77 protein-coding genes and 1 pseudogene are annotated in these 83,835 nt (G+C 34.8%); 8 read left to right on the top strand and 70 right to left on the bottom strand.

What is annotated here, in order from left to right:
• Both AC1DIT_RS03790 and AC1DIT_RS03785 read left to right on the top strand, forming a co-directional pair.
• The coding region (locus AC1DIT_RS03790; RefSeq protein WP_476998066.1) for a 3D domain-containing protein at positions 1 to 145 on the top strand (145 nt) is incomplete at its 5' end.
• Between the two features lie 194 nt (positions 146 to 339).
• The gene (locus tag AC1DIT_RS03785; protein ID WP_016112586.1) at positions 340 to 633 is read left to right on the top strand and encodes a DUF3910 family protein; all 294 of its coding nucleotides are present in this window, start codon (positions 340 to 342) and stop codon (positions 631 to 633) included.
• 56 nt (positions 634 to 689) lie between these two features.
• Here AC1DIT_RS03785 and AC1DIT_RS03780 read toward each other — a convergent pair whose 3' ends face one another.
• The 3 genes from AC1DIT_RS03780 to AC1DIT_RS03770 are packed head-to-tail and all read right to left on the bottom strand — an operon-like array spanning position 690 to position 4,118.
• The gene (locus tag AC1DIT_RS03780) at positions 690 to 2,069 is read right to left on the bottom strand and encodes a zinc ribbon domain-containing protein (protein WP_476998065.1); all 1,380 of its coding nucleotides are present in this window, start codon (positions 2,067 to 2,069) and stop codon (positions 690 to 692) included.
• A gap of 13 nt (positions 2,070 to 2,082) precedes the next feature.
• Entirely contained in the window at positions 2,083 to 3,621 is a 1,539-nt protein-coding gene (locus AC1DIT_RS03775; protein WP_016112588.1) for a zinc ribbon domain-containing protein, read from the bottom strand.
• 5 nt (positions 3,622 to 3,626) lie between these two features.
• Positions 3,627 to 4,118 carry a zinc ribbon domain-containing protein gene (locus tag AC1DIT_RS03770; RefSeq protein ID WP_016112589.1) on the bottom strand — a complete coding sequence of 164 codons (492 nt, stop codon included), beginning with the start codon at positions 4,116 to 4,118 and terminating at the stop codon, positions 3,627 to 3,629.
• Between the two features lie 153 nt (positions 4,119 to 4,271).
• Here AC1DIT_RS03770 and AC1DIT_RS03765 point away from each other — a divergent pair, with 153 nt between their 5' ends.
• Positions 4,272 to 5,891 carry an SWIM zinc finger family protein gene (locus AC1DIT_RS03765; RefSeq protein WP_016112590.1) on the top strand — a complete coding sequence of 540 codons (1,620 nt, stop codon included), beginning with the start codon at positions 4,272 to 4,274 and terminating at the stop codon, positions 5,889 to 5,891.
• Entirely contained in the window at positions 5,875 to 8,631 is a 2,757-nt protein-coding gene (locus tag AC1DIT_RS03760) for a DEAD/DEAH box helicase (RefSeq protein WP_016112591.1), read from the top strand. Before AC1DIT_RS03765 ends, AC1DIT_RS03760 begins: the two co-directional genes overlap by 17 nt.
• Positions 8,632 to 8,712: 81 nt before the next feature.
• On the opposite strand, the gene AC1DIT_RS03755 is transcribed toward AC1DIT_RS03760, so the two are convergent.
• Entirely contained in the window at positions 8,713 to 9,198 is a 486-nt protein-coding gene (locus AC1DIT_RS03755; RefSeq protein WP_003203138.1) for a VanZ family protein, read from the bottom strand.
• Between the two features lie 109 nt (positions 9,199 to 9,307).
• Here AC1DIT_RS03755 and AC1DIT_RS03750 point away from each other — a divergent pair, with 109 nt between their 5' ends.
• Together AC1DIT_RS03750 and AC1DIT_RS03745 are read left to right on the top strand one after the other, a co-directional pair.
• Positions 9,308 to 9,532, top strand: coding sequence for a DUF1659 domain-containing protein (locus AC1DIT_RS03750; RefSeq protein ID WP_003203136.1), 225 nt, complete (start codon positions 9,308 to 9,310; stop codon positions 9,530 to 9,532).
• Between the two features lie 28 nt (positions 9,533 to 9,560).
• Complete coding sequence (locus AC1DIT_RS03745) at positions 9,561 to 9,776, top strand: DUF2922 domain-containing protein (RefSeq protein WP_003203134.1); 216 nt, start codon at positions 9,561 to 9,563, stop codon at positions 9,774 to 9,776.
• Between the two features lie 20 nt (positions 9,777 to 9,796).
• On the opposite strand, the gene AC1DIT_RS03740 is transcribed toward AC1DIT_RS03745, so the two are convergent.
• Entirely contained in the window at positions 9,797 to 10,195 is a 399-nt protein-coding gene (locus AC1DIT_RS03740) for a DUF4359 domain-containing protein (RefSeq protein ID WP_016112592.1), read from the bottom strand.
• Positions 10,196 to 10,428: 233 nt separating this feature from the next.
• Here AC1DIT_RS03740 and AC1DIT_RS03735 point away from each other — a divergent pair, with 233 nt between their 5' ends.
• The gene (locus AC1DIT_RS03735) at positions 10,429 to 10,920 is read left to right on the top strand and encodes a competence protein ComK (protein WP_003209016.1); all 492 of its coding nucleotides are present in this window, start codon (positions 10,429 to 10,431) and stop codon (positions 10,918 to 10,920) included.
• Positions 10,921 to 10,983: 63 nt separating this feature from the next.
• Here AC1DIT_RS03735 and AC1DIT_RS03730 read toward each other — a convergent pair whose 3' ends face one another.
• From AC1DIT_RS03730 to AC1DIT_RS03660, 15 genes are all read right to left on the bottom strand, one after another.
• Positions 10,984 to 11,457 (bottom strand): sigma-70 family RNA polymerase sigma factor, encoded by a 474-nt coding sequence (locus tag AC1DIT_RS03730; RefSeq protein ID WP_016112594.1) that lies wholly within the window; start codon positions 11,455 to 11,457, stop codon positions 10,984 to 10,986.
• A gap of 215 nt (positions 11,458 to 11,672) precedes the next feature.
• Entirely contained in the window at positions 11,673 to 12,368 is a 696-nt protein-coding gene (gene yknW / locus AC1DIT_RS03725; protein ID WP_016112595.1) for a YknW family membrane protein, read from the bottom strand.
• A 133-nt stretch (positions 12,369 to 12,501) separates the two neighbouring features.
• On the bottom strand, positions 12,502 to 13,701 hold the full coding sequence (locus tag AC1DIT_RS03720; RefSeq protein ID WP_016112596.1) for an ABC transporter permease: 1,200 nt from the start codon (positions 13,699 to 13,701) through the stop codon (positions 12,502 to 12,504).
• The gene (locus tag AC1DIT_RS03715) at positions 13,698 to 14,378 is read right to left on the bottom strand and encodes an ABC transporter ATP-binding protein (protein WP_016112597.1); all 681 of its coding nucleotides are present in this window, start codon (positions 14,376 to 14,378) and stop codon (positions 13,698 to 13,700) included. The genes AC1DIT_RS03720 and AC1DIT_RS03715 overlap by 4 nt, the downstream gene beginning before the upstream one ends.
• Positions 14,375 to 15,565, bottom strand: coding sequence for an efflux RND transporter periplasmic adaptor subunit (locus AC1DIT_RS03710; protein WP_016131114.1), 1,191 nt, complete (start codon positions 15,563 to 15,565; stop codon positions 14,375 to 14,377). The genes AC1DIT_RS03715 and AC1DIT_RS03710 overlap by 4 nt, the downstream gene beginning before the upstream one ends.
• A 221-nt stretch (positions 15,566 to 15,786) precedes the next feature.
• Positions 15,787 to 16,233: a hypothetical protein gene (locus AC1DIT_RS03705; RefSeq protein ID WP_016112599.1), complete on the bottom strand. Its 447-nt coding sequence runs from the start codon at positions 16,231 to 16,233 to the stop codon at positions 15,787 to 15,789.
• A gap of 368 nt (positions 16,234 to 16,601) precedes the next feature.
• Positions 16,602 to 17,942 (bottom strand): MFS transporter, encoded by a 1,341-nt coding sequence (gene pgtP / locus AC1DIT_RS03700; RefSeq protein WP_016112600.1) that lies wholly within the window; start codon positions 17,940 to 17,942, stop codon positions 16,602 to 16,604.
• A gap of 19 nt (positions 17,943 to 17,961) precedes the next feature.
• A complete protein-coding gene (locus AC1DIT_RS03695) occupies positions 17,962 to 18,996 on the bottom strand; it encodes an ABC transporter substrate-binding protein (protein ID WP_016132416.1) in 1,035 nt (344 codons plus the stop codon).
• On the bottom strand, positions 18,993 to 19,775 hold the full coding sequence (locus AC1DIT_RS03690; RefSeq protein ID WP_016112602.1) for a DUF3919 family protein: 783 nt from the start codon (positions 19,773 to 19,775) through the stop codon (positions 18,993 to 18,995). Before AC1DIT_RS03690 ends, AC1DIT_RS03695 begins: the two co-directional genes overlap by 4 nt.
• Before the next feature lie 66 nt (positions 19,776 to 19,841).
• Positions 19,842 to 21,272 carry a sensor histidine kinase gene (locus tag AC1DIT_RS03685; protein WP_476998064.1) on the bottom strand — a complete coding sequence of 477 codons (1,431 nt, stop codon included), beginning with the start codon at positions 21,270 to 21,272 and terminating at the stop codon, positions 19,842 to 19,844.
• Between the two features lie 11 nt (positions 21,273 to 21,283).
• A complete protein-coding gene (locus AC1DIT_RS03680; protein WP_003202224.1) occupies positions 21,284 to 21,955 on the bottom strand; it encodes a response regulator transcription factor in 672 nt (223 codons plus the stop codon).
• A gap of 111 nt (positions 21,956 to 22,066) precedes the next feature.
• A complete protein-coding gene (gene galE, locus AC1DIT_RS03675; protein ID WP_016112604.1) occupies positions 22,067 to 23,059 on the bottom strand; it encodes a UDP-glucose 4-epimerase GalE in 993 nt (330 codons plus the stop codon).
• Positions 23,060 to 23,309: 250 nt separating this feature from the next.
• Entirely contained in the window at positions 23,310 to 24,005 is a 696-nt protein-coding gene (locus AC1DIT_RS03670; protein ID WP_016112605.1) for a sugar phosphate nucleotidyltransferase, read from the bottom strand.
• Positions 24,002 to 24,976 carry a DMT family transporter gene (locus AC1DIT_RS03665; RefSeq protein WP_016132417.1) on the bottom strand — a complete coding sequence of 325 codons (975 nt, stop codon included), beginning with the start codon at positions 24,974 to 24,976 and terminating at the stop codon, positions 24,002 to 24,004. The genes AC1DIT_RS03670 and AC1DIT_RS03665 overlap by 4 nt, the downstream gene beginning before the upstream one ends.
• A 14-nt stretch (positions 24,977 to 24,990) precedes the next feature.
• Positions 24,991 to 26,838, bottom strand: a complete 1,848-nt coding sequence (locus AC1DIT_RS03660) for an NTP transferase domain-containing protein (RefSeq protein ID WP_016132418.1) — start codon at positions 26,836 to 26,838, stop codon at positions 24,991 to 24,993.
• Between the two features lie 298 nt (positions 26,839 to 27,136).
• Between AC1DIT_RS03660 and AC1DIT_RS03655 the strand changes: the two genes are divergently transcribed.
• Positions 27,137 to 27,898 carry a LicD family protein gene (locus AC1DIT_RS03655; RefSeq protein WP_016132419.1) on the top strand — a complete coding sequence of 254 codons (762 nt, stop codon included), beginning with the start codon at positions 27,137 to 27,139 and terminating at the stop codon, positions 27,896 to 27,898.
• A 301-nt stretch (positions 27,899 to 28,199) separates the two neighbouring features.
• Here the strand turns inward: AC1DIT_RS03655 and tagU are convergent, their stop codons facing one another.
• The 50 genes and pseudogenes from tagU to AC1DIT_RS03405 form a co-directional block, all read right to left on the bottom strand.
• Positions 28,200 to 29,108 (bottom strand): polyisoprenyl-teichoic acid--peptidoglycan teichoic acid transferase TagU, encoded by a 909-nt coding sequence (gene tagU / locus AC1DIT_RS03650; protein ID WP_016112609.1) that lies wholly within the window; start codon positions 29,106 to 29,108, stop codon positions 28,200 to 28,202.
• A 260-nt stretch (positions 29,109 to 29,368) separates the two neighbouring features.
• On the bottom strand, positions 29,369 to 30,397 hold the full coding sequence (gene galE, locus AC1DIT_RS03645) for a UDP-glucose 4-epimerase GalE (protein ID WP_016112610.1): 1,029 nt from the start codon (positions 30,395 to 30,397) through the stop codon (positions 29,369 to 29,371).
• A gap of 144 nt (positions 30,398 to 30,541) precedes the next feature.
• Positions 30,542 to 30,721 (bottom strand): annotated as a pseudogene (locus AC1DIT_RS03640) (sortase domain-containing protein); the annotation flags it as partial.
• A 462-nt stretch (positions 30,722 to 31,183) separates the two neighbouring features.
• Positions 31,184 to 31,696 (bottom strand): sugar transferase, encoded by a 513-nt coding sequence (locus AC1DIT_RS03635; RefSeq protein ID WP_016112612.1) that lies wholly within the window; start codon positions 31,694 to 31,696, stop codon positions 31,184 to 31,186.
• A complete protein-coding gene (locus tag AC1DIT_RS03630; RefSeq protein WP_016112613.1) occupies positions 31,697 to 32,863 on the bottom strand; it encodes a glycosyltransferase family 4 protein in 1,167 nt (388 codons plus the stop codon).
• Positions 32,863 to 33,984, bottom strand: coding sequence for a glycosyltransferase family 4 protein (locus tag AC1DIT_RS03625; protein ID WP_229161414.1), 1,122 nt, complete (start codon positions 33,982 to 33,984; stop codon positions 32,863 to 32,865). The genes AC1DIT_RS03630 and AC1DIT_RS03625 overlap by 1 nt, the downstream gene beginning before the upstream one ends.
• A gap of 101 nt (positions 33,985 to 34,085) precedes the next feature.
• A complete protein-coding gene (locus AC1DIT_RS03620; protein ID WP_016132421.1) occupies positions 34,086 to 35,438 on the bottom strand; it encodes a nucleotide sugar dehydrogenase in 1,353 nt (450 codons plus the stop codon).
• 51 nt (positions 35,439 to 35,489) lie between these two features.
• Complete coding sequence (locus tag AC1DIT_RS03615; RefSeq protein ID WP_016112616.1) at positions 35,490 to 36,734, bottom strand: O-antigen ligase family protein; 1,245 nt, start codon at positions 36,732 to 36,734, stop codon at positions 35,490 to 35,492.
• A 30-nt stretch (positions 36,735 to 36,764) separates the two neighbouring features.
• On the bottom strand, positions 36,765 to 38,057 hold the full coding sequence (locus tag AC1DIT_RS03610; protein WP_016132422.1) for a lipopolysaccharide biosynthesis protein: 1,293 nt from the start codon (positions 38,055 to 38,057) through the stop codon (positions 36,765 to 36,767).
• Positions 38,050 to 38,625 (bottom strand): polysaccharide biosynthesis protein, encoded by a 576-nt coding sequence (locus AC1DIT_RS03605; protein WP_016132423.1) that lies wholly within the window; start codon positions 38,623 to 38,625, stop codon positions 38,050 to 38,052. Before AC1DIT_RS03605 ends, AC1DIT_RS03610 begins: the two co-directional genes overlap by 8 nt.
• 202 nt (positions 38,626 to 38,827) lie before the next feature.
• The gene (locus AC1DIT_RS03600) at positions 38,828 to 39,595 is read right to left on the bottom strand and encodes a tyrosine-protein phosphatase (protein WP_476998063.1); all 768 of its coding nucleotides are present in this window, start codon (positions 39,593 to 39,595) and stop codon (positions 38,828 to 38,830) included.
• A 97-nt stretch (positions 39,596 to 39,692) separates the two neighbouring features.
• Complete coding sequence (locus AC1DIT_RS03595) at positions 39,693 to 40,382, bottom strand: CpsD/CapB family tyrosine-protein kinase (RefSeq protein ID WP_016132425.1); 690 nt, start codon at positions 40,380 to 40,382, stop codon at positions 39,693 to 39,695.
• Positions 40,372 to 41,106 carry a YveK family protein gene (locus AC1DIT_RS03590; protein WP_016112621.1) on the bottom strand — a complete coding sequence of 245 codons (735 nt, stop codon included), beginning with the start codon at positions 41,104 to 41,106 and terminating at the stop codon, positions 40,372 to 40,374. The genes AC1DIT_RS03595 and AC1DIT_RS03590 overlap by 11 nt, the downstream gene beginning before the upstream one ends.
• Positions 41,107 to 41,656: 550 nt before the next feature.
• Positions 41,657 to 42,091, bottom strand: coding sequence for a 3-hydroxyacyl-ACP dehydratase FabZ (gene fabZ / locus AC1DIT_RS03585; RefSeq protein WP_003202177.1), 435 nt, complete (start codon positions 42,089 to 42,091; stop codon positions 41,657 to 41,659).
• A 1,061-nt stretch (positions 42,092 to 43,152) separates the two neighbouring features.
• Positions 43,153 to 44,955, bottom strand: a complete 1,803-nt coding sequence (locus AC1DIT_RS03580; protein ID WP_016132426.1) for an ABC transporter ATP-binding protein — start codon at positions 44,953 to 44,955, stop codon at positions 43,153 to 43,155.
• Positions 44,956 to 44,957: 2 nt separating this feature from the next.
• Positions 44,958 to 46,145 (bottom strand): nucleotidyltransferase domain-containing protein, encoded by a 1,188-nt coding sequence (locus AC1DIT_RS03575; RefSeq protein WP_016132427.1) that lies wholly within the window; start codon positions 46,143 to 46,145, stop codon positions 44,958 to 44,960.
• Positions 46,146 to 46,167: 22 nt separating this feature from the next.
• Positions 46,168 to 46,620, bottom strand: a complete 453-nt coding sequence (locus tag AC1DIT_RS03570) for a lasso peptide biosynthesis B2 protein (protein ID WP_001021513.1) — start codon at positions 46,618 to 46,620, stop codon at positions 46,168 to 46,170.
• Between the two features lie 45 nt (positions 46,621 to 46,665).
• Entirely contained in the window at positions 46,666 to 46,965 is a 300-nt protein-coding gene (locus tag AC1DIT_RS03565; protein WP_016112624.1) for a lasso peptide biosynthesis PqqD family chaperone, read from the bottom strand.
• The gene (locus AC1DIT_RS03560; protein ID WP_016112625.1) at positions 46,965 to 47,894 is read right to left on the bottom strand and encodes a hypothetical protein; all 930 of its coding nucleotides are present in this window, start codon (positions 47,892 to 47,894) and stop codon (positions 46,965 to 46,967) included. The genes AC1DIT_RS03565 and AC1DIT_RS03560 overlap by 1 nt, the downstream gene beginning before the upstream one ends.
• A gap of 107 nt (positions 47,895 to 48,001) precedes the next feature.
• Positions 48,002 to 48,133: a paeninodin family lasso peptide gene (locus AC1DIT_RS03555; RefSeq protein WP_000808480.1), complete on the bottom strand. Its 132-nt coding sequence runs from the start codon at positions 48,131 to 48,133 to the stop codon at positions 48,002 to 48,004.
• 14 nt (positions 48,134 to 48,147) lie between these two features.
• A complete protein-coding gene (locus AC1DIT_RS03550; protein ID WP_016132428.1) occupies positions 48,148 to 50,085 on the bottom strand; it encodes a lasso peptide isopeptide bond-forming cyclase in 1,938 nt (645 codons plus the stop codon).
• A 1,010-nt stretch (positions 50,086 to 51,095) separates the two neighbouring features.
• Positions 51,096 to 52,265: a DegT/DnrJ/EryC1/StrS family aminotransferase gene (locus AC1DIT_RS03545; RefSeq protein ID WP_016112627.1), complete on the bottom strand. Its 1,170-nt coding sequence runs from the start codon at positions 52,263 to 52,265 to the stop codon at positions 51,096 to 51,098.
• 13 nt (positions 52,266 to 52,278) lie between these two features.
• The gene (locus AC1DIT_RS03540; protein ID WP_016131132.1) at positions 52,279 to 52,911 is read right to left on the bottom strand and encodes an acetyltransferase; all 633 of its coding nucleotides are present in this window, start codon (positions 52,909 to 52,911) and stop codon (positions 52,279 to 52,281) included.
• A gap of 13 nt (positions 52,912 to 52,924) precedes the next feature.
• Positions 52,925 to 53,521 carry a sugar transferase gene (locus tag AC1DIT_RS03535; protein WP_016132429.1) on the bottom strand — a complete coding sequence of 199 codons (597 nt, stop codon included), beginning with the start codon at positions 53,519 to 53,521 and terminating at the stop codon, positions 52,925 to 52,927.
• A 477-nt stretch (positions 53,522 to 53,998) separates the two neighbouring features.
• On the bottom strand, positions 53,999 to 55,546 hold the full coding sequence (locus tag AC1DIT_RS03530) for a lipopolysaccharide biosynthesis protein (RefSeq protein WP_016132430.1): 1,548 nt from the start codon (positions 55,544 to 55,546) through the stop codon (positions 53,999 to 54,001).
• 1 nt (position 55,547) lies between these two features.
• Entirely contained in the window at positions 55,548 to 56,429 is an 882-nt protein-coding gene (locus tag AC1DIT_RS03525; protein ID WP_016132431.1) for a glycosyltransferase family 2 protein, read from the bottom strand.
• A gap of 279 nt (positions 56,430 to 56,708) precedes the next feature.
• Positions 56,709 to 57,797 (bottom strand): acyltransferase family protein, encoded by a 1,089-nt coding sequence (locus tag AC1DIT_RS03520; protein ID WP_016132432.1) that lies wholly within the window; start codon positions 57,795 to 57,797, stop codon positions 56,709 to 56,711.
• 114 nt (positions 57,798 to 57,911) lie between these two features.
• Positions 57,912 to 59,093 (bottom strand): glycoside hydrolase family 88 protein, encoded by a 1,182-nt coding sequence (locus tag AC1DIT_RS03515; protein ID WP_016132433.1) that lies wholly within the window; start codon positions 59,091 to 59,093, stop codon positions 57,912 to 57,914.
• A 39-nt stretch (positions 59,094 to 59,132) separates the two neighbouring features.
• A complete protein-coding gene (locus AC1DIT_RS03510) occupies positions 59,133 to 59,693 on the bottom strand; it encodes an acyltransferase (protein ID WP_016132434.1) in 561 nt (186 codons plus the stop codon).
• Positions 59,694 to 59,746: 53 nt separating this feature from the next.
• Positions 59,747 to 60,940, bottom strand: coding sequence for a glycosyltransferase (locus tag AC1DIT_RS03505; RefSeq protein ID WP_016132435.1), 1,194 nt, complete (start codon positions 60,938 to 60,940; stop codon positions 59,747 to 59,749).
• Positions 60,941 to 60,952: 12 nt separating this feature from the next.
• Entirely contained in the window at positions 60,953 to 62,143 is a 1,191-nt protein-coding gene (locus tag AC1DIT_RS03500; protein ID WP_016132436.1) for a glycosyltransferase, read from the bottom strand.
• Between the two features lie 13 nt (positions 62,144 to 62,156).
• Positions 62,157 to 63,317 (bottom strand): polysaccharide pyruvyl transferase family protein, encoded by a 1,161-nt coding sequence (locus tag AC1DIT_RS03495; protein ID WP_016132437.1) that lies wholly within the window; start codon positions 63,315 to 63,317, stop codon positions 62,157 to 62,159.
• Between the two features lie 18 nt (positions 63,318 to 63,335).
• On the bottom strand, positions 63,336 to 64,367 hold the full coding sequence (locus AC1DIT_RS03490; RefSeq protein WP_476998062.1) for a glycosyltransferase: 1,032 nt from the start codon (positions 64,365 to 64,367) through the stop codon (positions 63,336 to 63,338).
• A 241-nt stretch (positions 64,368 to 64,608) separates the two neighbouring features.
• Entirely contained in the window at positions 64,609 to 65,811 is a 1,203-nt protein-coding gene (locus AC1DIT_RS03485; protein ID WP_016112638.1) for a glycosyltransferase, read from the bottom strand.
• Between the two features lie 85 nt (positions 65,812 to 65,896).
• Positions 65,897 to 66,514, bottom strand: a complete 618-nt coding sequence (locus AC1DIT_RS03480; RefSeq protein WP_016112639.1) for an acyltransferase — start codon at positions 66,512 to 66,514, stop codon at positions 65,897 to 65,899.
• Positions 66,507 to 67,274, bottom strand: coding sequence for a glycosyltransferase family 32 protein (locus AC1DIT_RS03475; protein ID WP_016132438.1), 768 nt, complete (start codon positions 67,272 to 67,274; stop codon positions 66,507 to 66,509). The genes AC1DIT_RS03480 and AC1DIT_RS03475 overlap by 8 nt, the downstream gene beginning before the upstream one ends.
• Positions 67,275 to 67,334: 60 nt before the next feature.
• Positions 67,335 to 68,402: an EpsG family protein gene (locus AC1DIT_RS03470; protein WP_016132439.1), complete on the bottom strand. Its 1,068-nt coding sequence runs from the start codon at positions 68,400 to 68,402 to the stop codon at positions 67,335 to 67,337.
• Between the two features lie 152 nt (positions 68,403 to 68,554).
• Positions 68,555 to 69,457, bottom strand: coding sequence for a glycosyltransferase family 2 protein (locus tag AC1DIT_RS03465; protein ID WP_016112642.1), 903 nt, complete (start codon positions 69,455 to 69,457; stop codon positions 68,555 to 68,557).
• Positions 69,458 to 69,485: 28 nt separating this feature from the next.
• A complete protein-coding gene (locus AC1DIT_RS03460) occupies positions 69,486 to 70,598 on the bottom strand; it encodes a glycosyltransferase family 1 protein (RefSeq protein ID WP_016112643.1) in 1,113 nt (370 codons plus the stop codon).
• Between the two features lie 11 nt (positions 70,599 to 70,609).
• Positions 70,610 to 71,677, bottom strand: a complete 1,068-nt coding sequence (locus AC1DIT_RS03455; protein ID WP_476998061.1) for a glycosyltransferase — start codon at positions 71,675 to 71,677, stop codon at positions 70,610 to 70,612.
• Positions 71,640 to 72,806 (bottom strand): glycosyltransferase family 4 protein, encoded by a 1,167-nt coding sequence (locus AC1DIT_RS03450; RefSeq protein WP_016112645.1) that lies wholly within the window; start codon positions 72,804 to 72,806, stop codon positions 71,640 to 71,642. Before AC1DIT_RS03450 ends, AC1DIT_RS03455 begins: the two co-directional genes overlap by 38 nt.
• 111 nt (positions 72,807 to 72,917) lie before the next feature.
• Positions 72,918 to 74,735, bottom strand: a complete 1,818-nt coding sequence (locus tag AC1DIT_RS03445) for a polysaccharide biosynthesis protein (protein WP_016112646.1) — start codon at positions 74,733 to 74,735, stop codon at positions 72,918 to 72,920.
• 383 nt (positions 74,736 to 75,118) lie between these two features.
• Positions 75,119 to 75,778 carry a CpsD/CapB family tyrosine-protein kinase gene (locus AC1DIT_RS03440; protein WP_016132441.1) on the bottom strand — a complete coding sequence of 220 codons (660 nt, stop codon included), beginning with the start codon at positions 75,776 to 75,778 and terminating at the stop codon, positions 75,119 to 75,121.
• The gene (locus AC1DIT_RS03435) at positions 75,768 to 76,466 is read right to left on the bottom strand and encodes a YveK family protein (protein WP_016112648.1); all 699 of its coding nucleotides are present in this window, start codon (positions 76,464 to 76,466) and stop codon (positions 75,768 to 75,770) included. Before AC1DIT_RS03435 ends, AC1DIT_RS03440 begins: the two co-directional genes overlap by 11 nt.
• A gap of 1,010 nt (positions 76,467 to 77,476) precedes the next feature.
• Positions 77,477 to 78,358: a UTP--glucose-1-phosphate uridylyltransferase GalU gene (gene galU / locus AC1DIT_RS03430; protein ID WP_016112649.1), complete on the bottom strand. Its 882-nt coding sequence runs from the start codon at positions 78,356 to 78,358 to the stop codon at positions 77,477 to 77,479.
• 86 nt (positions 78,359 to 78,444) lie between these two features.
• Positions 78,445 to 80,118, bottom strand: coding sequence for a teichoic acids export ABC transporter ATP-binding subunit TagH (tagH, locus tag AC1DIT_RS03425; protein WP_016112650.1), 1,674 nt, complete (start codon positions 80,116 to 80,118; stop codon positions 78,445 to 78,447).
• A 15-nt stretch (positions 80,119 to 80,133) separates the two neighbouring features.
• Positions 80,134 to 80,937: an ABC transporter permease gene (locus AC1DIT_RS03420; protein WP_476998060.1), complete on the bottom strand. Its 804-nt coding sequence runs from the start codon at positions 80,935 to 80,937 to the stop codon at positions 80,134 to 80,136.
• A 2-nt stretch (positions 80,938 to 80,939) separates the two neighbouring features.
• Positions 80,940 to 82,139 carry a CDP-glycerol glycerophosphotransferase family protein gene (locus tag AC1DIT_RS03415; RefSeq protein WP_016132442.1) on the bottom strand — a complete coding sequence of 400 codons (1,200 nt, stop codon included), beginning with the start codon at positions 82,137 to 82,139 and terminating at the stop codon, positions 80,940 to 80,942.
• 46 nt (positions 82,140 to 82,185) lie between these two features.
• Complete coding sequence (locus tag AC1DIT_RS03410; protein WP_033670901.1) at positions 82,186 to 83,193, bottom strand: NAD(P)H-dependent glycerol-3-phosphate dehydrogenase; 1,008 nt, start codon at positions 83,191 to 83,193, stop codon at positions 82,186 to 82,188.
• A 155-nt stretch (positions 83,194 to 83,348) separates the two neighbouring features.
• A complete protein-coding gene (locus tag AC1DIT_RS03405) occupies positions 83,349 to 83,804 on the bottom strand; it encodes a DUF6270 domain-containing protein (protein ID WP_476998059.1) in 456 nt (151 codons plus the stop codon).
• Positions 83,805 to 83,835 lie beyond the last annotated feature (31 nt).

Raw genomic sequence — 83,835 nt, 5'->3', positions numbered from 1 at the left:
AGTATGGGTAGAAGGTTACGGAGAAGCAATCGCTGGTGACACTGGCGGCGCAATTAAAGGTAACCGTATCGACGTTCTAGTTGGCTCTGATTCAGCTGCTAACAAATGGGGACGTAAATCCGTTAAAGTGAAAATTTTAAAATAACCAATGACTGCTAAAAATTCAGCCAGTTCTCATATATTGAGATCTGGCTTTTACTTTTTTATATAAACACAAATGAAAAAACATCCTTTTTTAACCCCATGCAAAGTAAAAACGAGCGCAAGTCTCCTAGCAGCGACTTATATGTTGGAAAACCAAAATGGATATATATATAATGACGATAAGGAGGCTATACCATGAACCCACATGCAAAAATAGACTGGATCGGCACACCGAAGCCATACATCTACAAAGATGATGTAACATACGACGGGGCTACAATTGATTTTTCACTTGAGCATGATGACAATCGCTATAAATTGATGGTGCTCAAGCACGATCAATCCGTTCAATATAAGTTTGTGCAATACGGCACAAAACCGGGATCACAAAAACCATTTCCAATTGATATACCCTTTCAAGAAGAAATGCTTCCGTTAGTAGAAAGAATTCTACAAGATCCATATGTACAAGCTTGTCGTATTTTGTAGAGAAGTCGATATATCAAAAAGACTACCTCTTTGTAAAGAGATAGTCTTTTCACATTTTAATGCGTTGGGCCAGATACTTCTTCTGTTTTCAATGTATTATTCGCACTGATTGAATGATACATTAGTTTCCCATCCGCATTTACTGTAACGATATGTTCATTGCTAAAGCTCTTAAACTTYACAGATCCATCACCRTARCGAATATKGTAYTCTTCATATGTCGTTACTTTATATTTCGTAKMACTTTGACGTTCAACATTACGGACTTCAAATTTTAATAAATCCTCAGTAATTCCTTTTTTCTTTAAATATTGCAGATAATCATGGTCTTCTTTATATGATTTTCCGCTCTTATCATAATTATTTTCAATTAAGCTAAAGTCATTTAAAGAAATAGCCCGTACATTGTCATAAATATGATTTCGAACGAAATCACCAACCGCAGTTTCAGATGTTTGTTTTGGGAATCTCAAATAATACGTGCTCTCCTCATCACCAATTTTTACGCTTTCGGTTTTCACAACACCAAAATCAGTTTGTTTCTCTAAATGAACTTCCACCGTCCCATCTGTTGGTACTGGTCCGAGCTTATAGCTTCCAGACTCTAGTTTCCCACGTTTTTTACCATTTACAAAGACATTAGCGCTATTTTCGTCAGAAGAGATTGTAACATATTTTCCTTCAAGTGGTAATTTCACATCCACTTTCCCTTCTTTTTCTCCAGCTAACTCAACTTCCTTTTCCGTTTCTAGTTCAGTAAGCTCTGCCTTCGCCTTTGCTTTTACAACATACGTCCCAGGGAAATAGGGTCCGATTTCTTTAGAAGATTTTCCGCTAGAAATATCCGCCGTTTTTTTATCATTTACATATACTTCTGCATTTTTTGCAGTTGTGCTGACCGTCATAAAATACGACTTAATGCTGAACTTATATTTTGGATATAAGAACCACTCTTTTCCATCTTCTACAATTTGTCCGTCCACAAAGCTTTCTTTGTTAACGAGCTTTGTATCTACCGTTTGCTTTTGTAAATAAGATAACAATTCTTTATTGTACGAAGGATTATCCTTTAAATAACGTAAATAAGATTTAATATCTTCTGTTTTAATTTTCAAGCCTGGGTCATCCGATTTTATAAGAGAATCAATTGTATTTATATCTTTTTTATTGAAAGCATCAATTAATGCATTGATTTGCTTTTCTTTCGAGAATTTATATGCTCCGAATTTATATGCTCCAAATAGTAAAGCAGCGAGTACGACGAATACAATGAGGAGTACAATATTTTTCTTGCTCTTCTTTGGTTGCATTTCCCTCTGTACATCTGCTCTCGAAGCCGCTACATTTTCTTCAATCACTTCTACTTTACTTCCGCATTCAGAACAAAAATTCAAGTAATCTGCGACTTGTTTTTTACATTTCCCACAAAACTTCACGATACTTCCCCCCCTACTTCCTTGCCAATTTCATTCCAGCGAAGGCAGCTGCATATGTCAGAATAAAACTACCGAGTATTAAATAGATCCAGCCGCTCTGCATAGAAAATACTGTTCCACCTACTCCAAATTCCTTTGTTAGCTTTCCTGCAATATTAATCTCAATTTTAGAAAGAAGATTCATTACAATCATCATAATTGTATAAGCACCGCTACATACAGCTAACGTTACATACATATTAGAGAATGGCACCCTCGCTAATTTTTGTCCCGCTCTAAACATAAAGAATACTGGGATCACAAGGAGCAACAAACCAAGGTGGAATTTACCATTTATCTCATCAAAACTTTCCATTACTGATGGCGGAGCACCTTCAGCAATTAAAATATCTTTTATTTTAACGCCACCAGCAGATACACCTGATATGAATGAAAGTTCTATCATACTTTTGTCACCTGTTGTCATCACTTTAGACATTTCCTTTTGTAACGCTGGAACCTTTATTTCTACTGGTGCAAAATGAGTCATACTCCATACATTTGGTGTGAGTTGCAATGCCATCATTGCGCGCGCTGAAATTGTCGGTGCTACATCTTCGAAAGGCTTTGCATTACTACCAGATAGTGCAATGAATGTCGTCACACAAAAAATAGCCGCTGTCAGCAAAAGACCTTTCACCATCGCTGCCATTCCATGATATAGCGATGCCCCGTATGGAAGTAGCTCCTGAAACGCATCTGCTATATTGTTTCGGCTTGTATACGCAATCAATCCAAATAAACTAAAGAAAGTTCCGTACATAAAACCACTTACTAAACTTTTCAACGAAGAGTATCCAACTGTTATCGTTCCTACTTCTGGGAATGTAGCTGATTGTGAGGCAATAAAACTGATTACAAATAAGAACAATCCATAAATAATACCGACTGTTGCCGCTAGTACGATTTGTTCTCCAATCGTCTTTGCAACACGTTGTTTCCCTATCCAAATCCCTACTCCACATAAAATAACAAATGGAATAATTAATAGTAAAAAGAATGGAGTATGCCAAGATAACGACATAACAATTCTGCCTTCATCTCCTGCTGAAAAACCAAGTAAATGATAGCTTAATAGTGTAGAGGTTGTACTCGCATAAAAATCAGGTAACATTGTTAATTCCCTAGCAAATTCATGGAATATCTTTTTCATTATCTCTGAAACCGCTAAACTTCCAAGCCATCCCGCAAGTAACATAAGAACGCTTGCAATTGCTCCACCAATTATCCCTGTCTTCAGACCACCTTTATGTAAGCCTAATTCAACTTTATGACCTTTTTCCATACTAGGTAACTTTACGATATGTTCTTTTTTCTTCACTGTAAATAAAGAATGTCCGCACTTTTGGCAATACAGGTTCTGCTCTGCATTTTCATTGCCACAACCACGGCAATATTTAGAGTTGTCTTGCTCAAGAACGACACTGTCTCCAGACACCATTGCCATACTTCCTTCATTTGGACAGTAGTTCACTTCTTCTCCATGTTGATTCCCACACATGCGACAGTACATTTCGTTCACTCCCCACCTTGCTTAATTCCACAAACTGGACAAAAAATGGAGCCTTTTGCAATGTGTTCATTACATGATACACACGTAACCTTTTCTACGTTGCTCTCTACAATTAGCATTGGATTTGGTTTTCCGCATGTCCCACAAAACTTATCACCAATTGATAAAGAGCCTCCACACTCACACGTTACTTTCTCTCCTTGTTGTTTTTGCAGTTCAACAATTCGTTTTTGTGCTTGATAAATTAAAACGTCAAATTCTTGAATCGGAGCAACTAATTGCTTTAATACTTCTTCCTTGACTCCAGTATCTCGAATCTGAACATATACCTGTTGGCCAAGCTCTAATAAAACTTCTGTCTTCTTATGAAGCTGCACTTGTATTTCCTTTTTTAATTGCGCAATCTCTTGTGCCACTTGCAACTTTATCTTTCCCTGTTCAATTCCTTCTTGTAGCTTATTCATACCGTTTCCTAATTTCGTCTGCAAATCTGACAAATCAAATTCCCTCCTAAACAAAAAAGTCACGTATTTAACTATATATATTACCATATTTTTCTATATTAAGTACGAGCAAATTCATTTTTTCTGTTTTCGCCTCTTTTTGTTTATAATGGTAAAGGAAATAAATCTTTTGTACGGAGGAAAACTATGCTGCAACATTCAATTACGAAAGATGAAATTATGATGATCGCGAATGAATTTGTTCAAGGACTCGATCCGCAGCAAGTAGCCGATCAAGAGCATGTTGCCACTGCTCGTCATTTATATCGCAGCGGTCTTGTCTACAACGTTGATTTTGATGGCTATACGTTATCAGGTACCGTAGATGCTGAAGGAAACGTGTATAGCGTTCATATTCCGATTCGTAATATCGCGGAAAGCTATTGTGATTGCTTCGCTCCGACGCAGTGCGAGCACATGCTCGCTGTTTTACTATCTGCTGCTTCTAGCTTCGGACAAGTGGGAGAAGTATTAACATTATTTAAAAATAAAACGAAACCATCACTCCCTCCGATTCGAACAGCACGACAAGTATTACAATCGTCTGCATTTGAAGAAACGGACTTTACAAGTTGGCACGCATATTTTGAATCTGAATATGACGCATTTAAAAAAGAACAAACACGACTCTCGTATAGACAAATGTATTTTCTTATGAGCATCTTTACAGACTTTTACATGAAATTAGAACGAAAAGCGCCGCGTGTCGTTGCTATACATGAATTGTTCAAATTACACGGCGCACTTTTTTGCTTTCAAAAGCTATTAGAAGAAATCCTTGACTTTGAGACAAACAAAACGTATTCCTATCACCAACCTATTAACGTTGTCCGGCTATTTGTCGATAAAGTTGAATCACTTGTACGTGACTTGAAATCAGAATCGATTCCTGCTGAATGCGAACCAATTTTGCAAGAAACAGCTCACCAAGTGCATGATATTTTCTTCTCTACCGATTCCTATACACAGGAGAGGTTCTTTATTTACCGGCATATATGGGGAGAGTTGCTAGCAGAAAAATCTTGGATACAAGAAGAAGAAAAACGAATTGATGCGAAGATGAATCCACTTTCGAAAGCACTCGCCTCTTCTCACCTCCTCTTTTTAAAAGAAGAGGATCATTTAGCTATGAACTTACTCGAAACACAACCAACTCAAGTTGTCGGTCTTTATTTCGACTGGCTCGAAGATTTACTGAGTACAATGCAATGGGAGCGCGCCAAGAATTGGCTGTCTTTCACATATAAACAAGTGAAGAAAACAATGAATGATCAGGCCGATCCCCTTTTTGTAAAAGATATCGTTCGTTTGTTTGTCATGATGTATGAAACATATGCAACACACACAAATGAACAAGCAGGTCTTGAAATGATTTTGCAAGAACTATTGCCATACAGCTTCACAAACTACGAGCAATATGTACTAGCAAAAAAACAATATCATGCATGGACAGAACTTCATCTCTTGTATGGATTTGAAGCAATTGAATTGCTAAAAGAACCACTGAAAGAAATTGAAAAAGAAGCACCAGAAGCAGCTCTTCCGCTCTATCATCTTGCAACGATGCAAGCAATTGAAGAACGGAATCGCAAGTCATACCGCCGTGCAGTCCGTTACTTAAAGAAATTGCGTATGCTCTATAAACGGCTCAAACGAACAGATGAATGGCACATTTTCATTGTCCAAATCGCTAACTTATATTCACGTCTAAGAGCACTACAGGAAGAACTGCGGAAAGGAAAGTTAATCGATGATCATACAAACTGAAGTAACAATTCGGCTCCAGCACGTAAGTCAAGGTTGGTTCCTTTGGGGAGAAGATGAAACCGGCAGTCTCTTACCTGCAAGAGATTGGAAACAACATGCCTTCACATGGCATTCAACGTCCTTCTATGGTACCTTCTTGAAAGAAGCTACATACGAAGGACGAAGCGGGATTATGCTAACAAGCGTTCAAGCATTTGAATATATCGCCAAGAAACCAATGAATTCATTTGCTAGGCTGCAAATGAATGATCCTATTACCGCACTTACGCCAAATGCAAAAGAACTATGGGATGCCTTTGTAACTGGAAGCTTTATACCTGATATGAAGCGCTGGTCCGATTATCCGTCATGGAAGGTTAGCAATGTTTCAGCTCAAGATGATACGCTAGCATCACTTTTCTCTCAGGCAGTTAATGAGAGTATTCTTCAAGATGCTCGCTCTAATGATGGCTGGGAAGATGCGAAGCGACTATATGAGCACTATGATTTTACGAAAAGACAGCTTGTAACAGCAATGCATGAAGAAGATTGGCTCCGGAAAATCGGCTACATCGAGGATGATCTTCCCTTCACAATTGGACTTCGTCTCCAAGAACCACACAATGATTTTGAACTGTGGAAACTTGAAACGATTATCACCACAAAACGCGGAGCACACCGGATATACGTCTATAATGACATCGATTCACTACCAAAAAGATGGCATAACTACGAAGAGCGTATTCAAGAAACGCAGGAAGGGTTCGGCAAGCTAGTTCCATGGCTTAAGGAAGATGATCACTTTCGAACTGAGCTCTATGAAACAGAAGCATGGAACTTCTTAACAGAGGCGAGTAACGAATTATTAGCAGCCGGCGTTGATATTTTACTACCTTCTTGGTGGCAAAACTTAAAAGCAACGAAACCAAAGTTACGCGTCCAATTGAAGCAAAGTACGAATCAAACACAATCCTTCTTCGGCATGAACACTCTCGTTGATTTTGACTGGCGCGTTTCCACAGATGGCATCGACCTATCAGAGAGTGAGTTTTTCGATCTTGTCGAACAAAACAAACGACTCTTCAATTTAAATGGACAATGGATGAGACTCGACCCTGCCTTTATTGAAGAAGTGAAAAAACTAATGAAACGTGCAGATAAATATGGCCTTGAAATGAAGGATGTTTTGCAGCAACACTTATCAAACTCTGCCGAAGCAGAAATTGTAGAAGAAGATAATCCATTTACAGACATTGAAATTGAGCTAGATGGCTATTACGAAGAGCTCTTCCAAAAATTATTGCATATCGGAGACATTCCAAAAGTTCCAATCCCATCTTCCTTGCAAGCCACACTTCGCCCATACCAAGAACACGGTGTAGAGTGGCTCTTATATTTACGAGAGCTCGGATTTGGAGCGTTGTTAGCGGATGATATGGGTCTTGGAAAAAGTATCCAAACCATTACTTACTTATTATATGTGAAAGAAAAAAGCCTCCAAACAGGTCCGGCACTAATCATAGCACCGACGTCTGTTCTTGGAAATTGGCAGAAGGAATTTGAACGCTTCGCGCCGCATTTACAGGTTCAATTACATTATGGAAGCAACCGTTCGAAAGGCGATTCATTTAAGGACTTTCTTCAGAGTACAGATGTCGTATTAACTTCTTATGCATTAGCACAACTTGATGAAGAAGAGTTAAACGTGCAGTGCTGGGATGCGATCATCCTGGATGAGGCGCAAAATATTAAAAACTCGCAAACGAAACAATCGAAAGCGGTTCGTAATTTACAAGCAAATCACAAAATCGCTTTAACAGGTACGCCGATGGAAAACCGGTTAGCAGAGCTATGGTCTATTTTCGACTTCTTGAACCACGGATATCTTGGTAGCCTAGGACAATTTCAGCGCCGCTTCGTAACACCCATTGAGAAAGATCGTGATGAAGCGAAAATTCAGCAAATACAAAGATTCATCTCACCGTTCTTACTGCGCCGGACAAAACAAGATCAAACAGTCGCATTAAACTTACCGGACAAACAAGAACAAAAAGAGTACTGTCCGCTAACAGGTGAGCAAGCATCACTATATGAACAACTCGTACAAGATACACTACAAAACATTGAAGGCTTAACAGGCATTGAAAGACGCGGTTTTATTTTAATGATGCTCAGTAAGCTAAAGCAAATTTGTAATCATCCCGCTCTTTACTTAAAAGAAGAAGCGCCGAAAGATATTGTACGGCGCTCCATGAAGACGCAAACATTAATGGATCTTATTGAAAATATAAAAGATCAAAATGAAAGCTGCTTAATTTTCACGCAATATATCGGAATGGGAAATATGTTACAGAAAATATTAGAAGAGAAATTCGGTCAGCGTGTTCTCTTCCTAAACGGTAGTGTACCGAAAATAGAACGTGATAAGATGATCGAACAGTTCCAAAATGGAACATACGACATCTTCATCCTCTCATTAAAAGCTGGCGGCACAGGTCTAAATTTAACTGCCGCAAACCACGTCATTCACTATGATCGCTGGTGGAATCCAGCTGTAGAAAATCAAGCGACAGACCGAGCATATCGCATCGGTCAAAAGCGATTTGTACACGTTCATAAACTCATTACAACAGGTACACTTGAAGAAAAAATTGATGAAATGCTAGAACGTAAACAATCACTGAGTAGCGCTATTATCACAAGTGATAGCTGGATGACAGAACTCTCCACAGACGAGTTGAAGGAATTACTTGGTGTATAAAATCCATTTTAATAATGAGATACTGTGTCGCATATTGTCGAGGCGTCGATATATTCACAAAAAAGGAGCTATCCCGAAGGGTTAGCTCCTTTTTCTATGCCAAAACCAATTGCTTATTATAATTCCTGTCAGTCCGCCCGACGTATCTAAAACTGAATCTTGCCACATCGGTGTACGGTCACCTGTAAACGATTGATGAATTTCATCGAATGTTGCATATCCAGCGACAATCAGAAGTGCGAATACGAAGGAACGCATTCTTGAACAACCAGAACGGTGCAATGCATAATACGAAAGCGCACCAAGAATCAAGAATACTGTGAAATGAGCTCCTTTACGAAGGAAAAACTCAACAAAACCACCAACGCCTTTATTTTCAATGCTAACCGGTGTTCCCCCGCCATAGTCAATCGATACACCGGAGAATTTTTCTTCTACAAATTGAGACGGAACATACTTCTCAATATCTGAACGCATATCCTGCTTCTTATACGGCTGTGCTGAAGAATAAAAAATAATCCCCATCCATAGTAAAACGGGAATCCAAACTAACCATTTACGATTCATCTATAGAAACTCCTCTCTTATTCTTCTAAGCGTACCAAAAAAAAGAAAAAATTTCACGCCAAAATATGACCGTCGCCTCCTATATATATGACGAAAAGGGGGTGAAAAAATGGCGATTGAAACGATTGTAACTGACTTAAGCTTGCGCCTTGTCCTAAACGGTGGCACAGACAAAAATGGGAAAACTATTTTGAAAAACAAACAGTTTAAACGAGTAAAACCAAACGCTGATGTAGCACAGGTCCATGAAGTGGGACGTGCCCTTGCTTCATTACAAGGATTAAAGCTTCATGCAGTTCAGCTTTTAAGTACATCTGACATCTCAAATCCGTAAAACTTTAGTGACAAGGAGGTAAATAACAATGACAGTACTCGAACTGATTTTCTTAAAAGAGGATGGAAAAACAGTCGTCTTCTCTATCGACAATCCGATTACACCTGTGAATGAACAAACCATAAGCCAAGTGATGGACACAATTCTCTCCTCTGCAATTTTCTTATCACTTAGTGGGAACACTCGTAAAAAAGGGGCACGCCTTGTTGAAAAGACAGTATCAGAAGTAACAGTTGCTCCTTAAACGCAAAAGACGAAGCTGCATCAATTTGCAGCTTCGTCTTTTTTCTTCGGCATCTCAATCGGAATAAAAATATGAGAGAATCCGACTGAAACATATTTATAGTTTTCTTTCCCAATTGTAAATTCCGTCTTATACGTCGAGAAGAAAATATAATCGCTTCGCTTTGTATAATGGTTAATCAACACGTCAACTTGTGGCTCTACATATTTCTTTGCTAACTTCTTACCAATTGTCGCAAGTTCACCAACAAGCCCATCTGGATCTTCTTTTTCAACCTCTGTTAATTTTTTACTAATATCATTGCGATTCATAAATTGCTTTGCTGCCCATTCTGTATATTCCTCTTTACTCGGGTTGCTGTTTGCTAAATATACGAAAAGAAGGACAACAAGTGCCATAATAATATACTTCCGTTTCATATTCTATCACCGCCTAACTGTTTCTATTTTCATATATATGTACAAGCGATGCAAATTAGAAAACTTACTGTTTATGAAAAAATAGAAGTGATATATAAACTTTACAAATATTTACAAATATTTAAAATTATTTTTATATTCTATCTATATACTAAAATATGTAAACAAATACTTTTAAGGAGGCTTTTCCTTTGGACGACCTAGTTAGTCATGATACTATCTCTAGTTCTACAATGATACTTGAGCCTTACGCCCATCCTTTTCACCGTACTAAAATAACAGAAAATGACGGGAATATTAAGTTTTCATCTAAAACRTCATTACAATTGGTACAGCTATCTTGCCTATTACATAACCATTCTACATATAAAGGAAGGCGAGATGCGATTCAAGAAAATTATTACTTTAAACAAAATATTCCAATCCCAATTGATCATCGTCATTATATTTGCGCCATTCCAACGAAATCTCCTGCATCTCCAGACTGTATTTGGGTTTTCTATAGTCATATAAACAAAATAGAAATTTATAATAATCGCAAGCAATCCAAACTTCATTTTTATAATGGTACAACCATAATTGTTGCCACTAGTTTTTATCAAATGCAACAACAATTTTTGAAAGCTGGATTCCTCTTGTGCCGCATGAACATGCAAGATTCACAACAATTTCGAGATATTTATAAAGTCATGCGCCTCCTAGACAAACCATTACTTCCTTGCTAGTACAAATTTGTTATAAAAAAAAATGGAAGACACAGAATATTCCTGCCTTCCATTTTTCTTTTTTCACTCTCTTATACTGCTGCGCATCTTCCCCAGCGCCTGCCGATATACCCATCTCACTTGATGATATGTCATCTCCATCTCTTCCGCAATTTCATGTATCTTCTTTCCTGCATAAAAACGTTCGTAAATAATATGTTTCTCTTTCTCATCTAACAAACTCATATAATCCTGAGTTTCTGACGACACTTCCGCTCCGCATACATTTTGTAACATTTCCTGTCCGGTGAATGTATGCCGCTTTTGAAATCGATTTTCTTTCTTTAATTTCTCTAGCAAATATCCACGTACTGTTACAAGTGCATAAGCTGAAAAAGTTCCTTTCTCCTCCTCATACTTTTCATATGCCATCCAAAGTCCAATTAAACCGCATTGATAGTACTCTTCATAATCCCGGTACAGATAAAGCTTTTTCATTTGATTTTTAATCATCTTTTCATACAACGTAACTGTTTCTGTAAAAGTAGCCGGTTTCATATTATACCTATTTCTAAAAGGTATACCTCTTTGTTATTCCGCGGTACCTTTACAATATAAGAAGATAAAGAGGATTTCATGGTGAGTTATTTGAAATTCTGCATAGGGAAATTTCAAATATCTGTAGAGGAAATTTGAAATACGAGGCCTAGTATTTCAAATACATACAAAAATAAAAAAAACGGCTCTATATGAGCCGTTTTTTACACATATCCCTATCCATTGAAACTTTGCATAAACTTTGCTAATGCGATAATCATTACACTTACAAACGCTACTTTAATAATAAAGAGAACGATAATTGGAACCGCAGCTTTTACTTTTCCTAACCCAGCTGTTATTTGTAATCCCATCCAGATTAAAACGATATTCCATAAATAGAATACCTCAACTATACTACCGATTGCATACCCCGTAGTACCTTGTTCAAATAATGGTGCCAAGCTTGTATACCCAGTTGCACCACTTCCAAGAATTAAATCTAAAAGAGAATTAATAAGTCCACCAATTACAAGCACAATATTCGCATATACAATAATGGCTAACAATTTTTTGTACGAAGTATCATTTCCAAAAAACATCATAAAGATTTTATAGACAGCTGCTACAATAAGAGTTCCAATTATTATCCCAATAAAACCTGAACCGATTGACTTACCAACTAAATATCCGATAGAGTCTTCTTGGCCTGTGCCAAATTTCTTCTGAATTTCCATCATCTCAGGCGATGATTGCGCCACATATGTAGATAATCCATTTACAAGTGCTTGTAACAACGCAACCAAAAAGAACATACCCCAAACCTTATCAGTCGCTTTCATTCTCTCAAACTGTAAGCCAGGAGATGTGATCATTCCTAGTAAAGATGGTTTTTCTCCACTAACCTTTTGCGAATTAACATTCGGTTCCATTCTAAAAAACCTCCTTGTATTTTTCTCACCCGTTCTAGTGGGCGGTTCACTTCCTCTTCCCCAGAGACTGTGAACCGCCCACTAGAACAATAGATATGTGTAGTAGAGAGACCCTCTCTACTACACTACCAATCTATTCATAGCGAAGTGCTTCAATTGGATCTAGTTTCGCTGCTTTATTCGCTGGAATTAATCCGAAAATAATACCGAGCGTCATCGAGAATAACACGCCGCCAACGACAACTTCCCATGAAACGAGCGGTGGCCATTTCGCAAATGTAGAAACAATATATGCACCACCATAACCAAGACCGATTCCAATCAATCCACCAAGAAGCGTTAACATAACAGCTTCAATTAAGAATTGCAGCAAGATTTTACTGCGCGTTGCTCCAAGTGCTTTACGTACTCCAATTTCACGTGTACGTTCTGTTACAGATACGAGCATAATGTTCATAACACCAATACCACCAACGACTAATGAAATACCAGCAATACCACCAATAATCATTGTCATAATGCCCGTCATTTTTGAAATACCTTCTTGAATTTCTTTTAAATTCATCACTTCGTATTTACCAGATGCATCACTTGGCTTACGACTATTTAATACGTCGGCAGCTTTTTTACCCGCTTTTTCTAAATCATCCACATTTTTCGCTTGAACAGAAATACTTTGAATCTCATCTTTTCCATATAATGTTGGCCATAATGTAATTGGAATTAAAGCTTCCGATGACCCCATTCCCATAAACTCATTATCTGATTTATAGACACCGATAATTTGCATCGGTTGTCCTTTCATCTCAATAATTTTTCCGACTGGACTTTCCTTTTTGAAGACCTTTTCTTCCATACTCTTACTGATCATCACGACGTTATTACCTTGCGCAATATCCGATTCCTGTAAGGATCGGCCTTTTAACACTTTCACTTTATTTACTGAGAAGTACTCACTATCTAATCCTGTAATACTCACCATCTCTTTTTTATCTTCAATATCGAGTGGCTCCATACTTGAATTGGTTGTAAGAACATGCGCAATCTCTGGAAGTTTTTTTATTTCAAAAATATCTTCCTCAGTTAACTTTGGTTGTTCCATCATTCCCATACCAAACTGATCATTTATATCCGCACTATAGTGAATTGGGATTACGTTATTACCAGATCCAACGAATTGCGACTTTAACGCTGCCTCCCCGCCCTGCCCAATCGCAACAACAGTAATAATGGAACCAACGCCGATAATAATCCCGAGCATTGTAAGTGCTGAGCGCAGTTTATGAGCTAGAATAGAAGATAGGGCAATTTTTATACTATCTAGTAAACTCATACCGCACACCTTCTATCTTCTGTGATTTTTCCATCTCGTAGCACGATTCGGCGCGAAGAATACGCCGCAACTTCCTCCTCATGCGTAACCATAACAATCGTTGTACCTTCTTCATTTAACTTTGTAAAAATATCCATAACCTGCTGTCCAGACTTTGTATCAAGAGCACCAGTTGGCTCATCGGCCATAATAAAAGTTGGATCATTTGCAATGGAACGCGCGATAGCAACACGCTGCTTTTGCCCACCTGAAAGTTCGCTTGGCAAGTGATGCACGCGGTCAGACAATCCGACTTTCCCAAGTGCTTCAAGAGCTCTCTGACGGCGCTCCGCTTTCTTCACGCCGCCATATATAAGCGGAAGTTCTACATTTTCTACCGCTGAAAGACGTGGCAATAAGTTAAAATGCTGGAATACAAAGCCGATATATTCATTGCGAATGAGAGCAAGCTTTGACTCGTCTGCTGTTAAGATATTCACATCGTTCAACATATATTCGCCTTCTGTTGGACGATCTAAACAACCGATAATATTCATGAGCGTCGATTTCCCTGATCCAGATGGTCCCATAATGGAAACAAACTCACCACTTTGAATCGTTAAACTAATGCCGTGTAAAATCGGTACCGCCAGTTTCCCTTGATAATATGTTTTATGAATATTGTTTAACGTAATCATTTTTCTTTCACTTCCATTCCGTCATATACATTGTCGGAAGGATTTTTAACCACCTTTTGCCCCACTGTTACGCCTTCAAGAACTTCTGTCCAGTCTCCATCAGTAGAACCTTTTTTCACATTTTGTTTACGAAGTTTCCCTTTTTCTTCCATATAAACAAATGGTTCACCATCTTTTTCTACAATGCTCTTACTAGGAACAGCAATCATTTTCTTGTTTTCTAGGTTTACTTGTAGAGATACATGATAGCCCGGGGATAAACCTTCTTGTCCATCTAAACTAGCTTTATATGTATACTGAGACATGTTTTGTGCTCCCTCACCCGCGCCAGCTGCTTGCGCCATTTCTGCACTTGTCGGGAACTCACTTACCTCTGTAATTTTACCTGTCCATTTCTTCTTACTATTTGCTTTTGCAGTTGCAGTAAATGGTTGATCTTTTTGAATTTGTGATTTTTGAAGTTCTGTTAATGTCCCTTGAATTTGGAATGAATCTTTAGAAGCGATTTGTAAAAATGATTTTCCTTGTCCACCCATTGCTTGCGCTGAACTTTGTGCTGCATCTTTATCTAACTTTTGCACAACACCAGCGAAATTACTATAAATTGTGAGTTCATCTTGTTTTTTCTTTAATTGTTGTGATTGTAATTGACCTTTTTCTTTCTCAAGGTCAATTGTTTTTTGCCCTATTTCTAATTCGCTTACTTGCTCTTCTAACGGATCTGTTACCTCTTTCCCAGCACCGCTATCTTTTGCTTTCTTAATCTGGTTCTTTAGTGAATCTATTTTCTTTTTCCCTTGATCATAGCGCATACTTGCCATTTTTTGATCAAGCTCAGCTTGTTTCATTTGTAAATTGATTTCTTCATTATCATAAGAGAATAATTTCGCGCCCTTTTCTACTTCCTGTCCTTCTTTCACCGCAATATCCTTCACTTTTCCTTTTGTCGGATCTGCGTAGAAGCTCTCAATATTTCCAGGCTTTACTTGTCCGGAAATCAATTTCGTATTATTCAATGTACGTTCTGTTACTTTCTCAAAGCTAACAGCGTCTCCCTGTGTCGCGCCTTTTTTCTTTCCTTGCATGATAAAAATATTGACGGCTGCAACGACGACAATTAATGCAATAACCCCAATGATAATCCATTTCTTCTTTTTGTTTGGAGTACGAACCGTATTTGGTAACATATTCTCGCTCCTTTTATATCTTTATATAGTGTTTCTTCAATTATGTAAGACTTTCAGAAAACGATACTCGCATCTCTTAAATTATTACGCTTTCTTTACAAAGTTTTACACTATCCTTTATATTGTAACAAAAATACCAATGTTTAGAAATATGACACTTTATCTTTTAAGCAATTTTTAAGAAACCTAAAAGCCATATGAAAAGACTAAAAAAAAACGCCTTACATAAGGCGGTTTGGACGTTTCCTCCAAGTACTCAATTTCGCTTGATCCAAATCATGCTCAAATGGAAGAGTTGTCACATCTTTTCTCATCTCACGCGGAATATTCTTTTCTACCGTTTGAAACGCTTCATATTCGTCAGCTTGCATTGCCCTTTGAACAATGCCTTCTGGGTTATCACCTTGCTTGTCTAACATCCAGCCATTTTCACTATTTAACTGCTTGCGAAATTCCTCTTTGGCATCTTCATCTGGAAACATACTTCCGTTTACTTTCAAATATGTTTCAATTCTCATCGGAAGCCACTCTACTTCATAATCTTCTACTAAACAAATCGCAATCCCTATCGGCGTACTACGAACGACAAAATCAAATGTACAATCTTGCTGTGTGACTGTTGCGGAACAGAATAAAAACGTTTCTACTTCTGATACAAAGATTCCCACTTTTCAGCATCTCCTTCATACATATAATTTGTCTTGCTAACTCCTACTAAATTTTAACATTTATTTTTGAAGATATTGTAAAATAAATGTTAATTTTCTATATATAATGTACTTTCACTCTACCCCTTCACTCATTCTTAATAGATATCGCATATAATCTATTAATTTATAACCATCATACTGTATGTACTAGAAATAACATTATGTAATAAGTGCATCCGAAAACGAGTGCCTTTTTGATAAACTGTTACTAAGTTTCAAAAACTACACCTTATCTCTTTCATTTTATATAAATCTATACTGATAAGATGTACATAAAAGGAGCTGCCCAAAAGTAGTACTTTTGGACAGCTCCCTTAAATAAACGATTATGCTATTTTGCTCTCAGGACCTTTTCTCTCATGACCAAATTGAACGATAAATAAGAATACAGTAGATAAAATACCGCCGGCTAATAATAGAATGAAACAGCCGTCCCAACCAGAGCGATCAACGATAACACCAATCGCTGCGTTTGCAACAAGGCTTCCTCCTAAATAACCGAACAAGCCGCACATACCAACTGTTGTACCTACTGCGAATTTTGGTACTAATTCCATTGCACTTAAACCAATTAAAAATTGTGGTACGTAGATTAAGCAACCAATAATCGAAACTGCCGCACTCACAACAAGTATATTCGATGCTTGCCAGTATACTAGCGTTCCGATAACAACACCAACCATACTAAACACACATAGTGGCATACGTTTTCCTTTAAATAACTTATCACTTAACAGACCTACGATTAATGAACTTGGAATTGCCATTGCTTCAAAAATTGAATATGCTGCATGCGCTTCTGTTTTTGTAAATCCTTTAACCGTTGTTAAATAAATCGGTACCCAGTTAATAACACCGAAACGAATTAAATATACAAATGCGTTCGCAATACATAAATACCAAATAAATTTGTTTTTCACTACATATTTCATCAGAATTTCTTTTGGTGACATTTCGTTAGCATTGTCTGCCTTCTCAAGACCTTCATAGTCATTACGATATTCTTCAATTGGTGGAAGACCGACAGATTCTGGTGTATCCTTTGCATTCACCCACATAAGAACTGAAATGACCATTGCAATGATCGCTGGGAAGATAAACACGCCAGCTTGCCAATGACTTTCACCGAAAATACCAATACCAATTCCAACAAGTGGTGCTACAAGCATCGCACCAACATTATGTGAAATATTCCAAAGTCCTGTTTTTGTACCGCGCTCTTTCTTCGAGAACCACTTTGTCATTACGGTACTACAAGGCGGTGCCCCCATCCCTTGGAAAATATTATTGAAAACTAATAATGTTAAAATCATGCCAAATGAATTTGCAAAACCAAAACAAATATTTATAATTGCCGATAAGAATAAACCAACCGCAATAAACCGCTGAGCATACGCTTTATCTGATAAATTTCCCATAAAGAACTTACTTAGTCCATACACAATCGCCGTAACGGAACCTAATAAACCATATTCCGTTGCACTAAAACCATATTCTTTCATTAAGTACGTACTAGATAACGTAAAGTTACTACGAACTAAATAATACGCTGCATACCCAACCGAAATTCCCAGTAACACGCGAATACGCAAGAGTTTGTATACTTTATCAATCATATCTGCTGGTAAGCGCTCTATTATTGGCGCTGGCTTAAGCCATTTAAACATATCATCTCTTCTCCTTTTCTCACTTTTGAGAGAGACGTTGTCTATTCCATATCTCGATTACTCCACTATCTGATACATTTTTATTCGTTCTTCTAACAGGCTGACCTTCTATTTCTTTCTGATTCTTCGCAAGCATTGTTGGTACGCCAAACGAAACTTTTTCTAAAATATGCCCCGCTTCTTCTGATAAACAATAATCAATAAATAAATCCGCTATAATACCACTCGGTGCATGTCTCAGTTTCGAAATCGCATTGACAGATAACCCTGTTTGCTCAGGCACTTTACTCAAAATCGGAAAGCCTTGTTTTTGAAGCATCCGTTGGTCTCCCATGAAGTTAATACCAATCATATATTCACCGCTTGCCACATACTCAGCAGGCATATAACCATTCACCGTTACCTCTGCAACTTGCTTGGCAAGGCTCCTTACATACCCCTTCGCCTCTTCTTCGCCAAATGTATCAATAAGTGATTGGAACAACGTATAAGCTGTTCCTGAAACATTCGGATCAGGCATGACAATCTTTCCGGCATACGCTGGATGTAATAAGTCTTTCCACTCCGTTGGATATGAAAGTCCTAGCGGTGCTATTTCCTCATTCCATCGCTCTTTATTAATCGCAATGGCAAGCTGCTCGACTTCATAGCCATACCAAAAACCATCCTTATCTTTAACGGCTTTCGAAAGACTATTCGTATGTTGACTTGTAACAGGAATAGATAGATCTTTTCGCTTCATCGTTTGATGTGCATCTAGTGTACCACCAATAATAATATCCGCCTTCGGATTTCCCGCCTCTTCTTCCACTCTTCTAAGCAGCTCTTCTGTAGAAAGACGAATAAATTCATATGTACATCCGCGCGGTTTACAAAATGATGAAAGCAGCGCTTCACCAACTTCTTCACGAGCCGCTACATACGCAACAAGATGGCGATCCTTCAAAATCGGAAGACCATTTTTACTATATTTAATAGAGGGTGTATCTCGAGAGCAACTAGACATCGCTCCTCCTATCACTAGCAAAAAAAAGAAAAAGGCTATCTTTCTCATGAAACATTCTCCTTTACAAATAGATTTGCTAGGGAGCCTTTCATATACATCACGTTCCCGTTATTATCACCAAGATATTGCACAACAAAGTAAGAAGGATATACAGAAATCGTCAGAACATCCTCACGTTCATTCTTTACCTGCTTCCCGTTTTGATAAGCAGTCATATAAGCGATTGGATCCTTCTGTGATTGCAGTAGCTGCTGAATTTCTCCGTAGTCTGTAATTTGCTTTGCTTGCCGAATCGAATCAAGTAATCGCGTAAGATCAGTAGAACGCACTATATCACCTTGCCGCACGATAACTCCCTTTGCTGATGCAAAGAAGTTGCCAATAGACTCTGGTGTATAATACAGGCTTAACAAATACGTTTGGAATGCGGAAATCATTGGATCCGTACCATTCTTTCCGTATACGTTTTCCTCATACTGGAACAAGTCACCTACTGCAAAAGTACGCTTATGTCCATTCAAGTACGTTACTTCTCCAGTAAATACTTGTTCATGGATCTTCGCCCCTGTCTGCTCCATTCGAATCCGGTCAAAAAATGAAACAATCGCATGTAGACGAACTTCATCCGTTACAACTAGCTCTCCCCACTTCTCATGCTTTACTCGCACTTCAGTAGGAAGGGATTCATTCGCTCTTTCTAAAACAGCTTGTTTGTCATCCAATGTTGTAACACGGTTATATAACTGCTTCTCTAGAAAATAAAACAACACAAGAGAAGCAATCGTGCAAAAGACAAACAAAAGGATTTGAAATGATAGCCTTTTCATTTCTGCCTACCTCCAAGATAAAAAAACGTTGTTTCGAAAATACCGCATAATTGTTTCATAAATGTATCATTCAACCGCTTTCAAATTTTTTATATATTCCAAACGTCTCGGTAACAAAAATGCGAGCGTCACCATCGTGCCCACTTCTTCACTACTCTCTATTCGCATGCTTCCGCCCTGCTTATTCATAATCTCTTGGCAAATGTACAAACCATACCCATTCCCATAGCTAGAAGAGAGTACCTTCCCTTTTGGAGAACGATTCCATTCAGCTAATATACCTTCATCCATACCAATTCCATCATCATAAATAAAAACTTTTGCCTCATGCTCATTTACAACGACATTCATACGTACTTGTGAGGCATCGCTATATTTAATCGYATTATCRARCACATTCAAGAAAATYTGCTTCGTCTTATCAAAATCGGCGACCACATGTGCCTCTGTTAACTCATTTACAACTTCAATTTCAAATTGCTGCAAGCGAGGTTTCACAATCGAAATCGCTTCTTCTGCTAGCTCCTTTATATTTACAATTGTTGGTGAAACTTCAAACGTACTTGTCCCGTACTTTGAAGATTGCAGTAACTCCTCAACAAGTGATAATAACCGCTGACTTTCCACAGAAACATAATGAAGACTTTCCTGTATATCTTGCTTCGATTGCAATTTCGGAATTAAATCTACATAACCGATAATCGCGGTAAGCGGTGTTTTTAAYTCATGTGTAATCCTATCTAAGAAATCCTTCTGTTTCTCTTTCTCTTCCTTAAGCTGCGAGATATGCAGTTCAATCCCATCGGCCATCGCATTAAAGGACGCCGAAAGCTGTGCAATTTCTACATACTCATTTAACTCAATCTTACTTTGATAATCTCCATTTGCAAGTCGCTTCGCCATTTGTCTTAGCTGATCAATCGGCCTGTGAAGAGACTTTGCTAAACGAATCGCAAAGAAAATACCACCAGCCACTAAACAAAGGGATGTAACAAGAAACGTCCAGCTCACATTCATTAAGACCTCTTTCTCATCTTTCAACTCATGAATAAAGCGAATTGCTCCGATTACTTCATTCCCGCGGTATACAGGGCTCGAAAATAATAACAATGGCGCTGGATCACCATTTGCAAAAACGTAAGCCTTCTTTCCCTGTAACGACCGATCTATGTCTATATTCTTATGAAGCAACGCCCCTTTTTGCGTATCCGCAACGACATCTCCATTCTTCCCGATCATTTGTACCCGGACATCCATCCTCTTCCCTAAATAAGAAGCAATCAGCATTGAACTCTGCCCAAGAGTCTCTACTTCCGCTTCCTTCTCTAAGTAATTCATCGTGTAAATTTGCGCCTCTACACTTAACTTCTCCAAAGAGTCCGCTGCACTATGGTACATATTTTTCTCTAGTGCAATATACGTCACTGTATAAAGTAGACACAAAATCGGAATTAACAATCCGGCAATCCCAAATACCATATTTCGTTTTAACGACATCTTATCACCTTTTAACAATCCAACTTATAACCAACGCCATAAATCGTCTTAATATGTTCTCCGCTTGCTCCAAGCTTCTTCCGAAGGCGCTGCACCATAATATCAACTGCTCTCGTATTTCCGCTATACTCAAAGCCCCATACTTTCTCTAATAGCTCATCGCGCATAAACACACGCTGCTTATTAGAAGCAAACAACTGGCATAAATTAAACTCACGGTACGTTAAATCAATTTCTTCTCCATTCACATGCACTTTCCGCTCCTTCGGATAAATGACCAACTCACCGGCCCGAATGACCTTATCATCCTTAGGTACCCCGTGCTTCATTACACGCCGTGCCATATTCTTCACCCGAAGAATCAACTCTGCATAATTGAATGGCTTCGTCACATAATCATCAGCCCCAAGCTGAAGACCAAGCAACTTATCATTCATCTGACTCTTCGCTGTTAACATGAGTACTGGAATATCTCGGTCCTTCTCTCTGAACAACCGAAGCAGCTCATAACCATCCGTATCCGGAAGCATTACATCTAAAATCAATACATTCGGCTCTTCATCCCACCTTTGCAGCGCCTCTTTTCCATCAGCGGCCGTAAGCACTTCATATCCTTCCATCTCTAGCTGCATCCGAATTAAATTCCGAATGCTCGACTCATCATCGACTACAAGTATTTTCATGGTTCCCCTCCTTTCGCAGTACATTTTAGTATAGCAAATATCCTATACTAAAAAAGAGTGCACTATCGAACATATGTTGAACGACAATACACCCTCTTTTATAAATCACTCTTACTTCGTATATCCATGTGGCTTGCTTTGATGCCAATTCCACGCATGTTCAATGATTGTTTTCACATCTGTATATTGCGGGCTCCAGCCTAATTTTTCTTTTGCTTTTTGAGACGATGCAACAAGGCGCGCTGGGTCTCCAGCTCTTCTTGGCGCAACTTCTGCTGGGATTTCATGATTTGTTACTTCGCGAACCGCTTCAACAATTTCTTTTACACTAAATCCGTTACCGTTTCCTAAGTTATAAAAGTCACTGTCTCCGCCATTTTGTAAATCTTTCAGTCCAAGGAAATGAGCCGCTACTAAATCATCAACATGGATATAGTCACGAATACATGTACCGTCTGGTGTATTGTAATCATCACCAAACATCATGATTTTCTCACGTTGTCCTAAAGCCACTTGCAGTACAAGGGGAATTAAATGCGTCTCCGGACGATGATCTTCACCAATAATACCGCTTGGCGTTGCACCAGCTACATTAAAGTATCTGAAGATCTTATATTTCAAATGAGAAGCTTGGCTATACCAATGCAACATTTTTTCAATCGCTAATTTTGTTTCTCCATATGTGTTCGTAGGATTTGTTGGTGTTTCTTCTGAAATTAACTCAACATCTACATCTCCATATGTTGCGGCAGTTGATGAGAAGATAAATTTATCAATTTTAAACTCATCCATCACTTCTAGTAAGCATAGCGCACCGTATACGTTGTTATTATAATATTGAAGCGGTTTTTCCATACTTACACCAACTAAAGAATCCGCTGCAAAATGCATAACTGCGTCAATTGTTTCTTGCTTAAAAACGTCTCTTAAGAAACTTTTATCGCGAAGATCACCTTTATAAAATTTCACGCCTTCTGCAATAGCATCTTCATGACCTGTTTGTAAATTATCAACTACAATTACAGATTGTCCTTCATTAACTAACTTTTTTACAGCATGAGAGCCAATATAACCAGCTCCGCCGCACACTAAAATAGAACCCATGTTTTCCACACCCAACTTTTAATGAATTATTTTATCCTGCTATCCGCGGACAGAAAAACCTCTACATCAAAGAAGATAGGTAGAGGAGCACTGTCTGATCGATAAGAGCCTTCCATCATTTGGGGGATAAAGCGCCCAAATGATGGAAGTTTCACTTTATAGTACTTTTTAACCTATAAAATAAGCTTATCTTCTTTTATTTTATAGGGCAAGTTAAATTCCAATTATTTCATAAAACCATCAACAATGATTATTTCGCTAAAACAGCTAGTTTTTCTTCTACTTTCTTCAAGTCCAGGGCAGAATCAATTTCAAAACTATCATTGCTACCAATTTTGTACAAATGAACATTTAATTTTTGAATGTTATCTTTTACAATATTATCCCAGTACAGTTCACTGAAATCTTCCTGATTTACTACTTCTTCTAGTTTCTTCACAATATGGATGCCATCTTCTTTTGACCAGTATGAAATACCACATAAGATGTAGTCATCGTTACCATCACCAATTTCAATATCATATACTTTACGATTTTCGTCATGCTTAATGATCCATTCATTACGGAAATCTTCTTTCTTCGCACTAAAGTATAGGGATGACTCTGGGTTCTCTATAAAAATATTACGGTGTAAATAAACATCCGCATCCATTACATATGCATCTTGTAAATATTCACGAACTAAATACATCGTATAAATGTTGTTGTACACATTATATTTGTCATTGTGCACAAGCTTCACATTATACTTCTCAACAAGATAATCGAATTTCTCTGCTAAATAGCCTGTTACGACAATAATTTCTTCTACACCAATTTCCTGTAAATATTCAATTTGACGCTCTAGCATCGGCTTGCCATTTACCTCTACTAATGATTTTGGAGTCGTTAACGTTAATGGACGTAAACGAGTTCCCATACCCGCCGCTAATAAAATCGCTCTCATGTTACTTCACCTCTATATTTTTTCGCTTTTGTAAATTCAGATATATCTGCAACTGTTAATATAGCTCCTACAAGGATCGCAATACAACAAATAATTAACTTCCATGAAAACGGTGATCCTAATGCTAACATAGAAATGACAACCGCCCATGCAGAATACGTAATGTTAAGCGCCATCGCTTTTGTCGGTCCAATTTCATGAATTGCCTTATAGTAGAACACATAGGAAGCTGTTCCAACTAATGCAACCACAATGATTAAAATAATCTCGCTGCTCATCACAACTTCTTTTGTTAAGAAATGCCCTCCAACTGAAGGTAAAATAACAAGTCCATATGTGACTGCTGAAACAAGCTGACGAATTTGAAGTGCCTCTTCCGGAGATACTTCTTCATCTTTCATACCGTACGCACAGATAACACATTCTAAGCCCCAGCCAACGATACAAATAAGGACAAAAATAAATCCTAACATATAGTTTTCAGTTGCAAATCCATCGCCTGTAAATCCAAGTACGATAATAAATGCAATACTAATGATAAGTCCAAGCCAATTCCATGAACGAAGGCGGTCTTTCAAAAATACAAATGCAAAAAATGCACCTACTGCTGGATATACAGCTGAAATTGCTGCTGTATAAGAAGCCCCGATATACTTTACAGCTAATACATAAAACGTCATACCAATCGGTCCACCCATAAGTGCTCCTAACATGACAAACCGTCCACTTCTCGTTTTCAGCTTAGAAAGGGCCGTTTTGAGTTGACCCTTTATCGCCATATAGATCATCATCCATAATGTGGACATAAAGTCGTGTAAAAACGTACTAACTAGAGGAGCAAGAAACACAACTTGGTCTGTTGCTAGCATAAGTTGTGAAGATAAGATAATTCCAATCAATACCGTATCTACAGCCCAAGCAAAACCAGAAAATATCCCATAAAATATGCCTTTACTTTGCACTTTTCTCATCGTTATATCCCCCACTACAACTCTAAGAAGAGCTGTAAGTTTTTCTTCGCACGATTATAGCGATCCATTCCATATGTCCCAAAATCACTGCCTGTTGCTTCTTTAATCTTCGTCCAAATACTCCATAAGAAATCTTGGAAAATCTTATTCATCAATATTCTTCTCTGGTAAGACTCTTCTACTTCCTCGTTAAAATAGTAGGATAAGAATAACTCCTCCTCTTCTGAAGAAAAGTCGCACTCTAAACTATGTGCTGCAATATCCCACATCGGATCGTTCATACCGCCATATTCCCAATCGATTAAGTATATTTTGTCTTCTCCGCTCTTAACAAAGTTTTCAGGAACCGTATCATTATGACAAGCTGTTAACGTAACATCCATTGCCTCATACATATCCTTTAACCGCATTACCTTGTTCTTCACTTCTGCATAATCATCAAAGTTAGAGCCGTTTACTTTATTTAATAACCCTTCATAATGCTCTATTTTTTCAAACACATTGAAAGTATTATTCATTTCGGCATTTGAACTGTGTAATTGTTTTAATATATTCGCTGTTAACTTCATATTATCACTGCGTTTTGCCGTTTTCGGATTTAATGTTTCTGCGTTTGGAATTAACTCTGCTAATTTCACACCAGTTTCTTCATTAAAATATAAAAGTTCCGCATCAATTCCTAATTGGCTTGCTAAATTAGAAGTTACCATTTCATCACGGCGACTAATCATATCTTCTGTACCGCTTCCTGGAATACGCAGCACATATTCGGATTTTCCAACACTTACTTTGAAATTCGTATTCGTCATACCACCAAATGGCTGAATATCTGTAATTTCATCTTTTGAAATAGAAAGTGCTTCAGAAACATATTTTTTAATTTGTCGTTCTTTAAACTCTGCTTCTTTTTTCACTAAGCGAGGATAGATTTTATTTTTCACAACTTCATATTGCTTCGGTGTATCAATCTCTGCCCATACAACATCTGGTAACTTTGCATAGCCGACATCGTACAACCTTGCAGCATCAAGAAGTAAATATTCATAGTTCACATATGGATTTTGATTATGACGGAATGTTGCTAACATGTTCATGAACACTTCATACGAGATTTTAGAAATCCCAACCATCTCACCATCAATGCGATTTAACTGATGAATGTCTTTTGAAATTTTATACAGATAGCCATCTTGAATCTCAACAAACGCTTCATCACCAGATCCACTCTCATTTGTAATAAGTACACAGTCCGGTTCTGGATGATGTAACACTTGCACAAGCGCCTTCTCTTCGATTAAAATATCATCTTCAATTAATAAGAAATCATCTGTAATCAGCTCCTGAACCTCTGCTAGCGACGCCATTGATCCTGTCCACTTATATTTCGGATTTTCCACAAAGTGCACATTATGACGACCTGTCCAGCCTTCAAACTGTTCCTTCTTATAGCCAACAACCACCACAATTTTTTCAATGCCATTATTTTTAAGGATTTCTAAACTGCGATCTAACAGAAGTTTTTCCCCAACCGTTAACAAACCAGATGGTTTCCCAAACTCCTGACGCTTACCAGCCGCAAGAACAACAGCTTGCGTAACCTTCTTGCCCTCTTTGCGATGAACTCTAAGCTTCTTCCCTTGGTAAGCCGCTAACTCCTGACGCATGTATTCAAAGCCTTTCTGGTACAAATAATAATTCATGTACTTTCCTGACTTTTTGCTATAGATGTATTGATTCTTAGTTAAATCATTCATAATATAATTCACTTTACCAACAGATATATTGCACTGCTCTGCAATCTTTTTTTGGTTCATCTGTGGATTTTGATTGATAACCTCTAATATATTTAATACTTGTTGCATAGAGCTCCCCTCCATCACCCGATTTCATCCGTTCATTTTTTGAACGTGTAATTATAATATCACCTATGGGCATAAACGTAAATATTTTGTAAATTTAATGTGTGCTTTGTAAATAGCATCTTATATGAATATATATTAAGAAAAAACAAAATCTAAAACACAGTTACACACAAAGAAACTGTAGTTGCGTGCCAATTTATAACTGATGTATACTTAAACTTATGAGTGTAATATTTTTCAATACAATAGGAAACGTGAATATTTATTCTATTGATTAGAACAATTGGAGGAACTTATTTTGAATGCACTACAACTAACACCTTTGGAGCAAGCTCAAAAAGTGATGCTGGATATGCTCATAACGCTTCATAAAATCTGTAAAGAACATGATATTAAATTTTGGATCACAGATGGAACCCTATTAGGTTCTGTTAGACATAAAGGATTTATCCCTTGGGATGATGATGCAGATCTTGCTATGCTAAGAGAAGATTACGAGAAATTTTTGCGCATTATTCCAAACCATTTACCAAAGCCATATAAACTAGAAACAGAAAAAGTAAATACACACGGCAAACATAACTGGACGAAAATTCTCTATCTAGATGATTTTGAATGGCAAGAAAGCGATGGTACACACCGAAAAGGAATATCCATTGATATTTTCCCATTTGACTACGTTTCAGAATCGGCAACGCCGTTAGAAAAAATTGTACGAAAACTTGCCGCAATCAATTATCCTTCGAAAATAAACGGCCCTGCAGATGTAGCAAGAAGAATTCTAAACAAATCGAAATTCTTTAAACTATATGTAAAAGGCCTTAAAAAAACAAACGCTGTAACGTACGGAATGGAGACAGGCTATTACAGATGGCATAACTTCGAGCTTAGTGAAATCTTCCCGTTAAAAGAAGGAATTTTCGATGGACACATGTTCCCTGTTCCAAATGATGCAGATCGCTACTTATCAGGAATGTATGGAAACTACATGCAAATACCAGAAGAAAGTAAACAACAAGCTCATATGCAAAATTTAAAAGTGACGAAGCAACACGTATAAGATTTGGACAAAAATAAGGCGCTACGTATCCTTTAACATAAAGGATACGTAGCGCCTATTATTTACTGTATAAATACAAATTGAAAAACCGACATAAACCCCTTCTTTTCAGGTGGGAGAGAGCATCCAGCCATGCATAGAAGCGGTCAGACCCTTTTCCTGCCCCATGCCAAGGAAAAACAGAGAGAGAAAACCAGTAAGCAGGTCACCTTTTGCTGTTCTTAGCAGCTTATATATGAGACATCAAAAAAGCCTAATGTCCCATTACAGGATCATTAAGCTTATTCCTTATACTCAACTACTATTTTGTTAACTCTAAATGAGCTTTTAATTTATTAGACAAATCTTGACGATCTTTATCAGGAACGAAATAGTACCAAACACCATTCTGCTTATGACCGTCACCAGGAATTTGAATTTCCTCTTTTTTATTCATCGCAGATTTATAATTGCTTTGAAGATCCCACATTTGATCTTGACTTAAATTTGTTTTTACATTTTTCTCAACAGCACCTAACATCGTGCCAAGTTTTGTAATAGATGATATGTTCGCGCCTTTACTAATAACCGCTTCTAGCACTTGACGCTGACGCATTTGACGACCGAAATCACCGCGCGGATCTTCCTTACGCATACGCGTATACTTCAGCGCCTGCTCGCCATTTAAATGAATATTTCCTTTCTCAAATGACATGCCTTCAAGCGTAAAGGCTAAGTCATTATTCACATCAATTCCGCCAACAGCGTCAACAATATCACGGAAACCTTCCATATTTACTTCAATATAATAATCAATTGGAATATCTAAAAAATTTTCAACTGTCTTCACAGACATATCAATTCCGCCAAATGCATATGCATGATTGATTTTATCTTTCTTCCCTTTCCCAACAATCTCCGTATATGTATCACGAGGAATACTTACAATTTCCATCGAACTTTGCTTCGGATTTAATGTTAATAACATAATCGAATCCGAACGCCCTTTATCTGCCCCGCGCTCATCTGCACCTAATAATAAAATAGAAACAGGTTGTTTACTTCCTAACTTCACATCAGTAGAACGTTTCTCAGAATGATCTCGTTCAAGCGGTGTATACACTTTATCTATTGTCCCCGAAACGGATGAGTACAGATAATACGCATAACCGCCTCCTGCAATGACAAGAACGCCGATAATACCCAGTATCCAAAATAGAATTTTTTTCATTATGTAACCTTCTTTCTCGAATCAGCTTTATAGGTTTTTAAGGAATAAAGTACCACACCCATTATACATGGGATTAGTTTCTATATCCAAATTATTCTATAATTTCATACATATATACTTTTCTCATTAGATATCTTACCTATACACCAAAAAACCTCGCCTTATCTAGTATAGAATAAGACGAGGTTTTTACATTATTGTTTCAAAAAAATTGATGATATGTCTAGCAAATCATAAAGAAAGCATTTACAAGATCATATTCACTTCATACATTCTGTTTCTTGGTAGCCATTCTTATTATTCGACTGCCATTTCCATGAGTCCGCGCACATTTCTTCAAGCCCGCGCTTTGCTTCCCATCCTAATTCACGTTTTGCTTTAGATGCATCTGCAAAACATACAGCAACATCTCCAGGACGACGCTCTGTAATTTTATATGGAACGGACTTTCCTGAAACTTTCTCGAATGCTTGTACCATTTCTATCACGCTATATCCAGTACCTGTACCAAGGTTATATGTATCTACACCTGTTGTATGTAATACTTTTTCAAGAGCCTTCACATGTCCATTCGCAAGATCAACAACGTGAATATAATCACGGACACCTGTACCATCTTTTGTCGGATAATCGTTTCCAAATACACTTAATTCTTTTAACTTACCAACTGCTACTTGCGTTACATATGGCATTAAGTTGTTCGGAATTCCATTTGGATCTTCCCCAATACGCCCACTTTCATGTGCACCAAATGGATTGAAATAACGAAGTAATACAACACTCCACTCAGAATCAGCTACAACTACATCACGCATCATTTGTTCAATCATCAACTTTGTTTGACCGTATGGGTTTGTTGCATTTAAAGGAAATTCTTCTGTAATTGGTGATGTTTCAGGAAGACCATATACCGTTGCTGATGAACTAAAAATCATTTTCTTTACATTATGCTTCTGCATAACATCGCATAATATTAATGTACTTGTAATGTTGTTATGATAATAAGTAAGCGGAATTGCTACTGATTCTCCAACTGCTTTTAAGCCAGCAAAATGAATGACTGCTTCAATTGTATTTTCTTTAAAAATCACATCGATTGCATCACGATTTAGAAGATTTTCTTCATAAAATTTAAACTGTTTCCCTGTTATTTCTTTCACTCGATTCAACGATTCTACTGAACTATTAGAAAGGTTATCAACTACTATAATATCATAACCGCTATTTAATAATTCCACACATGTATGACTACCAATATATCCTGCTCCACCCGTTACGAGTATTGCCATGATGAAAAACCCCCTCCGATTTTTTCTGGTTTTATGAACTCTCAGCAGAATCAATTCTAAAAACCTTATCYATATATTCTCTTCTTCTTGCTTATCAACAAGCCCAATTGTATAAAAGGAAATTGGGCTTCCTTTTGACTATGACTATTTCTCTAAATCCGGCTTAGACACAAGCTTCGTATACACAATAAAGCGATCCGGAGCATCACCAATATACTCAAACGGATAACATGTCGTTAACGTTAATGTCTCATAATCAGTTGGAACGATAATCGTCTCATCATTCGCTCCCGTAATTTTGAAATCTGTTATTTCATAAACAAGTGCTACTTGTAAATGTGCAAGTTTCGCACTATCCAAGAATAAGCGAAGCATTTCTACTTTTTGCTCAGTTTTTAAGCTCATTACACTTGCTGCATGTGCAGCCGGTGTAGCGAATGCTGTTAAACCGAGAGCAAGTACAGCGACTAATGAGCCTTTTTCATGACGCCTTTGAAATTCATGGCTATTTCTCCTTTTTATAACAATTTATTAATTTAAATATATCATAAGCAATCCTATGTAGGACAACCTAATTACAACTTCTCAAGATGAACCTCTTACACAAGGTCTAAAGACTAAACATTTTCTGATATAGAAATAGTTGATTCCCATAACCGTTCGGATGATTACTATGCCATTTCCAAGCTGAATGAATAGCTTCATCAATTGAATACATTGGTTTCCAACCTAATTGTGTGTATATCTTTTTACTAGATATAAAAAATGAATGCACTTTTTTATAATTTATTTCGTTACAACTTGCTTTGCTAATACCTCTTTAACAGTAGCGATGACTCTTTCTTGATCTTCCACTGTCATACTTGAACCAGAAGGTAAACATAAACCTTGACTAAACAGCTTATCAGAAATACTATCTGTATCACCATGAGTATAATATTTAGAACCTGCGAAGACAGGCTGTCTATGAAGCGGCTTCCAAACTGGACGCGCTTCAATATTTTGTGCCGCTAAAGCTTCAATCACATCTAAATACGTAAAACCTGTGACCTTTTCATCAATTAATAATGGACGGGGTCCTACTAAACTAACATCTCCTTTTATTACATTAATAAGCTGTGGTAATTCATCCAGACTTAACTTTCTAAGTAATTTACCAAATGATGTTAAACGAACATTATCTGGTAAGAAATTACCCTCTTCATCTTTTGCATCTGTCATTGTACGAAACTTGTATACATAGAAGGGTTTTCCATGTAAGCCTGGACGTTGTTGTTTGAAAATAATAGGACTACCCAACTAAATTTCTTTTAAAATTCCATATAATTTTTGTGATAACCTCACAGAATCATAGTGTGTTTGAGCTAATTCTTTAGCATTTTTACAAGTTTTTTCATACAAATCTGTATTTTCTTTTAGCTCTCTTAAATAAGAGTAATATGCCTTTCTATCTTGATATCTAAATCCTTTTCCTGCACTACCTTTTCTTAACACATCATTCTGCCAACCTAAATAATTTAATATAATAGGTTTTCCAGCAGCAAGATAATCAAAAAATTTATTGGCACTATTATCTTGCAATATTGAGTAATCACTAACTGACATAATACCCACATCACTAAACTTCACTAATTCTAAAACCTCTACCTTAGACATTTGATCTAAAATATACACATTATCTAGCCCATAATCTTTCTTAATCCTTTTTAAGTTTTCTTTTTCCTTTCCTTCCCCTATTAATAAGTAAACTATGCTATCGTCTCTATAATTATTTGCAATCTCTAAAATATGTTCTAAACCATTCACAAATCCCATTGTTCCAGAATGAATACATACAAACTTATCTTTTAAAAATGGATAGCGCTTAAGAATATTCTCTTTATTCACATCAATCTTTTCAACCAAATGATTATTAGCTAAATTAGTAATTACAGATATTTTATCTGAAGGTATCCCTTTTTCAATTAAATTATTTCTCATACCTGTTGATAGGACAATAATATGGGCGGCATACTTATAAATTAACATTTCTAAATTACTCAGCATTTTAATTACAAGCTTATTTTTTATAAACCCTAACTGGATTGGTATATCCGGCCAAACATCCCTTACTTCAAAAACATATTTTTTCTTTAAAATTTTTGAAACCAATAAACCTGTTATCCCAATAGTTAAAGGTGTTGATGTGGCAAAAATTATATCGGTGTCCTTTTGCTTAATTCCTAATAGAATGCTTTTCATCATAAAATGTAAAAAGGCATATACTCTCTTTATAAAGGAATACCCCTGTTTATACTGCGTATTTGTTGAAATAATATCAATTCCATCATACTGATTTATATTAACTTTGTTACCTGTTAGTATGGTTACATTATTACCTTTTTCTGCAAGGTATTTTGAAAACTCAAACGATCTTGTCCCACCAGAGTTCACTTGAAAATATTGATGTATATACAAAATATTCATTAGTTCCCTCCTAAAATGCTCTTATATAACTTTATTAATTTTTTTTCTTCAACTTTCCAATTATATTTTTCCTGATAAGCCTTAAAACCATTTTCTCCAAGTTGTACACTCAATTCTTTATCATTTAAAATTTTATGCACAGCCTCTGTTATCTCTTCTATATTAAAGGGATTAACAACTACACCACTTTCACTACTTTCGATTAACTCCTTCCAATCGGGAAAATTAGAAGCAACTACCGGAATACCAAACGACATATATTCAAATATTTTTGTTGCTAAAGATTGAAGATAATTTTTTTCAGGATGTAAAATAGCTAAGCCTATATCTGCTTGTGCATAATAATCAAATACTTTGTGTAAAGGCAACCTCCCAGGTAATTCAATATACTCATTAAGATTATTCACCTTTATAAAATCTAAAGTATCTTGCTTAAGTTGTTTAGAAAAACTTCCAATCAAAATCAATTTAAACTTAAAATCTTTATTCCTTAATTCCCTTGCCATTTTCAACATTTCATCTAAACCTCTAGTTTTACTAATAGCGCCTGCATAAATAATATTAGGTACTTTATTTGTGGTAATATGTAGAGTATTTGTATTATCTAATGGGTAGTTTAAAATATCTTCTTTAACAATGCTTATATCTGTATAGTTATTTTTATAATATTTTTCTGCATAAATAACAGCATCACATTTTTTTATTAGGACTTTTTCTATATATCCTACTAAACTAGATAATTTCCCTCTAATAAATTTAGGTATCCATGACTTACTTTTTATAGCTGCCGGAAAGTCTTCATGCATATCATAAATAACTTTAGAATTAGTAAAGAGTTTTAGAAAATACCCTACTAGTAATAATTCTGGATCATGAAAATGATATATATCTGCTTTCTCTCGTAAAGCTTTAAAAAATAGACGGAACCATAAAACTGGTCTTGCCAACCTTTTTACTTTAGGAAGATATTCAATTGTTAAATTTCCATACGTCCCTTCATATTTCACATCATTTTGAACTGCACATAACTTTACTTCATAACCCTTTTTGGCTAAACTGATTGTTTCTTTATAAAATACTCTTGTATCATTCCATGGATGAACTGAACTAAAAATAAACACTTTCAAAATATCCGTCACTCCCAATAAACATAACAATATATATTATTATCCTAATAAAAGAAAGAGGTATTTTATTAATAAAATACCTCTTTCTTAATAAATTATTGCATTTGAAGAACTTTTTTTGGTTTCTCATTAGCACCTAGCTTGATAATTTTTGTATCATCAAACTCTTTAAAAGCATTTCTTGTATCTACAATTAATTTACTGTTTTTAACTACCATAGTATCATTATAAGCTTTATGATTTGTAATTAAAATTACACAATCATATTCTGCTAAACTTAAATAGTCTAATGCAACCGAATCAACTTTTTCTCCATATTCATCTTTAAATGAATGCGCATATGGATCATTATATTCTACACGAGCTCCACCATCTCTAAGTAATTTATAAACTTCTAAGCCTGGTGATTCACGTAAATCATCTATATCTGGTTTATAAGCCATACCTAATAATAATAATCTTGAACCCATTACAGACTTTTGATGTGTATTCAAAGCATAACTCACTTTATTATAAACATATTCTGGCATATGTTTATTAATTTCTTGTGCAGTTTCAATGAATCGACTAAAGAAATTTGAACCTTTCGCCTTCCAAGCCAAATACATAGGATCAAGTGGAATACAATGTCCACCAATGCCTGGACCTGGAGTGAATTTCATAAATCCAAATGGCTTTGTATTTGCTGCATCGACTGTTTCCCAAATATCAATACCTAATTTATCACATAACATAGCCATTTCATTAATAAATGCTATATTAATGCTACGAAACGTATTTTCAAGAAGTTTACTCATCTCTGCAACCTTGGGAGATGAAACTGGAACTACAGTATCAATAAAACTACTATATAAATTCACGCCCAATTCTGTACATTTTTCAGTAGTTCCACCTAACACTTTAGGTGTATTTTTTGTATTATAGTGCTGATTGCCTGGATCTACCCGTTCTGGAGAAAAACATAGGAAATAGTCTTCTCCTACTATGTACCCTTGATTATTTAATTCTTCTTCAATTAATTCTTCAGTAGTTCCAGGATATGTAGTACTCTCTAATGTAATTAGCAAACCTTTATGCATATAGTTCTTAATTTCATTCATCACAGCAATAATATAATTCATATCAGGTTCTTGAGACTTAGTTAAAGGAGTTGGTACACAAATACTAACTGCGTCTAACTCTTTAATAATTTCGAAATTACTAGTAGGAGTAAACTGACATGATTTATTAATAAATTCAATTTCTTCATTACTAATATCAATAATATAAGAATTATTATTTAGAAGTTTATCTACCTTTTTATTATCTAAGTCAATTCCGTATACATTATATCCAGCTTTTGATAACTCCACCGCTAGGGGTAGCCCAACATAACCTAATCCAATAACGCCTACTTTAGCATTACGATTTCCTATTTTTCCCTTTAATCGGTTATAATAGTTATTCACTTTTATTTCCCCTTTATATTAATATACAAAAAAATAAACATTTATTAATTCTCATTTAAACTGTTTAATCTCAAATCCTGCCTTACAGTAAATTCCCATAATACAGCTGGATATATATGATAAAGACATAAAGCAAAACATTACCCTATTATCATTTAAGTCCCCTGAGATATTTGCATTTAAAAAATAAAATAAAAATACTATAAATATAGAGTAACTAAAGCTATCATCCTTACCACTTCTATAAAAGTAAGGTGCAATGCACCTAAATATTAATAAGAGAAAAAGAACAAGCCCTACAAGACCTAATTCTGCTATTATTTCTAAGAAAATATTATGTGGATAGCCTCTAGCGTCTGTATCATTATAGTTATAACCAAATCCACCAATGCCATCTCCTACAATGGGGTTTTCAGCAAATAATTTAAAGGCAAAATCATATCTATCAGTTCTTCCTTCAGCTGATTCTCCGCCTCCTGAATCTGTTAAAAGCACCTGAAACCTGTATATCATGGTATCAAAAAGACCCGCTTTAGCTAATGTTCCCAATACACAAACGCTCAATAGTATGACGATAAAAAACAAATTAAATCCTTTTCTAATATAAATCTTCTTTTTTATTTTAATAGATGAAATCGCTATATAAACCAACATACAGACTAGTGCTACTAAAGGCATCCTTGAACCTGATGCAAATAATGACACAAGGTTAAGTATGATTCCTATAAATGCCATAATTTTAATCATTCGATTTTTATTACTAATAATATAAAATAGTAATATTAATAGAATTCCCATAGCACTAACTCTACCTAATGATAAATAATTGCCCCCATTCACAGAAACAAAGCCAATATATGCGTTTCCTAATGACGACTTTAAATCTTTTACTGCATAACAAGACATAATTACAGAAATAAGAATAGAATAGAATATAAATTTCTCTATATCTCTTTTATTTTTAAATATAAAAAATGGTCCAATAAATGCCCAAGCAGTAAATGATATAAACCGAACTGCTTTATCAAGACCGTATAGATGGCTACTACTGTAAAATAGACTAAGCAAAATGAACATAGCTAATAAAATATAGATCCCTATAGGCTGGATAATACTTTTATTAATTTTAGGTTCATTAATAAATTCTATTAGCACTAAAGTTGCTGATAATAATAGGCCTAACATAGACAAATCTAAGAAAAAAGCTCCTGTCGAAGCTTGTTTAAATGCTCCTGCGAATAAAAATAGCGCAAAATAAAATTCTTTATATACAGGAAAACATAGTATTTTTTTCATTTTATCCCCTCTAACCCATACTAATTCACTCTATGTATTCAATGTGTTATCAACATTTTTTAATTTAAAATAAATTAAGGTCAACAATACAATATATGATAAGGCCATAAACATTCCATAACATAATAATGTTAGTTTAGGATCCCAAAACAAATTTTTTGCTGCGAAAAAAATAACTATTACTCCAATAAGTCTAGATATATCCCAAATTAACTGATGTTTTTGTAATTCTAATACTGTAAGGGTTTGAGAAAGAGGAAAAGCAATAAAATATGCTAAATACATAGGGGCCAAGTATTGAGAATAAACCCCAGATTCAATCCATTGCTCACCAAAACCTACCTTAAATATCCAAGGACCTAAAAGTAAAACCCCTAAAAATGGTACCAACCCTAATATAAACAATTTTTTAACTAAGCGTAGAAAAAATTGTTCTAAACCTTTTTTATTATTGCGTATATCACTACTCAACTGCCCTAAGTAAACTTGAGCTATTGATTGACCTAATATACCTAAAGGGGCCATAATCACCTTCTGAGACAATGCAAACCACCCTATTATACTTTGATTGTAGATTGCAACCATTATAATAGGTGGTATTTGTAAAGCAGCTATATTAATAACAGCTGACCAACTCGATATTAATGGGAATTTTTTATACTGTTTCAGAACTCGCCATAACCCATTTACAGAAATATCCTTCGGAATATTAACATCTTTCAATGTACTCTTTAGTAAAGTTCTTATACCAGCCCCTTTTCCAATGATATCTCCAATGATTAAACCAATTGGACCATTAAATTTAATACCTAGAATCACATAAGAGGTTACTTGTCCTATGCTCTGATTAACTTTTGTTTTTGCTATTGTACTAAATTTTTTTTTACGGATAGCCCAATAATTTAAAAATTGATACACCCCCATAAAAAAAATACTTAGAGGTAATACCCATAAGAAATTTACTATTGCGCTAACCTTATCTAGATTTATAATAATATCTTTCAGTGAAAATATACCAATAAATACAAAGGAACTTATAAGACATACAATAATAAATGACAATACTACTAAATGTAATGCTTCTTCATCATTCTTTGCTATAGGAATAGCTGATTCATATTTTAAAGAAGCTAGCACTAGTACAAATGAAAGTAATGAACCATATATCCCTGCGAGTCCAAAATCATTAGGGCTATAAATTCTAGCTATAATAAATGACGATGCAAAAACAATAATTTGACCTAAAATTGTTCCACTTAATAACATAAGCAAACTAGAAAGAAAATTTCTTTTTGCCAACTTATTTTTCAACACTTTATACATATCTCGATATCCTCTTTTGAGTATCTAAATTTCTTTCTAATTTATTATTTGCAAACTTTATTAAAGTATCTCTTGTTTGTTCCGGGGAATATAATCCAAACTCCTTTAAAATACCTTGTATATCCTCTATATTAATATCAATAGTTTTTCCAACAAAGATTTTAGGATATATTTGTTTTTCATGTACCTCGTCATCAGTCAATAATTCTTCAAAAAGCTTTTCTCCAGGTCTAATCCCTGTAAATTTAATACCTATTTCGTCAGTAGAGTAACCCGAAAGATTAATCAGGTTTCTTGCTAAATCAACAATTTTCACTGGTTCATCCATATCTAATAAGCTTTGTTCCAGTTCAAAGGAGTGATCGAAATGATCTTCAATTGCACGTTTCCCTTTGCCAGTTACGATGATGATGTCTTCAATTCCAGATGCAATTGCTTCTTCCACAATGTACTGAATCGTTGGTTTATCAACGATTGGCAACATTTCTTTCGGCATTGCTTTTGTCGCTGGTAAAGATCTTGTCCCCAGCCCAGCTGCTGGAATGATGGCTTTTTTTACTTGTTTCAACTTGCATTGCCCCTGTTTTTATATATATTTATATATATATATTATAAAATTTATAACAATTTTATAATAATAACGGGCATCTAACCCGACCTCACACCATGCTTTTGACAACAAGCGTATCTAAGGTAAAGCTTACTCTACCCACAGCATAGCCGAGTGTCTCCATTGATATTGGTTAGGAGGCATCACCAAATGTTTATACTTAAAAGAGACCCAGTATTTTCTTACGTCGCACCTGTTCTGGTTCTTCTCGGTAAATTATCTCCCCGCTTATTAGTGAATATGTATTTTCTTTGAAATAATAAAGTGTAGAGCTCCCAAATGACTTCTCTATTACCTCATATGCTGCTTGTAGGTGAAATGAGCGCGTTGTTGTGTTATGGGCATCTGATGATATGACATGTGCTAAATGGTGTTCAATGAGTTGTAACGAAAATTTCTTGATTTTCTTTCCAAACTTTCCTGCTATACTCCCCGCAGTAATTTGCGTGAGTGCGCCTTGATTTACGAACTTATACAATACCCCGGGGCGTTCGATGATTTCCGTATTTCGCTCTGGATGCACAATGATCGGCGTGATTCCTTTTATACGCAGTTCATATAACATTTTTTCTGCATAGCGCGGGACATGATTTGCTGGGAATTCAATTAATATGTATTTATCCGTACGATTCAATGTAACAATTTCCCCTAACTCGTAGTCTTCTAACAATTCTCCGTATAACCTGATTTCTTGACCAGGTAAAATGGTTAAATTAATGCCTTCTTCTTTCAATCTATCATTTAACTGCTTTACCTGACGAAGAATGCCTTCTGCTGGATTAATATAAACACCATTTTGTTGATGCGGAGTRGCAACGATTGTATGAATWCCTTCTTYRCATGCTGCCTTTGCCATCGCRATRCTRTCTTCGATTGMTTSTGCYCCATCATCGAYACTAGGCAARATRTGACAATGTAAATCAATCATTCCCTTACACCCCTTCTCTATCTATTCTTCATTTACTCTTTACATTGTGAATATAAGAGGAAAAGAAGATGTCTTCTCTTTCCTCTCATCTATTTAGTTAGTTAGAACCGTAATAATAATACTCAGATCCTGTTTGTTCTTTATCATTTAGAATAACGCCAAGTAATGTACCCTTTGCGCCATCAAGTGCTTGCTTTGCTTTAATCGCCGTATCCTTTTCTGTTACGCCACTTCGGACAACTAGTACAGAAGCATCACATTGATTTGCCATAACTTGCGCATCAGTAACTGGTAAAATCGGAGATGTATCAAAGATAACGAGATCATACATGCCATATGCTCCTGAAAGTAAATCTTTCATCGAGTTCGATCCCAACAATTCCGCTGGGTTTGGCGGGATTGGCCCGCATGGCAGGAAGTTTAAATTTCTAATCTTTGTATTTTCCACACATGTCTCAAGTGTTTTACTACGTGTTAATACACTTGTTAAGCCAAAAATATTCTCAACTTGTAACATTTGATGTAGTGCAGGCTTACGTAAATCCGCATCAATGAGTAATACTTTTTTACCTTGCTGTGCAAAGACTATTGCAATGTTAGCAGCTGTGGTTGTCTTTCCTTCACTTGAATTAGCGGATGTAACGATAAGAGAACGAATTTTTTTATCAACGGATGCAAATTCAATATTTGTTCGTACATTTCGATATTGTTCCGAAATAGATGATTTCGGTTGTTCATATGCAATAAGCTGACGACGTACGCGTGATGCTTTTTTCTTAAGAACCAATTGTATGCCCTCCTACTCTCTTTGCCCTTGACCGACTGCTTCTTTTCACATTATCTTCCATATGAGAAATCACTCCAAGAACTGGTAGACCTAGAAATTTTTCGATATCTTCTTCTTTTTTGAATGTGTTATCTAAATATTCTAGTAAGAATGCAAGTCCGACAGAAGCCATTAAGCCAACGACAAATGCAATAGCAACATTTAACATCTTATTAGGCCTAATTGGAGATTGCCCTTCCGCCACTTCTGCTTTTGATAGGATTGTTACATTATCTACACTCATAATTTTTGCAATTTTACTTTTGAATACTTCCGCTGTTGTATTTGCGATATCACGAGCCAATTTTGCATCTTTGTCTTGTACTGTAACCGCAATAACTTGCGAATCTTTCTCATTAGCTACGTTAACTTTGTTATTTAATGCTCCAGTTGACATATTCAATTTCAACTTTTCTTTCACTTGATCTAAAATAACTGGGCTTTTCACAATAACTTTATATGTATTCGTTAATTGAAGACTTGTTTGTACTTCCCCAGGTTGGAAAACACCCTCTTGTTTCTTTTGGTTAACAAGAATTTGCGTTGAAGCTTGGTAAATCGGCGTTATAAAGTAGAAACTTACGATTGCGCTTACAAGAGCTGCCCCAATCGTAATTGTGATGATCATAACTAAACGTTTTCTTAGAATAGTAAATAGTTCTTTCAAACTTATTGTTTCTTCCATGCCTTCCTCCAGCCTTCAATAATTTGTCATAAATTCCCTTATAAATAAATAAAACGTCAGATTTGCGGCTGACAATAAGAATCTAGTATCTAGTTCTAATCATGTTTAGTCCTAGACAACTATTTAGTATATTACATAACTCACATTAGCATAGCAATAATGGTTGAGAAATTCATTTAATAAATTGATAAATATTATAATGATAAATTTGACAAATTTAGATATCCTTTGTCGGGCATGGGTTTGCCTTTACCATATACTGATAATATGTGAATATAGTTAGTATTATTAGTGAATATATTATAAATTCACCTGTATATTTATAATAACTTGTTAAAAAACTTTCCATTATAAATTTTTATTCTATTTTTCAACAGCGTTTTTAGACGCTAAGTTGAGAAAGTTTTCCCGAAAATCCCTTATGTTTTTTAATCAAACGTTTGTTTAAATAAAGAGAACCTACCTATCAACAAATTCTCTTACTTTTCTTTTATTAAAAAGGAGATGAATGAAAAGTTTATTTTCATTCACCTCCCAACTTATCATATCTTTATTCTTTCTTATCACCAAGCGCGAATGTAACCTCAGCTTCACAAGCAATTTCACCGTTTACAGTTGCGACTGCTTTTCCTTTACCAATTGGTCCACGTACACGTGTCATTTCCACTTCTAAACGAAGCTGGTCACCCGGACGTACTTGACGCTTGAAGCGGCAGTTATCAATACCAGCGAAGAATGCGAGGCGTCCACGATTCTCCTCTTTTTTTAATACCGCAACAGCACCCACCTGCGCTAATGCTTCTACAATTAGAACACCTGGCATCACAGGATAATCTGGAAAGTGTCCATTAAAGTATTCCTCATTTGCCGTTACATTTTTAATCCCAACCGCACGCTTTCCTTCTTCTACTTCTAGAATTTGATCGACTAGTAGAAATGGATAACGATGTGGAATAATTTCTTTAATCTGTTGAATATCTAGCATATTATTCTCTCCTTATATACCAAATTGGTCATACCACCAACACACTGTCCTTATTATCCCATTCTCTATTGTTTTTGTCACGAAAAACAAGAAATGCTTTCTACCCAAAATATCTATTAGGACTATTCATACAAAAAAGATACACCCTTTTCCCTTCGCTAATCGGTATAACAAAATAATAGCAATTAACACGGAGGTTGGAAAAAAGGTGTATATCAAAGTTAGGGAAAGGCAATATACATTATTTGCCTCATGTGTCGTATTCATAGCTCATTATAAAGGACAAAAATAAGAAAGAAAAATTTAATATTTACTGCTTTTTACCATCATATCCTTAATTTTCTACAAATTTCTACAAATTTCTTCATTTTTCTTATATTATCTTAAATAGTATATCTAGAAATTAAGATTCGCAATCCAGAACACTATGCTTTATAAAAAAATAAATCCTTATGGATTAGCCTTTAATAAAAGTCCTATAAAATATCATCACAAAAGGTAATTAGTAATACTGAAGTCCTAAGTGAATAAAAAGAAATACTTATATAATATTCTTCACTATCTCTCTTTCATCTCCTCAAATCGTTTCCCTTCTCAATTACTTATATAAAATTAGTAGCAATTCAAAATACCAACAATTCCTTAGGTACTACCTCTCATTAATCACTGACCATAAAAATGTCTACAAGGTGCTTCAAAATATATTATCACAACTACACTAATAAACCTTTATATACAAAAATAGAAAAGACCCCTAGTCCTAAAGACAAGGGGTCTCGCTGCTTTTTGTTATATGGTATAAATAAAATCAGGTTCCATGTTAAATTATAACACGGATATTTATACATGTATATAGATGGTATATTAATAAGTCACAAAAAGTATTTCTAATTTTTTTACTGGTCACACAATTAAATTAAGCTCATATTTCCATAAAAAGACCAGTACACAAATACCAATTATCCCCCAAACCATAAATAATCAAATTGTGTTATCGGCCCGAAAGAAATAAAGGCAGTGTATTCCTTAAATTTGTAAAAAACAATTATAACAAGCCATATTTAAATGTTTACTTTGGCCTGTTGTCCAAGTAGGCTACTAAACAAACCACTTTCATCTTTCGCCAGTTGTGTAAAACTACCATGTTGAATAATTTGTCCTTGATCCATTACAATAACCTGATCAGCTTTACTTATAGTAGATAGTCTATGTGCAATGACAATAATTGTCATACTTCCTTTTAGTCTTTCCAGCGCCTCTTGTATTTTCGCTTCATTTTCAGCATCTAGAGCACTTGTTGCCTCATCCAGTACTAAAATAGAAGGCTTTCGAAGTATCGCTCTAGCCAGAACAAGACGTTGTCGTTCTCCTCCTGAAAGCTTGACTCCCCTATCGCCAATCATTGTATCCAATCCTTGCGAGAGCCTGCTAACAAAATCAGCGGAAGCAGAAAATTTCAACGCTTCCCAAAGTTGTTCCTCACTTGCATTTGGCTCAACCATTCTCAAATTGTCTCTTATACTGGCATTAAATAAAAATGGATCTTGAGGAACATAGCTAATGGATTTCCTCAATGATAATAGGCTCTTACTTGTTAAAGGCTTGTTATCTATTAATAATTGACCGCTCTCCGGCTGCATAAGTCCCATTACGATATCAATTAATGTACTTTTTCCAGCACCGGAACGCCCCGAGATAGCTGTCATACAATTTGCAGGGATGCGCAAATTAATATCTTTGAGCGAATACACAGCATTTTCTTTATTGTAGCGGAAAGAGATATTCTGACACTCAATAGATTGTTCTACCTGAATAGGATTTATACCATTATAATCCTGCTCTATATCTTGCAATTCTATACTTTTCTTACACTCTTCCTGTAATTGCAGCAAATCTTTAAAAGCGGGAAGATTCGCTGCAATTTGTTCCATGTTTGATTGTATACCTGCAAATCGTGGCCACAAACGAGAAAATATAAGAATAATTAATAATAATTGCTCAGTTTTCGTCTGAAACAGCTTAACAGATAGAAAGATAAGACTAGCAATGAAAACAGCTGATGCAATTTTATAAAAGAGTTGAGAATTATTTCTCACCTTAATATATGCAAACTGTTCACGTTCCACATCTTCCACCCAATTACGTAACCACATATAACGAGATCGTTCTAGTGTATTACTCTTAATATCCTTAATTCCATTAAAATGATCAGTTATACCTGCAAGATACGCTTTTGAATTCTCTGAGGTTCGACCACCTAATCTTTTTGATTTTTTAATAAATCTTCGTGAAAGAAAGGCAAGTACCACAGCGCAACATAGTACAAAAATTGTTATATCTGCCGCTAACCAAAAAGCAAAACCAATCTGTATAAATGTAAACATTAAAGAAGTGAGCAACTGTAAAAATAAATTAGTGCCTGCGCTAACGCGCCCTAATTCCGTTGTCAAAGAATTGATAAGATCTGATTTTCTCTTTTTCACAAAAAAACTCCAGTTGGCCTGCAACAATCCACGATAAATTTCCAATCTCAAATGATTAATAAAACGTATCTGGATTTTCGCATTACGAACTGTTATATTCCTTTGCAAAAGCGCTTGTCCCACGACCAATATAATATATATTCCTAATACAAGTGGTAATCCTAAATTAGTTGGAAACTCACCTAGGAATCCAAGAACCCCTGAAAGAGGGCTTGCCTGTTCATTCATCTTCGCAATACCGCTAATACTTATCATAGGAATTAATAATAAAATGCCGATTCCTTCTACAAGACTGACCAATACCATTCCCATGAGATTAACAATGAGAATGTTTCCAGTAAAAGAGTATAATCGCTTTGTAAAATATAAAATATTTCTCATTTTCACTTCTCCTTACGGTACCTCATTTCCCTCCAAATCCATAAAATCGGCCGCAAAGGGAAATATAAAACATGCAGTTGTTTTGGCAGTGGTAAAGTTTCCACATCCTGAGGATAAGGATACAACCAACTAAGATGAAACAGTAGCTTTTGAGAGCTTGTCTTTAACAAATATAAATATCGCTCATGATATTTTGAAACTTCTTCTGGAACGGGATCTGTATGCAAGTTAATCATATTTTCCAAGTAATATATAGCAAGCTGCGCTAATTGCGTTACCCTTCTCCCTGACATTAATACTTTTGCCTCTTCTTCTATTATAAGAGTATCTAAAAGCTCAGAAGATAAAATAAGCGCCTGACCTACCAGCTGCTTACATCCATATCTTTTTAACAGAACAGTAAGTTCTTTCCAATCTATTTCTTGCCTTACCATACGGTCAATATCTGTTAACCATCGAAGCCTGGACCAACCATGCCTAGTCCCATGAGTCACAAGAAACATAAACAAATCCTCTCTACCTAAAAAATAGACAGGATAATTTGTAACAGGACTCGTCCTCTTTCGCCCCCATAACTCATCGAAGCGTGGTTCCTTTCCCGGTCCTGGGTGTAGTCGCCAATGAATCTCCAATTTCACCTTACTTATCGGATGCATGTAAGTTGTATGGTGGCGTCTCCACTTCCATTCATTCATAACCGTCGGAAAATCATCCTCTTTGACATAACCATTCTTTACAAGTAATTCGTTCACTTTTCCAAGATCATCTATAGGAACAAGGGCATCCAGATCCCCTGATGTTCGAAGGGAAACATCTCCATATAGGTCTGCGCCAAGAATAGGGCCCTTCAAAAATAGAAGTCGAAGTTGGTTTTCAGCAAATAATTTACTTACCTTTCCCATTTCCCCACTTAAATGAAGCATATGGAATGTATTCCTTTTAAAATATGTACTTAATACTTGCATAACATTTGATGGAACTAACTGTTTATCAATAGATTTCATTTTTGGATAAATGAACGCGTACATACGATGATGCAGCGCCAGTTTCAAAAATTTGTTCCAATCAATATTTATGAACCAGTCTCCCGGGATTTCTTGTATCTCTTTATCTTCTTTCTTTATAATTTCAAGTAACAATTTTAGTTCTTTAGGTAAATGACTCAAATCAAGATTACAACCGGTATACATCTCATTCTCCTTCAAGATTTTTTTACCCTATCCTTTTTGCAAATTTACCAACAACAGTAAACCTCTTCATTTCTTCTACGCCAGTAATATAAAAGGGCCCGCTACGTAACCACGCATGGGCAATCATATTTCCTGTCTCATCTTTCGCGGTCCCTAAGTAAAGGGTGCTTTCAATCTGTCGCTTCTCCAACATTTTCATTGCAGCGATAGCTTTAACGAGACACTGGCTTTCCCAAAATGTATAACGGCTCATCATATGCACTGCTTGAGAAATTTTCCTTAACGTAATCTTTTCCGATTCATCATAGCTTAAAGACGTTTCTGCCATATGAATTCCTAATATAGGAGCAGCTTTAGAAAACGGTATACTTTTAAGAATACGAGCCCAGCCTAAATAAAAGAAAGCTTCTATAAGTAATAATTTTGTTCCCATATCGAACGACAAGAAAGCTTTGGCTTTATTTATGATATTCATCGATCCTACTCCTAATCTATTAAATCTGGAACGTTCAATTAAAGATCAAAGTTTTTCATCAACCGAGATTAACCCTTCTGCATACAAATGATTTAAGAAAGAGAGTACTTGTTCCTTACATTCTGCCTCTTCAATCATATATCGAGACAATAATATATCAATCACTTGATTGACAGATATTAATTCATTAATTAAACTCCAAATTTCACCACCTATACCTCCTAAGTTATAGTATTTCCCATTATGGATGCTCATCATCACTTTCTCCCCATCCATATCGCTCACTACATTTTCCTGACCTTGTACAACAAAACTGTGTAATGAAATTGCTTGTTTACTACTCATTATTTTTCCCCCTCTTTTAAAGACTCTAGAATTTTGGATACTAAATCATGTGCCGTAAACTTTGAAATAGGACGTCTCAATTGAAACATATCTATTTTGTTTACGATATTTGTAGAATGCATAAAATGCCATTCCATCATCCCCAATCGTGGGATTAATGAATTCCTATATGTATGACGCAGCAATGTACGTAGTCTCTCCAGTCCTTCAATCTGCTGAAGTTCAACATCCCCATTTTCTACTTTCACTAATTCGAATACACCTGCCAATGGTAATGGTTCCTCGAAAAAGTTAGCTGTAACAGGGACAGCATATTTAGTTTCCCTTTCAAATAATGGCTGATAATGCGCTGTCTCCATTCCGAACTGATCAAGACTCTCTTTCCATAACTTTTGTTGCGGGTAAGATGGTGTAACAAAAGGAGTATTATCCTCAGAAAGAGACACAGCAATTACATCATCGCTTAAAAGCTGATAGCCTTTGCTTAAAAGGGCTGATGCAAGAGTTGATTTTCCAGCTCCCGATCTTCCTACAAAAGCATACGCCTTTCCATTGATGGCTATTGCACTTCCATGCAGAGGGAGTATTTTTCTCTGCATCAACAATGCCCCCATACAAGTCCCAAGAACATAAAGCCGAATCTTATCTTGATCGGACCCTTTCATAGGTGAAACAATAATTTTTTCTCCATTTTGAATACAAAACGTAGCAGTTTCGGGGATTTGAAACATAATTAATTCTTCTTCAACTACAAATACTGACTTCGGAGAAGATAACTCTCCCCATAATTGGGACAAATCTGCAGTTTCTATTTTTACGTCTACTTCATTTTCGTAATTACTTACTTGAGGCAATTCCGGCAGGGGAATCTCACTTAATAGGGCTAATCCGAAGGCTTTGTAAATCTCTTTCTTTACAGTATGTATCATCTTTCTCACTCCAAATAGTTGAAAAATTGATTAAAAAAAACCCTTATACCGTAATTAAACTATATAAGGGCTGTAAAGCATATAAATCTCATTTAAATATTAGTGCATTAGCTGTGGTGAAGTGCGCCTTGCTCATCCTCATCTTCAAAAACTTGGTCAACAAGTCTCTTTCCAGGTCCAGCCATTGTCATGTTGATATCAAGCACTTCTAATACTGGTGATTGCCATTCTTGTTTCATAATTTCACCCCCTTTCAAATATATTTTTTGATAAATCGATAGACAATAAGACTACGCATTAAAATTCTAAAATCCGGATCAAACACGTATTCTACTTGTGGTTCTCCTTGAATTTTCAAAATCGCACTCTTAATAATCTCTATATTAAAAAAGTTAGAGGCCACTGGGTCTTTACTAAGCTGCTGAAGTTCCTCGATAAACATTTTCCATGAAGGAATCATGCGATGAACCACATCAGCTGCCTGTATTCCCCGCACACGTTGATTTAATCTTACTTTGTCAGGAAGAAATCCTTTTGTGGACCTCCGGACAAGTGCACGATTTAGGCCATTTTGAACAAATTGTTCGAGTGGTAACGATAAACAGAATCGAATTACCCGTAAGTCATTCGTTGGATCATGCCCTTGTAAACCATAGCGCAAGGAGAGCTTTGTTCCACTTGTACCCGTTGTATTCCACAAGTTTAGCTGTTCAAAATGTTTCTGCCTTATTTCATATATATTTGGGATAGAAGCCCCTGTTACTTTCACACCATGTTCTTCAAGCTTTCTAAATACATCAGTACGTTTTGCAAGTTCTGAATTAACTAGCGTTGGCAGTTCGTATTGCTGTTCCGAGGAAAACATGTTGTTTATCGATGGAAATGCTTTCTTCCCTACAACTTTCAGTATTCTCGATTTTTTGACCCCAACGTTCTTACCATACAAATCAATTTCACGATAAAGTTGCAACCAGTTGAAGTTTTTAAGTAAAATCGCATAATAATCTAAAGCTGGCCCCCAAGAGATTGTGAAATTTCCTCTCGCTCCATTTAAGAGCACCCCAATCCCTTGTTGTTGGGCTTTTTCATAAATTCCTTTCACCCAGACGGAATTTTCGAAAAATTTATATGGCATCTCCATAATCTCAAGCCAATCATCAATTTCTGAGAAAGAATTTTCTCCCGGAAAATTCAAATAATTCCCTTCAATATTCCCTACATGTTGTACTGTAGTTTGAATAAATGGCTTTTCATCAGCAATCGTATGACCACGAGTCCAATCAGTAAACCCTTCTGCAGGTACTGAGCTGAATGTATATAATTTTTTGTTCTCTTTTTGCAGGGCTCTCGCAGCAAAGCTAGCAACAGCACCTGAATCTAATCCCCCACTTAAATGAGAACCAACATTACGATGAGTACGTAACCTTGATGTTACTGCACTTTCAAATACGTCCCTGAACGCCTCTTCATAATCTTCATTTGATTTGAGTTGCAACTGCTCCTCTACAAATAGTGTGTCGTATTTCGCAATACTAACTCTTCCCTTAACTACGGAGATAGTATGAGAAGGGGGGACTTGCTCTATATTTTTATGCACTGTTGAAAATGCATCTATTGTATCAAGCATATTAGGTATTGCTAAATATTCAGCTAACCATTGCTCATTCAATTCCTTCCCGACGTACGGTAAAGAAAACAGCGGTTGTATGCTAGTACAAAAAGCAAATTGATTTTGATTGCGGTAAAAGTAAAAAGTCCGACTTCCTGAAAAATCACGTGCACCAAAAAGTAATTGCTTTCTCTCATCCCAAATCATAAAAGCAAAATCACCAATTAGATACTTTGGTACATGCTCTCCCCACTTTTGATAAGCGAGTAAAATCAACTTACTATCAGGCATCTCTCTTCTATGTACCTTTTCTACTTGCAATCTATCGAATAATTCATTGCGATTATCAATAATAGCATCAGCAGTTATAACCAATTGTGTTTCATAATCATAGTAAGGTAATTGTTCATTAATAGATTCAGATGTTATCCATTTTGCATGGGAGCCCAAAAAAATATTTTCCTTGTGCCATATATCGGTATTGTCACCTGGATAACGAGATAAATCCTTCATGATTCCAATCCTATGTTCAGGTGGTACCGGTTCTCCATTTAAATGATAAATTCCGGTTATTGCACTCATTTTTTTCCTCCCACTACGAGACAATTAAGGGAAAACCCGATGGATAAGCCAATTACCAGATATATCAAAAAAATGTTATTAATATACCAGAAAAACCTTTCCTCAAACTACCTCGTTTACGCATAACAAATTTTAAAGCCCGATTTTATAGCCTTAAATCTATTTTCAGTTGAAGTGTTCAAGCTTCCAGGTTACCTATCCTATTGTAAACCCTTGCATTTTAATTTTCTCAAAAAAAAGAACAAAGGTTTGATTTTCTTAATTCGAATCAAAATATTACCATCTGAATTTTATATGAATAAAAATTCTTGAATTTAATATACCAATAAAACGTTTATATTCTTTATAAAGAATATAAAATCAGATTACCATTTCACTATTGTATTGTCAAGCATCTATATACTCAAAAAAATGAATATTTATGTATCTTTTTTAGCAACTGTAAGAACAAATAATACAGTAAAACTTTAATCAGTAGGAGGTTCTACATACCTACTGAATATTGATCTCATCAATCGAGCTTTTACGAGCATTCCATCCATCTTCTTAATGTTCACAAATAGCAGGATAAACATTATATCTTACAAATACACAGGAGAATTTTCATCTTTTTATATTTTAAAAATTTCTGTGCTATGATATTTTATATAATTTATTATTAACCTACTAATTAAAGTTGATTTTTCACGTGTTATGTTCTCTATTACTTTATTCTCCTGCTTCTTTAATCGAAACAGGAGAATAACCTTTTTATATGTATACCATTTTTACAAAGGGGGTGATATAATATGCGTTTACCACTAATAATGCTAGCAAAAAATATAATTCGCATTTACCACAAGATTATGTACGCTTACTATTTCACTCTTTATAGGGATTGCTGTGATTTTCATTCAAAAAAAATTTTTTTCCGTAAAATGAAATTTCACAAAAACGGCACTGAATGAGATATTAAATCCTCCTAGTTCATTAATGCCTTTCTTAATTAAAGCTCTTTCTATTTTTTATCTTTACATGCCAGCGCTTACCGTCAATATATTCTTAATACATGTAATAACTCTTGTCTGATCTTTTTCTGTCATACCTGATCCAGATGGAAGACATAGACCGGTTTCAAATAGTTTTCTAGCAATATCTTCACGTTCACTATGAGAATAATAAGTTATTCCCTCAAATAGCGGTTGCATATGAAGAGGTTTCCAAACAGGACGCGCCTCAATGTTTTCATTTTCCAGTTGTTTCAGTAATGTCTGAATCGATACTCCTGTTTTTTCTTCATCTACAGTAAGAACTGTAAGCCATCGGTTTGAATAAGTATCCTCTAACTCAGGCATAAACTGTATACCTGGGATGTGAGATAATTCTTGATAATATCTATCGAATATTCGTCTTCTTGCATGTACTCTCTCTTGTAAGACCTGCAGCTGCGCTCTACCTACACCCGCTAAAATATTACTCATACGATAATTATATCCAACCTCACTATGTTGGTAGTGTGGAGCCGGATCTCTTGCTTGAGTAGCTAAAAATCTTGCTTTTCTCAATGCTTCGACATCATTCGAAACAAGCATACCTCCGCCCGAGGTTGTAATGATTTTATTTCCATTGAATGAATAAACACCGAATTTTCCGAATGTTCCACTCGCTTTACCTTTGTAGGAAGAACCAAGTGATTCCGCTGCATCCTCCACTACTGGAACATTATATGTATTACATAACGAAAGAATCTCATCCATTTTAGCGCTTTGTCCATATAGATTCACAACAATTACTGCCTTCGGAAGTACCCCTTTCTCTTTTGCATCACGTAATGCACATTCTAAAGCCTGCGGTGACATATTCCATGTTTCAGGCTCTGAATCAATAAATACTGGTGTAGCCCCTAAATATAAAATTGGATTTGCGCTCGCTACAAAGGTAAGACTTGAACAAAACACTGTATCTCCATCTCTTACATCCAATAAGCGAAGTGCCAAATGGATAGCAGAGGTTCCTGAACTAACTGCAGCCGCATCAAGAACTCCAACATGGGATGAAAGTTCACTTTCAAACGCATCTACATTTGGACCAAGTGGAGCAATCCAATTCATATCAAATGCTTCCCCTATATATTTTTGTTCATTACCGCTCATATGTGGAGCGGAGAGATAGATTCTTGTTTTTTCCTGCGAATATGTCACTTTAAACACTCTCCTATAATTCTTTTTTTATTACCCTAGCCGGAATACCCACTGCTGTACAATTCGCTACAATATCACATATGACTGTTGCTCCCGCACCGATAATAGACCAATCTCCAATTGTGAGATTTTGAATCACATTAGCTCCTGCTCCTACATGTACCCCTGTCCCTACAATAACAGATCCAGTCAATACAGCATTAGGAGAAATATGCGCAAAATCTTTTACCTTATTGTCATGTTCAACAATAGCGCCTGTATTGACAATAACGTGATTCCCAATCTCAACATCTGCATTAATAATTGCACCGGGCATCACAACCGTACCAGCTCCAATCTTTGCACTTAAACTAACAATAGCCTGTTTATGTATAAGCGTCGCATAGCGATGACTGGGAATCTCTAACTGCTCCATAATTATCTTTCTTGTTCTGTTATTTCCTATAGCTATCACGAACTTTGTATCTACATGCTCATCCATTAACTTTACAGCTGCAGAAATAGGTCCAAAATAAACGCCATCCTCAACTTTTAACTCTTTATACACATCATCTAATTGCGCAATGATTTCATAATTTCCATATGATAGGATAATATCTCGGATTACTTTACTATGGCCACCTGCCCCAATCATAATTATTCGCATCCATCTCACCTCCTCAAGAATTCTTTGTACCATTAAATTTTTCCACAGTTACATGCCCAACCTGATTGATTCCTTCTGACTTAAATACTTTCTTTGCCGTTAACAACAAAATTTTCATATCAAGCCAAAAAGTCCTATTATCGACATACCACACATCAAAATCAAATTTCTCTTCCCATGAAATTGCATTTCTTCCATTCACTTGAGCCCATCCTGTAATTCCTGGTCTTACCATATGCCGCCTAGATTGTTCTTCTGTATATAACTCTAAATATTCCATTAATAGTGGTCTGGGACCTATTAAACTTAAATCTCCTTTTATAACATTGAATAACTGTGGCAACTCATCCAAACTACACTTTCTAAGAAATCCCCCAAACTTAGTAAGCCTTACATCATCAGGCAACAGATTGCCGTTGCTATCTTTCTCATCAGTCATAGATCTAAACTTGTAAAGAGAAAAAGACGCACCATGTAATCCCGGGCGTTGCTGCTTAAATATGATGGGGGAACCTAACTTACATCTAACTAATACGGCTACTATACTAATAGGAACTAACAGTAACACCAATAATGATAAAGAAACGAATAAATCAAAAAATCTTTTCATAAATAATTATACTCCAATCGAAAATTTTTTGGAGAGTTCCCCACAGAGCAGGATTCTAATCTTCTAATTGTTTTTGGTAATTCTCCCCAATTTAATCCTACCCTCAGTTTCATATACATAACATGAAAGTCATTTGCAGTGTATATTCTTCTATAAATTTCTTCACTCAGTATGTTATAGATACAATCCTTCGTTTCCTAAAGTATCGGACGCCTAAGCCCATAATAAAACCGCTATATTTTTATACAAAGATAGCGGTTTATTATTTCTACATTCAGTTAATGATAGTATTATCTATTAATCTAGCATTTGTACTTGTGCCAATAGATACATCATTGAATACATATTTGGCCGTAGTCATCACCTTGTCCCTAATCAGTCAGTATGAACTAAGAAGGGCTTCATTCCATAGTCTATAGTTCACAGGGCTTTCTCTAAAACGTATGGTAATAGAATTTAACAATATCTTAGTTAAAATTAATAAGAAATTTTCTTGTTTAAATTGAATTTTTTTAATAACTTTTGTGAAATCCCTCTAATAATCCCAAATAAATATTTAAACTCTGTTGTTTTATAAAAAATCAATATATAAATCACATTAGGAACTATGATACAAATCATTCCCTTTAACAATAATTCCAAGAAATTGCCTGATAACGTGAAATTGCTCAAGAAACTTGTAATAAAATACGTTCCTATACCTATCGCTGCGTAGTAGGAGTATTTCAAGAAATAATCCATTACAGACCTATTAAATACATTTTTGTATACTAAATAAGGAGTAATCCAGAAAGGAACAACAAGCACACTTACAAGTGTACCAATAAAGACACCTATTATTCCCATATACTTAACTAATACAATAGAAATTACTAAATTAACAGCAGCTTGAACCAAAGGCGCATATCTATCCTCATGAAAAACACCCGCTGTAGTTTTTACAGTCGTTATGGAATTCCTCATGCCCCTTTCATAAAAAATAATTATTAATACAAGCAACACACTTTTGCTCATAAGATACTCTGTTCCAATCCATAAAGTGATAAAAGGTTCTATTGTAATGCATAAAAGTATAGAGAAGAATGAGTATAACCAAAAATTTAAAAGCATATAGACTTTATACACACTATAAACTTTCTCTACGCTTTCCTCTGCTACTAAATTTCCTACACTATGATATGTATTATTAAAGATTTGATAAGTAAAGTTTCTACAAATATCTATTAACATATTATAATTAGAATATAATCCGACTGCCGCCACACTGATAAATGAAGATATAATAATGTTATCAGTACCCAATACTAAATAATTCCCTATGTTTTGTAGTACAATCGCTTTCACATTCTTAACAATTTTCTCTTTAGTTTCAGCATCTAATACACCCGAAACTTTCTCTTTTAAAAATGGATACATCCTGTTGACTATAATTGCCAAAACAATGCTAGTAGCGACTGTTATCACACTATCAATAACTAAGTATAGAATATAATTTTTTGTAAAATGAAGTATTCCAATCTTGAGACAAGCAGATGCAATTGAAGATATAGAATATATTCCTGTTACAATATAACCCTTTTGCGAAACACTTAAGAATGAATTCTTATGCATGTACAAATAAGGTACAACTGTATTGAATAGAAAAATAAGATAAATCCAATGGATATTTTCGACATTCGAATCTTTAATGAAATAACCAAGAAATGGCATCAAGGACAATCCAAGTAACAAGACAATTAAGGCGATTACCATATATGCTTTCCGATACAATCTCATAAGTACGTTAATCTTTTCTTGATCGTTCTCTGCGACCGGCTTATAAAGACTATACATTATACTAGCACCTATCCCTGCCTCAGCTAAAGAAAGCATGGATAATATATTGGTAAGGAATCCATTTATACCTAAATATTCAATACCTAGACTATTGATAAATACAGTTCGTGAAATGAAGCTTAAAGATGTAACAATGATTTGGTTTCCGATCCCAGCAGATATATTAATTATGGAGTTTTTTATCCTCATTTTAAGACCTTCTTGATATAATTTTTTTACATTTGGCCAAAAAGATAGCTGCCATTAAAGTAACCGGTTGAATACCTAAGTATTCTGCGGCCTTCTTTACATTTAAATTAGACTTAACAAAATCGTAATATAAATTATAATAGGATAATCTACCCTTTGGACCACACTTATAAAATTCAATTTGCTGCTTCATATAATATGCTGTACCTTTAGGACTTCCGGCGAATATCTCCTTCATATTTTGAGTTAAACCATCCTCTAAATAATTACATATATATATTGTTTTATTAAACCATCTTATTTTATAACCTTCATAAGCCATTTTATTCCATACTGTATCCTCTGTCATAAATTTTTCCCCTTCAAACTCACGAAACTTATATTTCCTTAATATATCAGTATAAAAAACTTCAGCCTTATCTCCCGTTATATTATATGTATTCCGTTCAAGTGAAGTTGCATCAATATATTTACCTTCAAATGTTGTCCCTACGAGGTCCTCAATACTCCCCCCTTTATTACCCGAAACACCACAAAATAGCTTTTTATCTTCTAGGGTATTTTCCCAACTTACTATACTTTCTAAAGCATCTTCTGTAAGATTATCATCAGAATCTACTATAAAGAACATTTCACCTTCAGCCAAATCGACAGCCCTGTTAATCGCTCTATGTTTCCCTCCGTTTTTGACTTTATAATACCGTATGGGAAATGGGTTTTTTTCTAGTTTCCACATCTTGAATAATTCCTCTGTATTATCACTTGACCCATCATCAATAACTAGCCATTCAAAATCCGTATATGTTTGTTCTTGTAACGATCTATATAATTTCTCTATGATATAACTCCTGTTGTATGTTGGAGTGAATACTGTTATTCTCATTTAATTCCCTCATTTTTATCCTAACTTTTTCTTTCCATCTATTCACAGTAATCATTTCAGTTAATTGTTTGCCTATTTCAAGACTTAACTTCTACAAATGAAAATATATCTTTTAATATCACAAAAAGAAAATCCATTTATACTCCCTCTCGTTTACGTACTAAATCTATTACACTTTATTCTACTTGTTATCTTTAGATATTAATTTTTTCGAGCTATGAAGAAGAAAATGTTTGTTTTCTAGGACTACATTTAACAATAATCTTTTATGAAAATCTCTTATTTAAGGAACTCTTTTGGTAAAGACACTTGTATCTTTTGATGTTTTTTTTGAAAACCAAAACGAATTTTCTTACGTAACGGCTCTTCATAAAATTGATAAATTACTGCACTTAACAATAAAGAAACTATTAAACAAACCACAAAACTATATGTATTTTCTAACTTCAAGAAATCCAAGTATCGTATCACTATTTGGTGAATCATATAAAATGAGAAACTAATTTCACCTAAGTAAACAAATAGCCTTTGTGATAATAATTTTGAAAATATACCGCATTGAAATGAAAAGGTGAAAATTAACAAGCACCATAGTGGAACAAAATAAACACCACGAACAATTCCTACATCTAATTTTATCGAATACGATAATAAAGCAATGGATAAAAGTAAACATAGTAGTTCTAAAACAGTAAATATGTTTTTGTTAAAGTTTGCTTTATCGGATTTTTCAATATAAATCAATCCCAAAAGTATACCCGTTGAAAATTCGAACAATCTAGTAACCGGAAAAATATGTAATATCCAAATGAAAAATGGATTATCTTCATCCAAGTTTTTATTCAATAGAAATAAAATTATCCATACTATCAAGAATACCAATATGGATGTAATGATGTTCTTTTTAACTTTAAGTTTCATAAATACCCATAACAGAAAAGGAAACATAATATAAAAGAAAGCTTCAACTGATAATGTCCACGAAACGCCGTTAAAATTGAAATAAGTACCCTGACTAGGTACAAAGCTTTGTACCAATAGCAAATTAATGATTGACATAAAAGCAAGTTTTATAAAATATAAACTATTAGGGTGAAAGTATAAAATAACTAATGGTGCAGAAAGAAGAAAGGTTAATACATGAACTGGATATACTTTAGAAAATCTTGCTTTATAGAATTTTTTGATACTGTGTTTATTTAGCTCTGTAAATTTAGAATGATAGTTATAAGCTAAAATAAAGCCAGATAAAACAAAAAAGAATTGAACGCCCGCTGAACCTAATTGATATTGGCTAAACACACCCATATGGAATAAGAAAACCATTAGCGCAGCAATAAACCTAAATGACGTTAAAGAGTTTAACATATGATTCCCACCTTTCTCATTTCCCCAAAAAATAAATGGTTCGAATTTTCGAATCACTTATTTTCTTTATCAATAAAGTTGCCTCATACAAATATGAGTAAAGGGGATGAAGGTTTAGTTCCTACTTAAATATGAATTGATTAATCTAATGCAGAACCCTTGAGTAAACGGCAATATATTGAACAGTGTGGAATACACCCCTATGTCTTTTGTATCGCCTTGAGAAAAGTCAACTGCCCCATCTTTCCTCGTAACTTTCATTAAATAACTCATAGCCTTTTCTGTGCTATCTAGGCATTCTTTTGATACCTTCTCTATCTTTGAGGCATTTAACATAAACCAGCCTAGCGTAGCTGTAGCGGAAGAGTCAGACCTACTCTCATTTCTAGTTACAGTCCAATTCCAACTACCATTATCTTGTTGAAAGCTCATTGCAGCTTCCGCGAATCTTTTAACACTTTCTTCGAAAGCAAATTTATATTTACTATCTTGCGGCAATTCATTCCACGCATCTATAAGACCTATAGCAAACCAACCAAGTCCTCTTCCCCATCCGTATAATCCAAGAGGAACTTTATTCTCAATCTTGTAAACATGACATGGTAGTGAATGTTTGTCTAACATTCCATATTGCTCATACTCTTTAATTTGTTTCACTGCTAAATTTATACACTCTTCCTCGTTATATCTAGTACCATAACAAACTAAAAAGGGGCATATAAACCCTATAGTATCTACATATCTGTAGCTTTTCATAAACTTCCTATATTCTACTGTGCCGTCCTCACCTATATGATCCTTAATCATTTCCCATGTATAATCTAATGCTTTTTTGTATTTGTTTATATCAATATTTTCCAACTTCATAATAGCGTAAGCAAGTATAGCTCCGTCTATATGCTTAGGTTTTTCTAACCATTGACCCTTACTATCAAATTTCGAATTCAAAAATTTTTCAATCTCAGATTTCATTTCCTTATCATCATTATGTTTTAAATACTCGGATAAGCCTAATACTAATGATGCTTCTTGCCAATGTTGTATCGTGCTTTTCGTATAATTTCCTTTCAACATATCTATTACAACTAATCTTGTATTGTCTGTTACCTTTATTTTTGGTGTGTTTAGTAACCACTTAGACCCTTTTTTAGTTATAGTCTCATTCCATATGGGTTTATCCTCATATCTCCCCATATGAATTCTCAGTACCCAATCTTTTATTACAGGTACTAAGTCTATGGTAATAACCATTAAAATAATAAAAATTACAATATAGCTCAAAATTTGAAATATCATCTTTATATTGCCCTTTCAACGTGAAAATAATTTAAATACTCATTTAACATATCCAACAGTACTACCTAATTCTTCTGACATTTTAGTACACATATCTGGTGTGATATTCTCACCTATTGTCCAGTTTTTATCATAACGATTTGCTGTCTTTAGATTTAATTTGTGCTTATTGATATAATCTTTTGTTTTCCCTATAATTTTCGCGGGATTTCCTCCAACTATGCACCCTTCCGGAACCGATTTTGTTACTACACTTCCCGCGGCCACAATAGCATTTTTCCCTATTGTAACCCCCGGCATAATTAAAGCCCTTGCCCCTATAAATGCATGGTCTTCTATTTTTACTTTCGCTATTTTTGTATAATCTAAATACCGTTTCGTACTGGCGTCATGTGCAAGGAGATAGACTTGAGGTGCAAATGTAACATTATCACCTATTTCTATTAGCCAACAATGAGCATAGTCAATTGTACTTCCAGCTAATCCACTACAATTTTTTCCTACCTTCATACCCCTTTGCAAACACGCTTCTACCGTTAAATCCTCAAGAGATACCATTCCTAATCTTACCATTAAAGATTTTTTTATCCGATTAAACATAATTGCCCCCAGTGAATGTATTTCATTATTTAACTTATTTTTAAACGCTACACTTAACTGTTTATTAAATTATACAAATGATTCACTTCATCCTCTGTCCCTAATTCTTCTTTCTTGAGATTATCGATAAACTTACTTCTTAATTTTTCTTCTTTTATTAATAACTCAAGATGATTTGCCACTGACATAGGGTTCATCTCTGCAATTACTCCATTGATATTATTTCTTATATGATTATTAGCTGTCTCAAAATTAGTAATTAATATTGGTTTTGCCAGTATTTTTGCCTCATCTATAGAAATAGATTTACCTTCATATCTGGATGTCTGTATATATATATCTGCTTGCTTTATATATGGATATGGATTTTCTTTTATACCTAATAATTTCACTCTTTTTTCTAGTTTTTCTTCCTTTATAATTCTTTCAAGTTCTTCTCTTACGTTACCTTCTCCAATCAAATACCATTTAAGATCGTACCCTTTTTTTATGAGTATATTAAATGCTTCTAAAGAGATATCTAATCCCTTTTCTTTAGCCAATCTTCCTACCGAAATTAATGATATACTTCTATCGTTCTCTTCTTTAAAACCAACTTTCTCTAATGACATTTTCCTTATCATTCTTGAAGAAACTATATTGTGTATACATCCAATTTCTTTTCTATATTCAGGGAAATTATCCCTTAAAATATTAACTAGCTCTTCTGATACAGTCACTATATGATCTAGTTTCGCAAAATAAAATTTTTCTTTACTATAATCAATCCCTAATTTATTATAATCCGTGTGTATCCATCCAATCTTTTTTTTCGCTTTTACCTTGTCTACACAGAAATATATAGGGTTTTTTTCTTGAAATCCTATCGCTACATCATATTCCTTATTGATTTCATCTATTGATTTCGACATGTATTTCCATATTTTTTGTTCGATTATAGCTCCATTCGTTTCTGTCTTAGCCAGATACCCTAATACTCCTCTAGAAAATGTCGTTTTAAAATCTCCTATTTTCATTAATTCTGTCAAAGACCTTTTTATAGGCATATCAAAATATTTATACTTTATTGGTTCAGGTAATAGAGTGACTTCTTTTGGTAACTTATTTATAAATATTCCTTCATGCTTAAATAAAAATAAATCCACTTTGTATTTAGAATAATCTATAACGCCCAATAAAGAAATTAGGGCTTTTTCAGCCCCACCACAATTTAAATTATTCATTATAAATAATATATTTTTTTTCATGAACCTCACCCATTATAGAATTTCATATAACTTATATATTTCTTCTTCCGTTCCTAATTTCTCTTTCGAAAGGTTATTTACTAATTTTTTTCTTAATTCTGTATCTTTTATAAGCCTCTCAATTCCTTTTGCAATAGCCTCCGGCTTCATATCTACAATTAATCCATTTATTTCATTGTCAATTTGATCTTTCGCGGTACTAAAATCAGTAACAAGTATAGGYTTATTCAATATTTTCGCCTCATCRATTGCTATAGATTTCCCTTCAAATTTAGATGTCTGTGCATAAATATCTGCTTGTTTTATATACGGATAAGGATTAGATTTTAATCCTAACAATTTGAAATTGTTTTCTAATTTATTTGCTTTTATCAAATTAGTCAGTTGTTCTCTTTCCTCGCCCTCACCTATAATATTCCACTTTACTTTATACCCTTTATCTATTAGTTTCTTACAGGATTCTATAGCCATTTCAAAGCCTTTTTGGTAGTGCAGCCTACCTACTGAAAGTATAATAATTTCATTATCTTTCTTAGTATAAACATACTTATTTTCCTGGTTAGCCATTTTATGTATCATTGTCGGTGATACAATATTATAAATAACGCTTATCTCATCTTTTTGATTAGGAAATCTGTTTTTTAGGATATTGGCACACTCTTCCGATACTGTAACTATATTGTTTAGCTTTCTGAAGTACAAAGCATCAAAGTTCGAATCCATCCCTAATTTATTATAGTCAATATGTACCCATCCTATTTTCTTATGTGCTTTCACCTTATCTACACAAAAATATGTAGCGGTTTTTTCTAAGAACCCTATAGTAGCATCATACTGTTTCTCAATTTCCTTTAAAGACTTAGCGATATATTTCCAGCTGTATTGTTCCTTTATCGATGTATTTTTTCCTGCTCTATTCTTTATGGTGAACATACATCTATTATAGGCTAGCGATATTTCTCCTTTTAATAAAAACGTTTTGACCGATTTAAACAAAGGTAAAGTAAACGTCTTATATGTTTCTGGTATAGGTAAAATTTGTACATCTTTTGGTACAAATTCCATAAATATACCTTCATGGTTAAACAAAAATAAATCTACATTATATAACTGATAATCTATTTGAGATAATAAGTTTACTAGACTCTTTTCTCCACCACCAGCAGATAGACTAGGCATAACAAATAATAAATTTTTTTTCATAATATACCTCGATTTACTTAGCTAATTCTTGTAAGTATTCTACCGCTTTATATGACATTTTTTTAATATTAGGCATAGTTTGCTCTAGTTTGCTCTTCAATTGACCTTCTTCTCTTACCATCTCATCGAATTTAGCTTTTAATTTATTACTATTAGATATTTCTTCTATATTTAAGACTAATTTCTCTTCCCCAAATAAGTCTTTAGCTATTCCCTTCGATTTTATACTGTATCCCAATACCATAGTTGGAACACAATTTGAGTAAGCCGCTATCGTGGCATGTGTTCTAGCTCCTATAAAGAATCGCATCCTAGCTATATACCCTTTATATTGTATTGCATTTAAATTGTTTGGTAATATAATTACCCTACCTGTATTTTTAAATTCCTCATAATATGTATACAGAACTTCATAATCGTTATTCCCATCCTGCATAACATGCGGTGTGAGAGCAATTGTTGAATCTGTAGTATCTAGTATATGGTTAATTAAATCTCTTACTGCAACTTGTGAATCCTTGTTTCTATTCCATACAAGTGGACTAAAATTAAGACCTATTGTATTGCCCTCTTGCCATCCTTTAGGTAATTCCAGCTCTTCTTTCTCCATGGTAAATGCAGGATCTGCACACAATTTAACGTTATTAAGTCCCTTGTTTTTCAACATATTATAGGTAAGAGTTTCACGAGCTAATATTAAATCAAACTGTTTTAAGTCTCCTAACTTTCTCTCAGACATATCCTCTTCGCCTATAGAACATCCCCATAACACTAACTTCTTTCCTGCTGCTTTTACTTTTTTATTTATTTCATACAATGCAGGCTGTTCCCCGTAACAATAATTATCTCCACCTATAGATAAACATACATCCATATTCTTTATATGTTTAATTATATTATCTTCCATTTTAGCTATTGCATAAGATTCATCATTAAACAACTTTACTTTAAGTAAAGCCATCCACCAATCGTATGAGTACTTCGCTATATTCTTRGTAGAACCATCATATATTCCATCTAACTTTGTTATAATCTTATCTGTTTCAGGCTTACTTGATACCAAATATATCTTTGTTTCATCTACCTTTTCTTTTATGATATTAGTAGAGGAACGAACAATAGCCTCACATCCCCTATTAAGACTTCCACCATGGGCAAACATCATAATTTTCATACTTAAACTCCCTCACTATTATTTATTTCTGAATCTACTGTAAGCTGTAACGCAATACAGCCCAACAGTTGATTGTCTCTTTATTAAATTTATTATTAACCGCTCATATCTTCCTAGCTTGTTATAAATTTCACTATAATATATAGGTAGTGCCTCTCTCACATGTTTATTTCGTATCATACTTTTTACGTATTTATACCGCTTATTGAAACTTACATCTTTAGATGGTGTAAAATAAACATGTATATAGGACATTACACTATTAATAAACTTTATTGACCTTAATTTACTTATTCTTACTCTATCAATTTTATCAGTATATATTTGGGGTAATTCCATAGTATATACTTCTACAGCCCTCTGAAAATAATCTTTTTCGGATATGTTTCTGGTAGCACTACCAGCTACCTCCTTGTAATGGTAACCTACATAATCTACATATTTCATACGAGTTGCAACACTAAAGAATTCAACGTTAAACATTCCATCTTCTCCCAATGCAATTCCGCTTGGGAATTTAACGTTATTTTCTTTAATTAAATTATTTCTATAGATCTTATTTACAACAGTATTTAAATTATCTGCCTTAAGGAAATAAGGTAATRCTTCTTGCTCTATATAATCTTTTTCAAGAACAATATCTATAGGAAATGGATATGTTGTAATTACCTTATGCCCTTCCGCCTCGCCCTTAAAATTTGATATAACTACATCACAATTACTTTGTTTTACTGAGTTATATAGTGTTTCATACATATCCTTTTCTATACAATCATCAGCATCAACAAATCCCACATATTCTCCAGCGGCTAAATGTAAGCCCTTATTTCTTGCAATACTTACACCTTGATTTACTTGATTTATAAGTATTATTCTGTCATCTACTTGTTTATATCCCTCAATGATTTCTCTGCTATCGTCTATCGAGCCATCATTGATAAATATAAACTCACACTCTTGGAGTGTCTGATTTAAAAGTGACTCTATGCACCGAGTGATATATTTCCCTGCATTATAAACTGGTATTATTACACTTACTTTTTGGCTCATGCCTAAATCACACCTTTACGAGAAATCTCTTACGCTATCATCATAAATACACCTTTATTGTTGTCTCCTATACTTGATGTATTGATTGTTTAGGCGCCTATAAAGTAAAACTTTAATTAGTGGGGGTTTTCTTCATCCCCCACTAATTATTAGTTGAACGAATCGGGCTTTTACGGGCAGTTGATCCCCCACCTAACTCCTTTGTTTTCGCCGAACTTTGAGGTGGAGGTCTTACTACCCGTTAATGCGGGATAACTTTATATAGCTTATTCAACTCAGCGTTATTACTGTAATCCCTATCTCGCAAATTATTGATTAATGTTTTCCTTAGTTCATCATCTCTATATAAACTTTCGATGCCTTCGACTAACCCCTCTACACTTGAATCACATATAATGCCCTCAATTCCATCATCCAATTGGCTGGCTGCAGTAGGATAATTAGTTATCAATATAGGCTTTTCAAGGATTTTAGCTTCCGTAACCGTAACTGCCTTTCCCTCATATCTGGACGGCTGAACGTATAAATCACATAACTTCATATACGGATATGGGTTGGTTTGTTTGCCTAATAGTATAAAACTATCTTCTAACTGTTGTTCCTTTATCAATTCCTTAAGGTTAGATTCATCCGATCCGTATCCTATGACATACCATTTTATATTGTTTAACCCCTTATTATGTAATGCTTTAAGGGCTTTTATAGCAACATCAAACCCTTTCGCATATGACAACCTTCCAACCGATAAAATATTAAAAGCACTGTTACTTTGTTTATTAAAACTTACAGTATCTTCAGCCATCTTCTGAATAAATTTGGGTGAAGTAATATTTTCTATTTGTAAAATTTTATCCTTTAGCGATGGATATACAGTCAAAAATGCTCTTGTGCATTCATCTGATATAGATGCTATGTAATCAAACTTATTCCACATAGCAAAATCAATTTTATTATCAATTTCTAGTGTGCTATAATCTGTGTGAATCCAAGCTATCTTCTTATCAGCACTTACAGTATCAGCTAAAGGATCATGTGGCCATGCGTAACTAATCGCAAAGTCATACTTTTTTTTCTGTTTAGGCAAAAAATATGCTGCATACTTTGACACAAGCTGCATCTGAATATATCCCGAACCTTCCTTTAACTGTCTTTTTTTTGATATTCTCCCTGCCATATACTTACTTATTATTCTTGTGATTCCTGCCCCAAAATATCCTTCACGTATACATTGCACAATTGACTTCCTAAAGACGGTATATCCACCTATTTGTGGTAGTAAGTTAACTTTATTAGGTACTAAATTTAAGAACTCTCCGGTATGATTAAATATCAATAAATCTATGTTGTATGTATCATAGTCGAAGCTTTCCAGCATATTAATTAAGCTTCTTTCTATTCCACCAATTTCCATATCATAGATAGAGATTAAAACATTTTTTTTCATACGCTTCCTCACGTTCATGTTTTGTTTTGATGTAAGTAAATGAAAGCAATCGCAGTATATGAATTCATATGGAATAAACTTTTTATTAGCTGCTTAAACTAGTGCGATCAATACACATATTCTCTCTTTTATTCACAAATAACGTATTAGAAGGAATATGCCCTTTTACAACGCTTCCGGCGGCTATTACGGTATTATCGCCTATAACAGTATCCTTCAATATAACTACATTAGAACCAATCCAAACATTCTTCCCTATCTTTACCTCACCTTTTACCAGATGGCTATCTGCAGGGTTTTTATAATTATGGTCGTGGTCATTAATACACACATTTGGCCCTATCTTTGTACTTCTTCCAATCGATATTCTATTTACACAGTTGATATTACAGTTATCATTAATAAATACTTTTTCTTCTATATCTAATACTCCGTCAAAATCCAGTCTAATGCTGGCATTCTTTCTTACAAATACAAACTTTCCAATATTGACTTTTGAACGCTTATTGAAAATCTCAATCTTGCTATTTGCTTGAAGAAAAAAGATTGAACACTTTATATTACGAAAATATATTGCCTTATAGAAGGCACCTCTTAATGCACCAATTACATGTGAAATATTCATTAGTATAGTAAAGTACAGTCCTCTATTACGGCTTTCTGCAACTATCGTTTGAACTATTTTCTTGAATATCTTAATCATGTGTATTCTCCTTAAAAGCTTCTTTTCCTATCACATATTTTCTTAGCCTAGCAATATTATTTCCACCTATTATTTTCGCTAAAATCAATTTTATATTACCCTTGATTCTTACTTTAGGAGGCAACCAGCTTTTATAAAAATGATGCATTGCATATGTATTTTCAGTTATAAATTTTCTGCAATTGATATAATCATATGGAGAAAAATAAGTTTGTGGATAAAAAGCTCCCATACCGCTTATTTCTTGATATTCTCCATTTAATTCCAATCCTGCATTTTTTAGTATATTAGTTACAACCGCCACATTGGTTAAATCATCATGTTTTCCATCCTCTTTGATGAATCCTTTTCCTTCATATGAATCCAAAAACATTTTAATCAGCTTATTTCCTTTCATAGCTCCTATAGTACTTGTCGCTATGTAATTTTCCTGTTCAAATCCCCAAAATGAATCATGATGGAGCATATTATCAAAAGGTTTGAATACCTCTACATCGGTATCTAAATAAATACCTCCAAACTTATAAAGAACATATACTCTTACATAATCACTTACAAATGCAAATTTCTTCGCATCATAAGCTTCTTTGACATATAAGTTACATTTTATGTCAAAATTGTTTTCATTCCACTCAATAATTTCATATTCTGGGAGGTTCTTCTTCCAGCTATCTATGCATTTTTGTACGATCTCAGGTTTCTCTCCACCACCAAACCAACAATAATGTATGATTGATGGAATTTTCCTCACGTTCTCCAATTGATACACTCTCCCCGATATGCTTAAATTTATACTTAAAAGTAGGGGTTACTGAAAAATCTATAAAGATATATATTTACTTGTATAAATGATACCTAAACTTATTACACTCTCGTAAAAATAATAAATGAGATAACACAATAAAAGTCCGTAATATACGAAATTCCTATCCTTTTTAGAAAATAATACAACAATCCATGAAATTAAAATTAATTGATATAAACTGAAATAAATGGTGAATCTTGCAAATATCCAATTTTGCGTTGAAATAATCATGAACACTAAACCAATTAAAGACATGTTTACAATGTAATCACTTTTCGGAAAGACTTCTCTTAATTTTTCTCTTCCAAGATATGCAAGAACTATTGGCACAGCACTAACTGCAACACGTAATACGTTTGCTCCTCCCTCTGCAAAGTCCTTGTAGTGTCCATACTGAGTTGACTCTAATGCCGAGAACAAAGCTGATGAGAATTGGTTAAACCCAATTACTATAATGACCGAGAAGAACAGCAATACATATGTATCCCAAGCCCAAGCCTTTCTCCTAACCAAAAAGTAAATTGGAATTAAAACAAGCGCTGACTTATGAATCATGGCTGCTAAAAGTACAATTAAAATATATTTTTTCCAATTTCCATTAAAAATATATTTTGTGGCTAGAAAGACAATAGATGCTGCTAAAAACTGCCTGATTCCATTCATGGATACTAAATACATTCCACCTGTAATATATACAAATAAGGCTAATTCAAACATCCGGGAGTATTTATAAAGAGTTATTACAATTAATACATTTGTCACTAAGGCGACAAAAAACACCATTATCTGCGGATCTTTTGAGAAGTGTTGCAGAAACATCTGTAAAAGATCAAAACCAAAATCCCCTGAGAAATCAATATTGCTCCAACTGAATTCATTGTGGGCATAGGAATACATGTAAAAATAAGTATCACCAATATTATTTCTAAGTCCCGATACAATAACAAGAGATGCCATTGCCAAGAAACTAAGCATTTTATTTGGTTGAACCGGAACGATCCCATTGCTCATGCTCTTTGCAGAATATCTTGAAAAAAAAGATAAAATGTAAACTACAAAAAGGTTTATCCATAATATAGTCATTCCATAACTCCTTCCACGCAGCAAACAAGCAAGTAACTTAGACATGCAAAAGCACTGAAGAAAATAGATATATTTACACATAAATATATTAACAGATTCATTAGCCAATTATTACAAGCTTACACAACAATTACCGGTATATCTTCAGCTTCTTAATGGCGCTTCGAAACGGTTTTATTACTTGTATTCTGTATATAAAGATAGAGAAGAATCCCGAAAGGTATCGCCAGGAAAGTAGTACCCTTACATGGTGATTCTTTAAGAAAAGCATAATTTCTAATCATCAGATTACTAGATACATAATGTATGGATTCTCGAAATCTCTCCTTAAAAGAAGGAGCATACTGCATAGCAACCTTTCTGAAGAATAAAAAACCACGCGGATTTTTCTTATATTGTTTAATCATGTTCATGCTTGAACCATCATCTAAATATTCCACATGGCATAAGACTTCGTTCATAATGAGTAAAGGACATTGTTGATCAATTAAAATATACTTATAACTGAGCGGACAGTACTTTTCTCCTGAAAATATAGGATATGGCAAAGAATTTCTTGTCAATTCCGAACGATAAACTAGTTTCTTATCGCCTCTAACCCCATGAAGACCATACAAGCCTGATAATGTGGAAGATTTAACATTAGATGGCATTTTAGTTCCAATGATCTCTCCATTCTGTTTCGCATCCAATCCGACTATTCCAGCAAACTTCTTACTTCCATGTGTCTTCCAAAATGAAGCAATCTTTTCAACAGCATCTTCAGCCATATAATCATCCGAGTCTATACAAACATTTAACTCTGTATCAATTAATTCATAAGCGGTATTGTGTGCTCCGTGCATACCTTGATTTTCTTGGTAATGATAACGAATGGGAACGACATCTTCTGCAATCCACGTATCAATAAGTTCCTTTGTGTTATCAGTAGATCCATCATCAATGATTAACCAAATAAAATCTTTACATTTTTGCCTTTTTAAACTTTCGTAACATAAATGAAGGGTATATGCACGATTATATGTAGGCGTAAAAACGGTTAAGAGTGGTGTCATTGCAAACCCTCCTGCATCAAGTTTTTTATTATTTATAGGCATGTGCATAATAGTAATCTGTCAGCCAGTTTGCCATAGTAGCCGTATCATAACCCATATTTTGCATTACATTCGTTGTATCCTCATGCTCTAATGATGAGGAAAGAATAGAATCTGCCCATAATTCCGTTGAACTCTTTAAGCTTATAAATTTCATTCGGTCAGTCAAGTTAGATTCACTAGTAATTGCATCAGACACCACACAATTTAAACCAGCAGCCTGTGCTTCCACTAGTACAACTGGCAAGCCTTCAAAAAGCGAAGGAAAAAGAAAAATATCAAATCCTTGCATCAATTGCGGGATATCGGTTCTAGTTCCTAGAAATCTGACCTTAGAAGACAAACCTAAGTCAGCTACCTTTTTTTCAATGCTTGGGCGTAGGGTACCCTCTCCTATGAGAGTCAGTATGGATTCTGGGTTCTTTTTATGTACAGCATGAAAAATATCTATTAAGAATTCATGATTCTTTTGCTTATTAAATCTTCCTACATGCCCTATAACTAACGTATTATCATTTGCCCCAATTTCTTCTCTTACTTTATTTCTTTTACTTTCATTATATTTAAATTCTTCAACATTCACTGCGTTATTTAGAACCGTTACTTCATTAGAATTTGTCTGTTTCTTTCCAAACAACCATTCTCCTGCTTTTTTCGAACATGCAAAATATGCAGTCGGATTGTCTTTCATTGTGAACCTTGCATATAGTCGGAAAGGAAGTTTTATATCAATACCTAAATCACTTAAATGACTATGCGCAATACGACACGGAACACCTGCATTTTTCGCTGCTCTTAATACAAAACTACTGTTCTCATTGATATGAGAATGTACTACTTTATATTCAGGATTAGTAGCAAAGAACTCTTTGAGTAATTTAAAATAACGGCGATAATTTCCAGGTCGTATCTGTGGCATTCGATAAATCTTCCCGCCAAGCTTCATTATTTCATCATCATAATGTCCCTTATCTGTTCTATGTACCATAAAATCAAATTGAATCTTACTACGATCTATTCTTCGATAATAATTCATCAACATAGTTTCAAGCCCGCCGCGATTCATGACGGTAACTACTTGAAGTATACGAATAGGTTTCAAGAGTACCACTCCTATCTCATCATCTTTCTGAGTGAATCTATTGCCACTAACATAAAATAAWACCCTGCGGTAAACCTATATTTTACGCAAAAGTAAAACGCCTTCCAAACAATAGGGAAGTGATCCATCTCTAATTGTTTAAAAGAACGCCTTATCCGATTATCATTTAGTATTTTACTTAATCTGTTAAATTTCGTTAATGGAGATATGCGATTACTTTTACTCATTGTATTTAAGCCAAGTCCAAGCGTATTAAGACAAATACGATTATTTAAAGCTAATCGAAAATTTCCTGATAGCTGCTTATCTTCTAAAAATTGCTCGATTATGTCATAAAGGTTAAACCATTGGTTCATCAATTCCGGTTTGTAATTAGACGTGACCGAAGCTGCATTTGTCTTCCAGTAATGATAAAAAGGCTTATTTAAAAAAACAAATTTATCAACATAATAAAATGTCTGTATATTAAATAATGAGTCCTCATTTGTACCAATAAAACTTAAATCCACAAACTGAATCGCGTTTTCTTTAATAACCTCAGAACGATAAAGCTTTGACCAAACGGTTCCCCAAGCATCTAAGAATTCTGGGTTTCCTATTTCTTCATCTATAGGACCGATTAAACGTCTCATTACGTTTGCTTTAATTTCTTCGCCTTCATAACAAACTTTTTCAGGAAGATCAAATTTCTTCTCTTTTGAATGACTTCCAAATTCACGAGTATATGTACACATAACAACGTCTGCCTTACCTTGAACTGCTTCCTTATACAAGGTTTCATACATTTCCATGTCTATCCAATCATCCGGATCAACAAACCCAATATATTCTCCGCTCGCGGTTTGAATACCTGCATTTCTTGCTGAAGAAACACCACCGTTTTCTTTTTCAATCACTATAATTCTTTTATCTTTCTTTGCGTACTCATTAAGTATACCTGCACTCTTATCTGTTGAGCCATCGTTTACCATAATGATTTCGATATCTTCAAGTGTTTGTGACGTTAGGCTGTTTAAACATCTTCCTAATAAAGTTTCAACATTATAGACAGGAACTATTATACTGATTTTCGGTTTCATCTGTTTCCTCCAGAATGTATTTCCCATAAATAGAACTCAATTCAGATTCAACCTGAACAATCGAATATTTATGCATTTTCTGTTTGCTTTCAATACCCATCTTTACAAGTAAGTCTTTTGACTTGTTCATCTCGAGTACTCTTAAACCAAACATTTGAGCATCTTGATTGGAAATGATATAGCCATTTACTTTATCTTCTACAAGTTCCAAATGTCCTCTGTTCTCACTTGCAATTATCGGTAACCCACAAGCCATGGCCTCCATAATATTAACCGGCAGACCTTCGCGGAGACTCGATGCAACCGCAATATCGCAGGCGGATAAAATTTTCGAGATATCATTCCGATAACCAAGAAAGTCCACCATTTCAAATACGCCAATTTGTTTCGCCAAATCTTTACAATCCTCTAGTAAGGGACCATTTCCGGCCAATAGAAGCCTTGCGTTTGGGACACTATCCTTTATTAAAGCCAATGATCGAATCAAAAATTGTTGATTTTTATTTTTATTAAACTCAGCCGCATAGAACATCAAGAAATCAGTGGGCTTATATCCCATCTCACTCCTCAGACAAAGCTTTTGAATCTCATCAGCTGGTTTAAAGTATTCTGTGTCTACTCCCACTCCGTGTACTTGTTCAATTTCAGCTGCTTTGAAACGCCGCTGAACAGCCAGGTCATAGTCCTCTTGATTTATCGTGATAAGGCAGTCTGTGTAATTTGCCATTACTTTTTCAATAGGATAATATAATAACCAATTTATTAGCGGGGCACCTTTACAAAAGTGGAATCCGTGAGCAGTATATAAAACCTTTGTTCCATATTTTCTAGCATTTCTTGCCGCCAAACGTGTAAGGGCTCCCCCCATTGGTGTATGGCAATGAATAATTTTATATCCATTTTTATCAATGATAGCTTTCAACTCTTTATAAGCCTTAATGTTCTTGGGCTGCAAAGGTGATCTTTGAATAGAAAGTTCATACTTCTTATCCACGTATGGAAGGTCCATGTTGCCGGCAGCAGCAACATGAACTTCCCATCCCTGTTCTTTAAACCATTTCATATACGGCAAGTGAAATGCTTTAAAATGAATATCTACTGTTGCACAGAACAATACTTTATTTCCCACATATATCACCCTACACTCGTTATAATCTGTCTAACCAGCCTGTAACCTGTACATACTTCATTTTTCTAAATAGTAAAATACGTATCTAAACGCACGTATTCAAATCGACATTCACACTATAATATTTTGCGAAGCTATACGGTTATTTGCCAATGTCAATACCTGTTCTCTCAATTCTAATTTCTCAAGATTAGGGTATGTTTGAATAATTTCTTCAATTTCTTTTATATAAAGATTTGATGTTTTACCTATGTAAATTTTAGGATGGATTTGTTGCTCATGCACTTCTTCTTTTTTCAACAATTCTTCAAAAAGCTTCTCTCCAGGTCTCATTCCGGTGAACTTTATTTGTATCTCATCTAACGAATTGCCTGATAATGTGATTAAGTTTTTCGCAAGGTCCACTATTTTGACAGGATCACCCATATCCAAAATGAATATCTCCCCACCTTTAGCTAATGCCCCGGCCTGTATTACAAGTTTAGATGCTTCTGGAATTGTCATAAAGTAACGAATCATTTTTGGATCAGTGACAGTCACTGGTCCCCCTTGCTTAATTTGCTTTTTGAACAGTGGTATAACACTACCACGGCTTCCTAATACATTTCCAAATCGTACAGCCACAAATTTCGTACTACTTGTTTTGTCTAAGTTTTGGATTACCATTTCAGCAAGCCTTTTGGTCGCTCCCATTACACTCGTAGGATTCACAGCTTTATCTGTAGAAATCATTACAAACGTCTCGACCCCATGCCAACTTGCTGCTGTTGCTACGTTTGTTGTCCCGATCAAATTATTTTTTATCGCTTCTTCAGGATTACGTTCCATTAAGGGTACATGCTTATGTGCAGCAGCATGATAAACAACTTGAGGATGATATTGACTCATGACTGACATCATTTTCATATCATCCTGTACATCAGCAATTTCTGTAGTAAAGATAATATCGGTGTCACCGTATAGCTCTTTTAATTCCATTTCAATGGAATAGATACTATTTTCACCATGACCTAATAAAATCAATTGTTTTGGGTTAAAATGTGCGATTTGACGACAAATTTCAGACCCAATTGAGCCACCTGCACCAGTTACTAAAATAACTTTATTAGTTATAAAATCGGAAATACTTTCAATATCTAATTCAACCGGCTCACGCCCTAATAAATCTTCTACCTGAACATCACGAAATTCATTTACTGAAACCTTTCCAGTCACTAAATCCTCTAACATCGGAAGAATTTGTGTTTTCATTTTTGTCTTAGAACACTCTTGGAAAATCATATTTAATTCTTTCTTACTAAGTGAAGGAATTGCTATTATGATACTGTCGATGCCCAATTTCTGAACAGTAGATTCAATGCGATTCACTCCTCCGACCACTGGTATTCCTAGTATATCCAGTCCGTGTTTCTTTATATTGTCATCAATAAAAGCAACTGGTAGTAATTCTGTTTCATTATTATTCAACAACTGCCGTACAACCATTGTACCTGCAGAACCTGCACCAATAATTAGCGTTCTTTTTTTATTGTCACCCTTTTGGATATAAGCATCTCGGAACATCCGCCATAAAAAACGTGATCCTCCGATCAATAAAACATGGATCATCCAAGTGACAACAAGTAGACGGAAATAAATATCATGGAGTAATATTTTTTGTACTACTGCTGTTGTGATAATAGAAAGCGTAACTGCTTTCAAAATAATGAGTAGTTCGCCTATACTTGCATACTCCCATGCTTTTTTATATAGCTTATAAATAAAAGAAAAAATATGATGGCTAAGAAGCAAGGTCATCGCACTTGCTACAATAGGCAATGTTATAACGTGGAAATCAGCACTTACTAAAAAGCGACTAAAGAAAATCGTGGTTAATACAATTAAGGAATCTACTAAAATTAATAGAAACAATCTTTGATGATACGTCATAATAGGCCCCTCTCTCAATTTTTTGCAACTAATATTTTTATCTATATATCTAACTAAAGATTTAAGGAAGGAAATAAATGACTAACTAATACAAAGTTCCTGTCTACAAGATCCTTCAAAAAGACTTTCTAGACAGAAACTTCAAATAAATACGGGCATTTAACCCTCCCTCACATCACGCTCTTGACGACTAACGTCTAAGGTGTTTTAACCCACAGCATAATCGAGTGCCTCCATTGATAGCGGTAAGGAGACATCACCGTACCATATACTTTTTTTTAGGTAACCTTTCATTCTCTAGCGAAGAATGTCCTTCCTCCTTACCCTATGAGCTAAAAAGTACTGTATGAGCATCGCCCGCATAACTGATTTGAATAAATCTCTTATACCTTTTTATTCAAAATAGCTCCTAGAAACCTACTGTTGCTTAAACCTAACACTCTTTCTGCTTCAACTACCGCTTCACTAGCAGTTTGATTGCAACTTAATACCAACAATACGCCATCACACTGACTAGCTAGTATACTCGTGTCTGTTACTTCCAGAAGAGGTGAAGAGTCAAATAAAATAACGTCATATTGTTCTATTACTTTGTTAATTAAATCTTGCATGGATGGTAAGCTAAGCAGCTCAGCTGGATTGTTAACTTCAGAACCACTTGTTAAAACATGTACATTTTTGATTTCCGTCTGAATTACCGCCTTCTCTAGCGTTGCTTTTCCCTCTAGGATATTTGTTAATCCCGATCCATTTTCTATTCCAAAAATTTTATGTAGTTCTGAATTTCTTAAATCCGCATCAATGACTAAGACCCTTTCATCCTGCTGAGCCATAGAAACCGCCAAATTTGCCACAGTGATGGTTTTCCCTTCCCCATATCCAGGAGAAGTAATTATTATAGTTCTTTTTTTATCTGCTTCAGATACAAACTGAAGATTAGTACGAATTGTTCGATATTCCTCAGCAATCTTCGAATTCGGAGCTGTATGCGCAATTAAATTACTATTATCAAGAGGACGACTTTGTTTTTTATTAAGAATCAAATGTTTTTCCTCCTACCATTACACTTTCTTTCTTACTGTTTTTATCTACTATATTATTTTTTTTCATTTGGGAAACACTTCCTAAAACAGGGATCGGTAGTAACTTTTCAATATCACGTTCCGATTTAATTGTTTCATCAAGAGAATCCAATAAGAAAACGATTCCTATACTCAATATAAATGCGGCAGCCATGGCCAGCTCTATCGTACCTGCATGATTTAAGTTTATTGGCGAAGGGTTTCCTTGGGCGTTTGCTTCTGTTAAGATACGAACACTTCCGAAATTCATAACAGATTTTGCTTCTTCTTTATAAACATTTGCTGTAACATTAGCAATTTGGGCAGCCTGCACTGGATTAGTATCTATAGCTGTTATAGTGACAATCTGTGATTCTTCCACCTTTCCAACACTTATCTGTCCGCTTAATGCACCTGCTGATTTTTTCAAATTTAGTTGCTGAGCTACTTTCTCTAAAACAACAGGTTCTTTAATCATCACTTTAAGTGTACCCATTGCTTCAGGATTTGCCGGAATAAGGATCCTTGCGGAAGATGAATATAAAGGCGTTTTCATAAAAAAACTGTATATCCCACCAACTAATCCGGCCAATATTGTGATTACTGCAATAATCCAAAACCTTCTTTTTATAACATTAAACAAGCTTTTTAAATTTATTTCCTTCTCCATACTTCCCCTCCACTATTATTTAATTGATTAAAAATGAAGTTAAATATATATTGAACAACATCATTTAATTCACATCTGAATATATTTACAAATCACCATCCGAATATACACATTTCCACTTGCTCAAAGATGTACAAAATCACTCCTAGTTTTTATTACAATGACTGACCCTAAAGCATGAATACATCCTCAAAAATTCCTTTATAGTGTTACATTATTTCATGTAACACTACAAAGGAATTAGTGTTAGTATCCTTCACATAGAACATTGCACAGTCTTTTAAACAAAGCCTTACTCTGTAAGGTTTTAACTATATACCTATGTATATTTACTTTTCATAGTCAGGGGAAATCAATCAAAATTATACATATTTATCCTAGCGTTAACACGTATATTTAAATTTAAATTAACATTTATATATTCAATGTAATTTAATGCAAGATAAGAAAATTGAACTTTTCAAGTATAGATTTGATTAACAAAACAAACGTTTCGTTTCATTAATCATAATATACTCATGTATTATTCATTTTAGTTCTTGATAATACCCCCGTCAATATAAATTTATACGTCCGATTCACTCTCTACCTAGAATATCCCATTCAATTATCTTCATATAAATTCACACATAATCTCATAAATAATTATTTCAAGGAAGTAAAGATCGTATAGTCATATGCATATTATCCAATTAAATTCTTGTGACAGTATCTATATGTCCAACAACCGCTTATAAAAGAGTTTAAAAACAATTGTTGAATTATAGGGTTGAGGTCCTCTTATTAAAAAATGAAGCAAAATAGTAGCATACTATAAGTAGCCGATAACCATTTATAAATAAATGAAACAATATTATCCTCTTTTGACGATTAATGAAAGAGAAATAACATTAGAAAGTCCCATTCCAAAACTAACATAGACTTAACTTTTCCCCAACATATTGGCTGAAATCTACAAAAAACTTATTTCTAATGAAATAGACTTAAGTTCTTTTTTGTATCGTTAAGGCTTAGTTACAAACCATTTCGCTTTCCACTAACTTTTTCATATAATCTAATAGCTCTTTCTTTAACTCTTCATGTTGTAGCGCCATTTCAACAGTTGTTTGAATGAATCCAAGCTTTTCTCCGACATCATAGCGTTTTCCTTCGAAATCATATGCAAATACACGTTGAATTTCATTTAAACGCTGAATCGCATCTGTTAACTGAATTTCTCCGCCTGCCCCTGTTTGTTGATTTTCTAAGAACATAAAGATTTCTGGCGTTAACACGTAACGTCCCATAATCGCTAAATTAGATGGTGCTGTTCCTTTAGCAGGTTTTTCAACAAATTTACTCACTTGATAACTGCGATCCTTTCGCTCTAACGGATCAATAATACCATAGCGATGCGTTTCATTCTCTGGAACAGTTTGAACACCAATTACCGATGATTGTGTATTCTCATATTGATTCATTAATTGGCGTAAGCACGGCGTATCCGCTTGAACAATATCATCACCAAGTAGTACCGCAAATGGCTCATTTCCAATAAATTTACGAGCACACCAAACAGCATGTCCTAAACCTTTAGGCTCTTTTTGGCGAATATAATGAATATTGATCTTTGAAGATTCTTGTACTTTTTCAAGAGTTTCATACTTTCCTTTTGATAATAAGTTTTGCTCTAATTCAAAGGAATGATCGAAATGATCTTCAATCGCACGTTTTCCTTTTCCTGTTACGATAATAATATCTTCAATTCCAGACGCAATTGCCTCTTCCACGATATATTGAATTGTTGGTTTATCAACAATTGGTAACATTTCTTTTGGCATTGCTTTTGTTGCTGGTAGGAAGCGAGTCCCTAATCCAGCTGCTGGAATAATAGCTTTTCTTACTTTTTTCAATGATATTCCTCCTAGTATTATATAATTTTTTTATATTTACTTGATTGAACAATTAACAAACACACTTATTATAACAATAATTTTCCTCATTTTAACAGATCGGAGATGGATATTTGCTCAATTGTTGAACCATTAGAAGCAAACTTAAAATCAAACTTATCAGATCGATAAATTAATAAAGAACTATCTTCGTTTTTCAATTGTGCTTCACCCAATTGTTCTAACAACGTTGCCTTCAATATATTTACGTTCTTAAGACTTACCTGTTTAACAGTCAATTGATTATTATATAAAACATCAATTTCTTTATATTTTGTTAGTACTCCTTCTGGTATTTTTTCTTCATTTTGAGGAATACCTATTATACTAGTTACATCCTCTTTACGCTTACCTAGAAAAGTAAGAGCTTGTTCCAGATTTTGAGAAGTACCTTCTAATTTTTTTATTTTATTTACAACATCCTCATAAGATAATGCCTGAGTAAATGGAATTGAGCTTACTATCTCTTCACTAACCCATCCTTCTTCCCCATTATCATAAATAGTCTTCAACCAATTGACCCCAGATTTTTCATCTTTTTTCTGATCCTTTACCACAAAAGGTGTTCCAAATACCATAGTAGCAATTGCTTGTCCCTCTAACGCTGGCACACTTCTCACACGAGCTTTAGCAGAACTTACATACCGAACATCTAAATCAGCTAATGGATTCTTCTCTTGTTTAACAACTTTTGCATGTCTAGATTGTTCTTTCTTTTGTTCTTTAGCGTGTAAAGGAGAAAGGATATTATCCCTTTGCCAATAAGCCAATCCACTTATAGTTGTAATTAGTAATACACCAATTAAGCCAGCAATATACTTACGTTTGATTCGATTATTCTTACTGTGAACATGCGCTCCACTTAATCTAGGTGCATAATTGGAAGCTTCTTTTGGAACCTCTTTTGAAGCAATATTTACCTCTGCCAACCCTTTTCCTGCCTGTTTCTCCATTGCTTCTTTTTTGAAGTTTTGCTGCTCTTCTTTACTCATTTCCTTATATTCTTTTAAGAAACTTTCATACTTCGGCATTACTTCCTCAATAGGACCATAGTCTCTAATTTCACCGTATTCAAGCCATAGAGCCTTTGTACAGAATTTTTTCACTTGTCCTAAAGAATGGCTAACAAAAAATATTGTTTTTCCTTGTTCTTTAAATTCATTCATACGGTTTAAGCATTTATCGGCAAATGTTTGATCACCTACTGATAAAGCTTCATCAATTACGAGTACATCTGGATTAATACTAACTGAAATCGCGAATCCTAAACGCGATTTCATCCCGCTAGAATATTTTTTTACTGGCATATCAATAAACTTACCTATATCAGCAAAATCAATAATTTCAGGTGTTAACTTTTCAATTTGTGCTTTACTCATTCCCATCATTAAGCATTTAAGCTCAATGTTTTCTCTACCTGACAATTGATTATTAAGACCAGCTGCGATTGCAATAAGTGCGACTTTCCCTTTTATGTCGATACTTCCAATTGTAGGCGGTGTAATTCCAGCAATCAAATTAGACATTGTAGATTTTCCAGAACCATTTACCCCAACAATACCAATAACATCGCCTTTTTGAGCCTCAAATGTTAAGTTTCTTAATGCATAAAAGTCTTCACCAAATCCTCCAGGATACAGAATATCCTTTAATTTCTCAGAGTTTTTGCTATGCATTTTATATTTTTTTGTTACATTATGAAACCTCACTGATTCATTCATTTTTTACAACCCTCATCATAGATAATCTGCAAAGTGCTTTCTAAATTTTACATGTAGCGTTGCACCAATTAACAACGTAACAAGGACAAACGACCAAAAATATAATGCATAATTTAGATCTTGATAAAACCAGCTTGTTCCTAGTAAGGAAGCCCGATATCCATCTACAATATAGCAAAATGGATTTAACTGCATAATTTTTTGAAGAAACGATGGTAATTTCTCAGGTGTCCATAATATAGGCGTTAAGTATAGCAACATTCGCATAATTGATTGAACAATCATTTGAACATCTCTCACAATTGTTGCTAACGTTGACGTAATTAAGGAGAGTGAAAATATTAACATAAGGGTAGCAAACATATAATAAACAAGCTGAATATAATGAATAGAAATACCTTGACCCGTTACTAAAAATAAAATTGTCACAATACCAATAAGTATCAAATGCTGATACAGATTAGACATAATTACAAAGCTTGGGATAACACTCATTGGAAAACTCATCTTCRAAATCATATTTAACCTTGTATAAATAGACTTAGATGCTTGTAGCATTGCTGGTTGTACAAAAAACCATACAACAAGCCCTGCAGATAACCAATAAACAAATGGTACTCCATTTACTCCTTGACCACCCCGAATCCCAAAGCCGAATACAAACCAATAAATACTCATCTGTATGAGAGGATTCAAAACTTCCCACGCAAGTCCTAAATAATTATTATTATTTGTACTTTTTACTTGATAAATAGATAAACGTTTAATTAAATACAGACTATTTATCTGTTCTTTTAATACCATAATCATTGAGTTCATCTTTACTGTGCCTCTCCGAAGAATATTTTCTCTACTACTCGTTTAGAAGCAAAACCATCTTCTAAATAACAATAATTATTATAGAAGGTATTATATTTCCCTGCAAATTCACCTAAACCTAGAGTTTCGAATCTTAATATTTCCTCAAGCACTTCTTCCGTATTCATCACAACTGGACCAGGAGCTTCTGTCTCTAAGTCAAAATAAAAACCTCTTAACTTATCACGATACGAGTCAATATCATACGTGTAGAAAATGATTGGTCGTTTCAAATTCGCATAGTCAAAAAAGACTGAAGAGTAATCTGTAATTAACAAGTCAGATAGTAAATACAGATCATTTATATCGACATGCTTAGAGAAATCATACACAAACCCTTTATACGGTTCTAAATCAAACTGTTCTGCAACTAAGTAATGCATACGTAACAAAATAATATAGTCTGAACCTAATTGTTTCTGCAAAAGATTTAAATCTAATTGTAAATCTAATTTATATCGACCTTTACTATAAAACTGATCGTCTCGCCACGTTGGGGCATATAAAATAATTTTTTTATCTATAGGTAATCCATTCTGTTTCTTTAATGTATCGATTGCCTTAGAATTATTATTTACATATAAGAAATCGTTACGAGGATATCCTGCTTCAACAACAGTTTTTTGAAATTGAAAAGCCCTCTTAAATATTTCAGTCGAATATACATTAGGGGAAAGTAAATAATCCCAGTTTTGTGCTTCACGATGAAAGCTGTCCTTATACTTTTCAGTTGTTGTACCTGGCATATGAACTTCTTTCATATCACCCGCTAATTTCTTAAGAGGTGTACCGTGCCAAGTTTGTATATAAATAGTATGCCTTGGCTTAGGAAGCCAAAGCGGCATTCTACTATTCGTTACCCAATACTGCGCGCGTGCCAATAAAATAAACCAACGAATTGAAAATTTTTTTACATATGGGATATTTCCTTTGTCAAACTGCGCTGTGTAATTTTTATTTACACTCCAAACCATTTGAAAGTCCATGTCATTTTGTAACATGTATTCATACATAGCTCGTGGATTACAACTATATTGTTTTCCGGAATAACTCTCAAATAAAATTAACTTCTTTTTGGGAGGCAAACAACTACAGAAAAGAAATACTGCCTTACATAGTTTTTTTACAATACGGTGATTTTTTATTCTTCTTATAAATCCCATGTTATTTACACACCTTCTAATTCAGTCGCTTCATACTTACGATACATTAACGCGAAACCTCACCTTTTCCCGTTCTTCCCATTAATGCGTCTACTTCTTCTTTTGCATTTTTTCCATTAAATAAAACATTATATATCGCAGTCGTAATCGGCATTTCAATACTCATTTTTTCAGCTAAATGATATGCTGCCTCAGCTGTACGAACACCTTCTACCACCATGCCCATATTCTCTAATACTTCTTCTAGATTATGACCCTTACCAAGTAAATTTCCAGCTCGCCAATTGCGACTATGAACACTTGTACAAGTCACAATTAAATCACCGACACCTGTTAATCCCGCAAAAGTAAGCGGATTTGCTCCCATCTCACACCCTAATCGTGTAATTTCCGTTAGTCCCCTGGAAATTAACGCTGCCTTCGCATTATCTCCGTAACCAAGACCATCTGAAATTCCTGCACCAAGGGCAATAATGTTTTTTAGTGCCCCACCTAATTCAACACCAATCACATCTCGATTTGTATAAACACGGAAATTTGTATTCATAAATAGCTTTTGTGTTTTTTCAGCAGCCTGTAGATGATATGACGCAGCAGTTACAGTAGTAGGATGACGAAGACTCACCTCTTCTGCATGGCTTGGCCCTGAAAGAACAACAACACTTTCTATTAACTCTTTCGGCATCTCTTCTTCAATCATTTCCGAGATACGTTTAAATGATCCCGGTTCAATTCCTTTACTCGCGTGGATAACGGTTATTGGTTGTTTTAAGACGTTCTTTAATTGTTGCATTACATTACGAATCGCTTTCGTTGGGACAACTAATAATACAGTATCTATCCCATCTATTGCTTCCTCTAGGGATTCATACCCTTTTATTTTTTCAGAAAGCTGAATCCCCGGTAAATATGCTTCATTCGTATGCTTTTCATTAATTTCATGGATTTGTTCCGCCTTATTCCCCCAAATTCTTACTTCATGTCCGTTATCCGCAAGAACCATAGATAACGCTGTTCCCCAGCTTCCTGCACCTATGACTGTTATTTCTTTTATTTCTTTCATTTCTTTCATTTCTTTCATTTCTCTCCATCCTCTACAGATTTTGAATTTATTCTATACAAAATATGATTTCTACATATAAAACCTTTGTAATAAAAATATTTCCCTCTAGAAATTACTTCTTAGAGGGAAATATAGACGTTATTGTTTTACCAATGAACCATGGACTTTTTTTGCAAATCTTGCATAACAAGTTTATTTAATCTACTCATAAATTCCTTGTAGTATCCCGGCTGGTAATGCGAAAATGTATTTCCAAACGGATGGTTATGCTGGCCTATATAATTAGTATCTTTCAGGTTAATAACCTTACAATTTGGGATAGATTGCATAAACCATCCATTAAGTAACTCCCAGAAATAATTATTTCTTTTTATAATTTCTGATCGTGGGAATTTTTTCACTGTACCATCTATATCAACGTACTTATATGTGAATCCTCCAATATTTAAAATAATGCGGTCTTCAGGTAATATCTCTTTGACTTTTTCGGCAAATTTCTCCATATACGTCTTCCATATTTCAAAATATAATTGATTATTGCTATGCCCAATAAATTCATAGTCCATCAATTCTTTAAAATATTGACTCCCCCTAAGAACCATACAAAATATTGACTCCCCCTAAGAACCATAC

Source organism: Bacillus sp. 05T22 (assembly GCF_056396765.1).
The sequence above is the reverse complement of the archived record's forward strand: the minus strand, read 5'-3'. Positions and strand labels throughout refer to the sequence as shown.

Coding starts and splice junctions, on each gene's coding strand:
- AC1DIT_RS03785 (WP_016112586.1), top strand. CDS start 340: ATGAACCCACATGCAAAAATAGACTGGATCGGCACACCGAAGCCATAC.
- AC1DIT_RS03775 (WP_016112588.1), bottom strand. CDS start 3,621: ATGTACTGTCGCATGTGTGGGAATCAACATGGAGAAGAAGTGAACTAC.
- AC1DIT_RS03765 (WP_016112590.1), top strand. CDS start 4,272: ATGCTGCAACATTCAATTACGAAAGATGAAATTATGATGATCGCGAAT.
- AC1DIT_RS03760 (WP_016112591.1), top strand. CDS start 5,875: ATGATCATACAAACTGAAGTAACAATTCGGCTCCAGCACGTAAGTCAA.
- AC1DIT_RS03755 (WP_003203138.1), bottom strand. CDS start 9,198: ATGAATCGTAAATGGTTAGTTTGGATTCCCGTTTTACTATGGATGGGG.
- AC1DIT_RS03750 (WP_003203136.1), top strand. CDS start 9,308: ATGGCGATTGAAACGATTGTAACTGACTTAAGCTTGCGCCTTGTCCTA.
- AC1DIT_RS03745 (WP_003203134.1), top strand. CDS start 9,561: ATGACAGTACTCGAACTGATTTTCTTAAAAGAGGATGGAAAAACAGTC.
- AC1DIT_RS03740 (WP_016112592.1), bottom strand. CDS start 10,195: ATGAAACGGAAGTATATTATTATGGCACTTGTTGTCCTTCTTTTCGTA.
- AC1DIT_RS03730 (WP_016112594.1), bottom strand. CDS start 11,457: ATGAAACCGGCTACTTTTACAGAAACAGTTACGTTGTATGAAAAGATG.
- yknW (WP_016112595.1), bottom strand. CDS start 12,368: ATGGAACCGAATGTTAATTCGCAAAAGGTTAGTGGAGAAAAACCATCT.
- AC1DIT_RS03720 (WP_016112596.1), bottom strand. CDS start 13,701: ATGAGTTTACTAGATAGTATAAAAATTGCCCTATCTTCTATTCTAGCT.
- AC1DIT_RS03715 (WP_016112597.1), bottom strand. CDS start 14,378: ATGATTACGTTAAACAATATTCATAAAACATATTATCAAGGGAAACTG.
- AC1DIT_RS03710 (WP_016131114.1), bottom strand. CDS start 15,565: ATGTTACCAAATACGGTTCGTACTCCAAACAAAAAGAAGAAATGGATT.
- pgtP (WP_016112600.1), bottom strand. CDS start 17,942: ATGTTTAAATGGCTTAAGCCAGCGCCAATAATAGAGCGCTTACCAGCA.
- AC1DIT_RS03695 (WP_016132416.1), bottom strand. CDS start 18,996: ATGAGAAAGATAGCCTTTTTCTTTTTTTTGCTAGTGATAGGAGGAGCG.
- AC1DIT_RS03690 (WP_016112602.1), bottom strand. CDS start 19,775: ATGAAAAGGCTATCATTTCAAATCCTTTTGTTTGTCTTTTGCACGATT.
- AC1DIT_RS03680 (WP_003202224.1), bottom strand. CDS start 21,955: ATGAAAATACTTGTAGTCGATGATGAGTCGAGCATTCGGAATTTAATT.
- galE (WP_016112604.1), bottom strand. CDS start 23,059: ATGGGTTCTATTTTAGTGTGCGGCGGAGCTGGTTATATTGGCTCTCAT.
- AC1DIT_RS03670 (WP_016112605.1), bottom strand. CDS start 24,005: ATGAGAGCGATTTTATTAGCGGCGGGTATGGGAACTCGTTTACGTCCA.
- AC1DIT_RS03665 (WP_016132417.1), bottom strand. CDS start 24,976: ATGAGAAAAGTGCAAAGTAAAGGCATATTTTATGGGATATTTTCTGGT.
- AC1DIT_RS03660 (WP_016132418.1), bottom strand. CDS start 26,838: ATGCAACAAGTATTAAATATATTAGAGGTTATCAATCAAAATCCACAG.
- tagU (WP_016112609.1), bottom strand. CDS start 29,108: ATGAAAAAAATTCTATTTTGGATACTGGGTATTATCGGCGTTCTTGTC.
- galE (WP_016112610.1), bottom strand. CDS start 30,397: ATGGCAATACTCGTAACGGGTGGAGCAGGATATATTGGTAGTCATACA.
- AC1DIT_RS03630 (WP_016112613.1), bottom strand. CDS start 32,863: ATGAATATTTTGTATATACATCAATATTTTCAAGTGAACTCTGGTGGG.
- AC1DIT_RS03615 (WP_016112616.1), bottom strand. CDS start 36,734: ATGAAAAAAATACTATGTTTTCCTGTATATAAAGAATTTTATTTTGCG.
- AC1DIT_RS03610 (WP_016132422.1), bottom strand. CDS start 38,057: ATGTATAAAGTGTTGAAAAATAAGTTGGCAAAAAGAAATTTTCTTTCT.
- AC1DIT_RS03590 (WP_016112621.1), bottom strand. CDS start 41,106: ATGGAAGAAACAATAAGTTTGAAAGAACTATTTACTATTCTAAGAAAA.
- fabZ (WP_003202177.1), bottom strand. CDS start 42,091: ATGCTAGATATTCAACAGATTAAAGAAATTATTCCACATCGTTATCCA.
- AC1DIT_RS03580 (WP_016132426.1), bottom strand. CDS start 44,955: ATGAGAAATATTTTATATTTTACAAAGCGATTATACTCTTTTACTGGA.
- AC1DIT_RS03575 (WP_016132427.1), bottom strand. CDS start 46,145: ATGTATACCGGTTGTAATCTTGATTTGAGTCATTTACCTAAAGAACTA.
- AC1DIT_RS03570 (WP_001021513.1), bottom strand. CDS start 46,620: ATGAATATCATAAATAAAGCCAAAGCTTTCTTGTCGTTCGATATGGGA.
- AC1DIT_RS03565 (WP_016112624.1), bottom strand. CDS start 46,965: ATGAGTAGTAAACAAGCAATTTCATTACACAGTTTTGTTGTACAAGGT.
- AC1DIT_RS03560 (WP_016112625.1), bottom strand. CDS start 47,894: ATGATACATACTGTAAAGAAAGAGATTTACAAAGCCTTCGGATTAGCC.
- AC1DIT_RS03555 (WP_000808480.1), bottom strand. CDS start 48,133: ATGAAACAAGAATGGCAATCACCAGTATTAGAAGTGCTTGATATCAAC.
- AC1DIT_RS03550 (WP_016132428.1), bottom strand. CDS start 50,085: ATGAGTGCAATAACCGGAATTTATCATTTAAATGGAGAACCGGTACCA.
- AC1DIT_RS03540 (WP_016131132.1), bottom strand. CDS start 52,911: ATGCGAATAATTATGATTGGGGCAGGTGGCCATAGTAAAGTAATCCGA.
- AC1DIT_RS03535 (WP_016132429.1), bottom strand. CDS start 53,521: ATGAAAAGATTTTTTGATTTATTCGTTTCTTTATCATTATTGGTGTTA.
- AC1DIT_RS03530 (WP_016132430.1), bottom strand. CDS start 55,546: ATGAGGATAAAAAACTCCATAATTAATATATCTGCTGGGATCGGAAAC.
- AC1DIT_RS03525 (WP_016132431.1), bottom strand. CDS start 56,429: ATGAGAATAACAGTATTCACTCCAACATACAACAGGAGTTATATCATA.
- AC1DIT_RS03520 (WP_016132432.1), bottom strand. CDS start 57,797: ATGTTAAACTCTTTAACGTCATTTAGGTTTATTGCTGCGCTAATGGTT.
- AC1DIT_RS03515 (WP_016132433.1), bottom strand. CDS start 59,093: ATGATATTTCAAATTTTGAGCTATATTGTAATTTTTATTATTTTAATG.
- AC1DIT_RS03510 (WP_016132434.1), bottom strand. CDS start 59,693: ATGTTTAATCGGATAAAAAAATCTTTAATGGTAAGATTAGGAATGGTA.
- AC1DIT_RS03505 (WP_016132435.1), bottom strand. CDS start 60,940: ATGAAAAAAAATATATTATTTATAATGAATAATTTAAATTGTGGTGGG.
- AC1DIT_RS03485 (WP_016112638.1), bottom strand. CDS start 65,811: ATGAAAAAAAATGTTTTAATCTCTATCTATGATATGGAAATTGGTGGA.
- AC1DIT_RS03480 (WP_016112639.1), bottom strand. CDS start 66,514: ATGATTAAGATATTCAAGAAAATAGTTCAAACGATAGTTGCAGAAAGC.
- AC1DIT_RS03470 (WP_016132439.1), bottom strand. CDS start 68,402: ATGACTATATTATGGATAAACCTTTTTGTAGTTTACATTTTATCTTTT.
- AC1DIT_RS03465 (WP_016112642.1), bottom strand. CDS start 69,457: ATGACACCACTCTTAACCGTTTTTACGCCTACATATAATCGTGCATAT.
- AC1DIT_RS03445 (WP_016112646.1), bottom strand. CDS start 74,735: ATGACGTATCATCAAAGATTGTTTCTATTAATTTTAGTAGATTCCTTA.
- AC1DIT_RS03435 (WP_016112648.1), bottom strand. CDS start 76,466: ATGGAGAAGGAAATAAATTTAAAAAGCTTGTTTAATGTTATAAAAAGA.
- tagH (WP_016112650.1), bottom strand. CDS start 80,118: ATGAATGAATCAGTGAGGTTTCATAATGTAACAAAAAAATATAAAATG.
- AC1DIT_RS03415 (WP_016132442.1), bottom strand. CDS start 82,139: ATGGGATTTATAAGAAGAATAAAAAATCACCGTATTGTAAAAAAACTA.
- AC1DIT_RS03405 (WP_476998059.1), bottom strand. CDS start 83,804: ATGGTTCTTAGGGGGAGTCAATATTTTAAAGAATTGATGGACTATGAA.